This window comes from Blattabacterium punctulatus, assembly GCF_003226695.1.
Taxonomy (GTDB): domain Bacteria; phylum Bacteroidota; class Bacteroidia; order Flavobacteriales; family Blattabacteriaceae; genus Blattabacterium; species Blattabacterium punctulatus.
In genome coordinates, this window is record NZ_CP029808.1 from 346,028 (window position 1) to 461,370 (window position 115,343).

The window sequence follows — 115,343 nt, forward strand, 5'->3', positions numbered from 1 at the left end:
ATAATTTTTTTGCAATAATAGATAAGTTCACTATATATCCACCTTATTATGACCTTTTTTTCTTGAATAGGATACAAAAGGTGAACATTTGCACCTGCATCTAGTGTAAAATAGATGTTTTTTTTGCTTTGTTTTCTAAAATCCCATACTTTATGAAGTACGTGAAGTGTATTCGGTCTCAGCCATAAAAAATAGGGGTTAGAGGTCATGATCATAGCATGAAGATTTAAAGATTCATGTTCTATTAATTCTCCAAATTTGGGGAAATCTCCTATTTTTAATATAGATATCAGTTGATCCATATTTCTATTAGCGAATTTTAATCTTTCTTTAGCATAAGGATGGTGATTCATTAATTGATGTCCTTTTGAACTTAAAATTTTTTTAGGTTCTTCATCTATTACTAAAATAGTATCCCAAATTTTTGTAAAAATTGGGTGTATTTTATAGGGATAAGGGATAGAATAAAGATTATTACTCCCTTTTATTGATTTATGTTTTCCCCAAACTACAAGTCCTGGATATATTGATCTACAAGCACTTCCAGATCCTAATCTAGCTAAAAAAGAAGCTTTTTTTAAAAAAAAAGCTTCTTTTAAAGAAGAATCTAATTTTTTTTCTATTTCCATAATACATAAAGCTAAAGCACTCATAGAAGAAGCAGAAGATGCAATTCCACTACTATGAGGGAAAGTATTATCGGTTTTTATAACAAAATTAAAATATCGCAAATAAGAACAATAAAATGATATTCTATGAAAAAATTCTAAAATTTTTGGGAGAAAATTCGTTTTTTCTTTTCCAGAAAAAAAAATTTTTATAGATCTTTTTTTTTTTCTCTCTCTAAGAGAATAAATTAGTTTTGTTACCGTGTAAACCTCTTCTAAGGAATAACTAATAGAAGAATTCATCGGTATTTGAATTTGATTCTTTCGTTTTCCCCAATATTTTATTAGAGCTATATTAGAATAGCTCTTTTTGGTAACTACTCCATTTGAAACTATAGAATAGTTTTTTTTCTTATAAAAGAAACAATGACTTTTCAAAAGTTATGTAAAAAAATACGATTAAATTTATCAACCGTTATCACGTTTTTTTATATAATCTAACATTTTTTCATCATCTAATTCTCCTTCGGAACGAGCAATAACGCAACTAGCTAATCCATTACCTATAACATTTACGGTAGTACGAGCCATATCCATTAATTCATCTATTCCGATAATAGCTAATATAGGCCAATTTGGTAGACCAAAAGAAGAAACAGTAGCTAAAAGAATGACTAAAGAGGCTCTAGGGACTCCAGCTACACCTTTACTAGTTAAAATTAAAGTTAAACCTATAAATATTTGCTGACTAAAACTTAGAGGTATTCCAGAAGCTTGCGCTACAAAAACAGTAGCTAAAGATAAGTAAAGAGTGGTTCCATCTAAGTTAAAGCTATAACCTGTAGGAATCACAAAAGCAATAATTTTTCTTGGAACACCTAATTTTTCTAAATTCTCCATAAGTAGAGGTAAAGCAGATTCGGAACTTGTAGTTGCAAACGCTAATGATACAGGTTCCATTAAAGCTTTTATAAATCCTCTTAAAGGAACTTTAATCCATAAAAGAATAGGAAATAATACCATTATCAAAAATATAAATAAAGCAATATAAAGTGTCAATAATAACTGAAAAAGATTATATAATATATCCAACCCCATATGTCCTACTGTATAAGCTATAGCTGAACCTACTCCTATAGGAGCAAAATACATGATGATCTTAGTAAATTTAAACATAATCTCTGAAATACTCTCTGTAAATGATAATATAGGACTACGTTTTTTTTCATCTAAAAAAACCATAGATATTCCGAAAATGACGGAAAAAACAACAATAGGTAATACATCTCCATGATATATAGATTTAATGAAATTTTCTGGAAATACATGAATGATAGTATCTTGCCAAGTTTTACTTTCTACTTTTGGCAATTGATGCTCCATTATTCCTGAAGGCATCACAATTCCTACTCCAGCTTGAGAAATATTAATAGCAATAAGACCAATGAACAAGGCTAAAGTAGTAACTATTTCGAAATATAATAAGGATTTCCATCCCATATTCCCTAATTGTTTAATGTTAGAATGACTTGCTATACCAACTACCAAAGTGGAAAATAATATTGGAGCTATAATAGTTTTTATAAGCCTCAAAAATATTTGAGATAAAAATCTAAGTTCTATAGCAATTTTAGGATGATCTATACCGAATTCTATTCCTATGATTATGGATAATAAGATCCAAGTAGTTAGATCTTTTTTCAAAAAAGCATAAAACATGAAAATAGAGATAACGAAATATCTAAATAGGAAAAGAGGAAATTTATCTAATCCAAAAAAATTTTTTGATAAGTGAATAAACACATATGCGAAAAAACTTAAAAATGCTATTAGTAAAATTTTTTCTTTTTTTACTTTCATTCCAATACTCATTTTGTGAAATTCAACATTTATAAAAGGATAATCGTTAACAGACCCGTAGGGACTCGAACCCCAACTAACAGAACCAAAATCTGCTGTGCTACCGTTACACAACGGGTCTATAAAAAATGTAAATATATACCATTTTTTTTCAAAAACATTACAATTATGGATAAGGATATTTTTTAGATGATAGGATCGATCTACAATAAAAATTGTCCGAATAGCACCCTATATCAAATAGGAAAAAAAATTAATTAGTATATTAGAAAGGGAAAAACGATATGTTGAATAGATAAAAAATTTTTTTTTTATCATTACCAAAATTCATCAAATTATGTCTGTAAAAATACGTTTAAAAAGAATTGGAAAAAAACATAAGCCTATTTACCATATAGTTGTAGCCGATTCTCGTTCCCCACGAAATGGGAAATTTATTGAAAAAATAGGAAGTTATAATCCTAATACGAATCCACCTTCAACAGTATTAAAAATGAATAATGCAGTATCATGGTTGATAAAAGGTGCACAACCTACTGATACGGTAAGATCTATTTTTTCTAAAAATGGAGTATTATTAAAAAAACATTTATTAGAAGGAGTTAAAAGAGGAGGATTAAGTGATGAAGAAGTTCATAAAAAATTTAATTTTTGGAAAAATAAAAATTTATCATAGAGCATATAATAGTAGGAAAAGTAAACATGTATAAAATAATTATAACTCTTTAGAAGAATCTTTTATAGAAAATGGGCCTATACGTTCTCTTCTTAAAGAAAGAAGATAGGCACCACTGCTTATCTTTATTCCGAAATCTTGGGCTATAGATCGAATATAAGTTCCTTTTCCACATTCTATCAAAAATTTTATATAAGGTATTCCAATTTTTAGAATATGAAATTGATAAATTATTACTCGTCTAGGTTTCATATTTTTTATTTTTTTTCCTTTTCTAGCATATTCATAAAATCGCTTTCCTTTTATTTTTAATGCCGAAAAACAGGGTGGGTATTGATTTATTTCACCAATAAATTTTTTAGATATTTTTTGAATAAGTTCAGGAGTTATGTGGGAGGTAGAAGAAAAATTATATTCTTTGGTTTCTGAATCAAAAGATGGAGTGACACATCCCATTTTTATAATACCTGTATAAGTTTTTTTATAATTTTGAATAAAATCTACTTTTTTCGTATATTTTCCTGTAAGAATTATTAAAAGTCCTGTTGCAAGAGGATCTAGGGTTCCAGCATGTCCTATTTTTATTCTTTTAGAAAAACCAATTATTTTTTTTTTAATCCTTTTCACCACTTCAAATGAAGTCCAACCCCACGGTTTATCTATTAATAATAGCTTTCCTTTTTCAAATTCTGAACAATTTTTTATCAAAAATTTTCAATTGGTTTTATAAAATAATGTATAATAATGAATATAATTCCAAAAATAATTCTATAATATCCAAATATTTTAAAATTATTTTTTTTTAGATAGGACATAAAACATTTTATAGATAAAATTCCTGTAATAAAAGAAACTATATTTCCAACTAATAATAATTTTATATCTTCTTGTAAAAAAAAATTTTTATCTATTATTGTAAAAATAAAAAATCTACGAACATTAAATGAAAAAATGAAATCCTGGAATTGAAAATAATGATCAAATAATTTTTTACATGTAGCAATAAAAATAACAGGAAAAGATAAAAAAAAAGAAAATTCAATTGTTTTTCTTCTTTCAATATTTTGTAACATACCGGATATTATAGTAGTAGCGCTTCTAGATACTCCTGGAATAATAGAAAAACATTGTCCTAATCCAATAATAAAAGCTTTAAAATAAGTTATTCTATAGTCTTTATTTTTTAAATTTTTTTTTTCATATAAATTTTCCACTATCAAAATAATTATTCCTCCTATAAAAAGAAAAATAGCTACCATAAGTGGATTTTCTAAAAAAAAAATTTATTTTATTTTTTAATAAAAAACCAACAATTAATATGGGTAAACTAGCTATAAAAATTTTTAAATAAAAATCAAATTTTTGAAAAAAAAATTTTTTTCTATATAAAAAAAATAATGAAAAAACAGCTCCAAGTTGAACAGATATTAGAAATAATTTTGTTATTTTTTTATCTAAAATACCCATTAAGGAAGATACAAGTATCATATGTCCTGTAGAAGAAATAGGAAAAAACTCTGTAATTCCTTCAATAATTCCTAATAGGATTGATTGGATATAATTCATATCATAAATTAATTAATTTATAGATAATTAAACATCAATTTTTGCATATATCGCATTTTTTTCTATAAAATTTCTACGTGGTGGAACTTCATCACCCATAAGGATAGAGAATATTTTATCTGCTTCAAAAATATTTTCTATATTAATTTTTCGTAAGGTTCTTTTTTTTGGATTCATAGTAGTTTCCCAAAGTTGTTCAGCATTCATTTCTCCTAATCCTTTGTAACGTTGTATATTTATATTATTTTTCTTTCCTCCTAATTGATGAATAATACTTTCTCTTTCTTGATCACTCCAAGCATATTGAGAACGATTACCTTTTCGTATTAAATAAAGTGGAGGCGTAGCAATATAAATATGTCCTTTTTCTATTAATGGTTTCATATAACGAAAAAATAAGGTTAAAATTAAAGTAGAAATATGACTCCCATCTATATCCGCATCTGTCATAATAATAATTTTATTATATCTAAGTTTTTGAATATTTAAATTTTTTGTATTTTCTTCTTTATCATCAATAATAGAAACTCCTAAAGAAGTAAATATATTTATTATTTCCTCATTTTCAAATATTTTATATTCCATTGCTTTTTCTACATTTAGTATTTTTCCTCGTAAAGGTAATATAGCTTGAAATTTTCTATCTCTACCTTGTTTAGCAGTACCACCTGCAGAATCTCCTTCTACCAAATAAATTTCGCAATTTTCTGGATCATTAAATGAGCAGTCTGCCAATTTTACAGGTAAAATATTATTGTAAATTGGATTTTTTTTTTGTATCAATTCGCGCGCTTTTTTAGATGCTTGACGAGCTTTAGCCGCTAAAATTACTTTATCAATAATTTTTTTTCTATCATTAGGGTTTTCTTCTAGATAACTGTTAAATCTTTCCCCAACAAATTTCTCTACAATTCCTCCTACTTCATGATTGCTTAATTTTGTTTTAGTTTGTCCTTCAAATTTTGGGTCCATAACTCTTATAGAAAGAATAGCTGTAATTCCTTCTCGAAAATCATCTCCCGTAAATTCTATTTTATCTTTATTGGATGAAAAGATATATCCATCAGTGTATTTTTTTAACGTTCGAGTTAAGGCTCTTCGAAATCCAGTAAGATGAGTCCCTCCATCAGAAGTATGAATATTATTCACATAAGAATAAATTTCTTCTTTGAAAGAAGTATTGTATTGCATAGCTACTTCTATAATGGTATTATCTTTCTCCCCTTCGAAAAAAATAATATTTTTTGTTAAGGATTCTTTATTTTTATCTAGAATAGTAAGATATTCATTTAATCCATTTTTTGAGAAAAAGTATTCTTTTTTTTGGTTTTCTATGTTAGTTCTTTCGTCTTTTAAAAACAAATGTAGTCCTTTATTGAGAAAAGATAATTCTTGTAAACGTGTGACTAATATGTTATAATCATATGTGATAGAACTAAAAATGGAATTATCAGCAAGATAATGAATTTTAGTTCCTTTTCTATTAGTTTTTCCTAAACACTTTACATTATAAAGAGTTTTTCCTTTAAAATATTCTTGTTGGTAAATTTTTCCGTTACGATAAATTGTAACAATAAGTGTCCTAGATAAGGCATTTACACAGGATATTCCTACACCATGTAATCCTCCAGAAACTTTATAGGAATTTTTGTCAAATTTTCCACCTGCTCCAATTTTAGTCATTACCACTTCAAGAGCTGATTTTCCTTCTTTTTTATGAATTTCTATTGGAATTCCACGACCATTATCAATAACTGTAATAAATCCATTTTTATGAATTGTAACGAATATTCTATTACAAAAACCTGCTAAGGCTTCATCTACAGAATTATCTATCACTTCGTATACCAAATGATGTAATCCTCTAATACCTACGTCTCCAATATACATGGAAGGTCTCATTCTTATATGTTCAATTCCTTCTAAAGATTGTATACTATCTGCAGTATAATCTATTTTTTTACTCATAATATGAATTTTATTAGAAATTTTTTAGAAAAAATTTATAGTTTTATATTTGATTGATCTATTTGATAAAGATAGAAAAAATATAAAAAATGTTATCATGTCAAAATTGGGAAAAAAGAGACTAATAGAAAAGTAGAAAAAATTTATAGTGAAAAATCGATAAATAATCCAATAAATTATGGGTAAATTAAAAACTTTTTATTCGTATAGAAATCAAAAAAAATTGTATTTATGGTGAATTTTTTTTACTTATTATTAACAATTAGAATCTTATAAGAAAATCGAGTATAAATACTAATCAAAATAGATTTTTGGATCTATTGATGATGTCAATTTATTCTCATAAATGTATATATAGATAATTTTTATGTAATCCAAAAATTCGAAAAATAAGTAAAAATGTAATAAAAAAAATTGATTTATAAAAAATTAAAAAATTTATAGAATGTTAAAATTAGAATTTAAGAATCAATTTTTTTTTTCAGGATGGATTTTTCATAGAACCAATCTTTTATTTTTTTATGATGTCCAGATACAAGTATTTTTGGTACAGATAATCCTTTATAAAGGATTGGACGAGTGTAAAGAGGGGGAGAATTTATAGATTTTATTTGAAACGAATCTGTAATCATAGAATCTGGATTATTTAGAACTCCAGGTAACAATCTAGTTACAGCCTCTACTACTACCGCTGCTGCTAATTCTCCTCCAGATAAAACATAAGGCCCAATTGATATTTCTTTGGAAATTAAGTGATCTCTGATTCTTTGATCAATACCTTTGTAACGCCCACACAAAATAATAATATTTTTTTTACAAGAAAATTCATAAGCATATTTTTGTGAAAAAATATTTCCATCAGGAGTCATAAAAATTTTTTCATCGTAATCTCTTTCTGAAAAAAGTTTATGAAAACATCGATATACAGGTTCTATTCGAATCACCATACCAGCTCCTCCTCCATAAGGATAATCATCTACTTTTTTACGTTTTCCTAAACCATATTTTCGTAAATCATGAAGATAAATTTCTAAGATTTTTTTATTTATAGCTCTTTGAATCATAGAATTAGAAAATGGGCTTTTTAGTATTTCAGGAATTACGCTAACAATATCTATACGCATTTTTTTTTAGTAATATACATTTTGAATAAGAATATATGAATGAAAATAGTGAAAAAATTCTACCTTTGTGAATAATTTTTTATAATGAGTTATTTAGTTTCTATAGTAGGACGTCCCAATGTCGGAAAATCAACTTTATTTAACCGTATCATAGGAAAAAAAAAAGCTATAGTTCATGTTAAAAGTGGTGTTACCAGAGATAGGATCTATGGAAATTCTGAATGGAATGGGATCCATTTTTCTATAGTAGATACAGGAGGTTATAATCCTCCAAATAATAATATAGATATAATCGATACAGAAATTAGAAAACAAATTTTAATTGCTTTAAAAGAATCTGATGCAATTTTGTTTTTAGTGGATATGGAAATAGGTCTACTCGATGTAGATATCGAAATATCTAAAATACTTAGAAAATGTAAAAAATCAATATTATTAGTAGTTAATAAAGTAGATAATGGAAAAAATCTGTATCATGATACAGATTTTTTCCGTTTAGGATTCAATAACTATTATTGTATATCTGCTATAAATGGAAGTGGAACTGGGGAAATGTTGGATAGATTAATAGAAATATTGAAAGAATTAGTAGAAAAAAAAGTAGAGAAAATAGTAGGTATTCCACGGTTTTCGGTAATTGGTAGACCAAACGTAGGAAAATCTACATTAATTAACTCTTTCTTAGATAAATACCGTCATATTGTCACAAATATTTCTGGAACAACCAGAGATAGTATAGATGTTTTCTACAAAAAGTTTGGATATAAATGTATTTTATTTGATACACCTGGAGTTAGAAAAAAATCAAAAATAAGTGAAAGTATTGAATTTTATTCTACTATGAAAACGGTTAGAACGATTAAATATACAGATATTTGTTTTTTGATGGTGGATGCAGTTCGAGGATGGGAATCGCAGGATAGAAATATTTTTAGATTGATTGAAAAAAATCAAAAAGGTGTAATCATTCTTATTAACAAATGGGATTTATTACATAATAATAAAAATTGTTCTATAAAGAAAAATTTTGAAATTTTTATTAAAAAAAATATTGCTCCATTTGATAATGTACCTATCCTTTTTATATCGGCTAAAAATAAGGATGGTCTATATAATATTATACCCATAGCTTATCATATTTTTAGAAAAAGAAAAAAAAGATTAAAAACCAATTTATTAAATAGAGTTATGTTCCCAATTTTTAAAAAAAATCCTCCTCCTTCTATCAATAAAAAATTGATTACAATCAAATATTGTACTCAATTGCCTACATATACCCCCCAATTTATTTTTTTTTCTAATTATCCTCAGTATATAAAAGAATCTTACAAAAGATTTATTGAAAATAAAATTCGTTATCATTTCGATTTTATAGGAGTTCCTATACAAATTTTTTTCAGAAAAAAATAATTTTTTCATAATTCATCTATATACTTATTTATTAGTTTTTTTTATAAAAAAGTGATAACACATTTAAGAGGAAAATTTATCGAAATAAATCAATCCTATTTAATCATAGATTGTAATGGTATCGGATATTATATTCATATATCCTTGTCAACTTATTCTTCTTTTTCTACTAAAAAAGAAGGAGAGGAAATCTATATATATACTTATCTATTTATAAAGGAACATCAACATGTTTTATATGGGTTTTTTGATAGAATAGAAAGAAAAATATTTTCTAATTTGATATCTGTAAATGGAATAGGCCCCAATTCTGCTATAACATTATTATCTTCATTAACTCCATATGAAATAGAAAAATCTATCTATAATGAAGAAACAGAAGTATTCAAAAGGGTAAAGGGTATTGGTATAAAAACGGCTCATAGAATTATAATAGAACTTAAAGATAAAATAGGTATTTTTTCTAAAAAAGAAAAAAACGTTACATTATTCGATAAAAATACACCATCCATTATAAAAAAAGAAGCTTTAAGTGCTTTGATTGTATTGGGTTTTTCTACTAAAGAATCTAAAAAAGTTTTAGAGGATATTTTAGAAAACAATCCAAGATTTACTGTAGAAAATTTAATCAAAGAATCTATAAAAAAGTTGTAAGATCGTAAATAATTATTTACAATTTCTAATTGATGAAAAAAAAACAAACCCTAAAAATAATATATTTCTGTTTTTTTCGTGAAATTGATTAATTAATATTTACCTCTTTATTATGAAAATTTTTTATCCATCAATTATAGTTATTCTTTTTATATTATCTATTTTTGATCTTATTGTAGGGGTGATTAACGATTCCGTAAATTTTCTTAATTCCGCTATCGGATCTAAAGTCGCTTCTCGTAAGACGATTATGATTTTTGCTAGTTTAGGTATTCTATTGGGATCTTTTTTATCTAGTAGAATGATGGAAATAGCAAGAAAAGGAATTTTTGATCCGTCTTATTTTTATTTTTCTGATATTATTTTTATTTTTTTAGCAGTTATGATATCCGATATTATTTTATTGGATATTTTTAATACTTTAGGATTGCCCACCTCAACTACAGTATCAATGGTTTTTTGTTTATTAGGAGGAGCGTTCAGTATTTCCATGATAAAAATTGCTTCTCCATTAAGTAATGAACCATTTCATCATTTAAGTCAATACATTAAAGCGGAAAAAACATTGACAATTGGTATAGGAATTTTTTTATCTATTATCATTTCTTTTTTTTCTGGGGCCTTTATTCACTATTTTATACGGATTTTATTAAGTTTTGAATATAAAAGTAGATTAAAATATGCCGGAGTTATATGGGCCGCTATTTCATTGAGTAGTATGACCTATTTTTTGATTGTAAGAGGCCTTCACAGTAACTTTTTACAAAAAGGATACATCTATGATAATTTATCAGGATTATCTCTATTTATTCAATATTTTATAAAATGGATTCATCATAATTTTTTTTTATTTTTGATTGTATTATTTACAACTTGGATCCTTATAGCGAAGGTATTTGTTTTTTTAGGATATAATATATTAAAATTTGTCGTATTATATGGAACATTTTCTTTAGCTATGGCTTTTTCAGGAAATGATTTAGTAAATTTTATAGGAGTTCCTATAGCTAGTATACAATCTTATAACATATGGAAAGAAGCAGGCAGTCCTCCTGCAGAAGAATTTAATATGAAAAATTTATCTGGAAAGGTCCAGGTCCCGTCTTTTGTTTTGATATTTGCAGGTATAATTATGATATTAACACTTTGGGTTTCTAAAAAAACAAAAACAATTACCAAAACGGAAATTAATTTAAGTAGACAAAATGAAGGGGACGAAAAATTTTTATCCAATTCTTTTGCAAGAGTAATTGTTCGATTTTTTTTATTTTTCGGAAATAAATTTTTTAATTTATTTCCGAAACGATTTCTGGTTAAAATAGAAAAAAATTTTAAGCAAAAAATAAAAAAAGAGGAAAATATTGCTTTTGATCTAGTTAGAGCTTCAGCTAATTTAACTATATCTAGTATATTGATCTCTATAGCTACCGTTAAAAATATTCCACTATCTACTACTTTTGTCACTTTTATGGTATCTATGGGAACTTCTCTTTCAGATAGAGCGTGGAATAGAGAAAGTGCTGTATATCGAATATCAGGAGTTTTAAAAGTTATAAGGGGATGGTTTTTAACCGGTTTTATAGCCTTCACTATGTCCGGATTTATAGCCTATTTTTTGTATTTTATAAAGATATGGGCACTTATATTTTTTATTTTTTTAATGGTATTGGTTTTTTATAAAAGTTATAAAAATTATCAAAAAATACAATATCAAAAAGTGGAAGAGGAAAAAACTATATTTGGGATAATAGGATGGATAACATTAAAAAAAACTTCCGAAAGTTCAGATATTTTAGAGTCCATGCTAAAATCTATAGAACTTATTTACAAAAATAGTATAGAAGGAATTACTCAAGAAAATTTAAAACCACTTAAAGATAGTAGAAAAAATTTTTTAAAAGTAAAAGAAAATTTTAATTATATACAGAACTCTTTAATTAGAGTGATCAAAAAAACAAATAATAGTGATCCAATTTTTGGAATAATTTATATACGTATATACAATAAAATTAAAGAAATATTGGAATCCGAAGATATTATTACCAATTGCACTTTATTTCATGTAATTAATTGCCATAACCCTTTAAAATACAATCAAAAAAATAATTTGCTTACACTTGAACATTTTATAATGGAATATTTCAGTATTATAAAAAAAATAATCATGAATAGAAATTGTAAATATGTAAGCAAAAAAATAAAAATTAATATTCTAAAAAAGATTGATGAACAAATAAATCAACAGGTTAAGGGAATTATCCATAAAAAATATGGTACAAAAAATACATTATTAATGTTAGACATTCTTATACAATCAAAAAAAATTACAGAAAATATAGAAGATTTTATCCTATTATATACAAATTGTTTATCCCATTTTTCTTCAAACAGAGACTCTTCCATTTTAGTTTTAAAAAATATAAAAATTTAGAATATCATCCTCGGAGATCTGATGAATCCATTCTTAACTAAAAATTCAAATTCCTCGTTATTTATACCAATGATTCAGTAAAAAAAATCATTGTATAAATCAATAATCTAAATTTTAATAAATTAATTTTATTTTTTTCAATCTAATAGAACTATTTGATAAATCTCGTATCATTCCAAGGATAACATAGAAATATACTATTTTTTTATCAAAAAAAATGATGTAATTTCATATTTTGAGTAAATGTTTTTTCCACAAACCCGTTTTTTTTTATTGAGACTGTATCCATGATGATCATATTTTTTTTAAAGTATATTTTATGAAATTTGCAAATATAATTCTTCTAATTTTTTTAAAAAAAATAGAGGGGCTTTCCTATATATCGAAAAGATATATTGAAATTCTTTTTCAAAAGAATTTTTAAAAAAATTAGAAGGAATTAAATTTATTTTTTCATTTATTTCTTTAAATAAAAGAATACATATTGATAGATAAAAAAAATATTTTATTAATCCTAAAATACCACCTAACCATTTTTCAATAGGTTTTATCCATGTAATTATAAAAAAAAATTCTAGAATTTTTTTAATTAAAAAAGCTATTACAATTATCAAAAAAAATGAAATTATTATAGAATAACTAGTAGAAAAAGGATCTTTATTACTACTATTTACTTTTTTTGGTAATATTTCTGAAACTAAGTAAAATATATCGATCCCTTTATATATCAATATAAAAAATATCATGAATACAAATAACTGGGACAATAACCCTTTTTTATAACCATGATATCCACCATATAAAACTATAATCAGAATAATTAAATCTGTGATCATCATCATAAATATTCTTATTTTTTTCTGTAAATATTAATAATAAGCTAATAAAATAACATGAAAAAAAAATTTATACGAGAATTTCATCTGAATTGGAATAAAGTAATTTTATATATACGAAATAATTTTTACCTAAGAGGACAAATTAATACTATTGGAATTATTTATTTAATAGGAATTCAAGTTCTAGGAAAAGGTAAAAATAGATTTTTAAAAAAAGAAGATAAAATAAATATTTTGCATATTGCAATATGTAGAATTTTAGAACCTTTTGGTTATTATGTATTTATTGGTAGGGATCGAGAAGGATGGCCACATTATTTACTGAAAAAAAATTACTCCTTTTTAAAAAAGGAAGAAAAATATTTTTTAATTAAGAAAGCAATCATTCGTTATATGATTGAAGAAAATATTCTTGATGATATTTAGAAAAATCAATAATCATGTTTTATGGATAAAAAAATGGATGAAATTAAAGAAGAAATCAAAATTTTTAAAGCTAAAAAATATGAAGATTTAGAAAAATTCAGAATTAAATTTTTGGGTAAAAAAAAAGGTATTTTAACGATTTTATTTAAAGAATTAAAAACAATACCTATTTATAAAAGAAAATTATATGGTACAATCATCAATGATTTAAAAAAAAAGGTTCAAGAAAAAATTCAAATGAATCATCCCAAAAATTTCATTAGAAAGGAAAATACCTTAAATTTTGACCCTACAGTTCCAGGAAAATCTATAGATATAGGATCTATACATCCTATATCTATTATAAAGAATAGAATTATCAACATTTTTAGAAAAATAGGGTTTTCTTATGTAGAGGGACCTGAAATTGAAAATGATTGGCATAATTTTACGGCTTTAAATTTTCCTATAGATCATCCATCAAGAGATATGCAGGATACATTTTTTCTACATAGGAATCCAGATATTTTATTACGTACACATACTTCTTCTGTACAAATACGATATATGAAAAAACATTGTCCTCCTTTTCGTATTTTATCTATAGGAAAAGTATATCGAAATGAAACAATTTCTTCACGCTCCCATTTTATGTTTCACCAAGCAGAATGTTTTTCTATAGATAGAAAAGTATCTTTTTCAGATCTAAAAAAAACCATTCAATATTTAATAAAATCTCTTTTTGGAGAAGTAAAAATTCGATTCCGTCCTTCCTATTTCCCATTTACAGAACCTAGTGCTGAAGTGGATATTTATTTTAAAAATAAGAATAAGAGAGGATGGTTAGAGATCATGGGTTGTGGTATGATAGATCCCAAAGTATTAAAAAACGTAAATATTGATTCAGAAATTTATTCTGGATTTGCTTTTGGAGTCGGCATAGAAAGAATTGCTATATTGATTTATCAAATTAATGATATTCGACTTTTTTTTGATAACGATATTCGTTTTTTAAGACAATTTAAAAGTGATTTTTAAATAATTTATTTTATTATATTTTTTCTTTGTCGTACTATTTCATATAAAATGATTCCACATGCTACAGAAACATTTAAAGATGATATTCCTTTTATTAATGGTATCTTTGCCTTTTCATAGGAAAGTTCTAAATATTTACGGGAAATACCATTTTCCTCATTTCCTAGTATTAAAGCGGTAGGAAATGAGAAATCAATATCATACCAATATTTATTAGATTTTTCTGTAGCTGAAACAATTTTTAATCCAGATTCTATCAAATACTCAATAGTTTTTCCAATATTTTTTTCTTTACATATCGGAACTTTAAATAAAGCACCTGAAGAAGTTTTTATTGAATCAGATCCAATCATAGCCATATCTTTTTTAGGAATTATTATAGAATCTACACCTGCACATACCGCAGTACGAATGATAGATCCAAAATTTCTAACATCGGTAATACGATCTAAAATGAGCAAAATTGGATTTTTTCCTTTTTCATAAAAAATAGGTAGCAAATCTTCTATATGATAAGTTTTTATTGGTGAAAGAATAGCAAAAACTCCTTGATGATTTTTATTTTTCCATTGATCAAATTTTTTTTTTGAAACGGAATGAATTTGGATATTATTTTTTTTGGAAAGATTTATTAATTTTTTTTTATAAATATTAGCTCCTTGTTCCCATCCTATTTGAAAAAATAGCTTTTTAATAGTAATTTTGGATTGTATGGCTTCTATTAATGGATGTATTCCATAAATAACTTCTAATTTACTCATAATCCTTTTATTTTTTTTTATCAAAAATTTTAAAAAATGAATCTTTGATAAAAAATCGTATAAAATCTTTACAGAAAAAAAAGATAAAGAATAAAAGAAAAATATATAAAAGAGTAATAATTCCAAATCCTAAAATATAATTTCCAAAATAATAGGATAGAAAAAAAGATAAAGAAAAACTTCCTAAAAAAAGAATCATTATAAAAAATATAAGTAAACAAAAATTCAGAAAAATTTCTGTCATGATGGATACTAGAATTTTAGTTGCTTCATTTTTAAAAAAGTTCAATTTTTTATTGATCAAATTTTTGATAAATGTGAACATTAAAAAAAAGAATTATTAAGTTCCCAATTCTTCTTCTACTTTATCAATTTTATCTATTTTATTTTTTTTCCATTTTTCTTCAATGTCAGATTTAATTCTATTTACTTTTTTTCCAATGTTTTTACCTATTTTTTGTAAATTATTTCTTAATTCTTCAGTTTTTTTTTCTAGTATATTTCTCATTTTATTTTCTTTTTTTGTAGATAAAATAATTCCTATTACTAACCCTGCGATAGTTCCAAGAATCAATCCTAAAAAAAAATTTCCTCCTTTTTTCATAAAAAAACAATTTTATATTTATAGATAAATTTACAATATTTACGTACAAAATGATATTTGTTAATTTATGAAATTATTTTCTATATGTTAGATATTAAAAAAAATTTTTCTCTAAAAAATTTTAATACATTTGGAATTAATGTTTATGCACGTTATTTTGTAAATTTGAAAAGTATAGAAGATCTACAAAAAACTTTGGATAGATATCCATATATTCCAATTTTTTTTTTGGGAAATGGAAGTAATATTCTTTTTTTAAAAAATTATTATCAAGGATTAGTAATAAAAATGGGAATAAAAGGAAGGAAAATAATGGAGGAAAACAATTCTAAAGTAATTGTTAAAGCTTTTGCTGGAGAAAATTGGAATGAATTTGTAGATTGGACTATAAAAAAAGGATTTAATGGTTTAGAAAATTTATCATTTATTCCTGGTACGGTTGGTGCCGCCCCAATTCAAAATATTGGAGCGTATGGATCAGAAGTAAAGGATACTTTATTAGAAGTTCAAGTATATGATATATATAGCGGTATAATCCGAAAATTTCTCCGAGAAGAATGTAAACTAGAATATCGAAATTCTTTTTTTAAGTATCCACATGTTAGAAATAAATTTTTGGTTTTATCTGTTTCTTTTCTATTAAGGAAAAAATATAAAAAATTAAATATTTATTCCATTGAAATTAAAAAAGAATTAAAATACATGAATGTAAAAAAACCAACTCCTTACGATTTAAGAAAGGCGATCTTTAATATTAGAAATAGAAAACTTCCAAATCCCAAAAAAATTGGAAATGCTGGTAGTTTTTTTCTAAATCCTATAGTAAAAATATGGTATTTAAAAAAATTACAATATCAATATTCAACTATTATTGGATATTATTTTTCTAAAGATAAAGTAAAAATATCTGCTAGTTCCTTGATCGAAACAATAGGATGGAAAGGGAAAAAAATAGGAGATGTTGGGGTTTATGAAAAACAACCTATAGTTTTAGTCAATTATGGAAAAGCTAGTGGTATGGATATTTATTCTTTTTCAGAAAAAATAACTAAAAAAATTAAAAAAAAGTTAGGTATCGTGTTATCAAAAGAAGTAAATATTATACAGTAAAAAAATAACTAAAAAAATTTTCTAGATAAAGTTTATTAATAAAAAAAAGAATAATATTCTATCAAGAAAATCATTTTTTTTTATTTTTTATCTTATAAAAATTATATTTTATTTAAATAATAATATAGAAATTGAGAAAACAAATTAATCTATGTCAATAACTTTAGAAGAAAAATCGACAAAATATATACAAAAAAAAATCCAAGAAAAACCTGATTTTGGAATAATATTATTGGAAAATCAGTTTAATAAATTGGTAGAAAAAATAAAAAATCCTATATATATTTCTTACGAAGAAATTCCAAATTTTAATAAAAAAAAATTATATGGAAAATTTATTTTCGGAGAAATAGAAAATAAAAAAGTTATTTTTTCAATAGAACCATTTTATGAAAATGAAAAAATTCCTTTTTCTATTATAATTTTTAAAAATATTGGAGTAGATAAATTAATATTGATTAATCTTTCTGGAGGAATAAATCCCAATTATAAAATAGGAGATTTTATGCTGGTAAAAGATCATATCAATTTTTTACAAGAAAATACTAAAATAAGAAAATTTATAGAAAAAAATAATAAGTATTTTTGTATTACCGAGTTATATGATCAAAAAATGCTGGAAATGGCAGAAAATATTGCAATGAATCATAATATAATTATACAAAAAGGTATATATGTAACATTTCCATATCCAAATTATAAAACCTATGCAGAACATGCAATGTTACGATCTATGGGAGGAGATAGTATTGGAATGAATACCATTTCATATATAATAACAGCTAGATGTATGAATTTACGAGTTTTTTTTATATCCATGATAGTTGGATTATATGAAAATAAAGATACTTATTCCAATTCCATAAATCTGATGACTCCATTTTTTTACGAAACTGAAAAATCTCTACCTATTCTAATATTAATTTTTAAAGATTTTATAAAACTTTGTTCCTAGTTAATTTAAAAAATTATTATTAAGATAATTTATTTATTATATTTTTTGTAATTTTTTCAAAAATTTTTCTTATTTGATCATTTTCTAAAACTACTGGTACTCCTAAATCAGAATATTCTCTGATTTCTTGTAACATAGGAATCTCTCCCAGAAAAAATATATTCATTTTTTTTGAAAAAATTTTTACTCCATTTTTACCAAAAAAATATTGTTTTTTTTTGGTTTTATTTTCAATAAAAAAAGACATATTTTCTATTATTCCAAGTATTGGAACTTGAATAGATTTAATACGAAACATTGCTACAGATCTATGTACATCCGATAAAGAAATTTTTTGAGGTGTACTAACGATAATAATTCCTTTTAATGGGATATCTTGTAAAATTGATAAATGAATATCTCCTGTTCCTGGAGGTAAATCTACAATTAAAAAATCTAAGTCACCCCAATCTGTATCATGAATCAATTGTCTTAAAGCCTTAGTAGCCATTGGTCCCCTCCAAACAACAGCTTCTCCGGATTTTGAAAAAAAACCTAAAGATATAATTTTAACTCCATAACTAGTGATAGGATTCATTACATAAGAATTATTTTTCTTTTTTAGAATAGAAGATTGGATCTTATCTTCTTCTAGGTTAAACATTAATGGAATGGAAGGACCATAAATATCCGCATCTAATAACCCAACATGAAATCCCATTTTGACTAGAGAAACCGCTAAATTTGTTGCAATAGTAGATTTTCCCACTCCTCCTTTTCCAGAAGCTACTGCTAGTATATTTTTTATACCAGATATTTTTTTATCAGTATTTTTTAATTGAATTTCTATTTTTAAACAAATTTTTTTTGTATCTAAATTTTGATATTTTATAGATTGTAAAATATCTTTTTTTAATTTTTTTTTGATATGCATAGTCGGATTGTATAAACTTATATGTATTCTTATTTCATCTTTAAATACATCTATTTTTTTTACTATTCCAGACTCAATAATATTTTTTTTATTTTCAAGGATAAAAACATTTTCTAATGCTTTAGAAATTTTTTGTTTCATACAAAAAAAATTATAATCCATATATGGATATTTTTCACAATAGTACAAAAAAAATGGCTAGATTGAATTTTAATAATTTTTTTTAACAGAAAAAGTATGTATCTCTGTTTCTATGTTTATTTTGAATAAATTTAACCATATTCACACTAAAATTATAGTTTTTAGATGTTCACATATAAAAACTATGCTTTTAGAAAAATTTATTTTTTCTGATAAAGAAAGAAAGTTTTTTTTGTCTTTATCAGAAAAACGTAAAAAAGAATTTTTAGGAGTCCGTTATGCCCTTAGATATATAGGTATAAACATGAATCTTTTGTATAATGAAAAAAGAAAGCCTTTTCTTTTTCCTCCTAAAGGAAAGTATATTTCTTTAAGTCATTCTTTTGAACTAATTGCTATAGCAATTAGTTCCTATCCGATAGGTATAGATATAGAAAAATTACGAAAAGATCAAAAGATAATAAAAATAAAAAAAAAATTTGTTAGAAATGATGAATCAGTTTTTATTCATCCTAATTATGAAGAAGATTATCTTCATATCATATGGGGGATTAAAGAAAGTTTATATAAGTTAGAAGGAGGACAATCCTCCAATTTTTTAAATCACTATAAAGTTTCTCCTTTTTTTATAAAAAAAGATTCTTGCATATCCTGTTGGATTATAAAAAATTCCTATAGTAAAAAATTATCTGCTTTTTATAGAAAAATAGATGACCATTATCTAGTTTATATTATAGATGATAAATAAAAATATAATTTAGGATGAATGAATGGATAAATATATTTTTATCGCCTTATCATAATAAAAGTTGGGGGGATATCATTTTAGAATTAACAGCTGTAATACTTAGTATATTTAGTGTAATATTTGCACAAAAAAATAATATATGGTTATATCCAATAGGAATATTTAGTACCGTTATATACAGTTATTTAACTTTTATATGCTCTCTTTATGGAGATTTTATTCTCAATATATATTATACAGGAATGGGTTTTTATGGATGGTATGTATGGACCTACAAAAAGGATAAAAAAAAACAAAAAATACCTATAACTTATTCCAATAAAAAAGATTACTTCTATACAGCTTTATTTTTTTTATCAACTTGTATTTTCAGTATAACGGTTTATTTTTTTAATGGAAAACTTAAAAATCATTTCGATTGGATGGATGTATTGACAACTGGTATTTTTTTTTCTGGAATGTATCAAATGGCTATGAAAAAAGTAGAAAATTGGATATTTTGGCTGATTGGGAATTTAATCTCTATCCCCATTTATTTTTTTAAAGGTCTTATATTAACAGGTTTTTTATTTATTTTTCTTGCAGTACTATCTATAATAGGTTATGTTCTTTGGAATAAAAAAGCCTATTAATCAATAAATAAAAGTTTATTTTTATATTTTATTATGTTAATTTAAAAGGAATCTTTACTTAATTGATGAAAAAAATCATTGATATTATCATATTCTATTTCTACTCTTTTTTTTATATTTTTTACTCGTATTTTATTTTTTTCTATTTCATTTTTTCCTATACTAATAGTAAATGGAATATTATTATCGTTCGCATATCTAAATTGTTTATTTATTTTAACAGCATTGGGATATAATTGAGTGGATATTCCTTTTTTTCTCAAAAAATTTATCATATTATATGCATATAAAACCTCTTCATCCCCAAAATTAATAAACAATATTTTTGAAGGAGCACTAGAAATATTCTGGAATAAATTTTCTTTTATCATAGATAAATAAATTCTATCTAAACCTAAAGATACCCCTACTCCAGAAAAATTTTTCATTCCAAAAAAACTAGATAATTGATCATATCTTCCTCCTCCTCCAATAGAATTTAAATGCCTAGATTCCTTATTATACTTTGGAAATATTTCAAATATAGTTCCTGTATAATAATTCATTCCTCTAGCTAAAGAAATATTCCATTCCAATTTTGTATTTTTTAAAGAAATATTTTTTATCTTTCTAAAGATAAAGCTAAGATCTTTTATTCCTTTTTTTCCTTTTTTAGAGTTTTTTAAAGCAAAAGTTAAAGATTCTATTTTTTTGTAAAAATTTTCTTTCATATCAAAAAAATATGCGATCTTTTCAAAAGATTCGGAAGAAATACCTTTACGTAACATTTCTTTTTTTACTATATTTTTTCCCATTTTATTCCATTTATCCAAAGAAATAGTAAAATCTTTCCATAAATTATTTTTTATTCCAGAAATTTCTACTAATCCTCCTAATATATCTCTATGATTAATATGAATTATTATAGGAAAATTTAATTTAGTAAAAATTTCGTCACAAAGTTTAATAAGTTCAATTTCGGACCATAAAGATAAGGATTCGATTCCTATCAAATCGGCATCACATTGGTAAAACTCTCTAAATCTTCCTTTTTGTGGTTTATCTGCACGCCATACAGGTTGTATTTGATATCTTTTAAAAGGAAAAAAAATTTCATTTCTATGCATCACTACATAACGTACAAAAGGTACCGTTAAATCATACCTAAGTGCTTTATTAGATATATATTCGGTCAATAATTTTTTAATAATATCAACTTTAGTTTCTTTATTTTTAATCAAAAAATCTGAAATTCCTTTTTTTAAAAAATTTCCTGAATGAAGTAATCTAAACATAAGGGTATCTCCTTCTTGCCCATATTTTCCAATAAGAGTAGAAATATTTTCAAAAGAAGGAGTTTCTATAGGATAGTACCCAAAAAGTTCAAATTTATTTCGAATAATTTGAATTAAATAGTTTCTTCTATTCATCTCTATGGATGAAAAATCTCTTGTGCCTTTTGGAATACTAGGATTTTCCATTAAAAAAAAAGATATATATAATAGTTCATCTAAAAATTTTTTATCTATTCATGTTTATTATTTTCTTTTTTTATTAGAATTTTATTAGTAAATTTCATTTTATTATTTTTTAATATTTTATTTTTTTCTTCGTAGGAAATAGGAATATTAAAATTATCTTCTAGCATATATCTTTTATATTTTTTTTCTACCAAAGAACTGGAAGGATGATTAATCAGATTTTTTTTTTGATTTAAACTGAAGGAAAATTTACCCTTATTATAATTTATCGATGAATCCCTTTTATTATAAATGTCTTTTTTTGAAGAAATCGATTCTATTCGTTGAGAATTATAATAAGAAGGAATTTCTTCTATTTTTGTTAATCTTTGTTTGTAAGGTTCTTCTAACCTATGAAATATTTTTTTTTCTTCGTGATTAATAACCCTTTGTACTTCCGTTGGAAAACCAGTAGCTACTATAGTAACTGAAATACTTTCTTCCAAATTTTCGTCTTCTCCGATTCCCATAATAATATTAGCATTATTTCCGGCTTCTGCCTGTATATAATCACTAATGATTCCAATTTCATCTATAGTAATTTCAATTTTTCCTGAAACAATAAGCAAAAGAACATTTTTTGCTCCAGTTATCTTATTATCATTTAATAATGGAGAATCTAATGCTTGTACAACGGCTTCTTTTGCTCTATTTTCACCAACAGAAATAGATGATCCCATAACTGCCGTACCACTTTCTTTAAGTACCGTTCTAGTATCTCTTAAATCTATGTTTTGTTTATAATGGTGAGTTATTACTTCGGCTATTCCTTTAGCTGCAGTAGTAAGAACTTCATCTGCTTTTGAAAATCCTGCTTTAAATCCAAGATTTCCATATAATTCTCTCAATTTATCGTTATTAATAACAATTAGAGAATCAACATTTTTTCTTAATGTTTCTATTCCTTTTTGAGCTTGTTGTAATCTCATTTTTCCTTCAAAATGAAATGGAATTGTTACAATACCTACAGTAAGGATTCCTTTTTCTTTAGAAATACCGGCAATAATTGGAGCTGCACCAGTTCCAGTCCCTCCTCCCATTCCTGCTGTAATAAAAGTCATTTTTGTATTAGAATCTAAAATACTTTTGATTTCTTCTAGACTTTCTAAGGCCGCTTTTTCTCCTACTTCTGGATCAGCACCAGCTCCTAATCCTTCTGTAATAGAAGCCCCTAATTGAATTTTTAAGGGAACTGGATTATTATTTAACGCTTGTGCATCCGTATTACACGCTATAAAATCTACACCAGTAATACCTTGTTCAAACATATAACTTAAAGCATTACTTCCCCCTCCTCCTACCCCAATAACTTTAATAGAAGCTGAACGATTTTTAGAAAATCCAAATGGGACGTTTTCTTTTTTTTGTATAAAATTTTCTTTTTTCATTATTTATTCTGTATCATTCAGTATTTGACGGAATTTATCAGCCCAAATTTCAAGAAAAGATTTAGATTTTTTCTTATTTTTTTTATCCTTTGGGTCCTTATTATTATTGAATCTACGGTTTTTATCATATAATTTTGAAGAAAAAAATTCTGAAGTTTCATCATAATATCTAGACTCCATTTCTGTGCAAATATATTTTTTTTTATCTTCAATTCCCTTTATCACTAAACCTATCGATGTAGCATATTCTGGATCACTTATCATTCCATTTTCTCCCCCTGAAATATGTTCATTAGAATAACCGATACGTACATCCATTCCAGTAATATATTCTGTTAAGGGTCTAATATGTTTTAGTTGAGATCCTCCACCTGTCATCACTATTCCAGCAATAAGTCTTTTTTTCTGCTCTTCATTTCCATAATTTTTTATTTCTATATTAACTTGTTCTAAAATTTCACAAACTCTTGTATGAATAATTTGAGAAAGAAGTTTTAATGTAATTTCCTTAGGATCACGACCTCTTAATCCAGGAATACAAACAATTTCGGTTTCTTTATTTTCTCCAGGCCATGCGGATCCAAATTTTATTTTTAATAATTCTGCTTGTCGTTCAATAATTAAACAATCTGTTTTAATATTTTCAGTAATTACATTTCCTCCAAAAGGAATGACTGCAGTATGACGAATAATATTATCTTTAAATATTGCAATATCCGTAGTGCCTCCTCCTATATCCACTAATGCTACCCCAGCTTCTCTTTCTTCTATATTTAAAACAGCTTCTGCAGAAGCTAATGGCTCTAAAGTCATACCAGATAAATTTAATCCTGCAGCTTTTACACATCTTCCAATATTTCTAATTGAAGAAATTTGTCCTACTACTACATGAAAATTAGCCTCTAAACGACTTCCATACATTCCAATAGGTTCTCCGATTTCTGATTGACTATCGACTTTATATTCTTGTGGAAGAACATGAATTATTTCTTCTCCTGGAAGCATAACTAGTTTATGGACTTGGTTAATTAATTTTTGTATATCTTTTTGATTGATAACATTTTCAAAATCTAATCTTGTAATATAATCATTATGTTGTAAACTTCTGATATGCTGTCCTGCAATACCAACAATAACTTCTTTTATTTTTAATCCAGAACTATGTTCTGCTTCATTTACAGCTTCACGAATAGCTTCAATTGTCTGAGTAATATTATTAACAACACCTCTATGTACTCCTGTACTTTTAGATCTACCTATGCCTAAAATCTCAATTTTATTATATTCATTTATCCTTCCTACCATAGCTACAATCTTTGTGGTTCCCACATCAAGACCTATAGCTATATCTTGATATTCCATAGACTTATCTTTTTTTTGCTACTACTTGGTCCTTATATTGTAAATCAATGCTTTTATATTGATTAATATCTATTTTATTTAAGTACTGCTTGTAAAAAGCTTTTAATTTATTCAATTTACTTTTAAAATCCTTTAAATTTCCTAATATAATATGATGATTACCTATTTTTGGAATTAAAATAAATAAGTTAGAAACAGTTTTTTTTATACTAATAATTTGATTTTTCAATAATTCATCAGAATTTATGGTTTTTACTAAATCCGATAAGTATTTTTTTTCTTCCTTAGAAAAGGATCCTTTTGCTAAAATAACTTTTGAAGAATAAAAAGAAGAAAGTCCTAAATTTTCCAATTCTTTAGTAAGATAATATTCTTTATTCCCATTTTTTATTCTTAAAATGGGTTCTTTTTGCAAAATTTTAATATTTAGGGTACCATCAGTACTAAGAAATACTTCAGATTTTTTTATAAAAGGGTAATTATTTAATTTTTGTTCCATTTTTAATATACATAATTGACCAATTTTTTTTTCAATTTTTTCTGTTGTAGAGAATAAAAAATTTTTAATAATTTTTTCATTCACAAAATGATTTTTGGATAATGGATCCATGATAATATTTATTTTTTCTAAATTTCTATTTTTATGTACTTTTTGAGAAAAGTAAAAAAAAAATGTCATAAAAATCATATATAAAAACAATAAAGTAGGAATAAAATTTTTTTGATGTTTTCTCATTTATTATTAATTTATCTATCCATATTTTTTATACAACCATTTTTTGATTGGAAAAATCAAGGTATCTATATTACCAGCACCTATTGTAAGTAGAACATCAAATTTTTTTTTCCCAATTTTTTCTAAAACTCTAGATAGGCTAGTAACTTCTTTATTTTTAGAGTTCATTTTTATTTTTTCTAATAAACTATTAGAACTAATACCATCAATGGGGAATTCTCTTGCTGGATAAATATCCAACAAAATTAAAAAGTCAAGTTTTTCTAAACTTTTGGCAAAATTTTTTTCAAAAAATTTAGTTCTACTAAATAAATGGGGTTGAAAAATTCCTAATATTTTTTTACGAGGAAAACACTTTCTTATAGTACTAATCAATGCATTAATTTCTGTAGGATGATGTGCATAATCATCTATATATATTTTTTTTCTAGATTGATAATGTATGGAATATCTTCTTTTAATTCCTTTGAATAAAAATAAGGATTTTCTAATATTTTCACTATCTATTTTCAAATAATCAGATATAGCTAATGCAGCAGTTACATTTTTTAAATTATGTAATCCTGGAATAGGTAATAAAAGGGATTTCCATGTTTCTTTTGGAGTATGAAAATCAAAATACCATTTATCCCCTTGAATAGAAATACAATTTGAATAATAATTTCCTATTTTCCCTACAGAATAATATATAGCGTTTTTATTAGAATACGGAAAATATTCTTCTTTACAAAGAAATAGTTTTTTATATGGATTTTTTAATTTATTGGAAAATTTTATATATGCCTTTATCAAGGATTCTTTTTTAGGATAAGTATCTATATGATCTTGATCTAAAGAAGTAATACATGCAATATTAGGAGATAAATATAAAAAAGAGTGATCAAATTCGTCCGCTTCTACCAAGAAAATATCCGTTCCATTTAAAATAAGATTAGATTGATAATTTTCAGAAATTCCTCCTAAAAAAGCCGTAATTTTTTTACCTGAATTATATAAAATATGTCCTAGTAAAGCACTAGTAGTAGTTTTTCCATGTGTTCCTCCTATAGCTATGCAAATTTTATTTTCTGTAATTAAAGCTAATACTTGAGAACGTTTTTTGATATTTTTTCCGTATTTTTTTATAAAAATCCATTGTTTATGAGTAGATGGGATGGCCGGAGTATATACAATTAGACATCTTTGAGAATGAATCCATTCAGGTACCATTTCTATATTATCCTGATAATTGATCAATATCCCTTCTTTTTCTAATTTTTTGGTTAAAAAGGTCTTATATCTATCATAACCATAAACTTTTTTACCCATATAATGAAAATATCTTGCTAAGGAACTCATTCCTATTCCACCAATTCCTAAAAAATAAAAAGCATCAATTTGATTTATATTCATAAATTTATCCTAAAAGGATATGTAAAATTTCGTTAACAATATCGTTTGTTGCTTGAGGTTTTCCTAATTGTAAAATATTTTTCATCATTTTTTTTTTTTTATCAGAATCGTTAAGTATTTGTATTGTTGAATCCACTAATTTTTGTTCTATTTCTTCATTTTTAATTATTATAGCCGCCTCTTTTTCCTCCAATATTTTAGCATTTTTATTTTGATGATCATCTGAAGACCATGGAAAAGGAATTAATATATAAGGTTTTCCTATTAAACATATTTCTGATATAGTTAAAGCTCCAGCTCTAGATACAATAATATCTGCTGCTGCATAACATATCGGAAGATTTTCAATAAACTCCATTACAATAAAATTTTTATGATTAAAAAGAGGATTATTTTTTTTTATTCTATGAATATTAGATTTTCCAACTTGCCAAATAAGTTGTATATTAAATTGGATCAGTTTTTTTAATCCATTCATCCAAGCATTGTTGATACTATTGGACCCTTGACTTCCTCCCATAGATAGAATAATAGGTCGATTTTTTTTTAATCCTAAATAATGACAAGCTTTGTTTCTACTAGGAAATTTTTTCAATATTTCAGATCGTACTGGATTTCCAGTAATTATAGTTTTTTCCTTAGGAAAATATTTTCTTGATTCTTCAAAAGCAATACAGACTTTTTGAGCATAACGAGAAAATATTCTATTGGTAAATCCAGGAAATGAATTCTGTTCTTGAATAACAATGGGAATTTTCTTTTTTTTTGCAGCATATAAAGTTGGAAAACTAACGTAACCACCGGTTCCAATAACTATATTTGGAGAAAATTTTTTTAAAATTTTATTTGCTAAAAAGTAACTATACACTAATTCTATTGATTGAATAAAAAATCCTGATATAGAAAAAAATTTATCTTTACCACCTGAAATACAAATACCTTCAATTTGATATCCAAATTTAGGTATTTCTTGCATTTCCATGTTATTCTTAGATCCAATAAATAAAATATTAACTTCTGGAATCTGTTTTTTAAGCTCATCTGCTATAGCTATTCCTGGATAAATATGTCCACCTGTTCCTCCACTTCCAATAATTATTCTAGGTGGAAAAGTATTTTTCATTATGATTTTTTTTCCTTTTTTCTATGTTCTTATAATAAGAATCATCATATATGATTCTACTTACACTCAATATTATACCAAAACTAAAAAAGGTTATCCACATCGAAGTACCTCCAGCACTAATCAGTGGTAAAGTTTGTCCTGTAACAGGGAATAAACCTACAGATATCCCCATATTAATGAGTGATTGATTTATAATAGGGAACCCAACCGAAATAACCAATAAAGTACAAAAATAATTTTGTACTTTCGTAGCAATAACCATAATTCTAAGCAAAATAAGAATATAAATAAACAGAAGAATAATTCCTCCAAAAGATCCATATTCTTCTATAATAATAGCATAAATAAAATCTGAAGAAGATTGCGGAAGAAAAGCCTTTAAAACACTTTTTCCCGGGCCACGACCAAATTTATTTCCTAAAATAATGGCAATTTTAGATTGTTTTATTTGATAATTTTCTTCAGATTCATTATTAAGAAAATTTTCTATACGATTTTTCCATGTATAAACTCTATTTATAGGTTTTTTTTCCCCCCATTTTATTACAGAATAAATATAGATTCCTGCTGATATTATTCCCATAAATAAAATCCCTATAATTCCTGTAAAAGGATATCCTCCTATAAAAAGAATAATCAAAACTGAAATAAAAACAATTACAGCAGTAGAACCATTAGCAGGAAATATCAACCCAAGAATAAAAAAAATAGGAAAAATTAAGGAAAAAAAGGAATTAATAAAATGAATTTTTTCTTTATTTTTTATTGCTAAATATCTAGCACAGTAAATAAAAATAACTAATCCAGCAATATTGGAAGTTTGAAAAGATATATTAATAATGGGGATATTCAACCAACGAGATGCATTTACCCCATCTAATTCTTTCCCTTGATTAATTGTAAAAATAAGTAAAATTAAAATTATAGGAATTGTAAGTATAGAAAAACGATAAAAATATTTATAGTTTATAAATTGAGTAAAAAAAAGAATCCCAAACCCCACTAACAAAAAAATGGTATGTCTTAATAAATAACGGAATACGGTATTCTCCCCTCCATATGTAGTAACCAAATTCGTGCTTGCTGAGTATACTGGTAAAAAGGAAAATATAGCTAATAAGGTAATAAATGCCCATAAATATCTATCTCCTTTTATATATCTATTAAAAAAAATATCTATTTTTTTCATAGAAAATTTTTTTTACTTCTTGTTTAAATTTATGACCTCTTTCCTTATAATCTTTAAAAATATCCAAACTAGAACATGCAGGAGATAATAATATATTATCTCCATGAATCGATAACATGTAAGCTATTCGAACCGCATTTTTAAGGCATTCCGTTATTATAATAATATCAATAACATCTTGAAAAAAATTTATAAATTTTTTATTTTTTTTTCCTAAAAAAATTATAGCTTTTACTTTTTTTTTAACCAATGGTAATAATTCACTATAATCATTTCCTTTATCTTTTCCTCCTGCAATCCATATTGTAGGAGAATTCATACTTTTTAATGCATAAAAAACGGCATTTACATTAGTAGCTTTAGAATCATTAATAAATTGTACTCCATTAATATTTAATACTTTTTCCATCCTATGTTCTATAGGAGAAAAGTCCAATAAAGAATGGATAATAGATTTTTTTTTAACATTCAATATTTTGGAAATAAGAACTGATGCTAATATATTATATAAATTATGATCGCCCTTTAAAGATATTTTTTCTATATTTAAAAGACATATTTCTTTTTTATTTTCTTTTTTACGAAAAAAAATATTATTCCATTTTATATAAGCACCTACCTGCAACTCTTCTTTTATAGAAAAAGGGATACAATGAGATAAAATTTTATATTTTTTTAATTCCTTTTTTAGAATAGGGTCATCATAATTATAAATAAAAATATCTTCCTTATTTTGATTAGTAACAATTCTAAATTTAGAAGATATATATCCTTGAAAATTATTATATATATTCAAATGATCCCTTGTTATATTTAATAATACTGCAATATTTGAACGAAAATTTAAACAATCATCCAGTTGAAAACTACTCACTTCTAATACATAAAACTCTTTTTTTTTTAGTACTTCTCGGGAAAAACTACGTCCAATATTTCCTGCAATTCCTACATGAAATCCATCATTTTTAAGAATTTGATACACAATAGAACTTGTTGTAGTTTTTCCATTACTTCCTGTAATACTAATAATATAAGAAGAATTAAGATAACTTTTTCCAAATTCTAACTCGGAAATAATGGGAATTCCTAAAAAATTAATTTTTTTTATCAAAATATTTTCTCTAGAAATACCCGGACTTTTGATCACTTTGATAGCTTTAAGAATCATATTTTCTGTATGTCCTTTTTCTTCAAAAGGAATTTGATTTTCTACTAAAATTTTTTTGTATTTATTTAGAATAATTCCAGAATCAGATAAAAATATTTTTAAACCATTTTTTTTAGCTAATAAAGCAGCCCCTACTCCACTCTCTCCTCCTCCCAATACAACAATGAATTTTTTTTTCATTGTATTATTTTTTTTTATGTGATTAATAAAATAACTACCACCATAGAAAGCATCATTTGTATGATTAAAAAACGATAGACTATTTTACTTTCATGATAACCTAGTTTTTGAAAATGATGATGTAAAGGAGCCATCAGAAAAATTCTTTTTCCTATTCCATATTTTATTTTATACAATTTAAAATACAACACTTGTATTATTACAGAAAAATTTTCAATAAAAAAAATTCCACATAAAATAGGAAGTATTAATTCTTTTCTAATTAGTATAGATATTGCTGCAATGACACCTCCTATAGTTAAACTTCCACTATCTCCCATAAAAATTTGTGCTGGATAGGCATTATACCAAAGAAATCCAATTAAAGATCCTAAAAAAGAAAATGAGAATATGGTGATTTCTCCTATATTAGGGATATACAAAAAATGAAAAAAATAGGAGTAAATTTTACTACTGGAAATTAAAGAAAATAAGGATAATGTTGCAAATATAATCGAAGATACCCCAGCAGTTAATCCATCAATTCCATCGGTAATATTGGCCCCATTAGATATAAATGTAATAATTATAATAACTATAGGTACGAAAATAATCCATGTATATTTTTTCCATTTTTTTTTAAAAATATCGGCGTAGTCAAATTCATTTATATGGGAAAAAATAGGAATATTTGTCTTAAAATTATGTTTTTCAGATACTAATAAAGATAGATATTGTTTAGAACAATAATCTATTTTTTGATGAAAGGTAGTGATCTTTTTATTATTAAAAGACATAAAAACTCCGATAAAAATACCTAGGATTATTTGACCTAATATTTTTCCCATAAAACTAAGTCCATTTTTATGATATTTTATTTTTATATAATCATCTATAAATCCAAGAACTCCCATCCATAATGTAGTAATTATCAAAATTAGGATATATAAATTATTTAATTTTGAAAAAACTATGGTAGGAATTAATGCAGAAATTATAATAATTAATCCTCCCATTGTAGGAGTACCTTCTTTTTCTTTTTGTTCCTTTAGACCAAGATTTCGTACTCGTTCTCCTATATATTTTTTTTTTTTATTCCATAAAATAATTTTTTTATTGGTAAAAAAGGATATACAAATAGATAAAATAAATGCTATTACAGATCTATAAAAAACAGAATTTATGATGATAGAATTCGAAATTAAATACTTAAAAATAGGAAAAATGATCATACATATCAATCCTTATCTATTATAATTTTTTAATAACGTTTTAGCAATTTTCATATCGTTAAAAGGGTAACGTATTCCTTTAATTTCTTGATAATTTTCGTGTCCTTTTCCTGCTAGAACAATAATATCTTTCTTTTTTGCTAATTGAATAGCTTTTTTAATAGCTTCTTTTCGATTAACAATTGTCAAAATATCCTTTTTTTTTAAATATGATCTAAACTTTTTCATATCAATTAATATTTTTTGGGGATCTTCTTCCCTAGGATTATCTGATGTAAAAATTGATCTATCACATAAATCATAAACAATTTTTCCCATTAATGAACGTTTTTTTTTATCTCTATTTCCTCCACAACCTATTACGCAAATTAACTGTTCCTCTTTTTTTTTTATTTTTTTAATGGTATTTAAAACCGTTTTTAATCCATTTGGATTATGAGCGTAATCAACAATTATACGAATTCCAGAATAGGATATAAATTGTTCAAAACGACCTTTTATAGGTTTTATAGTCTTTATTTTTTTTAATATTTCATATTTTTTTTCCCCCAATAATATTATAGCTGTAGCGTAACTCGCCAATAGATTGTAAATATTAAATTTTCCAATTAAACTGATAAAAAACTTATTTTTATCCATTATTAATTCATTACCATTGATGTTTTCTTTTAAAATTTTAATTTTAAAATCTGCTTTTTTTTTTACTCCGTAAAAATATATTTTAGCCAAAACATTTTTTATTATTTTATGTGAATTTTTGTCATCAACATTAATTAATGCAAAAGTATTTTTATGTAAAAAATTTTCAAAAAAAAATCTTTTAGTTGATAGATAATTATCAAAAGATTTATGGTAATCTAAATGATCATGTGTGATATTAGTAAATATTCCTCCTGTAAATAACAATCCTTTAATTCTTTTTTGATGAATTCCATGTGAACTTACTTCCATAAATGCATATTTACATCCTTTTTGGATCGATATATTTAAATATTTATTTATTTCAATAATATTTGGAGTTGTATGTAAAGTAGTAATTTTTTTCGACATAATTTTAATACCCATAGTAGAAATAAGTATATTTTTTTCTCCCATTTTATCAAATAAACAGTGAAGTATTGTAGCCACGGATGTTTTTCCATTTGTTCCCGTAATGCCTACTAATTTTATTTTTTGGGTAGGATTATCATAAAAATTAGAAGAAATAGTTCCTAAAGCTTCTATTGAATCTTTTACGAGTACATAAGTTATATATTTCTGTATGAAAGAAGGTTTTTTTTCACAAACTATGATATTTGCTCCATTTTGGATAGCCTCTATAATAAACAAATGACCATCTGTATTTATTCCTTGATTAGCTACAAAAATTATATTTTTTTTTACCATTTTAGAATGTATTGAAATACCTTCTATCCATTTTTTAGAATCTCCTATTATTTTTAATATATTCACTTTTATTAGAATATCCATTAGTAGTTTTTTCATTCTTCTAATTTCAGAAAAATAACTTTATTTTTTTTCAATTTATTTCCTGGTTTTATCGACTGAAAACAAACTTTTCCTATCCCTTTATATTGTATTTTTATCCCTCTATTTTCTAATAGGGGGATAATTTCTTTTCCAGGAAAAGAAATTATATTAGGCATAATACCTTGATCAAAATAATGGATTAACGAAGAATTTTTTGATTCTTTAATTTTTTTTAGAAAATTAATATCTACTTTATTATTTTTGTTAAGATACTTTTTTCCAATTTTGGGATAAATTGATCTAGCTATTTTATCAAATACTGGAACGGCTACTTCTATTCCGTAATATCCTTTTTCTGGTTTTGAAATAACTACAATACAAGAATATTTGGGATTTTTTGCAGGAAAATATCCTACAAAAGAACTATTGTAAGACAAAGGTTTACCTTTTATCCAATAATCTAATTGGGTTGTACCAGTTTTTCCTGCATAAGGATATTCTGGATGATAATATTTTTTAGCTGTTCCATTTTTGACAACTCCTTCTAGCATATTTTGAATTTTTTTTATAGATTTTTTTGATGCGATAGAAGGATTCATTATAATAGGTATTGGATATTTTTTAATACTTTTTCCATAAAATTTAATATCTCTAATAAAAATAGGTTTTATCATGATTCCTTTATTAGCAATAGAATTATAAAAAGTTAGAATTTGTAAAGGAGTTAGTTTCAAATTATATCCGAAAGTCATCCATGGTAATGTAATACTACTCCAATTATATCCACCCGGTTTTGGAATAAAAGGGGGACTTTCACCTGGAATCTCTATTCCTATTTTTTTATCTAATTTCCATTTTCTAAAATGTTCTATGAATTGTTTCGGATTTTTTTTGTAATTTTTATAAATAATTTTTGCTATTCCTACATTTGAAGAATGTTCCAAAATTTGTTTTAGATTCATTTTTCTATATCCACTGTAATGACTATCTCGTATTTTTTTTCCTCTTAATTTCATAATACCATCTTTAGTATTCACAATCATGTCCGTTTCTATTTTTTTATCTTCTAAAGCTGCTAGAATTGCCATAGTCTTGAAAGTAGATCCAGGTTCACTACATTCCCATACAGAAAAATTTCTTAAATCTTCATAAATATTTTTTTTTGTTTTTTCTAAATTAATCATAGCACTAATTTCACCACTTTTTACCTTCATAAGGATAACACATCCATGATCCGCATGAGAAATGGTAAGTTCATGAAGTAAAGCATTATAAGCAATATCTTGTAAAGATATATCTATAGTAGAATAGACGTCTTTTCCATCTTCTGGATCAATTTCATTCCCTGAATTTAAGGGTTTCCATATATTAGAACTAATCCTCTGTTCTAATCGTACTCCATTTTTTCCTTTAAGATACTTACTAAAAGCTCCTTCTAGACCAACTTTTCCCCTATGATCATCGTATCCTAAAGTTCTTTTTCCTATACTTTCTAATGTATGGACTCTGAAATTTTTTTTTTCTACAATAAAACCTCCTCGTATTTGTCCTTTGTTAAAAATTGGAAAATTTCGTAATTTTTTGAAGAGTGGATAATCTAAATTTTTTACTAATAAAAAATATCTATTTCCCTTTTTTTTTTCGTATTGAAATTTTTTATAAAAAAAATTGCTTGGTTTTTTAAATAAAAATTCTAAAGAATTACACAAAAAGAAAATATTTTCTTTAAATAATTTTTCTGATATTGATCTAAAATCAATATGAATATCATATTTTATGATAGACATTGCTAAAATACTGCTATCTGATGCATAAATATTACCCCTTTTTGCCTTAATTAAATTAGTTCTAATTGTTTTTTCTATAAAAGACTTTTTATATTTATCTGAACAATTCTGAATGTAGAATAAATTAAAAATAATCAGGGAGGCAATAAAAAAAAATAAAAAACCAATGAAGTAGGATTTATACAATAAAATATACCTTTTTCGTTTCATCATTTTCTTTTTGGATCCATCTCTTTTTTATCTACTAAAATTAATTCGTATGGTGGTTCCTCTAAATATTTTAAACCATTAATATTTACCAGTTTATTTAAAACGGAAGATAGTTTCATTTTCAAAAATTTACTATGAATATCTGCATACTCAGATTGAAGTTCTTTTATTTCTTCACTGATATTCGTAATTTTTCTAATTTTACGATCCATCATATGAGAACTAGTAATGCTTATTAAAGATAAAATAGTAATAAAAACAATAAAATTCCAACTACGATATGCATCTTTCTTCACTAAAAATTTTCCTTTCAGTATATCTTTGAAATTAGTCTTCATTAATTATTATTGATTTATAGTTTTTCCGCAATTCTTAACCTAGCACTTCTAGATCTTGGATTATCCATAATTTCTTGAAGACTAGGTTTAATGACTTTTTTATGAATCATTTTAAATGGAATTATATCGATTTGACTACTATTTTTGGGTTTAAAAAATCCTGTTTTAAAAAAATATTTTGTAATTCTATCTTCTATTGAATGATAAGAAATCACGGAAATTCTACCTCCTGGTAGGATAACTTCCGAAGATTCTCGTAAAAAATTTTTTAAAATATTTATTTCATTATTAACTTCTATTCGTATAGACTGAAAAAGTCTAGAAAAAAATTTTTTTCTTTTATTAAAAGAAGATTTTTTAAGAAAAAAAATATTTTTTAAATCCAAGGTAGTTATAATAGGTTTTTTTAAACGTCTTTCTAATATTTTTTCAGTAATTTTTACTGCATTTTTGAAATCTCCATATTTGTAAAATATATGAAATAATTCATTTTTTGAATATTTATTGATCACATGTAAAGCAGAATAAGAATCTATATTCTGATTCATTCTCATATCTAAAGGACAGTTTAATTGATGAGAAAATCCTCTTATAGGATTATCCATTTGAAAAGAAGATATCCCTAAATCAGCTAATAATCCTGATACTTTTTCAATATGAAGTTTTTTCAATACATTTTTTATATGTATAAAATTTTTTTGGAATAAATGAAAACGTTTATCCTTGATGAAGTTATTTTTTATAGATTCTTCATCTTGATCCAAAGCAATTAAAATAGCTTTTCGATCTAATTTTTTTAAAATTTCATAAGAATGTCCTCCTCCACCAAATGTAACATCTATATAAATTCCATTTTTATCTGTAATCAAATTATCTATACTTTCTTTGAGTAGAACTGGTTTATGGTAATAATAATGTTGAAATTTCATTTTTTACTCTTTGAATAGAATATTATTTTCTATTGAAAACGAAATTATGCTTTATCCTCATATTTTTAACATATAATTCGGTAAAATTTTTATTAAAAATTTAATTTAATAAATATTATAAAAATATCCTCTATAATAGATAAAAAAAATCATGGAAAAATAGAAACTTCTATTTTTATTCTTATTCTAGTAAATTTAAAATAAAATGTTAAATCTATTCCAAACCATGAACTATATGATGTTGGATATAAGATTTTTTATAAAAAAAAATCTATGCTTAGAAAAATAATGTAGATTGTCAAATTTATTTTATCAAAAAATTTAATAAAATTATCAAATATAGTATAATATTTAAATATTTTATTTTTTATTATAGGTTGGTATCTATGATTATAGATGTGTATTAATGAATGGATCCTTATATATAACCTTTATTTATTGTTATTTTAATTTAATAAAAAAAACTAAAAATAATCTTCTTAAAAACCCCTTTTTTTTATTGAAAATAATCTATAATTTATTCATGAAAAGAACATTCATAAAATGAAAAAAATAGATCGTTATATTATTTATAATGTTCTTATTACTTATATATTTATTACTTTTTTTTTACAGATACTATCTATAGTTATAGATATTTCTCAACGTATGCATAGGTTGGAAAACAATCAAGGATCAATCAAACAGGCTTTAATTCATTATTACCCATTTTGGTCTATATGGTTAGCTAATACTTTTTCCCCTATTTCCGTTTTTTTATCTATTATTTTTTTTACCTCTAGATTAACTAAAAATTCAGAAATAACCGCTATTCTAAGTAGTGGAATTAGTTTCAAAAGAATTACTATTCCTTATTTAATTTCAGCATTTTTAATCGGAGGATTTTCTTTAATCATGAATTATTCTTTTTTACCCATGGCTAATAAAATAAAAAATAAATTTCATTATCAATATTTATTGAGTTTAAGCCAAAAAAGTAAATACGAAAATAGTAAAGCAATAAGTGCTCAAATTTCCAATAATGAATATCTATTCATTAGAAATTTTTCAAAAAAAAAAAATATAGGACATGGATTTGCATATCAAAAACTTAATGGAAATAAATTAGTATATATTTTAAAAGCTAAAAATATTTTTTGGTCTAAAAAATATCGTATATATATTCTACATGATTATATAGAAACTTATATAAAAAAAAATAAAGATATATTATTCAAAGGATTTTATATAAAAAAAAAATTTTCTATGACCCCGGAAGAACTTTTACCGGAAGAGTATATAGCAGAAACTATGACCATTTTAGAACTTAAAAAATTTATTAATATAGAAAAAAAAAAAAGAAGCCATAACATAAATAGGTATTTGAATGAGTATTATCAAAGAACAAGTTTACCTTTTTCTACTTTTATATTTACTATTTTAGGATTATCGATATCATCAAAAATGAAAAAAGGAGGAATAGGAGTAAATCTCATTATTGGATTAATATTAGCCTTTTTTTATATTTTTTTTATAGAAATATCAAAAGTGTACTCTACAAAAGAGTATTTTCCTTCTTATTTATCTGTTTGGCTTCCAAATATAATTATGGGAGTAATCACATTATTCATTTATTGGAATAGAAATAAAAATTAATTCATTTCAAATCCTGCGATATATACTTGACCATTTTGTTTAATAGATTTTATAGTTACATCTCCTTTGTATCTTTTTAAGATACGATCTACATCATTAGGTTTTCTTATTTTTTCTCCATTAATAGATAAAATAATATCTCCTTCTTCTAGACCTATAGAACTTAAACGACCTGTTCTGATTTCTGTAATTCTAATACCATAATTAATTCCAAAATCTTTTTTGTAATCTTTTCCAAGAATTTCAAAAGTAGCACCTAGTAATTCCGATGGTGTTATTTCTTCTCTTTTTCTAATTTTTGTTCTCCCTTGTGAATCTTTTAAAGTAACGTTAAAAGTTTTTATTTCTCTGTTACGTACAATATTAACTTTTACCTTATCTCCTGGATGTTTTGTTCCAACTATAAAAGATAAATCTGCTACATTTTGAATCGGTTTTCCGTCTATATTTTTGATAATATCTCCTTTTTTAAGACCTGCTTCATAGGCACCACTTTTGTCAAATACTTCTCCAATTAAAAATCCTTGTTGTGGTTTTATATTTTGATGTGTTTCATTATTATAAGATTTTAAATATTCTGCCTTAGAAAGATCCATTCCTCTAACTCCTAAATATGCACGTTGTACAGTTCCGTATTTCTTGATATCCTGTATTACTTTTCCAACTAAATTTGAAGGTGCGGAAAAACTATATCCTATATAATTTCCTGAATTAGAAGAAATTGCCGTATTAATTCCAATTAGTTCCCCATTTGTATTTACTAATGCTCCTCCACTATTACCAGGATTCACAGCTGCATCTGTTTGAAAAAAAGATTCTATAGCTGTTTGAGTTTCTCCTCTTAATATTCCTAAATTTCTATTTTTAGCACTTATGATACCTGCAGTAACAGTAGAATTCAAATCAAAAGGATTTCCTATTGCTAAAACCCATTCTCCTACTTGGACTTTATTAGAATCCGAAAAATAAATAAAAGGTAAATTTTTTTCATTAATTTTTAATAAAGCTATATCCGTACTTGTATCTGTACCAATCAATTTTGCTCTATAAGTTCTTTGATCACTAAGAATAATTTCTATCTTATCTGCATCTTTTATGACATGATTATTTGTAACAATATATCCATCAGGAGATATTATGACTCCAGATCCATGAAGTCCAGGTATATCATTTCTTTGAGGTATTTTTCCTCTTCCTCCAAAATCATCAGGAAATCCAAAGAAAAAGTCAAATGGATCAAAATTCAATCGATTACTATATTTTTTAGAATAATTTTTTACATTTACTACCGAATGTATTGTTTTTTCTACTACTCTTGTAAAATCAGGTAATCCAGAAGAACTAATTAATGAAGATGAGTTTGAGGGGGTTGTTTTTTCCAACGAAGATCCATATGGAAATAATTGGGGATCTTCTTTATTATATTTTTTGTATACTGCAATAGTCATTACTGAGCTCATGATACTACTAATCACAATATAAACAACTATTTTTTTCATTTTTATTTCTTATTATTAAGATAATTATCCTGATTACACAAATATATAAATTATGATACTTATAAAGTAAACTTTATTCAAAAAATAATATTAACTTTTTATTAATATTTATTCATGAAATTAAATTTTTTTAAATACCAAGGAACGGGAAATGATTTCATTATACTAGATATTAGAAAAAAAAAAATTCCGGTATATATCCCTGATTTGTTTACAAAATTATGTAATAGAAATTTTGGAATTGGAGCTGATGGAATTATTTTAATTAAAAATGATTCTCAAAGCAATTTCTATATGAAATATTATAATTCTGATGGAAAAGAAAGTACAATGTGTGGTAATGGAGGACGTTGTGCAATTTCATTTTCAAAAAAATTAGGAATAAAAAAAAATAAAATATATTTTAGAGCTATAGATGGAATTCATTATGGTATAATAAAGGATAAAAATTTGATATGCATAAATCTCATGGACATAGAAATAAATATGATCAAAATTTATCCAAAATATATTATTTTAAATACTGGGTCTCCACATTATGTTCTTTTTGTAGAAAATATTCAAAAAATAGATGTTAATAAAGAAGGTAGAAAAATTAGATTTCAAAAATCTTATGAAGAAAATGGTGTCAATGTTAACTTTGTGGAAGTTATTGGAAATAATATGATAAAAGTACGTACTTACGAAAGAGGAGTGGAAAAAGAAACTTTATCCTGTGGTACAGGAGTTACAGCTTCTGCTATTGCAGCTTATGAAAAAGGAGTTTTTGCATATTATTATAATAATGTTTATGGAAAGGTATTAGCCTATACTTTAGGAGGAAAATTATGGATTTCATTTAAAAAAATACATGATAAATATAAAGAAATAAATTTAACAGGATCGGTAAAATTTATTTTTGAAGGGTATATTAATATTTAATGATAAAAAATTATGGATAATAAAAACCGTTATTCAATAAGTGATCAATCTATAAGATTTCTTAATAAATATTTAAATAGTTTTTCCCCAACTGGATACGAAAGTGAAGGTCAAAAAATATGGAAAGATTATATTAGTTCTTATGTAGATAAAATAGTAACTGATTTGTATGGAACCGTAGTAGGAGTTATTAATCCGAATAATTCTCCTTATAAATTAATAATTGAAGCTCATGCAGATGAAATATCTTGGTATGTAAATTATATTACAGAAGATGGATTAATATATGTTTCCAGAAATGGAGGATCGGATCATCAAATAGCTCCATCAAAAAAAGTAGTTATACATACAAAAAAAGGATTAGTAAATGGAGTATTTGGTTGGCCAGCTATCCATACAAGAAAATCTTTAGAAGAAAAAAAACCTAATTTAGATAATATTTTCATAGATATTGGGGCTTTTGATAAAAAAGAAGTAGAAAAAATGGGCGTTCATGTAGGATGTTTTATCACTTATCCTGATGAATTTTTTATTATGAATCATAATTATTTTGTTTGTAGGTCTTTGGATAATAAAATAGGAGGATTTATCATTGCAGAAGTAGCAAAAATGATAATAGAACATGGAATTGATTTACAATTTGGATTATATGTGGTGAATTCTGTTCAAGAAGAAGTAGGATTGAGAGGAGCTAAAATGATTTCTCATGCAATAAAACCTCATATAGCTATTGTTACTGATGTAACACATCATACTTCTACCCCTATGATTGATAAAAAAATACAGGGGGATATTAAATGTGGTTTAGGACCTGTGATCGGATATGCTCCTTCAATACATAAAAAAATTAGAGAATTTATTATTGATACGTCTAAAAATCAAAAAATTTTGTTTCAACGTTTAGTTTCATCTAGATATACGGGGACCGATACGGATGCTTTTGCTTATTATAATAAGGGTATTCTCTCTTCTTTAATTTCCATACCTCTTAAATATATGCATACTACAGTAGAAATGGTCCATAAAAAAGATGTAGAAAAAACAATACAGTTAATTTTTGAAACCTTAAAAGGAATTAACTATTCCAAAGAAAAATTTTTCATTGATTGAATCGAAAATGAATAATATCTCCATCTTTAATAAGATAATTTTTTCCTACTAAAAATGTTTTTCCTGCTTTTTTCGCTTGTTCTTTAGAACCATATTTGATAAAATCTTTGTAATGAATAATTTCTGCACAAATGAATCCTTTTTTTAAATCTGTATGTATAACCGAAGAAGCTTGGTAAGCTGTATAATGATTTGGAATTGACCAAGCACGTATTTCTTCTTTTCCTATTGTAAAAAAACTTTGTAAGTTTAATAACTTATATGATTCCTTAATAATCTTATCAATTCCCGAAATGTAATTTTTTTTCTGATCATATGATTTTTTTTTCAACGATAAAACGACTAAAGTTGATTTTTCCTTTTTTACCATTTCTTTTATCTTTTTTAGATTAAGATCATTTTTATCATCTATATTACATACATAAAGGACGGGTTTAATAGTTAGTAACTGTAAATCCTCTATGTATTTTTTTTCATTATTTTTAAATGGAAATATTCTAATATTTTTTCCTTCTTTTAGAAAAGAAAAAACTTTTTGTAGTAGTATAGTACTTATAGATTTTTTATTTTTAAAAGTTTTTTCTAGTCTTTTTTCTATCGTTTCTAGATCTTTAAACTGTAATTCTATATCAATAATTTCTTTATCCCTAATTGGGTTTATTTCCCCTTCTACATGAAGTACTCTAATATCGTTGAAACAACGAATCATATGAATTATTACATTTGTTTCACGAATATGAGATAGAAATTTATTCCCTAATCCTTCTCCTTTATGTGAACCTTTAATTAATCCAGCAATATCTACTATTTTTATTTTTGATGGAACTATTTTATTGGGATTAATTAAGGTTTTTAATTCATATAATCTTTTATCTGGAATTTTTGTTATTCCATAATTTGGTTCTATGGTACAAAAAGGAAAATTTTTTGATAAAGCTTTAGAATTAGAAATAAGATTAAATAATGTTGATTTTCCTATATTTGGTAACCCAATAATTCCACATTTCATTGATGATTAAAATATTTTATTTATACTGATAAATTTAACTAACTAAATAGCCATTTTTTAACTACGTAAACCAAAAAAAAACTTTAACTAAAAATAGTTTTCTGTGAAATTTACAATTTATTGTAAATAAAAAAGAAGTATTTTATCGTATTTCTATATTATGAAAAATAAAAAAAAAGAAATGCCGTTTTGGGAACATATTGAAGATTTAAGAAAACATATGATTCATAGTTTATGTGCAATTATAATTTCAACTATTATTTTGATGAATAATAAATATGTTATATTTGATTATATTCTTTTTGGTCCCGCAAAAACAAGTTTTATTACTTACCGAATATTTTCTAAATTAGAATTTTTTTTTTTTGGGGATAGATCATAATCCTATTTTTTTTTTTACAAAAAATTTGGAAATACAAAATAGACAAATATTTGGCCAATTTAATATGTATATATGGACTTGTTTTCTCGGTGGATTTATTTTATCTTTTCCTTATATATTTTATGAATTTTGGCAATTTATAAAACCTGCTCTTACTGATGAAGAAAGAAAATATTCTCGGGGAATCATTATAACAGTTACATTTCTATTTATATTTGGAATTCTTTTTGGATATTTTGTATTATGTCCATTTTTAATTCATTTTGGTTATACTTTTAGGATTAGTTCTATTCCCAAAAATATATTTGATTTATCGGATTATATATCTTTGATGATGCATTCTATGCTTTCTATGGGTATAACTTTTTTATTCCCAATTTTTATCTATTTTCTTACTAAAATTGAATTAATAACTTATACATTTTTGAAAAAATATAGAAAACATGCTTTTTTGATGATCTTAATTATTGCTTCTGCAATTACTCCTGGAGATATTTTAAGTACGATAATCGTTTTAATTCCTCTATTAATTCTTTATCAATTAAGTCTCTATATTTCTTTTTCTTTTTCTAAAAATAAATAAAAAACCCCTTAAAAAATTAAGAGGTTTTTTATGATTATTTTTTAATTGTTATTTCAACATATCTTCCTTTATTTTTCTTTTTTTCATATTTTATGAATCCTCTAACTTCCATTCTATAAGGATCTACACCTTTGGAAACCAAAGCTTCAAATACAGAATTTGCTCTTTTTAAGGATAATATTTTATTATAAGAAGATTTTCCATAAGAATCTGTATATCCATTTATATAAAATTTAGAATTAGGAAGTTTTTTTATCATAATTTCAGAAATTTTATTAATAATTTCTAATGAATTAGAGGATAATTTATATTTTCCAAGATTAAATAAAATAGGTTTGAAAATTATTTTATTTGGACATCCTTTATTTTCTTTTATTCCATATTTATTGGGACAAATATCTTCAATATCTGGAATATTATCAGAATCTGTATCTGGACATCCTTTAAATTTTTTTAATCCAAATTGATCAGGACATAAATCTTCTTTATCTAAAATACCATCGTGATCTAAATCCTCTTTTTCGCAACAAATTTTATTTTCATATTCCGAATTTTCTATAATATTTTTATCCTCTTTTTTTTCTATTATAGAAGGTAAATAAGAATCTTCTTTATTGATTTCTATTATTTTTTTTTGTTTATTATTATCATAATCATCAGAATCATTTTCATGTTCTCCTCCGAAACGGAATACAAATCCTAGGGAATGTTTACAAAAATTTAAATAATCTCTTGAATGATTTGCAAATACATGATTATAGGTACTTTGAATATTAATTCCAAAATTAGAGACAATCCAAAAATTGATACCTAATCCTCCATCTAATAGAAAAAAATTTTTCTTATTCAATTTATAAGTTTTGGATCCTGAAAGTCTTAATATTCTATTTTGATAATTAAATTGATGATAACCACCTCCTAATCTAAAATAAGGATCAAACCAATATTTAGGTAAAAAATAGAAATTAATTCCAGGACCAAATTTTAAGAAAAATCCATCTATGATTCTCCATCTATTATTGTCAACCATTCCTAATGCCCCCTCTAAATATACCCCCAGATTATTATTGATATGATGTACCAATTCTACATTAGAAAAAATAGGATTGATGCTATTATTTTTTTTGTGTAAAAAAAATTTAATAGGATAACTCCTTGGATAATAGTTAATATCATTTGCTCCTATTCGAATAGACCATTTTTTCTGAGAATATTGAGAGAATACAGATGAAAGTAAAACAAAAAAAGTAATAATAAAAAAATTTAATTTTTTTTTCATAGAACTATAATTTCTTTGAATTTGAACCTTAAACAAATATAAATATATGATTTTAAAAATTATCTTTTAAATGATTCTTTTATTTCACGAATCAAATCTCTATTTTTGATAGATTTACGTTTATCATATATTTTTTTACCCTTAGCTAAAAAAATTTGAATTTTCACATATCCTTTTTCACTAAAAAATAATTTATTAGGAATAATAGTTAATCCAGGTACTTTTAACTTTTTTTCTATTTTTATTAGTTCTTTTTTAGTTAATAATAATTTTCTTTCTCTTCTACTTGAATGATTCCAAGTAGTTCCAAATTTATATTCAGAAATATACATGTTAATAGAATATAATTCTCCATTTTTTATCTGACAAAAACTTTCCGTAATATTAGCTTTATTTTGTCTTATAGATTTAACTTCAGTACCAAATAATTGAATACCAGCTGTATATTCTTCTATAAAATTATATTGAAATCTTGCTTTTCTGTTTAGAATACTCATAATTAATTGTTATTTTTGTGAAAAAATAAAATTCTATAAATTTTTTTAAAATTATGAATGTAAATGTACGTATACGTTATTTAAAAAATTTATGTACTCAAGTTAGAAGAGATATATTACGTATGGTAAATAACGCAAATTCTGGCCATCCTGGTGGGTCCTTAGGATGTACTGAATTTTTTGTTGCTTTATATCAAGAAATAATGCATTATGACCCCAAAAAATTTTCTATGGAGGGAAAAAAAGAAGACCATTTTTTTTTATCAAATGGACATATATCTCCAGTTTATTATAGTGTATTAGCTCGTTCTGGTTTTTTTTCTATAAAAGAATTATCTTCTTTTAGAAAATTAAACTCTCGTTTACAAGGACATCCTTCCGTACATGGGAATCTTCCAGGAATACGAATTTCTTCAGGATCCTTGGGACAAGGTATGTCGGTATCAATTGGTGCAGCTATATCTAAAAAACTTAGTAAAGATAATAATAGTCTTATTTATAGTTTACATGGAGATGGAGAATTAAATGAAGGACAGATATGGGAATCTGTTTTATATGCAGGATCTAAAGGGATAGATAATTATATAGCTACTGTAGATTACAATAGACAACAAATAGATGGAAATACCGATGAAGTTCTTCCTCTTGGAAATCTGAAAAAAAAATTTGAATCTTTTGATTGGAAAGTTTTAGAAGAATTAAAAGGAAATAATATTCAAAAGGTTATTAATATTTTAAAAACAGCAAAAAATAAAACTGGAAAAGGTAGGCCTGTCATAATTATTCTATATACCGAAATGGGATACGGTGTAGATTTTATGGTAGGAAATAATGTATGGCATGGAAAATCTCCTAACGAAGAGGAATTAAAAAAAGCACTATTACAACTTCCTGAAACTTTAGGGGATTTTCCAAAAATATAAAAAAATTATGATAAAAATATATGAAAATAAAGGATTCAAAGAAACCAGAGAAGGATTTGGAAAGGCTTTGACTTTATTAGGTCGAAAAAATAATAAAGTAGTTGCATTATGTGCAGATCTTACCAGTTCTTTATTTATGAATCGTTTTTCTAAAGAATTTCCTGAACGATTTTTTCAAATTGGAATTGCAGAGGCTAATATGATTGGAATAGCTGCGGGCCTAAGTATTGGAAAATATATTCCTTTTGCTGGAACATTTGCAAATTTTGCAACATCTCGTGTATATGATCAGATCCGTCAATCCATTGCTTATTCTTATAAAAATGTGAAAATATGTGCTTCTCATTCCGGATTAACACTTGGTGAAGATGGTGCCACTCATCAAAGTTTAGAAGATATTGGAATGATGAAAATGCTTCCTGGAATGACAGTAATTAATACTTGCGATTATAACCAAACTTATGCAGCAACTTTATCTATAGCCAACTATGTAGGTCCAGTATACTTCCGATTTGGAAGGCCTGCTGTAGCTAATTTTACAGATAAAAATCAAATATTTGAAATTGGAAAAGCCCTTCTTCTAACCGAAGGTAAAGATATTACTATTGTAAGTACTGGTCATTTAGTATGGGAATCTTTAGAAGCATCTAGAATATTATACGAAAAAGAGGGAATAACTTGTGAAGTTATTAATGTTCATACAATAAAACCATTAGATGAAAAACTAATTTTAAATTCCATTGATAAAACAAAATGTATTGTAACAGCAGAAGAACATAATTATTTTGGGGGATTAGGAGAGAGTATAGCTAGAGTAATTACTACTAAAAGACTTTCCATCCCTCAAAGTTTAGTTGCTGTTAATGATACTTTTGGTGAAAGTGGTAAACCAATGGAGTTATTAAAAAAATATAAAATTGATCGTGATTCTATTATCAATCATGTCAAAATTTTACTAGAAAAAAAAAAGAATCAATAAAAAAAATTTGGAAATTAAAAATATACAAAAACTAGTTCATAATTGGATTATAAATTATGGAATACGTTATTTTAATATATTAACTAATACCATTCTTTTATCTGAAGAAGTAGGTGAAGTTTCTAGAATTATTGCTAGAAATTATGGAGAACAATCCTTTAAAAAAGATTGTAAAGGAAAAGAAGATCTTGGAGAAGAATTATCCGATGTTTTGTTTATATTAATTTGTTTAGCTAATCAAACTGGAATTGATTTGGAAGAATCTTTTCATAAAAAATTAAAAAAAAAAAAAATAAGAGATGGTGAAAGACATCATAAAAATGAAAAATTAAAATAAAAAATATGCCTTCTTATATCAAAATTAATAAAAAGAGGAAAAGCTTATACGGTTCTATATCTATAACGGGATCTAAAAGTATATCTAACCGTCTTTTAATTTTAAAAGCTATTTACAAAGATGATATTTATATTGAAAATATTTCTAACTGTGAGGATACAAAAGTTTTAGAAAAAAGTTTATATAGTACTTCTAACATATTAAACATTCATCATGCAGGAACTGCTATGCGTTTCTTAACTTCCTATTTATCTATACAAGAAGGAAAAGAATTCATATTAACAGGTTCCAATAGAATGAAAGAAAGACCTATATCTATTCTTGTAGATGCTTTAAAAAAATTAGGATCGGAAATTATTTATTTAGAAAAAATTGGATACCCACCAATAAAAATTATTGGTAAGAAAATTATAGGAGGAAAAATAGATATCAATGCTAAAATTAGTAGCCAGTATATTAGTTCTTTAATGTTAATAGCTAGCAAATTTAAAATTGGATTAAAAATATATTTAAAAGAAGATATTACATCAATTCCATATATAAAAATGACTTTTGATTTATTAACTAGAGCAGGAATAAAAATATCATGGAAAGAAAAAATAATTCATATTTATCCAGGAAAAAAAACAGGTAAAAAATATTTTTCTATAGAATCCGATTGGAGTTCAGCTTCTTATTATTATTCAATGTCTAGTATTGTAAAAACGAGTAATCTAACTTTAAGTTACTATCAAAATAAAAGTTTACAAGGAGATAGAGAAATTACTTCCATCTATGAAAAATATTTTGGAATATCTACCATTTTTGAAAAAAATAAAATAATATTAAATAAAAAATTAAATTTTACTCTACCTAGATTCATTAATTTAGATTTAAATAAAACTCCAGATCTTGCACAAACTATTGTTGTAACTTGTTCTTTTCTTGGTATTAAGTGTTATTTAAAAGGGTTAGAAACTTTAAAAATTAAAGAAACAGATCGTTTGAAAGCTTTAAAAAATGAATTATTAAAATTGGGTGTAATAATAAAAATTACAAGTTCTTGTTTAGAAATAATAGATTTTTTTCCAAAAAAAATGGATTCTTCTATAAGAATAAAAACTTATCAAGATCACAGAATGGCTATGGCTTTTTCTTCATTTGGATTATTTTATTCTTTGCAAATAGAGGAACCAAAAGTTGTAGAGAAATCATATCCAAATTTTTGGATGGACTTACAATATTTAGGTTTTTCAATTAATTATTATGAAGAATAAAGAATTCTCCTTGCTGTAATAAATTTATTTTTCCAATATTTTTGATACAATCTAGAAATCAGTACCCCTGACGTAGATGCGTGAATAAAAAATATATTATTATGATTTACATGGATCACCATTCCTACATGATTAATTTTTTTTCTAGATTTTCCTGTAGCAAAAAATAATAAATCTCCTTTTTCTATATATTTTTGAGTAACTAAAAATCCTTTTTTAGCTTGATTAGAAGATCTACGTGGTAATGAAATTTGATAAGATGAAAAAATATTTTTTATGAAAGCTGAACAATCTATTCCCTCTTTAGTATTTCCACCATATCTATATGGAGTAGATCTATAATTTTTAGCTTCTTCAATAAGAAAATCCATTTTCTTTTTTAAAAAAAATTTATTTTTAATAATTTGAAAATAGTTTTTTTTATTATAATATAAATTCTCTTTCTTTTTTCTGAAAAAAATTTTTTCAGACTTTTTTTTATATACCATATCTCCATATAATAACGGAATAGAAAAAAAATGAGAATAGAATACAAAAAATAAAAGAATTTTAGAATTTATAATAGGAATAATTTTTATTTTTTTTCCATTATTCAAAAGAAATTCCAATAAATTATAATATAATTAGAGACTCAAATGTAAGTAAAATACTTGTATTAAATTTAAAAAAAATTAAATTTGTATTCTGGCCCATTCGTCTATTGGTTAGGACGTCAGGTTTTCATCCTGGAAAGAGGGGTTCGATTCCCCTATGGGCTATCAAAATACTAGATCATTCTTATGGCAAATCACTCATCGGCATTAAAGAGAATTAGACAAAATAATACTAGACGTTTGCGTAATAAATATGTATTTAAAAGTACAAGAACTACTATTAAAAAATTAATAAAAGGACAAAAAAAAAAGGAAGAGTATTCTAAAGTTTTTTCTATGATAGATAAATTATCTAAAAAAAATATCATACATATGAATAAAGCAGCAAGATTAAAAAATAAATTAAGAAAAAAGTTATTAATCAATAATTTATCCTAAAAAAATCATAAATAATGATGGTAATTTATTTTTATAGGTTTATATAATTATTATTTTTTTTAATATAATTTTTTCTTCAAAATCAATAAAATGAGAATTAGTCCCTATTCTCCGATAGGAATATTTGATTCTGGGATCGGAGGAATTCTTATAGCTAAAGAAATTAAAACCTATATGCCTAATGAATGTATTATTTATTTTGGAGATACTAAAAATATGCCTTATGGAAATAAGTCTAAAGAATTTATTATAAATAATTCTATAAAAATTGTTTCTTTCCTTTATAAAAAAAAATGTAAAGCCATAGTAATAGCTTGTAATTCTATAACTTCTAATGCTTTATATTTTATTAAAAAAAATTTTTATAAAAAAATATTAATATTTAATGTTATAGATCCCATAGTAAAAAATAAAATATTTCTTTCTTCTAAAAAAATAGGAATAATGGGCACTCCTGCTACCATAAATTCCAATTTTTATCATAAAAAAATTAAAAAATGTTTTCCTCATTTAGATATTACTCAAATATCTACACCTTTATTAGCTACAATAATTGAAAATGGATTGGAAAAAATAAAGATTAATTCTATCATAAAATATTATTTGAATCATATAAAATCAATAGATACGCTATTATTAGCTTGTACTCATTATTTATTTTTGAAAAAAAAAATAGATAATTTTTATCATGGTAAAGTTCGTTTAATAGATATACAAAAAATTGTAGTTCAGGAAATACAAAAAAAATTATTTGAAAATAATTTATTATGCATTTATCCAAAAAAACGGAATAATACAATTTTTTATACATCTAGTTCGATTTCTCCATTTTTTAAAGAACAAGTTCGAATTCATTTTGGAGAAAAAATCTTATTTAAAAAACATATTCTTAATTTTTTCTAAATTGTGCATCTATTACGCATAAAGTTGCAAGATTGACAATTTCTTCTATACTTGATTGCATTTGCATGATATGTGCTGGTTTACGCATTCCTAATATTAAAGGTCCTATAATTGGTATATTTCCTAATCCTCTAATAAACTTATAAGTCATATTTCCGGATTCAAGATTTGGAAATATAAAAATATTTGCTTTTTTTTTCATAAGTTTAGAAAAAGGAAATTTACTAGCTAATAAAAATTCATTTAATGCAAAATCAGGTTGTAATTCACCATCTACTATTAAATCAGGATATTTTTTATGTAAAAATGCTACTGCTTGAGATACTTTAGAAGAAATTTTTGAATTTGATGAAAAATTTTGAAAGGATAACATTGCTATATGAGGTTCAATATCAAAAGCTTTAACTACATAAGATGCCATAAGAGCAATTCTTGATAATTCTTCACTAGTTGGATTTGGAATTACGGAAGTATCTGCTAAAAATAAAGGACCACGTTTAGTTAACAAAATCATCATTCCTGCTATTTTATGAATAGAATCTGATCTTCCGATAACCTCTAATAAAGTTCGTAAACTTAATGAAAAATTCATAGAATACCCTGTAATAATTGCATCTGCTTCTCCTTGGTCTACCATCATTGCTCCAAAATGATCATTTGTTCGCATTCGTATTTTTGCTTCGTATAAAGTTAATCCTTTTCTATTCCTTTTTTTCCAAAGTATTTGAGCATAATGTTCTACTTTTTTGATATTATCTTCTTTTTCAGGATCTATAATTTGTAATTTTACATTCAAATTATTTGTATCTATTAAACTTTTTATACGATTTTCATTTCCTAAAACAATGGGAATAGAAACAATTCCATCTTCATTAAGAATTTGAACAGATTTAAGTATTTCATATTCTTCTCCATTACAAAAAATAACTTTTTTAGGATTTGTACGTGCTCTATTTTTAATCATTCTGAGAATTTTATTTTCATATCCCATTCTATCTAGCAGTTTTTCTTGATATTTTTTCCAATCTAAAATAGGATTTTTCGCTACTCCAGAATCCATTGCAGCTTTAGCTACTGCAGGTGCTACACGAGTAATTAACCGATTATCAAAAGGTTTTGGAATAATGTATTCTTTTCCAAAAGAAATATTTTTTTTATTATAAACAATATTAATTTGTTCTGGAACAGATTCTTTAGCTAAATCTGCAATAGCATGAACAGCCGCTAATTTCATTTCATCATTGATAATACTTGCATGAACATCTAATGCCCCTCTAAAAATATAAGGGAATCCTAATACATTATTTACCTGATTAGGATAATCACTTCTACCTGTAGCTATAATAACATCTGGTCTAACTTTTATGGCTAAGTTATAATCAATTTCAGGATCTGGATTTGCCATAGCAAATACAATTGGATCCTTTGCCATATTTTTTAACATATTTGGAGTCAATATTCCACCTATGGATAAACCTATAAAAACATCCGAATCTTTAATAGCTTCTTCTAAATTTTTAATAAAGGAAGTATTTACTGCGAATTCTTTTTTTTCTTTATTTAAATCTTTTCGTGAAATATGTAATAATCCTTTACTATCAAACATAAGGATATTTTTAGATTTTACCCCAAGATGTTTATAAATTCTTGCACAAGAAATAGCCGCAGCTCCTGCTCCATTAATTACCATTTTTATATTATGTATTTTTTTTTCAACATAAGTGATAGAATTAAGTAAAGCTGCTCCTGAAATAATAGCCGTTCCATGTTGATCATCATGCATTACTGGTATATTTAATTCAGATTTAAGTCTTCGTTCTATTTCAAATGCTTCTGGGGCTTTTATATCTTCTAAATTTATTCCTCCAAAAGTTGGAGAAATAGCTTTTACAATCTTTATAAATTTTTCTGGATCAGATTCATCAATTTCAATATCAAATACATCAATACCAGAAAATATTTTAAATAAAATTGCTTTTCCTTCCATTACAGGTTTAGAAGCCAATGCACCAATATTTCCAAGACCTAAAACAGAAGTTCCATTAGTAATAACAGCTACTAGATTCCCTTTAGATGTATATTTATATACTTTTTTAGAAAAACGTGCTATTTCTTTACAAGGCTCTGCTACTCCTGGAGAGTATGCTAGAGATAAATATTTTTGACTATTATATTTTTTTGTTGGAGAGATTTGTATCTTTCCAGAAGGAAATTTACTATGATAATTTAAAGATTCTTCACGAAGATTATTTATGTCTTTTCTCATTATACTAAATATTGATATGGTTTTGAAAACAGATAAAAAAAATAAATTTTACAAAAAAATATTAGGATAACCAAAATAAATTTTTCTCAAAAAAATATTTTTTTTTATCAGATTTCCATCTAATTATAAGTTTATAACATCCTTTTTTCAAATTTTTTTTAGGAATAAATAATATTTTACTTGAAGATCTAAAAATTTTAAAAGACCGAGTCACATCTAAATATTTAGATGAAAATCTTAATAAAGTAAAAAAACCATGAATATTATCTAAAACTTCTGGAAAAATAATTCTAATTCCAGAAGATAAAATGAATATTTTAATTTTATTAGGAAGTTTTAATACATTTTTTTTCTCATTTATAATTTCTTGATATTTTAGTTCTTCTTCATAATACCTATCGGATACAAGTTGACTACCTACATGAGGAAAGAAAAACGCAATATAAATGATAAAAATGATAAAAAAGGAAAAAGCTAATATAATACTTGTTTCCCAACTAAATTTTATTCTCATAATTAATGTATATGTGTACTAAAAAAATAAAAATTGAATCAATTAAATTTTATTCCAATCCATATTTTTTTTCCCTTGAGGGGCTTTGTGTTTTATAGGTTTTTTTGATAGTTTATTTATAAAATAAACATAACTAGATATTTTATGAATATCATTTCCTTTAATTTCCCCTGATTGACCAAAAGCACGCATAGTAGGATTATTTTTACTTCCATACCAAATAATGGAAAATATATTCTTAAATAAATCTTTTTCTATTATATTTATCCAATAATCATCTGTTAAATTAGGACCTATATTTCCACTACCATCATATTGATGACAAGTAGAACAATTTTCTTCAAAAAGAGCTTTTCCACTATCAATCAATTTTGGATTAAAAAAAGCATTTTCTATAGTTATTTGTGGCGTTGTTTTCTCAAAAATATCTATTTCTCTTAATTGATTTTTATAAGCTATTTCATACTCTTTATAAGGATTAGAAAAATCCATGAATAAATAAGAAAAAAAATAAATTGCTGAAAAAAGAATTGTAGTATAAAAAAGATGAACCCACCACATTGGTAATCTATTATCTAATTCTATAATTCCATCAAATCCATGATCTATTTTTTTTACCCCTTGATTCATTTTTTTGGAATTATTAAATAAAAATTTATAGAGTCTATAAAAATAATTACCTTCATCTTCTTCAAAAATTTTCCGTCTTTCTTCTTCTGTAAGAAATTTTAATTTTCTTCGATAGATTAAATTATTAATAGTATCTAAAATAAACAACAATATTGTTATAATAATAAAAAAAAATATAGTTATTGGATCAACTATATACGAACGATGATCTATTCCTAAAAAAATATAGAGAATGAATATTATAACGGATAAAAAAAAAGGAATAATAATAAAAGAAGGAATTTTTGATCTCATAAATATTTTTATTTTTTTCCTTCTAAAGGAATTATACTTACCTCTTTATAATATTTTTCAGATTTTATAAAAACTAAAAATAAAATGAATAAAAAAGCGATAAAAAATAAAATTAACATAATAGATTGAAATATTCCTATATATTTTTCTGTTATAAAATTTTGTTTCAAAAAATTTATCATCAATTTTTTTTTTATTAAGATTTAATATCCGTACCTAAACGTTGTAAATAAGAAATTAGAGCTATTATTTCTCTTTTTTCCAAAGGAATAAATTTTTCTTTTTCTATTTTTCTCTGTTTATCTATTTCTTTTTTTAAACTTGGATATTCCTGATAAATATCAGATACAATTTTACTTGCTTGAGTATCCATATCCTTATATATATATTGAATATATTCCAAAGTATATGGGACCCCTAATTTTACCATAGCTTTTATTTTTTTTTCTGTATTAGATCTATCCAATTCATTATAAATTAGCCAAGGATATCTTGGCATAATGGATTTAGGAGAGGTTGAACGAGGATTATGCATATGGTTGAAATGCCATGAACTAGGATTTTTACCACCTTCTCTAGCTAAATCAGGACCTGTTCTTTTAGATCCCCAAAGAAATGGATGGTCATATATAAATTCTCCTGCTTTAGAATATTCTCCATAACGGACTACTTCATCTCGAAAAGGACGAACTTGGGCACTATGACAGGAATTACATCCTTCTCGGACAAATAAATCTCTACCTTCTAATTCAAGTGCCTTATAAGGTTTTACATTATCAATAGTGGGAATATTCGATTTTATCACTAAAGTAGGAATTATTTCTATCAACCCTCCAATAGCTACAGCAATAAAAGAAAGAATAGCAAATTGTATAGGTTTTTGTTCTAACCAATTATGAAATTTTTCCTTTTTTTCTATTTTATTTTCATGCAATGGAATTACTTTAAATTCTTCATTATTAATAAAATATCCTTTTTGTATGGTTTTAAAAATATTATATATCATTACAATAAAACCTAAAAAATAAATGATTCCACCAATAAATCTTATTTTATAAAAAGGAATAATAGATAAAACTGTATCCAAAAAATTTTTGTATACTAGAGTCCCATCAGGATTAAATTTTTTCCACATTTCAGATTGTAATAAAGATCCGAAATAAAGTGGAAAAATATAAAATATTATCCCAAATATTCCAAACCAAAAGTGAATATTTGCTAATAATGTAGAATATAATTTAGTATTCCATAATTTTTTGGTTAACCAATAGATGATTCCAAAAGCCATAAATCCATTCCAACCTAAAGTTCCTAAGTGAACATGAGCAATTACCCAATCTGTAAAATGAGCAATTGAATTTAATTTTTTAGTAGCTAACATAGGTCCTTCAAAAGTTGCCATTCCATAACAAACAATTCCTACTGAAAAAAATTTTAAAATAGGATCCTTTTTTACTTTATTCCAATCTCCTCTTAAGGTCAATAATCCATTTAACATACCACCCCAAGAAGGAGCAATTAGCATAATTGAAAAAATAGTACCTAAAATTTGAGCCCAATTAGGAAGAGATGTATACATAAGATGATGTGGTCCCGCCCATATATATATAAATATTAAAGACCAAAAATGAATAATGGAAAGTTTATAAGAAAAAATGGGTTGATTAGATGCTTTTGGAACAAAATAATACATTAATCCAAGTATAGGCGTAGTTAAAATAAATGCTACAGCATTATGTCCATACCACCATTGCATTAAAGCATCTTGAACTCCAGCATATATAGAATAACTTTTAAAAGTAAAAAGATCAATAGGTAATTCAAGATTATTAAAGATGTGTAACATAGCTACGGCTACCCATGTTCCTAAAAAAAACCAAATACTGACATATAAATGTTTAATTTTTCTTTTTAAAATGCTTCCTATCATATTAATTCCATAAATCATCCAAATAAAAAAAATTCCTATATCTATAGGCCATTCATGTTCCGCATATTCCTTACTAGTATTTATTCCTAACAAAAAAGTAATCCAAGTAGAAATAATAAAAATTTGCCATCCCCAAAAGTGAATCCAACTAAGATAATCACTAAATATTCTAGTTTTTAATAATCGTTGTAAAGAATAGTAAGATCCTGTAAAAATAATATTTCCAACAAAAGCAAATACTACTGTACTAGTATGTAACATTCTCCAACGACCAAATCCAAATATTCCTTGAGAATTTTTCAGTTTACTTCCTAATAGAAAATCAGGCAATTCAGGATAAAATAATAAGAGAGAAATAACTAATCCAGCAAAAAATCCAATAATTGCCCAAAATATTGTAGCATATAGAAAAGCTTTTACAATACGATTATTGTAGTAATATGTTTCTATTTTCATAATAATATAGAATTATTATTTTTTTTTATGATTATCTATTAAAATTCTAATTTTATGAGATTCATAATTATCAAATTGACCATAATAAAGACTAATTAAAAAAATTATAAGAAAAATTGCTCCTAAAGAAATACTAGATAATATCATTATAATTAATACATCCATAAAAAAAATAATTTTTTATTTATCTAAGATAAAAATCTTCGTGAAACTATCCAAGTAGATAATAGAGAAAAAACAATTACGGATAAAGAACTTAAAGGCATTAAAATTGCTGCAATAAAAGGGGTTAAAAAACCGGTTATAGCAAATATAATTCCTATACAATTGTAAAATACACTAATCATAAAATTTACAATAATCAATTTGATTGATATTCTGGATATTTTTAGAAATAAAAAAATTTTACTCAAATAATTAGATTGAATAAAAGCATCACAATTAGGAAAGAAACTACTTGGATTTTCTGATATTGAAACGCCGACTTCACTTTGATTTAATGCAGAAGAATCATTAATACCATCTCCAATCATCATTACTTTTTCTCCATTTTTTTGTATTTTTTTTACATAATCTAGTTTGTTTTCTGGATTTTGATTAAAAATAATTTTACTAGATTTTGGTAAAATCGATTCTAAATATTTTTTTTCTAATTTATTATTATCACCAGAAAGAATAATGATTTTATATTTTTTTTTTAGATTTTGGAATATTTGTTCTATTCCTTTTCTATAATAATTTCTAAATAAAAAATAACCTATGAATTTTTTATTTATAGAAATAGCAACTGAAGTTCCTTGATGATTATTTATTGTAATTCCTATATATTTGGAAGATCCAATTTTAACTGGAACTTTATTTATAATTCCTTCTATACCATAACCTATTATTTCTCTAAAATTTTTTATAGGATAAAATTTATTGATAGATAATTCTGAAAAAATCTTTTTACTTAATGGATGAATTGAATTTCTTAATAAAGAGGAAATCATTTTTTTTTCTTTACATTTAAGATATGGACCAATAAAAGAAATTTTTTCTTTATTTTGATCTGTAATAGTTCCTGTTTTATCAAAAATTAAAGTACTTATATTAGAAATTCGTTCCATAGTTGAAATATCTTTTACATAAAATCCTTTTTTAGAAAATATTCGTATAAAATTTCCAAGTATAAATGGAGTTGAAAGAACTACAGCACAAGGACAAGTAATAATTAATACGGAAAAAACAGTTTGAAAAATTTTTGATACATTAATAAAATACCAATATATTCCAGTTATTATAGAAATGATTAAAACAATAGGAGTAAAATATTTACTAAATTGATTAGTTATTGAATTTAAATGAAAATTTTTTTTATTTTTACGAAATTTTTTATTATTCCATAATAAACTTAAATAGCTTTGATCTACATCTTTGATTACTTTTAAATAGATAGCTTCCCCCTTTTGTTTAGATCCAGCATAAATTCGTTCTCCTATTTTTTTTTTTCTTAAATAAGATTCTCCTGTAAGAAAACTATTATCTAATAATGCAGATCCTTTTATTAATATAGAATCTACAGGAATAATTTCTTCATTTCTAATTATAATATGATCTCCTTTTTTTAAGGAAAAAAGTAAAATATTTTCTTCTTTATTATTTTTTTTAATTTTTGATATTGAAATAGGATAAAAGGATTTATAACTTTTTTCAAAAGAAAATATTTTATTATGAGTATGAATTTGGAATATTTTACTAATAAGTAAAAAAAAGGAAAATCCAGATAAACTATCAAAATATCCAGATCCTAAATCAAAAAATACTTCATAACAACTCCATGAAAAAAGAACTAATATTCCAATAGAAATAGGAATATCCATATTAATAATATGTTTTTTAAATCCTAAAATAGCATATTTTATATGATCTGTGAAAGAAAATAATACAATAGGTAACGAAAGAATTAACATTAAATAACGAAAAAAATTACGATTTTCTAAATACCATATATCTTCATGAGATCCTACATATTCTGGAATAGCTAAAAGCATAATGTTCCCAAAACAAAAAAAAGAAATAGCTAATTTTCCTATTAATTTTCTATCAAATATTTTTTTTTTATTTTTTTTTTCTAAAAATTCAAAATTAATAGAAGGTTTATAGCCTGTTTTTTCAAGAATAATTGCTAAATAGCTTAATTTTAATCCCGAATGATTGAATATTATTCTAATTATTTTACTTGGAAAATCAACAGTAGATTCAATTATATTTTTATGAATATTAGATAAATTTTCCAAAATCATGATACATGAACTGCAATGAATAGATGGAATAAAAAAACGAACGGAAGTGATATTTTTATCTTTAAAATCAATTATTTTTTCGGCAATTTTTTCATCATCAAGAAATTTAAAATTTTCATTTTGTTTCATTTTTATAGACTATTATCTTTTTGTAATTTTAGAATTTTACTTTTTTATTTTTCTCCTATATATTTTTTATATTCTTTAAATGACATCAGGATATCATATTCTTTTTTATTCAATATTTTAATTTTAAGTATCCAACCCTCATTATAAGAATCTTTATTTAAATATTCTGGATTAGATAGTAAAATTTTATTGAATTCTAGTATTTTTCCTGAAACTGGCATAAATAAATCGGAAACAGTTTTAACGGCTTCTATTGTTCCAAAGATATTTCCTTCTTTGATTTTTGTTCCTATAATAGTTTCCTCTATATCTAAATAAACAATATCTCCTAACTCCTTTTGAGCAAAATGAGTAATTCCTACTGCATATATATTTTCATTATTATTATCATTATTAAAACCATATAATCCTATCCATTCATGATTTTTGCTATATTTTAAATTATTGAAGTTCATATTAAATATTAAATATTTTTTTTAAAAAAATTACAAATTTTAAAAATAAAAATTAATTAATCGAATTAAGTGAAAAGGTTCCATAATATTCCTACTTGAAAAAAGGAATCTTTATTTTTATGATTAAAAATATTTTTTTTATTATGATAAAATCCTATATTTTGTATACTACTATAAAAAATAGTTCTAAATATTTTAAAATTTAAAAAATAATCTATAAAAGGTACCCCTCCAATTTTTGTAGGAAAACATTCATTTTCTAAATAAAAAGAAAATAAATCAAAGGGATATGAAAAATATTGATGAAAATATTTATTAAAATAATTAATAGAAAATCCAGTTTGCACTAATAACGCTTTATTAAAAAAACTATCTTCGTAAGATATTGTATTTTTTGAAAGAAAATTTGGAATGGAAAAATTTAATTGATCAGATTTTTGATTTTGGAATAAAACCAGATTATTAATATGAAATTTCCATATATCATGAATTATTTTAATTTTTAAATTCCAGGTACGTATATATTTCCAATATAATAGATTTGGATTATTATTTTGATTAAGACGGTTAATATCATATATATTAAAAAAAATGTTCAACTTTTTTTTTGAAAAAAGAGAAAAATTAATTGATTTTATATATAATATTTCATTATTGTATTGTTGATTATTATAACAATTTCCATTTTTTTGAAACATATAAAAATTGATAAAATCAGAAGAAATATTATTATTGATATTAAATTTGATTAAAAACTGAAATTTTGACCATAAATTGGTATCCAATTGAGTAGATATTTGTAAATAATTTTTAGATATCAACCATTTCGCATAGGAATTAATTTTAAATATATTATTAATGAAATAATTAATTTTTGTTTCTAAATATATTTTATTAAAATTTAAATTTTTCTTTTCATTTTCATAAACTGGATCAAATAAATAATTTGAAAATAATTGATAATGTATTTGATCATGAATAGCACCTATTTCTATATTTAATTTTTTTTTAATTTCAAAAATTAAAGAAGATTCATTTTTTAAATATGATAAATTGATCCTATTATTTTGAAATTTTTCTTTAGAATCAAAAAAATATTTTAAATATTTGGAATATTCCATTTTTTCTATTAAAAAAATTGATCTTTCTCTATGGGTAGATTTAATCCATGAAGGGGAAATATTTTGAAAAAAACTTATGTATAATCTTTTATGAAAAAGATTTTTTTTATCAAAAAAAAAATTTGAATTATCCGTTTTTTTCCAAAAAGGAATTTTACTTTTTTTTTTTATATAAAAATTTTGATATAAAAAATGTCCCCATATTAATTTATCATGAGAAGAATCAGAATATTTATAATTAAATGTACTTAAGAATAAATTATGATATTTTTTTAAATTTATATTTGATTCTTCTTCAGAAAAAATATTTTTATATTCTATAGAATAATTCATTTTTTGATTAGGACTTTGACTAAATAAACCACTTAGTATTTTTTCTTGAAAAGAATTTTTTATATAAAAAATTTCTGATATTGGAGTTTTTACGTCAAAGTATCTAATCTTTTCACGAGAGAAAAAAATATCATTTAAAAAATACATTTTAGGAAGATAATTTTTATTAAAAAAAATTGTATTACAATACGATAAAAAATTTTTTTCTGTATCAGAATTAGGAATAATTAAATCTTTTTCTTTAAGTTTAAAAAAACCAAAATTATCCTTTCGAAAAAAATTATGAGAAAATTCTTTTTCTATAGAAAAAGAATTTGTATCTAAATTTCTTTTTTTTTTATTATCTTCTGTCCAATATTTATAATCTTTAGAAATAGGATTATAAATACCCCAAATTTTTTTTTGCATTATATTTTCTTTTTCCATAGATTTTACAGAAAAAGAAATATAAAATAATATAAAAAATAAAAAATAAAAGATAAATATTTTCATAATAATAAAATTTATATAGTTACTAATTTTATTAATTTTAGTTAGTGTATAAGATTCTTAAAATTATTTTATTCCAATTATTATACTATATATTATAAAATATTTCTTAAGAAAAATTTATTTATTATTATGTAGTAAATATCATATAGTAAAAATATTATAAATTATATTCAAATTTATTTTTATAACTATTCATAAAAAATTTTAGATGATAGGACTACTCCAATAGAATTGTATTTTATATCTTAATTTTTTTTTATGTTATGAAAAAAATTATTCTAAATGATAGATGAAATATTTCAGTTTTAATAATAAATTTTTTTTCAAAACTTTAAAAAAGTTAAAATTACTCTATTTTTTTTAATAATATGAAAATGGATGAATAATTAAAATTACCTTTATTGAATCATTTAATAAAAAATAAAGATTGAAAAAAAAATATCAAATATATTCTATTGATTATTGGACATTTTTTTTCCCAAAAAAAAATGTTCCTAATCGAATAAGTGTACTACCACATTCTATAGCTATAGGATAATCTCTACTCATTCCCATGGAAAGTACAGAATATTTATATTTATTTTTACATTCATTATATATTTTATTTAAATAATCAAATTCATGATGGATTTTTTGAATAGATCCATGAAAAGTAGCCATTCCCATTAGTCCAATAATTTTTACATTTTTCATATTTTTATAATGATCATTTTCCAAAATTTCATGAACTTCTTTAGGAGTAATTCCGGATTTATTTTTTTCATTACAAATTTTTATTTGCAATAAACAGTTTATAATCCGATTATATTTTAGTGCTTCTTTATTTATTATTTTAAGATGTTCAATTTTTTGAACACTATGAATTAAATTAATAAAAGGAATTATATATTTTAATTTATTACTTTGAATTCTACCAATCATATGCCAACGAATATCCTTTGGTAATTTTTTATATTTTAGGATCATTTCTTGAATATAATTTTCTCCAAAATCTCTATGTCCTGTTTGATAAACTTTTTTTATAGAAAAAATATCTTGATTTTTAGATACTGCTAAAATTTTTATATTTTTTGGTATTGATTTTTTTATGGAAAAAATACGATATTCGATTGTTTTCATTTTTATGAAAATATTCTGTCAAATTCTTTCATTAAATCAATTAAAACCTGTACACTTTCTAATGGCATCGCATTATATATACTAGCACGATATCCACCTAAAACTCTATGACCTTCTAATCCAATAATATTTTCTTTTTTCCACATATCATCAAATTTTTTTTTTAGATTTTTTTTTTTTAAAAAAAAGGTAATATTCATATTAGAACGATCTTCCTTATAAATTTTATTTTCAAATAGATTATTTCTATCTATTTCATCATATAATAATTTAGATTTTTCTTTATTTTCTTTTTCTAAAATAGAAATTCCTCCTTTATTTTTTATCCATTCTAAAGTTAACATAGAAGTATAAATAGAAAATACATTTGGTGTATTGAAAATACTTTTATTTTTAATATGAATTTTATAGTCTAGATAAGAAGGTATATTTCTTTGAGTTTTTATTAAAATATCTTTTTTTATTATAACAATAGTCATTCCTGCCGAACTTACATTTTTTTGTGCAGAAGCATAGATTAATCCAAATTTACAAAAATTCAATTTTCTACTAAAAATATCAGAAGACATATCACAAATTATTGGTACAGAAGTATTAGGAAATATTTTCATTTGTGTTCCAACAATAGTATTATTTGAAGTACAATGAAAATAATCTACTTTATCTGGAATTTTATAATTTTTAGATATATGGACATATTTTTTTTTTTTTCCAGAAAAAAGTATTCTTACTTTTCCTATTTTTTTCGCTTCTTCAATAGCATTATTAGCCCATATTCCTGTATCTAAATAAGCTGCTTCTTTTTGCATTAAATTATATGGTACCATGGTAAATTGTAATGTAGCACCTCCTTGAAGAAATAAAACTGCATAATCTTCATTTAAATTCATCAATTTTTTTACCAAATTAGTAGTTTTTTCCAATATTTCTTCAAAATCTTTACTCCTATGAGATATTTCAAGCAAAGATAATCCATATTGATTATAATTAATTACAGCTTTAACTGATTTTTTAATAACTTGTTTTGGTAAAATAGAAGGACCAGCATTAAAATTATGTATTTTCATATCATGAATAAAATAACTAATTCTTTTCCAAAATTAAAAAAAATACTAATATAATAACCAAATTATATCTTTATTCCTAATATTTTTTTTGTTGTTTTTGTTACTTTGAATCTATCATCTAATCGATTTCCTATAACCAAAATAATATCTCCATTTCCATTAATCAATAACCATATTTGTTTCTTTTCCAAAAGAGAAAATTTTTTTTCTTTATAATATTTACTTAATTTTTTTTTACCTTTCATGTTTAAAGGAAAAAAGTAATCTCCTTTTTTCCATGTTCTTAATTCTAAAGGAAATTCAATTTTATCAAAATCTATGAATGACATATTTTTCGTATTTTTTTCTTTTGGTGAAGGGTTTATAATAAATTGTATATCAATAGGTAAATATTTTAAATTTTCAAATTTTATATCCTGTATAACGTATCCCTTATCTTTTTTATCAAAAAAATGATTTTCTATTAAAATCCAATAATTCCTATTTTTAATAATACGATATCTTTTTGAAATTAATTGTTTTCCAGATTGTGCATGAATAAGATGTTTTAAATTTTCTATATTAGAAAATCCATATGGAAAAAATAACTTAAATAAATAAAATGATAATGGTTGTAAATTTTTTATTTTTTCGCATTCTATCTTCCATAAAAATGGATTACTTTTTTTTTCTACTGTAATCTCTTTATTGATTTTTTTTATCTCTATCTCTATAAAAAAATTTTCCTTATAAAGATATTCCATACTTTTTTTTACACCCTTATAAAAAGAATTAGAAAAAGTAGATGTTATTAAGCGAATTTTATTTCTTAAATATTTATACTCTTTATTACTGCTATCTAATCTCCATTGGATATTTTTTATTTTAGCATAATGTAAAATTTCTTTTTTAGTAAAACCAGAAAGAGGACGAATAAATTTTTTGTTTTTTATAGGTATTCCTAACAATCCTTTAATTCCTGTTCCTCTCATCATATTAATAAAAAAGGTTTCAATAGAATCGTTAAAATGATGCCCTAAAGCTATATATTCATATGAATTTATTTCTAATAATTCTTCAAACCAATCATATCTAAGTTTTCTAGCAGCCATTTGTATAGATATTTTTTTTTTTTTAGAAAAATCAAAAGTATTAAATCGTTTAATATGATATGAAATATTTTTTTTTACACAAAAATTTCTGACAAAATATTCATCTTCATTAGATTCTTTATTCCTTAAGGAAAAATTACAATGAGCTACACTTAATGTTATTTTAAGATTAAAAGAAATATGAAGTAATAAATTGATAAGTACCATACTATCTAATCCTCCGCTTACAGCAACACAAATATTTTTATTTTCAATTGAAAAATCTTTTATTAATTTTTCTAAAAATAAAGGATCATATAATTTATATTCCATAAATAACTATTCAATATGATTTATAATTTCCTTAATTATTTTTTTTTTGGATTTTCCAGTAATGTCAATTATTTTAGAAGATTTTTCATAAAAAAAAATTCTATTTGAAAAATGCTTCATAATAAATATAAATAATTCATTTTTAGATAAATGAGATATAATCGGTCGATTTTTTTTCTCTATATATAGCCTTTTATATAATGTATAAATATTGGTTTTTAGATAAAATGTTTTCGAATATTTATTTAATAAATAAATATTGTTATAATAACAAGGTGTCCCTCCACCAACAGATAAAATATATTGTTTATGTTTTTTTAAAAATTTTTTTAGCATTAAATGTTCTATTTTTCTAAAAAAAGTTTCTCCATTTTTTTTAAAAATATTATAAATAGAATTCTTTTTTTTTTGAACTATCATAGAATCTAAATCATAAAAAAAAAATTTCAATTTTTCGGATAAAATTTTTCCTATAGAAGTTTTCCCACAACCCATATATCCAATCAAAGTTACTTTCATGAAAATATAAAATTTATAATAGTATATTTGTTTATAATAATAAAAAAAAATACATAGATAGAATACAAATATATAGAATTCAGACCTGATAGCTCAGCTGGCAGAGCATTACACTTTTAATGTAAGGGTCCTGGGTTCGAATCCCAGTCAGGTCATTATTTCATTCATTACATCATTTATTTATTTCTATTTCTAATACAGTTGGACAATGATCCGAATATTTTATTTCAGGTAATAAATATGCATTAATCATTTTTTTGTTTAAAGAACTGCTAACCATTATATAATCAATTCTCCAACCTTTATTATTTTTTTTTGAATTATAACGATAACTCCACCAACTATAATTTTTAGATTCTTTAACATAGTTTCTAAAACTATCTATAAACCCTAAATTTAAAAAATCACTCATCCATTTTCTTTCTTTTGGCAAAAAACCTGAATTTTTATGATTTTTTATAGGATCATGAATATCTATTTTTTTATGACAAATATTATAATCTCCACAAATAATAAGATTTTTTAATTTTTTTTTCATTTTTTCTATATAAAAAATGAAATTATCCATAAAATAAAATTTAAAATTTAATCTATTTGCCATATCTATTCCTGAGGGAATATAAATATTTATCACGGATATTTTTTTAAAATCTATTCGTAATATTCTTCCTTCTTGATCGATAGAATCAATTCCTATTCCATATTCTATATATTTGGGTTCTTTTTTACATAAAATACCTACTCCACTATATCCTTTTCTTTTTGTTGAAGGATACCAATAATGGTAATAACCCAAATTATCAAATATACTGGTATCTATTTGTTCCGGAAAAGCTTTTATTTCTTGAAAACATAAAATATCGGGTTGATTTATTTCAATCCAATTGGATAAACCTTTATTTATTCCAGATCTAATTCCATTAATATTATAACTAATAATTTTCATATTCCATAAAAAAAAATTTACTAAAAATAATCATTCAATTTCTAATAATTATTAAATAATGAATAAAAAAAAATAGTGTTCGAAAAGGTTAAAGAATATTCAAAATAGTTTTTTATATTTGCTCATCAAATCTATAGATAAAAATAAAAATTACTGTAAAAGCTTACTATTTTGTAAGCTTTTACTATTATTATAATATATTATTCCTTCCTATTATATAAAATGGATAAACTTAAAATAGCTATTCAAAAATCAGGTCGTCTTTATGACGACTCCATCAAATTACTTAAAGATTGTAGTATAGAGGTTAATATTGGAATAGATAAATTAAAAACAACAGCTCTTAATTTTCCACTAGAAATACTTTTTTTACGTGATGATGATATTCCTCAATATTTAGAAGATGGAGTAGCCGATATAGGAATTGTTGGAAAAAATGTTCTTTTGGAAAAAAGAAAAAAAATAAAAATCAAAGAAACTTTAGGATTTGGGAAATGTCGTCTTTCGATTGCAATTCCTAAATCTTTGGTTTATAAAGAAATAAATGATTTAAATGGAAAAAGAATCGCTACAAGTTATCCATTTTTGGTTAGAGAATTTTTCGAAAAAAAATATATAAAAGCAGAAATTCACGAAATTTCTGGAGCTGTAGAAATTGCTCCTGGAATAGGATTAGCCGATTGTATTTGTGATTTGGTAAGTAGTGGATCTACACTTTTTATGAATGGATTAAAAGAAGTAGAAACAATTCTTCAATCTGAAGCTGTTTTAGCATCTAATCTTCATTTAGGAAAACCACAAAATATCATAATGAAAAAATTATTATTTCGGATTCGATCTGTAAAAAAAGCTAAAAATCATAAATATATTCTTTTAAACGTCTCTAATGAACACTTAGAAAAAATAATATCTCATCTTCCAGGAATTAAAAGTCCAGTTATTCTTCCATTAGCAAATTCAAAATGCAGTTCTGTACATTCTGTAGTAAATGAAAATGATTTTTGGGGGATTATAGAAAATTTAAAAGCACTTGGAGCACAAGATATATTAGTACTTCCAATAGAAAAAATTATACTTTAATATAATATGAATATTCAAATTTATATGCATCCTTCATTCAATACGTGGAAATATATTATAAAAAGACCTATAAAAGATATTTCTATATTAACTGATTCAGTTACACCTATTATAAATAATGTAAAAAAATATGGAGATTTAGCCTTAAAAACCTATACAAAAAAATATGATAATTTTAATCTTAAATATATTCAAGTCACGGAAGAAGATATTAATAAAGCAAATATAAAAATTTCAAATTGTTTAAAAAAATCTATTGAAATAGCATATAAAAATATCAAATTTTTTCATCAAAAACAAATACATGAAGAATCTAAAATTGAGGTACTACCAGGAATTATTTGTTGGAGAAAATCAGTTCCTATAGAAAAAGTAGGTTTTTATATACCTGGAGGATCCGCACCTTTATTATCTACTGTATTAATGTTAGGAATTCCAGGTAAGTTAGCAGGATGTAAAAATATCATTTTATGTTCACCTCCAAATAAAAATGGAGAAATACATCCATCTATTTTATACACAGCTAAATATCTAGGTATTACACAAATATATAAAATAGGAGGAGCTCAAGCAATAGCTGCCATGGCATATGGAACAGAAAGTATTCCATCAGTTTATAAAATATTTGGACCAGGTAATTCTTATGTAACAATAGCTAAAAAAATTGTATCTCAAAACGGAATTGTGGCTATTGATATACCTGCAGGTCCTTCAGAAATTGTTATATTAGCCGATAATACAGCTAATCCAGAATATGTAGCTTCCGATTTACTTTCTCAATCAGAACATGATATGGAAAGTTATATTCTTTTAGTTACTATAAATGAATCTTGGTGGATAGAAAAAGTAAAATGTGAATTAAAAAAACAATTAATTAATCTATCCTATAGAAAAAATATTATGAAAACGGCTTTTGAAAAAAGCAAAATTATTGTTTTTGATTCTTTGGAAAAAGGGATCAAATTGATTAATGAAATTGCTCCAGAACATCTTATTATTAATTGTAATAATGCTATTTATTGGAGTAATAAAATAAAAAATGCTGGTTCAATATTCTTAGGAAATTATTCTCCAATTAGTATTGGGGATTATGCTTCTGGTCCTAATCATGTACTTCCTACATATGGTTATGCTAAATCTTATAGTGGAGTATCTGTAGATAGTTTTATTAAAAAAATAACTTTTCAAAAAATTTCCAAGAAAGGATTACGAAATTTATCAAAATGTGTTGATGTATTGTCTTCTGAAGAAGGATTAATAGCACATAAAAAATCCATTAATATTAGATTAAAAAAATGAATATTGAATGTGAATGCATGAATAGAGATGATTTTTCAAATTTTAATTTGAATTCTTTAATCAGAGATAATATTTTAAAAATAGATCCTTATTTATCTGCTAGAGAAGAATATTCTTATCAAGAAAAAAATTCTATATTTCTAGATGCTAATGAAAATTCTTTCGGGTCTCCTTTATCATTTTCTAATTCCTACAATAGATACCCGGATCCATTGCAAAAAGAATTAAAAAGAAAAATATCAGAAATAAAAAAAATTTCTTCATCCAAAATTTTTTTAGGAAATGGAAGTGATGAAATTATTGATTTAATTTATCGTATTTTTTCTCGTCCAAATACAGATAATGTAATTATTTTTCCTCCTACATATGGAATGTATGAAGTTATTGGAAAAATTCATGGAGTAGATATTGTAAAAGTTTTTCTAACGGAAGAAGAATATCAATTAAATTTGAAAAAAATAAAAAAGGCCGTTAATCCATACAGTCGGATCATTTTTATTTGTTCTCCAAATAATCCTACTGGAAATGATATAAAAAAAGAAGATATTGAAAATATCATAAAAAAATTTTCCGGTATTGTTGTTTTAGATGAAGCTTATATTGATTTTTCAGAAAAAAAATCTTTTTCTTTAGAAATAGAAAAATATCCCAATTTAATTATTTTACAAACACTTTCTAAATCTTGGGGTTTAGCCGGATTAAGAATAGGAATTGCTATTTCTTCTGAAGAAATTATTCAATGGATGAATAAAGTGAAATTTCCCTATAACGTAAGTCAAATATCTCAAAAAATAGCTATTCAAGCTCTTAATAATAAGGATTTATTTTTTTATCATTTAAAAAATATACTTTCAGAAAGAAAATATATGGAAGACTCTTTAACAGAAATTCCTATTATAGATAAAGTATATCCTAGTTCTTCAAACTTTATACTAGTTAAAATTTCCTTTTCATCAAAAAATCTTTATCAATATTTAGTTGATAAAAACATTATTGTTAGAGATCAGTCTAAAATCATTTTGTGTAATGAATGTTTAAGAATAACAGTAGGTACTCATGAAGAAAATGAGTATTTGATAGATCAAATAAAAAAATATTCCGAAAAATGTTCCTAAGTATATAAGGAATAACATAAAAAAAAATACCATGAAAAAAATATTGTTTATTGATAGAGATGGAACAATAATACAAGAAACTCCTCCTAATTATCAAATTGATACTATCGAAAAGGTTAATTTTTTTCCAAAAGTTATATTTTTTTTAACTAAAATAGTTAATGAATTGGATTATGATTTAGTTATGGTAACTAACCAAGATGGATTAGGTACTGAAAAATTTCCTGAAAAAAATTTTTGGCCTATACATAATCATATATTAAAGATATTAAAAACAGAAGGAATTAATTTTTCTTCTATTCATATAGATAGAACTATTCCAGAAGAATATTCTTCTACTAGAAAACCAGGAATAGGAATGCTCACTTCTTATTTTCATTCGGATTATGATCTTTCCAATTCTTTTGTTATTGGAGATAGAATAACGGATGTTTTATTAGCAAACAATTTAGGATGTAAGTCCATATGGATCAATGAAAATAATCATTATGTATCCAAAAAAGAATTTTCCATAGAAAGAAAAAATTTCAAAAAAAAAATAGTTTTGAAAACTGATAATTGGAAAAATATTTACGAATATTTAAAATATGTATCTAATAAAAAATTGATTAAACATAGAAGAACAACATTAGAAACAGATGTCAAAATCACTATTCAACTTTATGGAGAAGGAAAATCAGATATAAAAACAGGATTAGGTTTTTTTGATCATCTTTTAGAACAAATTTCTTTTCATAGTATGATAGATATGAATATTCACACAAACGGAGACTTAAATATAGATGAACATCACACTATAGAAGATACTGCAATTGCTTTAGGAGAAGTTTTTAATCAATCTATTATAAATAAAAGTGGAATAGAACGTTATGGTTTTTTTTCTATTCCTATGGATGATTCTTTAGCTACAGTAATATTGGATCTTGGAGGGAGAAGTGAATTATCTTGGAAAACCAATTTTTTTAGTGAAAAGATTGGTCAAGTTCCTACAGAAATGTTTATCCATTTTTTTAAATCTTTTTCTTCTTCTGCAAAATGTAATATTCATATTTATGCTACAGGAAAAAATGATCATCATAAGATAGAATCTATTTTTAAAGCTTTCGCTAGAGCTATTAAAATGGCTATACAAAAAAACAATATTAAAAAATTGCCTAGTTCTAAAGGCCTATTATAAAAATTTTTCAATCCAAAAATTATGAAAACAATTATTATAAAATATCCTGCTGGAAATGTACAATCTGTACTTTTTTCTTTAGAAAGAATAGGAATAGATGCTATCGTAACGGACTCTATAGAGTCTATTAAAAATGCAGAAAAAGTAATTTTACCTGGTGTAGGAGAAGCTAATTTTGCTATGAAATATTTAAAAGAAAAAAAATTGGATATTCTTTTATCTAAGTTAGAACAACCAGTATTAGGAATATGTTTAGGAATGCAATTATTATGTAAATATTCTGAAGAAAGTAGTACTAATTGTATAGGAATTTTTGATTTATTAGTAAAAAAATTTCAATCAAAAAATAAAAATCATAAAATTCCTCAAATTGGTTGGAATACTATTGATACACTAAAAGGACCATTATTTGAAAATATTCCAGATGGAAGTTATCAATATTTTGTACATAGTTATTATGCTCCTTTAGGAAAATATACTATAGCTAAAACCGACCATATAGTTTCTTATAGTTCAGCACTACAAAAAAAAAATTTTTATGCTGTACAATTTCATCCAGAAAAATCTTCTTATGTAGGACATAAAATATTAGAAAACTTTATGAGATTATAAAAGAAATAAATTTTTATAATGAATATTATTGTAGCTATAGATCTTATTGATGGAAAATGTGTTCGTTTAACACAAGGAGACTATAAAAGAAAAAAAATTTATAATAAAGATCCATTAGATATGGCCTTTTTATTAGAAGATCATGGAATATCTAGATTACACTTAGTAGATTTAGATGGAGCAAAAAAAGGGAAAGTCATTCATTGGAATATTTTGGAAAAAATTGCAAAATATACACATCTAATCATTGATTTTGGAGGTGGAATTCATACCGAAGAAGATGTACGTATTGTATTTGAAAATGGAGGGGATATGGTAACTATTGGAAGTATAGCTGTAAAAAATCCATTTCTTCTAAAGAAATGGATTCAAATTTATGGAAAAGATAAAATACTTCTTGGAGTAGATGTTAAGGATTATAAAATTGCTACTAATGGATGGACAAAATTTCATAAAATTCCTTTTTGGGATTTTTTAGAAGAAAAAAATTTTCATGGAATAAAAAAATTTTTTTGTACGGATATATCTAAAGATGGAGATCTTTCTGGTCCATCTTTATCCTTATATAAGAATATCATTCATAGGTTCCCAAATATTGAACTTATTGCAAGTGGAGGAATAAGAAATATATCCGATATCAAAATATTGGATGATTTAGGTTGTCATGGAGTAATTATTGGAAAAGCTATATATGAAAATAAAATATCGTTATCAGAACTTAGAAATTGGGAAGATGGTGAGAAAAAATTAAAATAAATTATGTTAGTTAAACGTATTATCCCTTGTTTAGATATTAAAAACGGAAGGATTGTCAAAGGAATTAATTTTAAGAATTTAAAAGATGCTGGAGATCCAATAATAATGAGTCATTGGTATACAAAACAAGGTGCAGATGAATTAATATTTTTAGATATCACAGCTACAAATGAAAAAAGAAAAACATTATTTTCTTTAGTGAAAAAAATTTCTCGTTATATTAATATTCCTTTTACTGTTGGAGGAGGTATTATGGAAGAAAACGACGTAGAATTATTATTAAATGCAGGAGCAGATAAAATATCTATTAATACAGCTGCTTTTAAAAGTCCCAAAATTTTAGAAGTTCTTTCTAGAAGATTTGGTAGTCAATCTATTGTTTTAGCTATTGATACAAAATACGAAAAAAATGAATGGTGGGTATATTTAAATGGAGGAAGAATTTCAACCAGAAAAAAAACTTTAGATTGGGCTAAGGAAGGAGTAAATCGAGGGGCAGGAGAAATATTATTAACTTCAATGAATCATGATGGGATGAAAAATGGATTTGCTTTAGATATAACTAAAAAAATTTCGGATTTACTTTCTACACCTATTATTGCTTCAGGTGGAGCTGGTAAATTAGAAGATTTTTATCAAGTTTTTAAAAATGGTAATGCAGATGCAGCATTAGCTGCTAGTATTTTTCATTATAGAGAAATAGAAATTCCTAATTTAAAATATTATTTAAATTATCATAATATACCTGTGAGAACTAATAAATAAATTTAAAAAAAAATGAAGTGCATTCAAAAAAAAAAAATAAATTTTCAAAAAGGATTAATTCCCGTTATTGTTCAAGATTCAAAAACTAGTAAAGTTTTAATGCTTGGTTATATGAATCAGGAATCCTATAAAAAAAGTATTGAAGAAAAAAAAGTTATTTTTTATAGTAGATCTAAAAAAAGATTGTGGAAAAAAGGAGAAATTAGTCATAATTATCTTTTAATTAAAGATATATTAATTGATTGTGATCAAGATACTTTATTGATTAAAGCAAATCCTACAGGGCCGATTTGCCATAATGGATCGGATACTTGTTGGAAAGAAATAAATAAAATGAATTTTTTATTTCATTTAGAAAATATAATCTCTAATAGAATAAATAAAAAATATAAAAATTCTTATATTTTTCAATTATTTCAAAAAGGAATTAATAAAATATCTCAAAAATTAGGAGAAGAAGCCGTAGAAATGATCATTGAATCTAAAGATAATGATAAACATTTTTTTTTAAATGAATCTGCAGATTTGTTATTTCATTATCTTATTCTTTTACATAAAAAAGGAATTTCCATACAAGAAATTATAAATATTTTAGAAGAAAGACATTTAAAAAATGAAAAAAAAGAATTAATAGATATTTAAAATTTTTTTTTACTTAAAATTTGTTAAAAAGTAGATAAATGTAACCTAACATCAGAGATAATCCTCCTGGACTGTGTAATAATGATCATTTTTCATTGTGATTCTATTGATGATTTGATGAAATATTCAAAATAATTCTTTTTTTTTATTTTCCAAATATTTTTATAATAATATAATACCCATTATATTTTTTATATTTCTTCTTTAAAAACAAATAAAATATATTTATATATATATACCATAATAAAATTATACCATTTATATTTTTAATATAATAATATTTTTTATTCTATTTCAAATGAGTAATTATAGTAGGATAGAAGATATTATTTTTTTTTATTATTTAATGCGGAAGCTATTAAAATATTTTTTATAAGCATAATCCGGGTCATAGGACCAACTCCACCTGGAACAGGTGTAAGATAAGAAGCTTTTCCATAAACGCTATTAAAATCAACATCTCCTTTTAAAATAAATTTTTTTTTATTTTTTACTTTATTAATGCCAACATCTATAATGATAGCTCCTTTTTTAATCATTTTTCCTGTTAAAAAACCGGGGATTCCAACAGAAATTATAATTATATCTGCATTTTTCGTATAGTTTTCTATATTTTTAGTATAACTATGTGTCAATGTTACAGTGCTATTTCCAAGATAATTTTTTCTGCTCATCAAGATACTAATAGGTCGTCCTACAATACGACTTCTTCCAATTACTACAGTATTTTTACCCGAAATTTTTATTTTATATCTTTCTAAAAGAACTAATATTCCTAATGCAGTAGCAGGAAAAAAAGTCTTCATATTCAAAGACATTTTTCCAAAATTTTCGGGATGAAATCCATCTACATCTTTTTTTGGGTTAATCGCTAAAATGATATTATCCGTATTGATATGTTTTGGAATAGGTAATTGGATAATAAAACCATCTATTAAAGAATTTTCATTCATTTTTTGAATTTCTTTTAATAATTCCAATTCGGAAATTTCTACAGTTAGATGGACTAAAGTTGATTGTATTCCAATATTTTTGCATTCTTTTATTTTACTATTGACATATGTTATACTGGAACTATTATTTCCTAATAAAATAATTCCAAGATGAGGAATTCGTTTTTTTTGATTTCGGATATTTTTATCTATTTCCTTAGAAATTTCTTTTCTTATTTCAATTGCTAATCGATTTCCATTTAATAATTGGGTCATTTTCGAATTTCTATTTCTTTTGTTAATTGAAGGAATTCTTTTATAGATAATTGTTCAGCTCTTTTATTCAAAAATGGAATATCATAAAAATTGGGAATTTTTTTAAAATATTGGAGTGCATTTTTCAATATTTTTCTTCTTTGATTAAAAGCCATTTTTACGCATAAAAATAAAATATCCTTATTAAAAAGGATTTTTAATTTTTTTCTTTTTAAAGATATTACGGCCGATTTTACATTTGGAATAGGATAAAATACATGTTTTTTTACTGAAAAAAGATATTCTACATCATAGAATGATTGTACTAAAACAGATAAAATTCCATATTTAACCATTCCTTTATGAGAAAGGATACGTTCTACAAATTCTTGTTGAAACATTCCAATACATTCTGGTATATATTGATTATATTTTAATATATGAAATAATATTTTAGAAGAAATTCCATAAGGGAAATTTCCAATTAATGCAAAATTATTAAGGTTTATTTCTTCTGGATTCCATTTTAAAAAATCTTGATGTATAATTTGATTTTTAGAAATAGAAAAATTTTTTTTTAAAAAAAAGATGAGATTTTCATCAATTTCTATTAAAAATACTTTTTTACATAAAAATAATAAATAACGAGTTAATATTCCTAACCCGGGCCCTATTTCTACTACTGTATTATAATCTTGAAAAGATAGATTTTTTACAATTTTCTTAGCTATATTTTTATCTTTTAAAAAATATTGATCGAATTTTTTTTCAAAAAAAGATTCTTTCATTATGCAAATATAAAAAAGAAATATATTAATATTATTTTTGTATATTTAAAATATATCTTGATTTTAATTAAGATTGTAAATACAATTTTAATTTTTCTATGCTTCAACCCTCTTTTATACGTAATAATAGGAAAAAAGTTTTATTAGGATTAAAAAAAAGAAACTTTCAAAAAGTTTATTTGATAGATGAAATATTGACTTTAGATAAAAAAAAGAAGGAATTAAAAACTATTCTGAATAAAATTTCAGAAGAAGAAAATAAAATATCCAAAAATATAAGTCATCTTATTATGAAGATTGATAAAAATATAAAAATCAATTCTTTAAAAGAAAAATCCCTTTTTTTAAAAAAAAAAAAAAAAGATTTTAATATTCAATTAAAAAATATTAATCAATGTTTAGAAAAAAAACTAAATAAAATACCTAATATACCCAATGAAAAAGTAAAAAAAAATTCCGATAAAAATGATATTATTTTTCAAGAAGGTCCTATTTATTCAACAATAATAGAAGGAGCACTTACTCATTGGGAATTAGCTAAAAAATTTCATTTATTCGACTTATTGTTAGGTACGAAAATATGTGGATCTGGTTTTTCAGTTTATATCGGAAAAGGGGCTAAATTACAAAGAAGTTTGATTCAATATTTTTTAGATCAGAATATACGTGCTACATATACAGAATACAGTTTTCCTTATCTTATAAATGAAAAGTCAGGATATTCAACAGGACAAATTCCGGATAAAGAAGGTCAAATGTATTTAATAGAAAAAGATAATTTTTATCTTATTCCAACTGGAGAAATTCCTCTTATGAATTGTTATAGAGATAATATACTTACATATAAAGACTTACCTATCAAAGCGACCACTTATACTTCTTGCTTTAGAAGAGAAGCTGGATCTTATGGTTCTAAAGTTAGAGGGTTAAATAGATTACATCAATTTGAAAAAGTAGAAATTATTCAAATTACTTCTCATGAAACTTCCTATTATTATTTAGAGGAAATGATTTTACATGTTAGAAATATTCTAAAATCTTTAGAATTACCGTTTCGAATACTTCGTTTAATTGGTAAAGATCTCGGTTTTTCATCTTCTATAACTTATGATTTTGAAGTGTATTCTATGGTACAAAAAAAATGGTTAGAAGTAAGTTCTATTTCAAATTGCACTAATTTTCAATCTAATAGATTAAATCTTCGATATAAAACTATTACAGGAAAAATGGAGTTTTGTCATACACTTAATGGAAGCTCTTTAGCTTTACCACGAATTATTGCCGCTTTATTAGAAAATAATCAAACTGTCAATCAAATTAATATTCCTAAAGTTTTAATTCCTTATACAGGATTTGATAATATTAAATAAAAAATATTTTTTCTACTTTAGATCCATTAATGGAATTTAATCCTATTTTTATTGATGTTACATATCATCGGGAAGAATTTTTTTATGTAGAAAAAGAAAATGATCTTTTACAAAGAAAAGCTGTATCCATGCATTTGTCCTGGTATTATAAGTATTTGTGAAAAAATTATGAATAAATATGGAATAGATGCCATCCTACATCTTAATTTTTGGTGGTTTTAATAAACAAAGGACTGAAAATGCTTTAATAGATATAAATTTTTTAGGAATAGATAATGTTTTAGTACTTAGAGGGGATCCTATTTATTAAATTAGAAAATAGTTTTTTTTCTAAAAAAGATGGACCTAACAGTAGAATTAGTAAAGAAAGTTCAAAACTTGAACAAAGGAAAGTATCTTAATAAAACTTTTTTTTAAAAAAAAAATTCTACATTATTTGATTTTTGTATTGATATAGCTGGATATCCATAAAAAACATTGAGAAGATCCCCATATGGAAAGTGATTTATTTTTCTTAAAAAAAAACTTGAATATGGAATTAATTATATTGTTACTCAAATGTTTTTTGATAATAAAAAATACTTTTTTTTTGTAAAAAAATGTAGATCAAAAGGGATAATTATCCCTATAATACCTTAAATTAAACCTATTTATTCTAAAATTCAATTAAAAAGATAAAAAATTAATTTTTAATATTGGAATTGAATGGGCAATACAACAATCTAAGGAGTTAAAAAATTCTGGAGTAAAAGTCATTCATTATTACACTATGGATAAACCAGATAATATTTATAAGATAGTTCAAGCTATTTATTAAAAAAATTAAACAAGATAAAGAGTCTCTTTTATGGAGTTAATTACTTTTTCTTCATTTGGAAACCAATTCTTTATCAAATGGGAAGAATAAGGTGCTGGTGTATCTATTAAAGTGATTCTATTAATAGGAGCATCAAGGTAATCAAATCCATATTTTTGTATAATATATGAAACTTCAGAAGCTATTGAAGCAAAAGGCCATGATTCCTCTAAAATAACTAAACGATTGGTTTTTTTTACAGAAAAAAGTATAGATTCATAATCTAATGGACGAATACTTCGAATATCTATTACTTCTACACTAATATTTTCTTTTTCTAATTTTTCTGCTATATTTAAAGCCATTTTCATAATTTTTCCAAAAGAAACTAAACTTATATCAGTTCCTACTTTTTTTATATCTGCCTTTCCAATAGGTAGTAGGTATTCTTCTTCTGGAATCATCATGGTATCACCATACATTTGTTCAGATTCCATAAAAATAACGGGGTTATTATCTCTAATAGAAGATTTTAAAAGTCCCTTAGCATCATATGGATTACATGGAATTACTACTTTTAAACCCGGACAACTTGCGTACCAACTTTCAAAAGATTGAGAATGGGTAGCTCCTAATTGCCCAGAAGATCCAGTAGGTCCCCTAAAAACAATAGGAATATTCCATTGTCCACCACTCATATAACGTATTTTTGCAGCATTATTAATAATTTGATCCATTGCTACCAAAGAAAAATTAAATGTCATAAATTCAATAATTGGCCGACAACCATTCATTGCAGATCCAACTCCTATACCAGAAAATCCTAATTCTGATATTGGAGTGTCAATGACTCGTTTTGGGCCAAATTCTTCTAACATACCTTTAGAAGCTTTGTAAGCGCCATTATATTTAGCAACTTCTTCACCCATTAGATATACGGAATTATCTCTTCTCATTTCTTCACTCATAGCTTCCGCTATGACTTCACGAAAAGTAATTTTTTTCATAATATTTTTTTTTAATGGATCCAAAGTTTAGTAAAAAGTAAAAATTCCATATAAAAAATAATAACGGAAAAGGGATAAAATTTATTCCTTTTCCGTTTTGAATCATTAATTAATGATTATCTGGTTGATTTTTTTTTTGTAAATTTTCCTGCATTTTATGAAGAGCGATTTGTTCATTTTTAGAATCTGTTATAGATTGATTTATTTTATTCAAAAAATAACTTTTATCTTTAAGAATTTTTAATTTTTCTTTTTCATATTTTTTATATTCTTCAAAATCTTTTTTAGCTTGTAATTGCTCTTTTGAACCGTAAGGTTTAGATCTCATTACCGATTTTCTTCTCTTTGTTTCATTTAAAATTTTTTTCTGAATACTTATCATATCATAATATTGATTTTGATGAAAATTACTTTCTTTTTCTAATTCTTTTATTTTTACTTCTATATCTTTTATTCTTTTAGATAATTCTTCAGGTTTTATATCATCAGGTATTTGAAAATTAAGGGGTTCCTCCCTCGAAAAAGTATAATTCGGGGGGATAATATTTTCTTGGGGAATAGAATTTACAAAAGTTGGATTTTGTGGTGGAATATTATGGGATTCTGGAGGATTTGTATTATTTACAGGATCATTAGAATAAGTGATTTCATCATCATTACAGGATACAATAAAAACTCCTAACGATAAAAAAATTGTTGGAATTAAAAATTTCATAGAAGTATTCATAATAAAAATTTTTAGTTTATAGTTTTTAAATATATAAAAAAAATTATTACAGATAAATACTATTCTTTATTTTTTAAAAATTCTATTATATTTTATCCTTATATAAGACATAAAATTTAGTATATTTGATGAGAATAGAAAGATTTATTTATATATTTTTTCCTATGGAACAACTAATCAGATTAGCTATACGTGGAATATCCTTAAGTCAAATACAATCTGGGATATATGTTTTATTACTGGAAGAAGAATCTGGAAAAATAAAACTTCCTATTGTTATAGAAAGTTTACAAGCTCAATCTATCGCTTCTGCTATAGGTAAAAGAGATATATCTAAATCATTTACACATGATTTATTTTTAACTTTTGCAAAAATATTTCATATTAGATTAAAATCAATTGTGATATATAAATTAGTCAATGGAATATTTTTTTCTTATATTCTATTTGAAAGAGAAAATAAAGAATATAAAATAGATTCAAAAACATCGGATGCAGTTGCTATAGCAGTAAGATTTCAATCTCCTATTTATACTACAAAAGAAATTTTTGATAAAGCTGGAATTTATTTTGAAAATGGATTTCCTGAAAATGATAATTTTGAAGGTGAATTAGAAAATAAAACCACTTCCTCTTTTTCTTTTGATAAAGAAAATAAAAGTAAAAAAGAATTAGAAAAAATGACTGAAAGAGATCTTAATGCTTTATTGAATCATGCAGTAGTAAATGAATGTTATGAACTTGCAGCAAAAATCAAGAAAGAATTAGATAATAGAAGAGAATAATCCATTACCCTTTTTTTTCGTATCGAACAAAACTATAATCGTATAAATGATTTTGATCTTTTTCATAAAAAAATTCATATTTTTTTTCCCATTTTTTAAAATTTATTTTTGGAAATTTTGCATCACCGTAAAATTTTTGATGAATGATGGTTAATTCTAGAATTTTTGCTTTATTTATAGTAGAAGTATATATTTTTTCTCCTCCTATAACAAATATTTTTTTATAATTTAAATCATATACTTCTTTTAAAGAAGAAAAAATTTTAAAAATTCCGTTATAAGAATATGATAATTTTATTTTATTTTTTTTTGTTAATATGATATTTTTTCTACCTGGAAGTGGTTTACCAATTGATTCAAAAGTTTTTCTACCCATAAGAACAATTTCTCCAATAGTCATATTTTTAAATCGTTTTAAATCATTAGGAAGATGCCACATTAATTTATTATTTTTTCCTATAAATCCATTTTTAGAAATCGCAGAGATCAGTACAATTTTCATTAAAAATTAATTTTTTTTATATTTTATGGATATTCCAATTAAATATGATCCAAAATCTGTAGAAGAAAAAATATATCATCATTGGATAAATAATGATTACTTTTTTTCCTATCCAGATAATAGAAAATCTTATACTATTATAATGCCTCCTCCAAATATTACTGGAATTCTTCACATAGGGCACATTTTGAATAATACTATACAAGATATATTAATTAGATATGCTAGAATGAAAGGGTATAATCCATGTTGGATTCCAGGTACCGATCATGCTTCTATTGCTACAGAAGCAAAGATCGTTTATCAATTAAAAAAAAAAGGGTTATCCAAATTTATTATAGGAAGAGATAAATTTTTATCCTATGTTGTAGAATGGTCTGAAAAACATAGGAATATTATTTTTAATCAATTAAAAAAATTGGGATGTTCTTGTGATTGGAACCGGGTTCAATTTACAATGAGTAAAAAATTATCTGAATCTATCACAAAAATTTTTATAGATTTATATGAAAAAGGATATATATACAGAGGGTATCATGTAGTTAATTGGGATCCAAAAGCTAGAACTACTATTTCTGACGAAGAAGTTGTATATAAAGAAAGGATAGGAACTCTTTATTATATAAAATACCAAATCAAAGGAGAAGAAGATTTTATTACTATTGCAACGAGTCGCCCGGAAACTATATTTGGAGATACAGCGGTTTGTTTTCATCCAGATGATGAACGTTATTATCATTTAAAGGGAAAATATGTAATTATACCCATAATAAATAGAGTGATTCCCATTATTCAAGATTCATACGTAGATCCAAATTTTGGTACAGGATTTTTAAAAATAACTCCAGCTCATGATATTAATGATAAAAATATTGCGGATAAATACCATTTAGATATAATTAATATTTTTAATGAGGATGCAACTCTAAATGAAAATGGACTTCACTATCAAGGAATGGATCGTTTTGAAGTAAAAAAAAAGATAATTAAAGAGTTAGATAAATTAGGAGTTATAGTAAATATAGAAAAATTTAATCAAAAAATAGGAATTTCAGAAAGAACTAAATCTGTAGTAGAACAAAAATTATCTCTTCAATGGTTTTTAAAAATGAAAAAAATATCGACCCCTGCTATAGAAGCAGTTAAAAATGGAGAAATTAAATTTTATCCAAATAGATTTAAAAAAATTTATTTTCAATGGATGTATAAAATTCATGATTGGAATATATCGAGACAATTATGGTGGGGACACCGTATTCCTGTTTATTATTATGGTCCATCTCCAAATGATTTTGTTGTTGCAGAAAATTTGGAATCAGCTTTAAAAAAAGCAAAAATTAAGAGTCATAATTACGATTTAAACTATGATAATCTTTGGCAAGATTCAGATGTTTTAGACACTTGGTTTTCTTCTTGGATATTACCTATATCTGTATTTGATGGAATTTTTAATCCTAATAATCATGAAATATCTTATTATTATCCTACTGAAAATTTGATAACAGGTTCGGATATATTATTTTTTTGGGTTGCTCGTATGATTATAGCAGGATTTTTTTTTAAAAAAAAAAAACCATTCAAAAATGTTTATTTTACTGGAATTTTGAGAGATTCACAAAATAATAAAATATCTAAATCATTAAATAATTCTCCCAATCCTATAGATTTAATTGAAAAATATGGGGCAGATGCTGTTCGTATGGGGATTATGCTTAGAGCTAGTGCAGGAAAAGACTTTCATTTTGAGGAAAATTTTTGTTTACAAGGAAGAAATTTTTCTAATAAAATATGGAATGCTTTTCGTTTGATACAAAGTTGGAAAATAAAAGAAAATCATCATATAGTAGATGATGATATTCCTAATATATCTAATATGGCACTCATATGGTTTGAAAATCGTTTTTATTATGTATTAGAAATTTTTGAGATTTATTTCCATAAATATAAATTTGATGAATCGTTAATGATTTTATATAAATTATTTTTGAATGATTTTTGTTCATTATTTCTTGAAATTATTAAACCGATTTCTGGAAATTTTATATCAAAAACTGTGTATTTGAATACTGTTAAATGGTTTGAAAATATTTTAAAATTGTTACATCCATATATGCCTTTTATTTCAGAAAAAATTTGGAGTCTTCTTAAAAGTAGAACGAAAAAAGAAGCTTTAATTATTTCTTCTTGGCCTAAAAAAAAATCATATAATTGGAATTTATTAGTTTCTTTTGAAAGAGCTATTCAAATTGTATCTAAAATACGTAATATAAGAAATAAGATACATATTCCTCATAAAACAAGTTTAGTTTTATTTTCTGTAAAAAATAAAGAAGAATATCATCCAGTTATATTAAAATTAGCAAATTTATCTCAAATTATTGCAATCTTAAAAAAACCTAAACAAGGACAATTTGTTTCTTTTTTTATTGGAACGGATAGATACTTCTTATTTTTAGATAAAAAGTATCATTTAGATAAAAATGATTCATTTAATATTGAAAAAAAAATTCAGTATTTTAAGAATTTTTTATCTATAATTCGTAAAAATTTATCAAATGATAAATATGTAAAATCGGTTCCACAATACCTACTATTAAAGGAAAAAAAAAAAGAAAGTGATACTTTGAAAAAAATAGTTTATCTCAAAGAGATTTTAAAAAAAATGAATAATTAAATTACCAGTTTCCACTAGATCCTCCACCGCCAAAGGTTCCTCCTTCTCCAAATCCGTCAAAATTATCTTCATGGTTATGATCGTGTGGATAATTTATAGATCTATTTTTGAATAGAATATTGGTTAAAAATAATGTATTTAATAATGAAGGTTCGATCCTTTTTTTTTGAAATAAAAAAAATATAATAAAAAAAATACTAATAGGAATAAAAAATTTCCATAAATAATTTTTATTATATTTTTTTTTATATTCATATTTATTTTTTAAAATTTTCAATATTTCTTTAATACCGATATCTATAGCCTTATAATAAAGATGATTTTTTAAAAAAGGTTTTATTTTTTTTATTATATTTTGAGTGGAAAAATCTGTAAGATATGGCTCAATTCCGTATCCATTTTGTATGGATATTTTTTTATCGTTTATAGATAATAAAATAATAATTCCATTATTTTTATCTTTTTTTCCGATATTCCATTTTTCGCCCCATTTGGAAGCTAAAAAATTAGAATCTTCCCCATGGATATCTTTAACAATAGGAATTAAAATTTCTGTTGAGGTAATTTTTGAATATTGAATAAGTTTTTTATTTAATTTTTCTATTTGAATATGAGATAGTACTCCTGCATAATCATTAACAGGATATATTTTTTTTGGAGGGTCAGGTATATTGAATTGTCCTTGTACGATATTTGTTAAAAATAGTAAAATAGATAATGAGTTAAAAACTTTTTTTATGAAATTTTTCATTCCTAATTTTTTAAATTTAACCCTATCATGAATTATCAAAATCTACAATAGGTGCTTTTTCCGATCCTATTTTAGATTTAAAATATCCTTTTTCTCTAAATTGAGAAAAAAAATTTGAGATTATAATTTTTGGAAATTTGTTTCTATAAGTATTAAAATTATTTACTTTATCATTAAATTTATTTCTTTCCACATTAATACGATTTTCTGTTCCTTCCAATTGATTTTGTAATTCAGAAAAATTTTGTATTGATTTTAAATTAGGATAATTTTCTACAATTAATAGTAATCTATTGATAGAGTTATTTAAACCTTCTTGTGATTTTTGAAATCTACTTACTTGATTTTGATTTAAATTATCTGGATTTATATTTATGGAAGTTGCTTTTGCTCTTGATTCTATTACTTGATTTAAGGTATTTTTTTCAAAATTAGAAGACCCTTTAACTATATTTACTAAATTTGGTATTAAATCGGATCTTCGTTGATAAGCATTTTCTACTTGACTCCATTGTGTTTTTATATTTTCGTTTAGTTGAACTAATTGATTATATGTTCCAGTAATCCAAAAAATGATTAAAAATATCACTATAAAAATAGTAGAAATAGAAATTAAAAAATCTTTTTTCATTTTTAATATAAGTATTTTATTACAAAATACAAATTTTTTGTAATGTTTAATTCTTAGATTTTTTTTAAAATTAAGTATTTTAAAAATATTCTTTTAAGAATATTTCGATATCAGAAAAATAAAATCGACATTCTCTAAAAGCATTCTTATCGCTATCGGATCCATGAATAGCATTTTTTTCTAAAGAACTTGCATATAATTTCCGTATAGTTCCTACTTTGGCTTTTATTGGATTTTTATTTCCTATTAAATTTCTAAAATCTTTTACTGCATTTTCCTTTTCTAGGATAATCAATACTATTGGTCCAGAAGACATGAATTTCACTAACGATTCGAAAAATAAATTTTTTTTATGTTCATAATAAAATTTTTTAGCTAATTTTTGGGAAATTTCCGTCATTTTAATTGCTCTTATAAAAAATCCAGCATTAATAATATGAAATAATATAGGTCCTATATATCCGTTTTTAACAGCATCAGGTTTTATAATAGCTAATGTAATTTTTCCTATTATCATATTTTTATATATGAAAAATCATCATAATTTGTATTTTTTTTAATTTAAATAATTCTAAAATTAGAAATAAATAAAGTGAAAATTACTGTATTTAAAAAAAAAATTAGTATTCATGATCATGAATAAAAAAAAAAAGAACAATAAATTTAACTTTAAAAGTTTTGGAGTTTCCTCTTTTTATTTGTTTAAAAAAATGATTTTAAATGATTATAAATTAGCAAAAATAAGTCGTGAAATAAGCATTTTAGGACGTAAAGAAGTTTTAAATGGTAGAGCTAAATTTGGAATATTTGGAGATGGAAAAGAAATTCCTCAAATAGCTATGGCTAAAATTTTTAAAAATGGAGATTTTAGATCTGGATATTATAGAGATCAAACTTTTATGATTGCCATTGGAGTTTTAAATGTAAAAAGTTTTTTTTCTCAGTTATATGCACATTCTGATTTAGAGGAAGAACCGGTTTCTTCTGGTAGAATGATGACATCTCATTTTGGTACACGTCTACTCAATTATGATGGAAATTGGAAAAATTTAATGAACCAAAAAAATTCTAGTGCAGATATTTCTTCTACTGCTTCTCAAATGCCAAGATTATTAGGGTTAGCTCAAGCTTCCAAAATTTATAAAAATTTAAAAAATTTAAAAAAAACACATAAAATATTTTCTCATAATGGAAATGAAGTAGCTTTTGGAACTATTGGAAACGCAAGTATTTCTGAAGGATTATTTTGGGAAACCGTGAATGCATCTTCAGTATTACAAATACCAATCATTATTTCTATTTGGGATGATGAATATGGAATATCTGTTACTAATAGGTATCAATTCTCAAAAAAAAATATTAGTGATATTTTATATGGATTTCAAAGAAATAAAAAAGAAAATGGAATAGAAATTATTCGTGTAAATGGATCCAATTACATAGATCTTACAAAGACTTATATAAAAGCAGATAAAATAGCACGTTATGAACATGTTCCTGTAATAATACATGTTACTGATTTAACTCAGCCACAAGGCCATTCTACTTCTTCATCACATGAGAGATATAAATCCAAAACACGTTTAGAATGGGAAAAAAAAAATGATGGAATAAAAAAATTTAGAGATTGGATTTTGAATTTTAAGATTGAAAATGAACCAGGAGTATTTCAGAATATTGCAGATATTCATTCTTTAGATAAAATAGATATAGAAGCAAAAAAATATGTTCATTCTGAACAAAAAAAGGCTTGGGAATCTTTTCAAAAACCTATTGAAAAAATAAAAAATGAAGCTATAACTATTTTAGAAAAGTTGCAAAATACATTTCCTTGTAAAAAATGGATAAAAAATCAGATCAAAAAATTACATATAAATCAATATTTATATACTAAAAAATTCATATTTTGTATTGTTCGAAAATCTTTATATTTACTTTCTGAAGAAAAATTTTATAAAAAAAATTTCCTGATAAAATGGTTAAAAGAAAAATTCAATAAAGAAAAAGAAAATTATTCTTCAAATTTATATAGCATTTCTGAAAAATCATCAATAAAAATAACCGAAATTAAACCAATTTATTCTGATTATGAAGTAGATGGTAGAATAATTTTAAGAGATAATTTTGATAAATTATTAGAACTATATCCTGATCTTTTAATTTTTGGAGAAGATGTTGGTAAAATTGGAGATGTCAATCAAGGATTAGAAGGACTTCAAAATAAATACGGGGAAATACGTATTTTTGATACTGGAATACGAGAATCTACAATTCTAGGACAAGGTATCGGTCTTGCAATGCGAGGACTTCGTCCCATAGTTGAAATTCAATATATAGATTATATTCTTTATGCTTTGCAAATCATGAGTGATGATTTAGCAACTTTGCAATATAGAACAAAAGGAGGACAAAAAGCACCAGTGATTATTAGAACTAGGGGCCATCGTTTAGAAGGGATCTGGCATTCTGGATCTCCTATGGGAGGAATTATTAATTATTTAAGAGGTATTTTGATACTTGTTCCAAGAAATATGGTAAAAGCAGCTGGTTTTTATAATACTTTGTTATATGGGGACGATCCAGCTTTAGTAATTGAGTGTCTAAATGGTTATAGAATAAAGGAAAAATTACCAAAAAATTTAGGTTATTTTAGAATTCCAATTGGAATAGTAGAAGTTACTAGGATAGGAAAAGATATCACTATAGTTACTTATGGTTCTACATGGAGAATTGTTAATGAAGCATCAAATGAATTATCTAAAATTAATATAGAAACTGAAGTAATTGATATTCAATCTTTATTACCTTTTGATCTTCGAAAAGATATTGAAAAAAGTTTAAAAAAAACAAATCGATTATTAATTATTGACGAGGATGTTCCAGGAGGGGCCTCGGCTTATATTTTACAAAAAATATTAGAAGAACAAAATGGGTACTATTATTTGGATTGTCCACCTATTACAATTACGGCTAAAGAACATCGGCCACCTTATGGATCAGATGGAGATTATTTTTCCAAACCATCTATTGATGATATTGTAGAAAAAGTATTGCAAATCATGCATAATAATTAGTTAATAGATAATAAGTAGTAGTAATAAAATTATTATCTTTGAATTATCAAAAAGATTCTAGTGTTATTTTTATCATTAATATATGAAAATAAAAATAGAAAGAAGTTTTTATTCAAGAATTAAAAAAATGGATTTCGAAAATATTTCTTTTGGAAATCACTATTCGGATCATATGTATTATTCAGAATTTCGAAATGGAAAGTGGATAAATTCTATTATTAAACCATTTGGAAATATTATGTTTTCTCCTGGATCTCTTGTTTTTCATTACGGTCAATCTGTTTTCGAGGGTATGAAAGCTTATAAAGATAAACATGAAGAAGTATTTTTATTCCGTCCAAAAGAAAATTTTAAAAGAATGAATCGATCTGCTATACGTTTGGAAATGACGACTATTCCAGAATATATTTTTATGAATGGATTAAAAAATTTAATAGATATAGATAGAGATTGGGTTCCAAAAAAGTATGGACAATCTTTATATATTCGTCCTATTTTAATTGCAATAGATAAATGTTTGTCTGCAAAGCCCTCTAATGATTATCTATTTATGATTATATCTACACCGGCAGATTATTATTATAAAAAACCTTTAAAAATAAAAATAGAAGAAAAATATAGTCGTTCTGCATCTGGTGGTGTTGGTTTTACTAAAGCTTCTGGTAATTATGCATCTTCATTTTATCCTACTAGATTAGCTAAAGAAGAGGGATTTGATCAGATATTATGGACAGATGCTTCTACTCATACACTGATTGAAGAATCTGGAACTATGAATGTATTTTTTTGGTTAAAAAATAAACTTATTACTCCATTATCTAATGAGAATATATTAAGTGGAATAACCTGTAAAAGTCTTCTTTCTTTAGCTAAAGAAGAGGGATTAGAGATAGAAGAACGAAAATTAAGGGTTTCAGAAATTATAGATGGATTGAAAAATAAAATCTTAAAAGAAGCTTTTGGTTGTGGTACAGCCGTAGTTGTCACTTATTTTGAAATAATTAGTTATAAAGGTAAAAAATTTTTTTTACCGGATCTTTTAGATAAAGAAAGGATATCAATTCGATTAAGAAAAAGACTATTAGATATACAACATAATTTATCGGTAGATCCTTTTGGATGGAGATTAAAATTAAAAAGAATTTTGTAAGATCTATGAATGAAGAATTTCAATCCATAGAACATATAACAAAAAAATCTTTATCTATTTTATATAGATTAGAACCTTGTCCAAGTTTGAATTTTCAATATACTAAGAAAGAATATCCAGGAGATATTACTTTGATTTTATTTCCTTTATCTGAAAAATTAAAAAAACCTGTAGAAAAAATTGGTAAGGATATTGGAAATTATGTCAAGAGTCAATTAGGAGATAGGATTACTTTTTCTATTATAGGTGGTTTTTTAAATTTTATTTTTAAGGATAGTTATTATCTTCATATTCTTAAAAGAATGTTGAATAAAAATTTTTATAATTTAAAATTACCATCTGAAAATATAATAGTGGAATACTCTTCTCCTAACGCAAATAAACCTCTTCATTTAGGTCATATTAGAAATTGCCTTATTGGACATTCTATATCCGAAATTCTGAAAATTGTGGGACATAAAATAACTAAAATTCAAATGATTAATGATAGAGGAATACATATATGTAAATCTATGATTGCTTGGAAAAAATTAGGTAAAGGAGAAACCCCTAATAGTTCAAAAATGAAAGGAGATCACTTTGTCGGTAAATATTATAGTCTATTCGATAAAATTTATCATAAGGAAATTCACGATTATTCCAAAAAAAATAAAGATTACAATGATAAAAATATTCCTATTCTAAAACAGGCAAGAATTTTATTAAAAAAATGGGAATCTGGACATCCTGAAACTATAAGTATTTGGAAAAAAATGAATAAATGGGTTTATGAAGGATTTAAAGAAACTTATAAAAATTTGGGAATCAATTTTGATAAAATAGAATATGAAAGTCATGTTTATCAATTTGGAAAAAATATTGTAAAAAATGGTCTAAAAAAAGGTCTATTTTTTAAAAAAAAAGATGGATCTATTTGGGTTAATTTGGAAAAAGAAGGATTTGATCAAAAACTTTTATTACGATCAGATGAAACTTCTGTTTATATCACCCAAGATATAGGAACTGCTGTAGAACGTTTTAAAAAATATTGTATAGATAGGTTAATTTATATTGTAGGAAAAGAACAAGATTATCATTTTCAAGTACTTTTTAGTATATTAAACCGTTTAGGATATATATGGGTAAAAAAATTATCTCATCTTTCTTATGGAATGGTAGATTTATCAAGTGGTAAAATGAAATCTAGAATGGGGAATATTATAGATGCTGATAGTTTTACATTAGAAATGTGTTCCATTGTAAAAAAAAAATTTTTAAAAAATTTTTCCAAGATAGAAAAAGAAAAATATTCTGAAGTAATAGGATTAGGAGCTATAAAATATTACTTTCTTCAAGTAGATCCTAGAAAAAGGATTCTTTTTCATCCCTTAAAATCTATAGATTTTAAGGGTAAAACAGGAACATATATTCAATACGCTTATTCTAGAATTCGTTCATTAGAACGAAATTTTTTAAATTTATGTTCATTAACTAATGAGGATTGGTCCAATATCAAATTGGATCTTTATGAAAAAAAAATGATTAAAATTCTTCAAAAATATCCATTAATATTAAAAAAATCAGCAATGTATTTGAATCCTTCTTTAGTAGCAAATTATGTTTATGAAGTTTCTAAAACTTTTAACCATCTCTATCAAAATAAAAGATTAATAGATCCTTTAAGTATTATTCATAGTAATATTAGAATGAATATTATTCATGTTACAGGAAATATTTTAAAATCAGGAATGAGTTTATTAGGAATTAAAATGCTTGATCGTATGTAATAAATAAACACACTTATGTTTGAATATTTACAAAAAAAATTAGATAAAGCTCTTCATATTTTCAAAGGAAATAGTAGAATAAACGAAATCAATATAGCTGAAACACTAAAAGATATTCGTAAAGCTCTTATTGATGCAGATGTTAATTATAAAATAGCTAAAATATTTGTTCAAAAGGTTAAAGAAAAATCTATTGGTAAAAAAGTACTCTCTTCTTTAAATCCAAAACAATTAATTATAAAAATAATATATGATGAATTAGTTTCCTTAATGGGTAAAAAAAACATAGAAATCAATATTTCTAATAATCCTACTATTATATTAATTTGTGGATTACAAGGTAGTGGAAAAACTTCTTTTTCTTCTAAACTTTCTTTTTTTTTGAAAAAAAAAAAGAAAGAACCTTTATTAGTAGCAGCAGATATTCATCGTCCTGCAGCTATAGATCAATTAAAAATTATAGCAGAAAAAGATAATCTTCCCGTTTTTTTCTTAAAAAAAAGTAAAAATATAATAGAAATTTTTGACAAATCTCTTATTTATGCTTCTGAAAAAAAATGCAATGTCATTATTATTGATACTGCAGGGAGATTAGCAATTGATAAAATTATGATGGATGAAATTCAAAAAATTTATCAATATTCTAAACCAGATGAAACTTTATTCGTTGTAGATTCAATGACGGGACAAGATGCTATAAATACTGTTCAAAGTTTTTCCAAATTTTTGAATATTGATGGAATAGTCATGACTAAATTAGACGGGGATAGTAGAGGTGGAGCCGCTATTACTATGTCTAGCATCATTGGAAAACCTATTAAATTTATTAGTAATGGAGAAAAGATAGAAAATCTAGAAATTTTTTATCCAGAAAGAATAGCTAATAGAATTTTAGGAATGGGAGATATAGTTTCTTTAGTAGAAAAAGTTCAGGAACAATTTGATGAGGAAAAGACTAAAAAAATTTATAAAAAAATATCAAAAAATCGTTTTGATTTTGAAGACTTATTAGAGCATATTCAACAAGTAAAAAAAATAGGAAGTATTAAAAATATTGTTTCCATGATTCCTGGTATGGAAAAAATTATTGATAATAAAAATAAAAAAAAATATTCTTTCAAAGAAATAGAATCTATTATTTTATCCATGACTCCTTATGAAAGAAATCATCCAAAAATACTTACTGATATAAAAAGAAAAAAAAGAATATCAAATGGATCTGGTGTTTCCTTAAAAGAGATAGATCTTTTATTAAAACAATTTTCTAACATAAGTAAAATAATGAAAACTATTAAGGAAAATTCAGGAAAAGATATTATAAAAAATTTTTTATCAAAAATTATTAATAAAGAAAATATAATGTAAAAAGTTATTGGATAAACTTTAATAAAAGTTTTCTTTTATTGAAAATATTTTTAATTTTGTTCGTTATATGTTTCAATATCCCAATAAATAGATAGAGGGGTATTTTATTTCGAATAATATGAATGAGTAAATCATGATGAAAGGTTTTTTAAATAGAGATAGATTTTTAAGAATTTTAGAAAATATAAATATTTGGGATATTGTTATTGTTGGAGGAGGAGCAACAGGATTAGGAATAGCATTAGATTCAGCTTCTAGAGGATTCAAAACTTTACTTTTAGAACAAAATGATTTTTCTAAAGGAACTTCTAGTCGTAGTACGAAATTGATTCACGGAGGAATAAGATATTTAGCTCAAGGAAATATAAAATTAGTTTATGAAGCTTTGCAAGAAAGGGGGTATTTGTTAAAAAATGCTCCTCATTTAGTGAAAAAAAAACGATTTATTATTCCTATTTTTAATTGGAAAATGGGTATTTTGTATTGGACTGGTTTAAAAATTTATGAATGGTTATCTGGATCCTTGAGTTTTGGAAACTCTCAATTTTTATCTAAAAATGAAATACTAAAAATGTTTCCTGAAATTAGATCAAATAATTTAAAAGGAGGTATTTTATATTATGATGGACAATTTGATGATTCTCGTTTAGCTATTGATTTAGCACAAACTTGTGTTCAACAAGGAGGAGTATTATTAAATTATTTTAAAGTGAAAAATCTTATTAAAAAAATAGAAAATAAAATAAATGGAGTAATAGCTTATGATCTTGAAACTAAAAAAAAATATTCTATTTATTCAAAAATAGTGATTAATGCAACTGGAGTTTTTTCCGATACTATTTTAAAAATGGATAATCCCGCATCTACTATTTTTATAAAACCTAGTCAAGGAACGCATATTGTATTAAAAAAATCTTTTTTTAGTAGTTCAAATGCTATAGTAATTCCAAAAACTTCGGATGGAAGAATTCTATTTAGTATACCATGGTATGATCATGTTTTAGTAGGAACTACAGATACATTTTTAGAAAAAAGTGTTCTTGAACCCAAACCTTTAGAAAAAGAAATAGATTTTATTTTACAAACTTTTAACCAATATTTTTTATATAATCCGAATAAAAAAGACATTTTAAGTGCTTTTTCTGGGTTACGTCCTCTTTTCGTACCTCCTAATTTATCTTATTATCCTACTAAAGATATTTCTAGATCTCATAAATTGATAATTAGTCCTTCTGGTCTAATAACTATTATAGGGGGAAAATGGACTACATATAGAAAAATGGCAGAAGAAACTGTAAATAAAGCTATTGAAATAGGAAAATTAAAGAAAGTTTCTTCTATAACTAAAAATCTTAAGATTTTTGGTTATAGAATTGATTTTTATTCATGTAAAAATTATAATAATTGGGGGGATAAATATGGAGATGAAGAAATTCATATTCAAAAATTAATTGAGGAAAATCCTTTATGGGGCAGTCCATTAATTTATCAATATCCTTATCATTGTACAAAAGCAGAAGTTATATGGATGGTACGTTATGAAATGGCTAGAACAATTGAAGATGTTTTAGCAAGAAGATTTCGTTTATTATTTTTAAATGCTAAAATAGCAATAGATATAGCACCAATAATAGCATCATTAATGGCAAAAGAACTTTCTCGAGATAAAAAATGGGAAGTATCCCAGATAGCTTCTTTTAAAGAATTAGCCATGCAATATTATTATCCATTTTGATTTTTTAAGGAGAAAATTTTTTGTAATTATTTATATGTTTATGAAAAAATATGTGCTATCGTTAGATCAAGGAACTACGAGTTCTAGAGCTATTATTTTTGATCAAATTGGAAATATTATTTCCGTAGCTCAAAGAGAGTTTACACAAATTTATCCTTATCCTGGATGGGTAGAACATAATGCAGAAGAAATATGGTCTACACAAGCTTCAGTTGCTTTAGAAGCTATTTTAAAAGCAAATTTAGAAGGAGAAAATATTATTTCGATAGGAATCACTAATCAAAGAGAAACTACTGTAGTATGGGATAAAAAAACGGGAGAACCAATTTTTAATGCTATTGTTTGGCAAGATAGACGAACATCTAATTATTGTGATAAAATCAAGTGTGATGGACTAACTGAAATGATTAGAAAAAAAACTGGTCTTATTATAGATCCCTATTTTTCTGCTACTAAAATAAAATGGATATTAGAAAATATTCCAGGAGCTAAAAAAAAAGCTCATTCTGGATATTTAGCTTTTGGTACTATAGATTCATGGTTAATATGGAATTTAACTGGAAAAAAAATTCACGTAACGGATGTGACTAATGCATCTCGTACTATGCTTTTTAACATTCATACTCTTAGTTGGGATCAAGATTTAATAAATTTATTTGATATTCCAAAAACAATGCTTCCAGAAGTCAAATCATCTAGTGAAATTTTTGGTTACACAACTGGAAATATACTTTCTCATAAGATTCCTATATCTGGAATTGCTGGAGATCAACAGTCAGCTCTTTTTGGTCAAATGTGTACAAAAATTGGAATGGTAAAAAATACTTATGGGACTGGTTGTTTTATGTTAATGAATGTAGGAGAAAATCCTGTTTTTTCTCAAAATAATTTAATAACTACTATTGCTTGGAAAATTAAAGATAAAGTTCAATATGCTTTAGAAGGTAGTGTTTTTATTGCAGGAGCCGTTGTACAATGGCTTAGGGATGGATTAGGATTACTTTTATCTTCAAGTGAAGCAGAAATACTTGCATCTTCAGTAGAAGATACAGAAGGAATGTATATGGTTCCAGCTTTTTCTGGATTAGGGGCACCTTATTGGGATCAAAGAGCAAGAGGGACCATTGTTGGAATTACTAGGGGGACTTCTTCTGCACATTTTGTTCGTGCTGCTTTGGAAAGTATTGCTTTTCAAAATATGGATGTACTAAAAGCAATGGAAGCAGATTCCGGGATTTCTATTAAAGAAATTCGTGTAGATGGAGGTGCTACAGTAAATAAATTATTAATGCAATTTCAATCTGATATTTTAAATGTAAAAGTTGTTAAATCTAAAATTTCGGAACTTACAGCAGCAGGAGCAGCTTATTTAGCTGGATTAGCTGTAAATTATTGGAACAGTCTTGAAGAGATTCAAGATAATTGGAAAATGGAACAGATTTTTGAACCGAAAGGGATGTCAAGTCGTTTGGAAAGAATTCAAGGTTGGAAAAAAGCGATACAAACAACCCGTACTTGGTCTAGTAAGTAAATTTTTTTTTATAAAAATGAAAATAAAATGACAAAAATATATGCCGAGATTATAGGAACTATGATTTTAGTATTTTTAGGAAATGGAGTAGTAGCTAACGTACTTTTGTCAAAAACAAAAGGGAATGGTGGAGGATGGTTAACTATTACTGTAGGATGGGCTTTAGCAGTTTTTATAGGTATTTTAGTATCTTATCCTTATAGTGGAGGGCATTTAAATCCGTCTGTAACAATAGGGTTTGCCATAACTGGGAAGTTAAATTGGAATCTTGTCCCTTTTTATATTTTTGCTCAATTTATTGGAGCAATGTTAGGTGCTTTATTAGTATGGATTTTCTATAAAGATCATTTTTTAGAAACTAAGAAAGAACAAGATAAATTATCTGTTTTCAGTACAGGACCTACTATAAAAAATTTTTTTTCTAACTTTTTAAGCGAAGTATTGGCTACATTTATTTTTATGTTGGTTAATTGTTACCTTACAAAAAAATATCCTATTGTAGGATTAGGGATTTTAGGGGCTTTTTTATCTTCTTTAGTTGTGTTGGGAATTGGATTATCTTTAGGTGGAACTACGGGTTGTGCAATTAATCCAGCTCGTGATTTAGGTCCAAGGATTATATATTCTATAATTCCAATTCCGGGAAAAGGGAAAAGTAACTGGGATTACGCTTTTATTCCTGTTTTAGGCCCTATTGTAGGTAGTTCAGGAGCTGCTGCATTATATTTATTGTTATTCTCATAATAATAAAAAAATTTGTAACTTTTTTTTTATTAATTAAGTGTATAATATATATAAATGGATAATAAATATTTGATCCCATTTTTTTAATAAGATTCCAATATGGATCACATAAAAATAGGAAAAAAATTGAAATTTTTTATTTTTTCTGATAGAGTTGGATCAGGATTACCATTATGGTTGCCTAGAGGAACAATTTTAAGAAAAAATTTAGAAAATTTTTTAACCGATATTCAAAAAAAATCCGGATATGAGATGATTATTACTCCACATATTGGACATAAAAAATTATATGTTATAAGTGGACATTGGAATAAATATGGAAAAGATAGTTTTAAACCTATTCAAACTCCTCATTCAGAAGAAGAATTTATTTTAAAACCGATGAATTGTCCTCATCATTGTGAAATTTATCGTTCCCAGGAATGGTCCTATCGCGATCTTCCTAAACGTTTTGCAGAATTTGGTACCGTATATCGTTATGAGCAAAGTGGTGAACTGCAAGGTCTTACAAGGGCAAGAGGATTTACCCAAGATGATGCACATATTTTTTGTACTTATGATCAGTTATTGGAAGAATTGAAAAAAGTAATAAATTTATTTTTTCATGTATTTCGTCGTTTAGGTTTTTTAGAATATACAGTTAGAGTATCACTTAGAGATCCAAAAAAAATAAATAATTATATTGGATCTGAAAAAAATTGGAAAAAAGCTGAGAAAGCTATACTTTTAGCGGTAAAAGAAGAAAAAATAGAATCTACGATTCATTATGGAGAAGCTGCTTTTTATGGTCCTAAACTGGATTTTCTTATTAAAGATTCTTTGGGAAGAAATTGGCAATTAGGAACTATTCAAGTAGATTATAATTTACCTGAAAGGTTTGATTTATATTATAGAGGTAAAAATAATGAAAAACACCGTCCAGTAATGATACACAGAGCTCCATTTGGTTCTTTAGAACGTATTATAGCTATTTTGATAGAACATACAAAGGGGAACCTTCCTTTATGGATGGTTCCTAATCAAGTGGTAATACTTCCTATAAGTGATAAATATATAGTTTATGCAAAAAAAATTTTAAATTTGATGTTAAATTATAATATTCGTGTTTTTATTGATAAAAGAAACGAGAAAATTGATAAAAAAATCAGAGATTCGGAAGAAAATAAAATTCCTTATATGATTATTTTGGGGGAAAAAGAAGTAATTACTCAAACTATTTCATTACGAAAACATGGTTTAGGTCATATAGGAATATTATCTATTTCCAACGGAATAAACACTATTTTTAAAGAAATTAATTAAATTTATAAAACTATTATCATAAAAAAAAAATTTTCAAGGGGAAATAAAAAAAAGAGAATATATCGTTCATTTATAAAAAAAAAGGAGGAACATCGTATTAATGCTCATATAGATTCTAATAAAGTTCGTTTAGTTGGTGATTCTATCAAAAATGGAATTTTCTCCATTCAAGATGCCATTCAATTATCTATAGATAAAGGATTAGATTTAGTGGAGATAAATCCAAAAGTTGATCCTCCAATATGTAAAATATTGGATTATAAGAAATTTTTATATGAACAAAAGAAAAAAAAGAAGCAATTTAAAGCAAAACAAATTAAGGTAAATACTAAAGAAATCCGATTTGGACCACAAATCGGAGATCATGATGGAAAAGTTAAAATAAAAAGTGCTGAAAAATTTTTAATGAGGGGGGATAAAGTAAAAGTTTTTGTTTTTTTCAAAGGTCGTTCTATAGTATATAAAGACCAAGGAAAAATTAAATTATTAAAATTTGCAGAAGAAATTGAAGAATATGGAAAAGTGGAACAAATGCCAGTTATGGAAGGAAAAAGAATGTACATGATATTAGCCCCAAAAAAAATTTAGTATGCCAAAATTAAAAACAAAATCAGGAACTAAAAAAAGATTTAAAAAAACCGCTAATGGATATATAAAAAAAAAACATGCATTTAAAAATCATCTTTTAACGAAAAAATCAAAAAAAAGAAAACGGAAACTTTCTACATTTTCTCTATTGAAGAAGTCTGATCAAAAGAATATAAAAAAACAATTCTAAATTATAGAAAATAATGCCAAGATCTACAAATTCTGTTTACTCAAGACGAAAAAGAAAAAAAATACTTAAATTTGCGAAAGGATTTTATGGAGCTAGAAGTAAGGTTTATACAATTGCTAAGAATGCGGTAGAAAAATCTTTTAGTTATGCTTTTTTAGGAAGAAAAAAAAAGAAAAAATATTTTAGATCTCTTTGGATTCAACGTATTAATGCTGGATCACGTAAATATGGAATTTCTTACTCCAAGTTTATGAAAAAATTATCTGATAAAAGTATTAAAATTAATAGAAAATTTCTTTCAGATTTTTCTATGAACCATCCAGATATTTTCAAAAAAATCGTGGATGATATTACCTTATAATAGAGAGTTTTTCCTTCTCAAAAAAATTATCAATTTTTTTTTTATTAATTTTTTTTTCATAGAAGAAAAATAATCTATAAAAAGTTTACCTTCAATATGATCATATTCATGTTGGATCACTCTTGCACAAATTCCTTTTAAAGTTTTTTTTTTTTTATTCCAGTTATTATCGTAATATTCTATTAATATATGAGATTTTCTTTTTACATATTCCATGATTCCAGGAAAGCTTAGACATCCTTCATTGAATTCACATTCTTCTCCATATATTTTCAATATTCTAGCGTTAATAAAAACTTCTTTATAATTATATTTTCCCTTTTTTGATAGGTAAGGCGTTTTTACTATAAATAATCGAATATTTTTACCAATTTGAGGTGCTGCTAATCCTATTCCTTTTACTTTATGTAAAGTTTCAAACATATTTTTGATCAATTGATTAATTCGACTATCTTGGGAATAGATATTTATATCTATATCGATACATTTTTTTCTCAAAATAGGATTTCCATAAAGTATTATAGGTAATATCATAGATTAATTTTTTTTATTTTTTTTTGCAAGATAAGATTGTAAAATGAGGGTAGAACTAATTTGATTTAAAATATTTTTTTTTCTTCTTTTTTTTTTTTTTATCCCTAATTCGATCATAGTGTAAAAAGCAATTTTAGATGTAAAACGTTCATCTAATCTATCTATTAATATTTTAGGATATTTTCTATGAAATTTAAAAATAAATTTTTGAATATATTTTTCTATTAAAAAATTTTTATTTTTTAATGTTTTAGGTAACCCTATAACAATTTTTTCTATCTGTTCGGTAACTATAAAAATATCCAAAAAATCCATTAATTTCTTAGTTGGAATGGATTTTAATCCAAAGGAAAATACTTGTGAAGTATCTGATATAGACAAACCAGTTATTATTTTTCCGTAATCTATCCCCAAAATTTTTTTCATTATTGTAACAAATATATTTATATTATATATATTTTTGTCTTTGTTTGTATCAATTTTTATGAAAGTAAATCAACTAAAATTAGAAATAGAAAATTACTGGGATAAAAAAAAAGAAATCTGGTCTACAAATGATAGTATAAGAAAAATAGTGATTCATGTTATTGATTATGTCGAACAAGGATCAATAAGAGTTTCGGAGTTTATAAATGGAAAATGGAGAGTCAATGAATGGATAAAAAAAGCTATAATCATGTATTTTTCTATAAAAAAAATGAAGACTATAGAATTAGGGCCATTCGAATTTTATGATAAAATACCGATAAAAAATAAATTTAAAGAGAAAGGAATTCGCGTAGTTCCTCATGCTGTAGTACGTTATGGTTCTTATATTTCTCCTGGAGTTATCCTGATGCCTTCTTATGTAAATATAGGATCTTATATAGGAAAAGAAACAATGATAGATACATGGGCAACTATAGGAAGCTGTGCTCAAATTGGAAAAAGAGTCCATATAAGTGGAGGAGTTGGAATAGGAGGGGTTTTAGAACCAATCCAAGATAATCCTGTAATTATTGAAGATGATGTTTTTATTGGATCTAGGTGTATTTTAGTAGAAGGAGTACTTATAGAAAAAGAATCCGTATTAGGAGCAAATGTTGTTATAACTTCCTCTACTAAAATTTTTGATGTAACAAATCAAAAACCTATAGAAATAAAAGGTATAATTCCAAAATATTCTGTAGTAATCCCTGGATCCTATCCTAAAAAATTTCCTTCAGGAATATATCATATTCCATGTGCAATGATTATAGGAAAAAGAAAAGAAAGTACTAATAAAAAAACATCTTTAAATGAAGCGTTGAGAACGCATCATCTTGTTTTGTAATTTTTTTTACTTATCATGTATTTTTATAAAGAAATAGAAAAAAGTGTAAAAATATTGAAAAGAGGAAAATGTTTACTATACCCTACAGATACTGTATGGGGATTGGGATGTGATGCTTTTAATTTAAATTCTATAGAAAAAATATATAAAATAAAAAATAGAAATATTTCTAAATCTATGATTATTTTAATAGAAAATATAGATCGTTTATACGAATTAATAGAGGATATTCCTAATTTAGTTAAGAAAATTATTCAGGATAATTCTATAAAAAAAGAGAAACCTATTACTATAGTATATAAAAAACCTCGTAAAATAGTTTCTAATTTATTGATCAATAGTAAAGATAATACTTTAGCTATCAGATTAACTAACGATCCATTTTGTTCTCATTTAATTAAAACATTAGATAGACCTATTATATCTACTTCTGCAAATTTATCAGGATTTCCAACTCCTAAATCCTTTTCTGAAATTAGTTATTCTATCTTAAATAAAATAGATTATTCGGTTAATTTTCGTAGAAAAGAAAAAGCACGCTATAATAGTTCTTCTATACTAAAAATTATTTCAAATAAAATTAAAATATTACGTATGTAATTTACATGAATTTAGTTTCTGCTATTCATAGGGATATATTTCGTATTATTAGTAATTCTGCTAAAAAAATACGACAAGATTGTTATGTAGTTGGAGGTTATGTTAGGGATTTTTTACTTAGTAAAAAGCTTTCTAAAGATTTAGATATTTTAACAATAGGAGAAGGAATTAAATTAGCTAAAGAAGTTTCTAAACATATAAAACCAACTCCTAGAATAAATATATTTAAACGTTTTGGAACTGCTATGTTAGAATTTGATAATCAAAAAATAGAATTTGTTAGTTCTAGAAAAGAATCGTATCATCTCTACAGTAGAAATCCAATTATTGATTTTGGAACATTGCAAGATGATCAAAATAGAAGAGATTTTACAATTAATGCTTTAGCGATTAGTTTAAATAAAAATAATTATGGAAAATTATTTGATCCATTTGGAGGAATATTAGATTTGAGAAAAAAAATTTTAAGGAATCCATTAAATTCAGATATTACTTATTCTGATGATCCATTACGAATGATGAGAGCTATACGATTTGCAACTCAACTTCAATTTATAATAGATAAATCTTCATTTAAATCGATTCAGAGAAATAAAAATAGAATCAGTATTGTTTCTATAGAAAGAATTACAGAAGAATTTAATAAGATACTTTTATCTAAAAGGCCTTCTATAGGATTATTTTTATTATCTAAATCTGGATTATTATCAATAATATTACCGGAATTAGTTTTATTACAAGGAATAGAAGAAAAAAATGGATATAAACACAAAGATAATTTTTATCATACTTTACAAGTAGTGGATAATATTAGTAAAGAAGAAAATAATTCTATCTGGTTAAGATGGGTAGCTTTGCTTCACGACATAGGAAAACCTTATACGAAAAAATTTTTTCCAAAAATTGGTTGGTCTTTTCATGCACATGAGTTGGTAGGATCTAAAATGAGTTCAAATATATTTAAACGTTTCAAGCTCCCAAAAGGAAAATATATAAAATACGTAAAAAAAATAATCCAGAATAGCTATAGACCTGTTTCTTTAATAGAACATAATTCTAGTGATTCAGCTATACGTAGATTATTATTTGATATGGGAGAATATATGGAAGATTTAATAAAACTATGTATAGCGGATATTACTACAAAAAATCTAGAAAAAAGAAATAAATATAAAAAAAATTTTTTTCTTTTAATGGAAAGAATGAAAAAATTGGAAGAGAAAGATCGTATCCAAAAATGGGAACCTCCTATATCCGGAAACGATATTATGAATGCTTTTCATATTAATCCATGTAAAGAAATAGGAATAATAAAAAATTTTATTAAGGAGTCTATTTTAGATGGAAAAATATCTAATGAATTTTATCCAGCCTATTTACTTATGTTAAAAAAAGGGAAAGAATTAGGATTGAAAAAAATAATTAAAAATTAATATATGTTTTTTTATAACATTAATGGAAAAGAAAAAAAAAAAATTGTATTATTACCACATAATAATCCCGATGGAGATGCTTTAGGTTCTTCTTTAGCTCTATTATTTTATTTAAGAAAACTTAAACATGATGTAGATTTAATATCTCCTACAGAATATTCCGAATCTTTTAGATGGCTTCCTGGAAGTAAGGATATTATTATTTTTTCTGAAAAAAATCAATCTTTGATAAAAAAAAAAATTATAGATTCCGATTATATTTTTTTTATAGATTTCAATAATTTATCAAGAATAGAATTTTTAAAAAAATTACTTTCATTTTCTAAAGCAAAAAAAATATTAATCGATCATCATCCTGATCCTTTTTATTTTGATTTTATGTTTTCAGATACAACGGTAGCAGCTACTAGTATTTTAGTATTTAGATTTATATCTAAAATGAATAATTTAGATAAAATAGATAAAAAAATAGCTACCTGTTTATACGTAGGGTTAATGACAGATACTGGAAATTTTCGTTTTCCTTCCGTAACATCGGAAACCCATTTTATTGCTGGAAAATTGATAGAAAATGGAATAAATGTAGAAAATATATATAATCATTTACACGAAAAATATAACGAAAATAGATTAAAAATTTTGTCTAAAGCTTTGGAAAAATTGAAAGTAATAGAAAAATATCGTACAGTTTATACTAGTATTAATTCTTATGATCTAGATTTATATCCTTATAAAAAAGGGGATACCGAAGGTATTATTTCCTATGGATTAGGAATAAAAAATATTGTGTTTTCAGTATTTTTTTTTGAAGAAAAAGAACAATCTCCAATTAGAATTTCTTTTCGTTCAAGAGGAAATTTTGATGTCAATCTGTTTTCTAGAAAACATTTTGGAGGAGGGGGACATAAAAATGCAGCTGGGGGAGTATTAGAAAAAAGTTTATCCGAAACGATTGAATACTTTTTAAAAATTATTCCTAATTATCATAAACATCTTATTTTTTCCATTTAATATTACATCCGTAACTTGGTTTTTTTATGGGATATATTTTTTTTACACCATCATACTCTAAAAGAGAATTTAATATTTTTCTAACATCATATCCTGTAACTGGAATTCCATTGTTTGGTCTAGAATCATCTAATTGTCCATGATAATATAAATCTCCTATCCCATTAAATATAAAAAATTCAGGAGTACATTGAGCGTCATAATATTTAGCTACTTCTTGTTTTTCATCAAAAAAATAAGGAAATATATAACCTAATTTATGAGATATTTTTTTCATATTTTCAGGAGAATCTTCTGGATATTTTTCGATATCATTGGAATTTATAGCTAAAAAAGAAATTCCTTTAGGAATATAATCATTAGTTAAACGTACTAATTCTGGATTAATATGTTTAACATACGGACAGTGATTGCAAATAAACATAATCACAGTTGCTCTATCAGAAAAAAAATCTTGAATAGATTTTTTTTTTCCTGATAAAGATTCTAATAATTTAAAATTTTTTATTTTTATTTTTTTAATTTCATTGGAAGAATAGGTAATTACCATAATTATTTTTTTTACCAATTTTATAAAATTAGTTTATTTTTTCTGTTTTTTTGAAAAAAAAATAAAATATTTTTTTTTTTCTTCTTCAGCTAATTCCTCGTCTATTAATATTCTTCCACTATTTTCATCTATTAAAAGTTTATTACGTTGTATTAGTTCGGAGTATTTTTGTGGAGTAATAGCAAGATAAGATCCTAACGGTGCTCCTCTTTGTACAGGAGCAACGGCTACTCCATTTTTAACTCTATTTCTTATTTTTTTATAAATTTTTAATAAATTATTATCGATTTTTTTAGAAAAATCTATAGATTTTTCTAGTAATAATTTTTTTTCTTTTTTATTTTCTGAAAAAATTTGATTTAATTCTTTTTTTTTATGAAAAATATGTTCTTTTTTATTTAAAAAAAGATCTTCTTTTTTTTTAAAAATTTCTTCATTTTTATGAATGTTTAAATTCATTTGTTGAATTCTTTTTTTAGATAATTTAATTTCTAGTTTTTGATAATCAATTTCTTTTTCTAGAAAATATAATTCTTTATTATTTCTTATATTTTCTTTCTGTTTTTCATATTTTTTTATCAAATTTTCTGAATATTTAATTTCTTTGTTTTTTTGATTGATATCCTCTTTTATAGAAATAATTTCCTCATGAATATTTTTCAATTTTTTTTTCATTTTTTCAAGTTCTTCTTCCAAAGAATTGATTTCTATAGGAATATTTTTACGAAAATTTTCTATTTCATCTATACGAGAATCTATCAGTTGAAGATGATATAAAACTCTTAATTTATCTACTATTTTAATAGATACTTTTATTTTATTATTTTCCATAATATTTTTTAATAAAAATATTTAACTGGATTAGTATGAATTTCTGATTCATAAACAGGTATATGAGTAAATTTTTTATCTAAAAAAGATTTAAGAAGATTTTTATTAAATTTTTCAGATTCATAATGTCCTATATCTACAATCAATATTTTTTTTTCAGATTTGAAAAAATCATGATATTTAAAATCAGAAGATATAAAAACATGGGCTTTTTCTTTTATAGCTTTTTCAATACCAAAACTTCCAGAACCTGCAATCATAGCTATTTTTTTAATTTTTTTTCCTATAAATATAGAATGTCTAATACACAATAAATTCATTCTATTCCTTAAATAAAGAAGAAAATCATATTCATTCATTTCTTCTATTAGAAATCCTATTATTCCTATTCCAATATAGGGATTAATATTTTCAATATTATAAATTTCATATGGAACTTCTTCATAAGGATGACTTTTAAAAAGTGCTTCTTTAATTAAATTCAATTTATGGGATGAAAAAACTACATTAATACAAGTTTCTTTTTCCATATGAAAATGTCCTTTTTTTCCAAAAAAAGGTTTTGATTTTTCGTTTCCCATAAAGCTTCCAAAACCATCAAAATTATAACTACAACGACTGTAATTAGATATTTTTCCAGCTCCTGCATTAAATAAAGAATTTCTAACTTTATCAGAATAAGAAATTGGAACATAAGTTGTTAATTTTTTTATAGCCCCCTTTTTAGGAAATAAAGATTTTTCTCTGTTTAACTGTAAAAGTTTGGATATGTAAGAATGAGTTCCTTTCCAGCTGGAATCCAGGTTAGTATGAATTACATAAATAGATATATCATTTTTTAAGGCAGAAATTACGACTCTTTCTGAAAAAGTATTTCCAGTTAAACTTTTTATTGATTTAAAAATAACAGGATGAAATGATATAATAAGATTACAATTTTTATGTATAGACTCTGAAAAAACTTCCTCAGTAAGATCTAAAGTTATCAATATTTTTTTTACTTTTTGAAAATAAGACCCCACTATAAGTCCTATATTATCATAGGATTCTGCATATTCCCTAGGAGCTAAATTTTCTAACTCTTCAGCGATATCTCTTACTAAGACTTTCATTAAAAAAAATATAAAAGAAAAAGTATGACAAATTTATAAAAAAAATTGATTTTATTATATTTAGTAGATAGATAAAATAGAATATGGATCAAATTCTATTATATTAATTTTAGTTTAAAATAAAAAATATAATTTTTATTCCTAAAAAATAAAAAAAAATAATCATGAATTTAATTCAAAAGAAACCTAATTGGATAAAAGTGAAATTTCCGATTGGAAAAAATTATAAAAATTTACAAAAATTAGTTTCTTTCCACAAACTGAATACAATTTGTCAGAGTGGTAGTTGTCCTAATATAGGAGAATGTTGGGAACAAGGAGTTGCCACTTTTATGATATTAGGTAACGTTTGTACAAGATCTTGTAGATTTTGTGGAGTCAAAACAGGACGTCCTGAAAATATAGATTGGAAAGAACCAGAAAAAGTGGCTAAATCAATTAAAATATTGAAAATTAAACATGCTGTGATCACTTCTGTGAATAGAGATGATTTAAAAGATATGGGGGCTTCTATATGGATAGAAACCATAAAACTTACTAGAAAGCTCAATCCAGGTATAACAATCGAAACATTGATTCCGGATTTTAAAGGGGAACAAAAAATTATAGATCAAATAATAGATCTTAATCCAGAAGTTATTTCTCATAATGTAGAGACTATTTCTAGGTTAACAAAAAAAATACGTATTCAAGCAAAATACGATCGTAGTCTAAAAGTTCTACAATATATTAAGGAAAAAAATAAAAATATTCGTACAAAAACGGGAATTATGTTAGGATTAGGAGAAAAAAAAGAAGAAATATTAGAAACGATGAAAGATATAAAAAACTCTCAAGTAGATATTTTAACCATCGGACAATATTTACAACCTTCTTTAAAACACTTTTCCGTACGTTTTTTTGTTTTACCGGAAGAATTTAAAGAATTGAAAAAAATTGGATTAAAAATAGGATTTAAATATGTAGAAAGTGGACCTTTGGTTCGGTCTTCATATCATGCAGAAAAACATGTAAAATAAAAAAAATAAAATATTTTTTAATAATTTTTTTTCTCTATTCCAAAAGAATATTGAAATATTTTATCATTCCATAATTTTTTTTCATAGAGAAAATTTTTAAGATAAAAAGATACAGATTGATCCTTTCCATATCTAGAAAAAATAATAAGTTGTTCCATAGGACGAGTAGTAGCTACATATAATAAATTTAGATTATCAATCCTTATTTTAGATAGATATTCTTCATAAATATTTATGAAAAAAGGGTCATTTATATATTTAAAATAAGGTTCTATTTCTATATAGATAGAATCCAAACCATGATATAAATCAGGACATACATCTATCCATATTCCTTCCTTTTTTTTTTTTGAAAAAGCATTCCAATCTGTAAAAGGTATAATTACTACAGGAAATTGCAATCCCTTAGATTTGTGAATAGTCATAATACGAATAGCATCTGTATTATCAGAAATAATGATACTTTCTTTTTCTTTTTTGGATTCCCAATATTCTAAAAAATCTACAATAGAATTTCCTACAATTTTTATAGAACGATGAACAAAGTCTAAAAAAGAATAGATAGATTCCGTATTATATTTATTTAATAATCCAAATCCATCAATGACCTGTTCTACTATATTGTAAATAGATTTATTATATAGATTTTTTAAATCTAATGTTTTATTTGTAATAAAAATTTTTTTTAAAAAAAGATCGAATGGTAAAAAAATAGATTCTACAAGAAAGTCATGATCTCTTTGTTTGGTATGAATTAACTTATTTTTCAATAATAATAAAATTAAAGTAGCTCTTTTTTGATAACAATGTGGTTTTAAAAGTATATAAAAAAAATGTATAATGATTTCTATTTCCAAATGATTCTTTACAAGAAGAGATACGGAAGTATTGACAATAAATCCATCTTCTAAAAGTTTTTCAGATAAAAAATTTCCATCTTCGTTATTTCTAACTAATATAGCTATATCCGATAATTTATATTTCTGTTTTAACAATTTCTTTATTTTTTTTTGTATTTTACAGTAAAGTTCATTTCTGTAACTTTTTTGTTCTATAACAAAATTTAATTCTACATATCCTCCAGGTTTTTTAAATTCTTTTTGTTTGGATTCCTTATATATTTTTTTGTAAAGAGTAGAATTAAAAATTTTAGATACCGATTGATAAAGTGAATTATTAAATTTTACAATTTCTTCATAACTACGAAAATTAGTACCTATAGTGATTATTTTTTTGTGATAAGATTTAGATGAAGAAGAAATTAAATGAAGAAAAAGATTATAATCTACACCTCTCCAACGATATATAGATTGTTTAGGATCTCCTACAATCATAGCTGATCCATTTTCTGATAAAGCATTTTCAATTAAAATTCGAATATTATACCATTGTAAAAATGAAGTATCCTGAAATTCATCTATAAAATAATGTTTATATTGTACCCCCATTTTTTCATAAATTAGGGGGATGGGATCTTGAATAATTCTTTCATGAAGTATTTTATTTAATTCTGCGTTTAAAAAAATTTTTTTTTCTTTTTTTAAAAATAAAAATTCTTTTTCAATTTCTTGTATTATAGATAAATAATGAAAATTTTTTAAAAAAAGTTTATCTAAAATATAGGAGGATATATATTTTTTATATATAAATTTTGTTTCTTGATACAAAGAAAGTATTTTTTTTTTGTTCCTTTCTATCAATATTTTTTGATCCATATTTATGGTAGAATTTTTACTACTATACAATACTTCTTTTTGAATAGATTTTTCTATACGTTGATGAAAAGGATTTAATATTATGTTTTTTACACGGAATTTTTGAAAAAATTTTGGAAAATCTGAATAATAGAATGAATGTTTTTGAATAGATGTTTTTTTTAAAAATTCAAAAAATTTTTCTCCTTGTTTTTTACATTTTTTTTCAAATTTTTTCGTTCTTTTTAACAATTTTTTTTTTAGTATTATCCAATCATCAAAAGATTGAAATCTAATTTTTTTCATAGAAAAAAAACTATTTTCCTCTACTATAAGACTAGCTATTTTAAATAGTTCTTTTCTGATATCCCAATTTTTTCCTTTTTTTAATCTTTCCAAAGAAAATTGGATCAAAATATGAGACCATTTTTCTGAACTTTTTAATCTATTATATAAATTATTTATAACTTCCCATAAAAATTTATGGGTATCCATTTCTATATATATATTTTTATTAGAAAAAAAAGATCGAATGATACGATAAGTAAATTTATCGATAGTACTTATAGATAAAGAAGAAAAATCGGATAAAATTTCAGATAATATTTTTTTAGCGCGTTCAGATAGTTGCCTTTTTGTTAATTTTAAATCTTTTTTAATAGAATTGTACAAAGAATGATATTCCTTACTAATTTTTTGATTAGAAAATTCTTTTATACATTGTAATATCCTTTTTTTAATTTCTTCAGTAGCTTTATTGGTAAAAGTTAAAGCTAAAATACGTTTAAATTCGTCACAATGAGGACTTTTAAAAAGAATAACAAGATAATTTTTTACCAAAAAAAAAAGTTTTTCCAGAGCCTGCTGAAGCGTTGTATATTTTTAATGTAGCTGGAATAAACATAATAAATTTTATCAATAATTCTTTTAAATATAAAACGAAATAAGAAAAAAATTAAAATGATAAAAAAAATTTGGGAAAAAAAAAATTTAATTAATATATTATTTATCGTTTATTTTTTTGGATTTTTTTTTGTATCGTGTAATATTATAAAAAAAATCCCGAAAGAAACATATTTACTGAAAAAAAATAAACAAAATCTAAATTTTTTATTTTTAAAAAAAATAATTCCAAAAAATAAATATATAAAAAGTATTTATTGTCATTTTTTTCATTTTAAAAACGTAGAAAAAACTATAAGAATAGAATCCCATTATTTAAAAAAAAATTCTGTAAAAAATGTTAATTCAAAAGGATTTTTTGAGGATAATATAAATTTTTATATTTTTAGAAAAAAGAAAAAAAAAGGAAAAATAACTTATAATATTCATACTAGTGGAAGACCTTATTTTATCAACGAAATTATTTACAATTTTCAAGAAAAAGAGTTAAAGGATATTTATATAAATAATATTAATTCTAGTTTAATTAAAAAAAGAGAACAATACAGTGAAAAAAATATAATATTTGAAATAGAAAGGATGAAAAAAATGTATGAAAATTATGGTTATTATAATTTTAATGTATCCGATATTAAGTTTCATGTAAATTTTATAGAAAATCAAAAAATAAATTTATATATGGAAGTAAAAAATTTCCATAATCATAAAAAATATTTATTCAATAAAATTGTGATAAGAATCAATAATGAAAATAAAAATTTCTTCATTTACAATGGATATAAATTTTTTGTTCCTACCGATAAAAAATTGAATCCAAAAATTATCACGGATGTTTTCACTATTTTTCCTGGATCTTTGTATAATAAAAATGAGGTTTTAAAGACTCAAAAAAATATTTATTCTTTGCATAATTTTTATATTAATCAATTTAAAGTAGAAGAAGAAAAAAAAAACAATTTAAATTCAAAAATAGCCTTTTTAAATGCTGAAATTTTTTTGAAAACTATAAAAAGTAATGAATTTAAATTTTATTTAGTAAATTCTATATCCAAAAAAATGGATATAAAAATCAATCCAAAAATCACTTTACTAAGTAGAAATATACTACAACAAAATGGTGAAAATTTTATGTTTTCTATAAAAGGAAGTTTAAATTTTTCTCCAAAAGAAATTTTTAACCTATCTAAAATTTCCTTTCAAGGAAATTTTATCTATCCAGGATTTTTATCCACTTTTATATCATCTATGATTCCTAAATATTACTTATATAGGACTCATACTTCTATTTTTTTTCAAAAAAAAAATAAAAAAAATATAGATATAAAAAAATACATATTTTCCAATTTTATTAATTATGAATGGAAGGTAACTCCTTATAGAAAACATAAAATAAAAATGATCACTTTAAAAGTAATCAAAAAAATGATTAATTTTAAAAATGTAAAAAAAACAAATAATAATCATTTTGATTCAAAAAATACTATACAAAAGAAAAAAATTAATAAGATAAAGGATAATTTTATCCATTCTATTATTTATAATTATGAGATGAATCAATTTTTGGATCATAGTACAAAAAATCCTATTGCATTACGTGGAAATATAGATATTTCTGTAAATATTTTATATTATTTATTTCAAAAATTTTTTTTTCCTTATAAAAATAAGTTATTGAATAATATTTTTTTGGTTAAATACAATTTAGATTTCAAAAAATATTTTTTTTTATCTAAAAATTATTTCTTAATATCAAGGTTTTTTCTTGAAAAAAATTTTAATTATGAAAAAATTCCAAAAAATTCTTTTTCAGGAATATCTAAATTTTGTAAAAAAGGTCGAGAATCAAATAGTATTCATCTAAATATAGATAAAAATTCATCATTTAATAAAATTTTATTAGTAAATGAATATAGAAATAAAATACTTTCTAATTTTTTTTCAGTTATTTTTTTTTACTTAGAAAATAGAGAACTGTTAAACAAAGAAAATAATAATTCAAAAAAAATAGAAAAGTTGATATGGAACCCTTTTTATAAAGAATTTTTATTAGAAGGAGGAATAGGAGTTCGATATGATCTTAAATTTTTTGTTTTTTTTGTAGATCTTGTATATAAATTTTATGATTCATCTCAACAAAAGGAATGGATCATAAATTATATAAAATTAAAAAAACCATGGATCAATTTTGGAATTAACCCCCAATTTTAGAAAAAAATTCTTTTTTTTACATTTTTTAATCCTTAATTAAATAAAAAAAAACACATGTCTAAAAAATTTCCTTCTGGGGTTATTACCGGGAGTCTTATCCAAGAAATATTTGAATATGCTAGGGAAAAAGTATTTTCCATACCTGCTGTAAATGTTATTGGATCTAATACTATGAATGCTGCAATGGAAACTGCAGCAGAGGTTAATTCCCCTATAATTATTCAAATATCTAATGGTGGAGCTATTTTCAACGCAGGAAAAGGATTAAGTAATCACGAACAAAAAGCAGCTATCCAAGGTTCTATAGCTTGTGCAAAACATATCCATGAACTAGCTAAATTTTATAAATCTACTGTAATTCTTCATACAGATCATTGTTCTAAACAATCTCTATCATGGATAGATGGATTGATGATTGCTAATGAAAAACATTATAAACGTTTTGGTAAAACGTTATTTAGTTCTCACATGTTAGATCTTTCTCAAGAATCTTTAGAAGAAAATATTAGTACTTGTGAAAGATACTTTGAAAGAATGAATAAAATTCAAATGACCATTGAAATAGAACTTGGAGTTACGGGAGGTGAAGAAGATGGTGTAGATAATTCTAATATAGAAAACAATAAACTTTATACTCAACCAAAAGAAGTATCGTATGCTTATGAAAGATTAATCAAAATAAGCAAAGAATTTATTATAGCGGCTTCATTTGGAAATGTACACGGAGTATATAAATCTGGTAATATTATTCTACGTCCGGTAATTTTGAAAGAATCTCAAAAGTACATACAAAAAAAATTTAATACAAAAAAAAAACCAGTTTTTTTTGTTTTCCATGGAGGATCTGGTTCTTCCATAAAAGAAATTCAAGAATCTATTAATTATGGAGTTGTTAAAATGAATGTAGATACAGATTTGCAATATGCTTTTACCTGTGGAATAAGAGATTATATGAATAAAAATAAGGAATATCTGAATAAACAAATCGGAAATCCAGAAGGTAAATATCTTCCAAATAAAAACTATTATGATCCTAGAATATGGCTTAGAAAAGGAGAAAAATCATTCAAAGATTTATTAAAAAAATATTTTGAATTAATGAATAATATTAACACTTTATAAAACTATGGCATGGTTTTTAAGAAAAAAAAAGAATATTATTACCCCTATAGAAGATAGAAAAAATTTACCTAAAGGGCTTTGGTACAGAACTCCAAATGGAAAAATTATAGATACGGATGAACTAAAAAAAAATATATATGTGAGTCCGGAAGATGGATATCATGTAAGAATTCATAGCAAGGAATATTTTGATATTCTTTTTGATAATGGAAAATTTTCAGAAAAAAATGTTAAAATGATTAGTAAAGATCCTATAAAATGGATAGATAGAAAAAAATATACAGATCGAATTGAGGAAGCAAGAAAAAAAACAAATTTATATGATGCTATTAGAACAGGAGTTGGAAAAATAAATGGGATGGATATAGTTATTTCTTGTATGGATTTTTCTTTTATAGGAGGATCTATGGGATCTGTAGTAGGAGAAAAAATATCTAGAGCTATAAAACATTGTATTGAAAAAAGATTTCCATATGTATTGATATCTAAATCTGGAGGGGCAAGAATCATGGAATCTTCTTTTTCTTTAATGCAAATGGCTAAAACAATAGCTAGATTAACTCAATTACGTGATTCAAGAATTCCTTATCTATCCATTCTTACAGATCCAACTACAGGAGGCGTTACAGCATCTTATGCCTTACTTGGAGATATAAATATAGCCGAACCAGGTGCTTTAATTGGATTCGCTGGACCTAGAGTAATTAGAGAAACTATTGGAAAAAATCTTCCAGATGGATTTCAAACTTCAGAATTTCTTCTAGAACATGGATTTATAGATTTAATTTCTTCTAGAATTGATTTAAAAAAAAATATATCCAATCTTGTTTCTATGATGATGTAAAAAAAAATTATTCCCATTCTATAGTTGCTGGAGGTTTGGAAGTAATATCGTATACTAAACGATTAATTCCATTAACTTCATTAATTATTCTACTCGAAACTTTTTCTAAAAAATTATAAGGTAAATGTGAAAAAGTAGCAGTCATAAAATCTTCCGTATTTGTAACACGTAATACAGCGACATATTCATAGGTTCGTTTATCTCCCATTACTCCTACGGATTTTATAGGCAATAATATTATAAAAGCTTGACTTACAAATTTATATAAATTATAATTTTTTAATTCTTGCAAAAGAATAATTTCCGCTTCTTTAAGAATATAAATTTTTTTCTTATTGACTTCTCCAATAATCCGAATGCTTAATCCAGGACCTGGAAATGGATGTTGGTATAAAATTTCTTTTGGAATTCCTAAATATTTTCCTATTTTTCGTACTTCATCTTTAAATAATTCTTTTAATGGTTCCAAAAGTTTCAATTTCATTAAATTAGGTAATCCTCCTACATTATGATGAGATTTAATAAAAACAGTATTTTTTAATAATTTGGATGAAGAATATGTAGAAGATTCAATTACATCTGAATATATAGTTCCCTGCGCTAAAAATTCTACATTTTTAATTTTTTCTGATTCTTCTTGAAAAATAGAAACAAATTCTTTCCCTATAATTTTTCTTTTCATTTCAGGATCAATAATTCCAATTAAACTAGATAAAAATCGTTTTTTAGCATCTATGATTTTAATAAATAAATTCATTTTTTTACCAAAAAAAGATATTTTTTCTTTTTCTTCTTTTAGAAGAAAACCAGTATCAACGAAAATGCAATGTAAGGATGAACCAATCGCTTTCTGAATGATATAAGCTGATACAAAAGAATCTAAACCTCCTGAAAATCCTAATATTACTTTTTTAGTATCTACAAGTTTTCTTATTTTTTCTACATTCTCTTGTACAAAATGGTTTAGTT

108 protein-coding genes, 3 tRNA genes and 2 pseudogenes (2 of these 113 running past the window's edge) are annotated in these 115,343 nt (G+C 24.2%); 55 read left to right on the forward strand and 58 right to left on the reverse strand.

Features of this window, described 5'->3' with window-relative positions; translation table 11 throughout:
• The 3 genes from DM780_RS01715 to DM780_RS01725 all read right to left on the reverse strand — a co-directional run.
• Positions 1-1,046 carry the 5' portion of a diphosphomevalonate/mevalonate 3,5-bisphosphate decarboxylase family protein gene (locus DM780_RS01715; RefSeq protein ID WP_110548735.1) on the reverse strand. Its footprint begins 19 nt before the window's first position, so only the first 1,046 of its 1,065 coding nucleotides appear in the window; it begins with the start codon at positions 1,044-1,046; the stop codon falls past the left edge of the window.
• Between the two features lie 30 nt (positions 1,047-1,076).
• Positions 1,077-2,480, reverse strand: a complete 1,404-nt coding sequence (locus tag DM780_RS01720) for a dicarboxylate/amino acid:cation symporter (RefSeq protein WP_110548736.1) — start codon at positions 2,478-2,480, stop codon at positions 1,077-1,079.
• Positions 2,481-2,518: 38 nt separating this feature from the next.
• Positions 2,519-2,589: transfer RNA gene (locus DM780_RS01725), tRNA-Gln, on the reverse strand.
• Between the two features lie 216 nt (positions 2,590-2,805).
• Between DM780_RS01725 and rpsP the strand changes: the two genes are divergently transcribed.
• Positions 2,806-3,144 (forward strand): 30S ribosomal protein S16, encoded by a 339-nt coding sequence (rpsP, locus tag DM780_RS01730; protein WP_110548737.1) that lies wholly within the window; start codon positions 2,806-2,808, stop codon positions 3,142-3,144.
• A gap of 39 nt (positions 3,145-3,183) precedes the next feature.
• On the opposite strand, the gene truB is transcribed toward rpsP, so the two are convergent.
• The 4 genes and pseudogenes from truB to trmD all read right to left on the reverse strand — a co-directional run bounded on the left by truB (position 3,184) and on the right by trmD (position 7,802).
• A complete protein-coding gene (gene truB, locus DM780_RS01735) occupies positions 3,184-3,852 on the reverse strand; it encodes a tRNA pseudouridine(55) synthase TruB (protein WP_110548738.1) in 669 nt (222 codons plus the stop codon).
• Positions 3,849-4,710 (reverse strand): annotated as a pseudogene (locus DM780_RS01740) (undecaprenyl-diphosphate phosphatase). The gene truB and the pseudogene DM780_RS01740 overlap by 4 nt, the downstream one beginning before the upstream one ends.
• Positions 4,711-4,737: 27 nt before the next feature.
• Positions 4,738-6,678: a DNA topoisomerase (ATP-hydrolyzing) subunit B gene (gene gyrB / locus DM780_RS01745; protein ID WP_110548739.1), complete on the reverse strand. Its 1,941-nt coding sequence runs from the start codon at positions 6,676-6,678 to the stop codon at positions 4,738-4,740.
• Positions 6,679-7,139: 461 nt separating this feature from the next.
• Positions 7,140-7,802: a tRNA (guanosine(37)-N1)-methyltransferase TrmD gene (trmD, locus tag DM780_RS01750; RefSeq protein ID WP_110548740.1), complete on the reverse strand. Its 663-nt coding sequence runs from the start codon at positions 7,800-7,802 to the stop codon at positions 7,140-7,142.
• An 84-nt stretch (positions 7,803-7,886) separates the two neighbouring features.
• On the opposite strand from trmD, the gene der reads away from it, so the two are divergent.
• The 3 genes from der to DM780_RS01765 all read left to right on the forward strand — a co-directional run bounded on the left by der (position 7,887) and on the right by DM780_RS01765 (position 12,297).
• On the forward strand, positions 7,887-9,212 hold the full coding sequence (gene der, locus DM780_RS01755) for a ribosome biogenesis GTPase Der (protein ID WP_110548741.1): 1,326 nt from the start codon (positions 7,887-7,889) through the stop codon (positions 9,210-9,212).
• Between the two features lie 51 nt (positions 9,213-9,263).
• On the forward strand, positions 9,264-9,866 hold the full coding sequence (gene ruvA, locus DM780_RS01760) for a Holliday junction branch migration protein RuvA (RefSeq protein ID WP_110548742.1): 603 nt from the start codon (positions 9,264-9,266) through the stop codon (positions 9,864-9,866).
• Positions 9,867-9,978: 112 nt separating this feature from the next.
• On the forward strand, positions 9,979-12,297 hold the full coding sequence (locus DM780_RS01765; protein ID WP_110548743.1) for an inorganic phosphate transporter: 2,319 nt from the start codon (positions 9,979-9,981) through the stop codon (positions 12,295-12,297).
• 317 nt (positions 12,298-12,614) lie between these two features.
• Here the strand turns inward: DM780_RS01765 and DM780_RS01770 are convergent, their stop codons facing one another.
• Positions 12,615-13,139, reverse strand: coding sequence for a CvpA family protein (locus tag DM780_RS01770; RefSeq protein WP_110548744.1), 525 nt, complete (start codon positions 13,137-13,139; stop codon positions 12,615-12,617).
• A gap of 51 nt (positions 13,140-13,190) precedes the next feature.
• Here DM780_RS01770 and DM780_RS01775 point away from each other — a divergent pair, with 51 nt between their 5' ends.
• The gene (locus DM780_RS01775; RefSeq protein WP_110548745.1) at positions 13,191-13,562 is read left to right on the forward strand and encodes a hypothetical protein; all 372 of its coding nucleotides are present in this window, start codon (positions 13,191-13,193) and stop codon (positions 13,560-13,562) included.
• 21 nt (positions 13,563-13,583) lie between these two features.
• Positions 13,584-14,579 carry a phenylalanine--tRNA ligase subunit alpha gene (gene pheS, locus DM780_RS01780; protein ID WP_110548746.1) on the forward strand — a complete coding sequence of 332 codons (996 nt, stop codon included), beginning with the start codon at positions 13,584-13,586 and terminating at the stop codon, positions 14,577-14,579.
• A 5-nt stretch (positions 14,580-14,584) separates the two neighbouring features.
• On the opposite strand, the gene rlmB is transcribed toward pheS, so the two are convergent.
• The gene (gene rlmB, locus DM780_RS01785; RefSeq protein ID WP_110548963.1) at positions 14,585-15,340 is read right to left on the reverse strand and encodes a 23S rRNA (guanosine(2251)-2'-O)-methyltransferase RlmB; all 756 of its coding nucleotides are present in this window, start codon (positions 15,338-15,340) and stop codon (positions 14,585-14,587) included.
• A 340-nt stretch (positions 15,341-15,680) separates the two neighbouring features.
• Positions 15,681-15,944 (reverse strand): YtxH domain-containing protein, encoded by a 264-nt coding sequence (locus DM780_RS01795; protein ID WP_110548748.1) that lies wholly within the window; start codon positions 15,942-15,944, stop codon positions 15,681-15,683.
• 84 nt (positions 15,945-16,028) lie between these two features.
• On the opposite strand from DM780_RS01795, the gene murB reads away from it, so the two are divergent.
• Both murB and DM780_RS01805 read left to right on the forward strand, forming a co-directional pair.
• Positions 16,029-17,054: a UDP-N-acetylmuramate dehydrogenase gene (gene murB, locus DM780_RS01800; RefSeq protein ID WP_110548964.1), complete on the forward strand. Its 1,026-nt coding sequence runs from the start codon at positions 16,029-16,031 to the stop codon at positions 17,052-17,054.
• Between the two features lie 151 nt (positions 17,055-17,205).
• Entirely contained in the window at positions 17,206-18,009 is an 804-nt protein-coding gene (locus tag DM780_RS01805) for a purine-nucleoside phosphorylase (protein WP_110548749.1), read from the forward strand.
• Between the two features lie 19 nt (positions 18,010-18,028).
• Here DM780_RS01805 and DM780_RS01810 read toward each other — a convergent pair whose 3' ends face one another.
• Positions 18,029-19,063 (reverse strand): Mrp/NBP35 family ATP-binding protein, encoded by a 1,035-nt coding sequence (locus DM780_RS01810; protein ID WP_110548965.1) that lies wholly within the window; start codon positions 19,061-19,063, stop codon positions 18,029-18,031.
• Positions 19,064-19,175: 112 nt separating this feature from the next.
• Here DM780_RS01810 and DM780_RS01815 point away from each other — a divergent pair, with 112 nt between their 5' ends.
• Entirely contained in the window at positions 19,176-19,811 is a 636-nt protein-coding gene (locus DM780_RS01815) for a 4'-phosphopantetheinyl transferase family protein (protein ID WP_110548750.1), read from the forward strand.
• 14 nt (positions 19,812-19,825) lie between these two features.
• Entirely contained in the window at positions 19,826-20,443 is a 618-nt protein-coding gene (pnuC, locus tag DM780_RS01820) for a nicotinamide riboside transporter PnuC (protein WP_110548751.1), read from the forward strand.
• A 41-nt stretch (positions 20,444-20,484) separates the two neighbouring features.
• Here pnuC and hisS read toward each other — a convergent pair whose 3' ends face one another.
• From hisS to rsmH, 13 genes are read right to left on the reverse strand one after another with little or no spacing between them, the layout of a single operon-like run.
• A complete protein-coding gene (gene hisS / locus DM780_RS01825; RefSeq protein ID WP_110548752.1) occupies positions 20,485-21,903 on the reverse strand; it encodes a histidine--tRNA ligase in 1,419 nt (472 codons plus the stop codon).
• A 44-nt stretch (positions 21,904-21,947) separates the two neighbouring features.
• Positions 21,948-23,330: a cell division protein FtsZ gene (gene ftsZ, locus DM780_RS01830; RefSeq protein ID WP_110548753.1), complete on the reverse strand. Its 1,383-nt coding sequence runs from the start codon at positions 23,328-23,330 to the stop codon at positions 21,948-21,950.
• Between the two features lie 3 nt (positions 23,331-23,333).
• A complete protein-coding gene (gene ftsA / locus DM780_RS01835) occupies positions 23,334-24,692 on the reverse strand; it encodes a cell division protein FtsA (protein WP_110548754.1) in 1,359 nt (452 codons plus the stop codon).
• 4 nt (positions 24,693-24,696) lie between these two features.
• A complete protein-coding gene (locus tag DM780_RS01840) occupies positions 24,697-25,428 on the reverse strand; it encodes a cell division protein FtsQ/DivIB (protein ID WP_110548755.1) in 732 nt (243 codons plus the stop codon).
• A gap of 15 nt (positions 25,429-25,443) precedes the next feature.
• Complete coding sequence (gene murC, locus DM780_RS01845; RefSeq protein ID WP_110548756.1) at positions 25,444-26,820, reverse strand: UDP-N-acetylmuramate--L-alanine ligase; 1,377 nt, start codon at positions 26,818-26,820, stop codon at positions 25,444-25,446.
• Between the two features lie 4 nt (positions 26,821-26,824).
• The gene (gene murG / locus DM780_RS01850) at positions 26,825-27,943 is read right to left on the reverse strand and encodes an undecaprenyldiphospho-muramoylpentapeptide beta-N-acetylglucosaminyltransferase (protein ID WP_110548757.1); all 1,119 of its coding nucleotides are present in this window, start codon (positions 27,941-27,943) and stop codon (positions 26,825-26,827) included.
• Positions 27,921-29,135: an FtsW/RodA/SpoVE family cell cycle protein gene (locus tag DM780_RS01855; protein WP_110548758.1), complete on the reverse strand. Its 1,215-nt coding sequence runs from the start codon at positions 29,133-29,135 to the stop codon at positions 27,921-27,923. Before DM780_RS01855 ends, murG begins: the two co-directional genes overlap by 23 nt.
• Positions 29,110-30,483 carry a UDP-N-acetylmuramoyl-L-alanine--D-glutamate ligase gene (murD, locus tag DM780_RS01860; protein WP_110548759.1) on the reverse strand — a complete coding sequence of 458 codons (1,374 nt, stop codon included), beginning with the start codon at positions 30,481-30,483 and terminating at the stop codon, positions 29,110-29,112. The genes DM780_RS01855 and murD overlap by 26 nt, the downstream gene beginning before the upstream one ends.
• A 14-nt stretch (positions 30,484-30,497) precedes the next feature.
• Positions 30,498-31,694 carry a phospho-N-acetylmuramoyl-pentapeptide-transferase gene (gene mraY / locus DM780_RS01865; protein WP_110548760.1) on the reverse strand — a complete coding sequence of 399 codons (1,197 nt, stop codon included), beginning with the start codon at positions 31,692-31,694 and terminating at the stop codon, positions 30,498-30,500.
• A 12-nt stretch (positions 31,695-31,706) separates the two neighbouring features.
• Positions 31,707-33,179 (reverse strand): UDP-N-acetylmuramoyl-L-alanyl-D-glutamate--2,6-diaminopimelate ligase, encoded by a 1,473-nt coding sequence (locus DM780_RS01870; protein WP_110548761.1) that lies wholly within the window; start codon positions 33,177-33,179, stop codon positions 31,707-31,709.
• Positions 33,176-35,164: a penicillin-binding protein gene (locus DM780_RS01875; protein WP_110548762.1), complete on the reverse strand. Its 1,989-nt coding sequence runs from the start codon at positions 35,162-35,164 to the stop codon at positions 33,176-33,178. Before DM780_RS01875 ends, DM780_RS01870 begins: the two co-directional genes overlap by 4 nt.
• The gene (locus DM780_RS01880; RefSeq protein WP_110548763.1) at positions 35,161-35,499 is read right to left on the reverse strand and encodes an FtsL-like putative cell division protein; all 339 of its coding nucleotides are present in this window, start codon (positions 35,497-35,499) and stop codon (positions 35,161-35,163) included. The genes DM780_RS01875 and DM780_RS01880 overlap by 4 nt, the downstream gene beginning before the upstream one ends.
• 14 nt (positions 35,500-35,513) lie before the next feature.
• The gene (gene rsmH, locus DM780_RS01885) at positions 35,514-36,428 is read right to left on the reverse strand and encodes a 16S rRNA (cytosine(1402)-N(4))-methyltransferase RsmH (protein ID WP_110548764.1); all 915 of its coding nucleotides are present in this window, start codon (positions 36,426-36,428) and stop codon (positions 35,514-35,516) included.
• Positions 36,429-36,971: 543 nt separating this feature from the next.
• Between rsmH and DM780_RS01890 the strand changes: the two genes are divergently transcribed.
• Complete coding sequence (locus tag DM780_RS01890; protein ID WP_110548765.1) at positions 36,972-38,063, forward strand: LptF/LptG family permease; 1,092 nt, start codon at positions 36,972-36,974, stop codon at positions 38,061-38,063.
• Here the strand turns inward: DM780_RS01890 and DM780_RS01895 are convergent.
• On the reverse strand, positions 38,060-39,562 hold the full coding sequence (locus DM780_RS01895; RefSeq protein ID WP_110548766.1) for a Do family serine endopeptidase: 1,503 nt from the start codon (positions 39,560-39,562) through the stop codon (positions 38,060-38,062). The two genes, DM780_RS01890 and DM780_RS01895, sit on opposite strands and share 4 nt — an antisense overlap.
• 114 nt (positions 39,563-39,676) lie before the next feature.
• Here DM780_RS01895 and dapF point away from each other — a divergent pair, with 114 nt between their 5' ends.
• Together dapF and DM780_RS01905 are read left to right on the forward strand one after the other, a co-directional pair.
• Positions 39,677-40,483 (forward strand): diaminopimelate epimerase, encoded by an 807-nt coding sequence (gene dapF / locus DM780_RS01900; RefSeq protein ID WP_110548767.1) that lies wholly within the window; start codon positions 39,677-39,679, stop codon positions 40,481-40,483.
• A 12-nt stretch (positions 40,484-40,495) separates the two neighbouring features.
• The gene (locus DM780_RS01905; RefSeq protein ID WP_110548768.1) at positions 40,496-41,593 is read left to right on the forward strand and encodes a M42 family metallopeptidase; all 1,098 of its coding nucleotides are present in this window, start codon (positions 40,496-40,498) and stop codon (positions 41,591-41,593) included.
• Here DM780_RS01905 and ychF read toward each other — a convergent pair.
• Complete coding sequence (gene ychF, locus DM780_RS01910; protein ID WP_110548769.1) at positions 41,583-42,602, reverse strand: redox-regulated ATPase YchF; 1,020 nt, start codon at positions 42,600-42,602, stop codon at positions 41,583-41,585. The genes DM780_RS01905 and ychF overlap by 11 nt on opposite strands.
• 160 nt (positions 42,603-42,762) lie before the next feature.
• On the opposite strand from ychF, the pseudogene tatC reads away from it, so the two are divergent.
• A pseudogene (gene tatC, locus DM780_RS01915) lies at positions 42,763-43,567 on the forward strand (twin-arginine translocase subunit TatC).
• Positions 43,568-43,601: 34 nt separating this feature from the next.
• On the opposite strand, the gene DM780_RS01920 reads toward tatC, so the two are convergent.
• Positions 43,602-44,846, reverse strand: coding sequence for an OmpA family protein (locus tag DM780_RS01920; protein ID WP_110548770.1), 1,245 nt, complete (start codon positions 44,844-44,846; stop codon positions 43,602-43,604).
• 59 nt (positions 44,847-44,905) lie between these two features.
• Positions 44,906-45,343: an SsrA-binding protein SmpB gene (gene smpB / locus DM780_RS01925; protein WP_110548771.1), complete on the reverse strand. Its 438-nt coding sequence runs from the start codon at positions 45,341-45,343 to the stop codon at positions 44,906-44,908.
• A 53-nt stretch (positions 45,344-45,396) separates the two neighbouring features.
• Here smpB and DM780_RS01930 point away from each other — a divergent pair, with 53 nt between their 5' ends.
• Genes DM780_RS01930 through DM780_RS01945 form a run of 4 tightly spaced genes read left to right on the forward strand, consistent with a single transcriptional unit; the run spans position 45,397 to position 48,838 of the window.
• Positions 45,397-46,266, forward strand: a complete 870-nt coding sequence (locus tag DM780_RS01930) for a transketolase (RefSeq protein WP_110548772.1) — start codon at positions 45,397-45,399, stop codon at positions 46,264-46,266.
• A 7-nt stretch (positions 46,267-46,273) separates the two neighbouring features.
• A complete protein-coding gene (locus tag DM780_RS01935) occupies positions 46,274-47,245 on the forward strand; it encodes a transketolase family protein (protein ID WP_110548773.1) in 972 nt (323 codons plus the stop codon).
• A gap of 7 nt (positions 47,246-47,252) precedes the next feature.
• Positions 47,253-47,582 carry a nucleotide pyrophosphohydrolase gene (locus tag DM780_RS01940; protein WP_110548774.1) on the forward strand — a complete coding sequence of 110 codons (330 nt, stop codon included), beginning with the start codon at positions 47,253-47,255 and terminating at the stop codon, positions 47,580-47,582.
• A 5-nt stretch (positions 47,583-47,587) separates the two neighbouring features.
• Positions 47,588-48,838 (forward strand): 3-phosphoshikimate 1-carboxyvinyltransferase, encoded by a 1,251-nt coding sequence (locus DM780_RS01945; protein ID WP_110548775.1) that lies wholly within the window; start codon positions 47,588-47,590, stop codon positions 48,836-48,838.
• Here the strand turns inward: DM780_RS01945 and DM780_RS01950 are convergent.
• On the reverse strand, positions 48,826-49,434 hold the full coding sequence (locus DM780_RS01950) for a C40 family peptidase (protein WP_235611969.1): 609 nt from the start codon (positions 49,432-49,434) through the stop codon (positions 48,826-48,828). The genes DM780_RS01945 and DM780_RS01950 overlap by 13 nt on opposite strands.
• A 90-nt stretch (positions 49,435-49,524) precedes the next feature.
• On the opposite strand from DM780_RS01950, the gene DM780_RS01955 reads away from it, so the two are divergent.
• The 3 genes from DM780_RS01955 to murI all read left to right on the forward strand — a co-directional run bounded on the left by DM780_RS01955 (position 49,525) and on the right by murI (position 50,772).
• Positions 49,525-49,596: transfer RNA gene (locus DM780_RS01955), tRNA-Glu, on the forward strand.
• 21 nt (positions 49,597-49,617) lie between these two features.
• Positions 49,618-49,869 (forward strand): 30S ribosomal protein S20, encoded by a 252-nt coding sequence (rpsT, locus tag DM780_RS01960; RefSeq protein ID WP_110548776.1) that lies wholly within the window; start codon positions 49,618-49,620, stop codon positions 49,867-49,869.
• A gap of 90 nt (positions 49,870-49,959) precedes the next feature.
• Positions 49,960-50,772, forward strand: coding sequence for a glutamate racemase (gene murI / locus DM780_RS01965; protein ID WP_110548777.1), 813 nt, complete (start codon positions 49,960-49,962; stop codon positions 50,770-50,772).
• On the opposite strand, the gene DM780_RS01970 is transcribed toward murI, so the two are convergent.
• The 13 genes from DM780_RS01970 to DM780_RS02030 all read right to left on the reverse strand — a co-directional run bounded on the left by DM780_RS01970 (position 50,759) and on the right by DM780_RS02030 (position 65,785).
• Positions 50,759-53,038: an NADP-dependent malic enzyme gene (locus DM780_RS01970; RefSeq protein WP_110548778.1), complete on the reverse strand. Its 2,280-nt coding sequence runs from the start codon at positions 53,036-53,038 to the stop codon at positions 50,759-50,761. The two genes, murI and DM780_RS01970, sit on opposite strands and share 14 nt — an antisense overlap.
• Before the next feature lie 61 nt (positions 53,039-53,099).
• Positions 53,100-53,552, reverse strand: a complete 453-nt coding sequence (locus DM780_RS01975; protein ID WP_110548779.1) for a FixH family protein — start codon at positions 53,550-53,552, stop codon at positions 53,100-53,102.
• A 42-nt stretch (positions 53,553-53,594) separates the two neighbouring features.
• On the reverse strand, positions 53,595-54,476 hold the full coding sequence (locus DM780_RS01980; protein ID WP_110548780.1) for a cbb3-type cytochrome c oxidase N-terminal domain-containing protein: 882 nt from the start codon (positions 54,474-54,476) through the stop codon (positions 53,595-53,597).
• An 8-nt stretch (positions 54,477-54,484) separates the two neighbouring features.
• The gene (locus tag DM780_RS01985; protein WP_235611971.1) at positions 54,485-54,646 is read right to left on the reverse strand and encodes a cytochrome oxidase; all 162 of its coding nucleotides are present in this window, start codon (positions 54,644-54,646) and stop codon (positions 54,485-54,487) included.
• Positions 54,647-54,672: 26 nt separating this feature from the next.
• A complete protein-coding gene (ccoN, locus tag DM780_RS01990) occupies positions 54,673-56,862 on the reverse strand; it encodes a cytochrome-c oxidase, cbb3-type subunit I (protein WP_110548781.1) in 2,190 nt (729 codons plus the stop codon).
• A gap of 15 nt (positions 56,863-56,877) precedes the next feature.
• Entirely contained in the window at positions 56,878-57,027 is a 150-nt protein-coding gene (gene ccoS, locus DM780_RS01995; protein ID WP_110548782.1) for a cbb3-type cytochrome oxidase assembly protein CcoS, read from the reverse strand.
• A gap of 23 nt (positions 57,028-57,050) precedes the next feature.
• Positions 57,051-59,276, reverse strand: a complete 2,226-nt coding sequence (locus tag DM780_RS02000; RefSeq protein ID WP_110548783.1) for a heavy metal translocating P-type ATPase — start codon at positions 59,274-59,276, stop codon at positions 57,051-57,053.
• 44 nt (positions 59,277-59,320) lie between these two features.
• On the reverse strand, positions 59,321-59,731 hold the full coding sequence (gene gcvH / locus DM780_RS02005; RefSeq protein WP_110548784.1) for a glycine cleavage system protein GcvH: 411 nt from the start codon (positions 59,729-59,731) through the stop codon (positions 59,321-59,323).
• Between the two features lie 65 nt (positions 59,732-59,796).
• Positions 59,797-61,593: a putative porin gene (locus DM780_RS02010; protein WP_161520720.1), complete on the reverse strand. Its 1,797-nt coding sequence runs from the start codon at positions 61,591-61,593 to the stop codon at positions 59,797-59,799.
• 543 nt (positions 61,594-62,136) lie between these two features.
• Complete coding sequence (locus DM780_RS02015) at positions 62,137-62,796, reverse strand: YggS family pyridoxal phosphate-dependent enzyme (RefSeq protein ID WP_110548786.1); 660 nt, start codon at positions 62,794-62,796, stop codon at positions 62,137-62,139.
• A 2-nt stretch (positions 62,797-62,798) separates the two neighbouring features.
• Positions 62,799-63,863: a 3-phosphoserine/phosphohydroxythreonine transaminase gene (gene serC, locus DM780_RS02020; protein WP_110548787.1), complete on the reverse strand. Its 1,065-nt coding sequence runs from the start codon at positions 63,861-63,863 to the stop codon at positions 62,799-62,801.
• A gap of 62 nt (positions 63,864-63,925) precedes the next feature.
• On the reverse strand, positions 63,926-65,266 hold the full coding sequence (tilS, locus tag DM780_RS02025; RefSeq protein ID WP_110548788.1) for a tRNA lysidine(34) synthetase TilS: 1,341 nt from the start codon (positions 65,264-65,266) through the stop codon (positions 63,926-63,928).
• Positions 65,267-65,272: 6 nt separating this feature from the next.
• Complete coding sequence (locus tag DM780_RS02030; protein ID WP_110548789.1) at positions 65,273-65,785, reverse strand: shikimate kinase; 513 nt, start codon at positions 65,783-65,785, stop codon at positions 65,273-65,275.
• 82 nt (positions 65,786-65,867) lie between these two features.
• Here DM780_RS02030 and DM780_RS02035 point away from each other — a divergent pair.
• A tRNA-Lys gene (locus DM780_RS02035) sits at positions 65,868-65,940 on the forward strand.
• A gap of 17 nt (positions 65,941-65,957) precedes the next feature.
• On the opposite strand, the gene DM780_RS02040 is transcribed toward DM780_RS02035, so the two are convergent.
• Positions 65,958-66,731, reverse strand: coding sequence for an exodeoxyribonuclease III (locus tag DM780_RS02040; protein ID WP_110548790.1), 774 nt, complete (start codon positions 66,729-66,731; stop codon positions 65,958-65,960).
• 222 nt (positions 66,732-66,953) lie between these two features.
• Between DM780_RS02040 and hisG the strand changes: the two genes are divergently transcribed.
• The 8 genes from hisG to hisIE are packed head-to-tail and all read left to right on the forward strand — an operon-like array spanning position 66,954 to position 74,177.
• The gene (hisG, locus tag DM780_RS02045) at positions 66,954-67,811 is read left to right on the forward strand and encodes an ATP phosphoribosyltransferase (RefSeq protein WP_110548791.1); all 858 of its coding nucleotides are present in this window, start codon (positions 66,954-66,956) and stop codon (positions 67,809-67,811) included.
• Positions 67,812-67,817: 6 nt separating this feature from the next.
• A complete protein-coding gene (hisD, locus tag DM780_RS02050; protein WP_110548792.1) occupies positions 67,818-69,110 on the forward strand; it encodes a histidinol dehydrogenase in 1,293 nt (430 codons plus the stop codon).
• Positions 69,107-70,225 carry a histidinol-phosphate transaminase gene (hisC, locus tag DM780_RS02055; protein ID WP_235611973.1) on the forward strand — a complete coding sequence of 373 codons (1,119 nt, stop codon included), beginning with the start codon at positions 69,107-69,109 and terminating at the stop codon, positions 70,223-70,225. The genes hisD and hisC overlap by 4 nt, the downstream gene beginning before the upstream one ends.
• Positions 70,226-70,256: 31 nt before the next feature.
• The gene (gene hisB, locus DM780_RS02060; protein ID WP_110548793.1) at positions 70,257-71,402 is read left to right on the forward strand and encodes a bifunctional histidinol-phosphatase/imidazoleglycerol-phosphate dehydratase HisB; all 1,146 of its coding nucleotides are present in this window, start codon (positions 70,257-70,259) and stop codon (positions 71,400-71,402) included.
• A gap of 21 nt (positions 71,403-71,423) precedes the next feature.
• Positions 71,424-72,014 carry an imidazole glycerol phosphate synthase subunit HisH gene (gene hisH, locus DM780_RS02065; RefSeq protein WP_110548794.1) on the forward strand — a complete coding sequence of 197 codons (591 nt, stop codon included), beginning with the start codon at positions 71,424-71,426 and terminating at the stop codon, positions 72,012-72,014.
• A gap of 18 nt (positions 72,015-72,032) precedes the next feature.
• On the forward strand, positions 72,033-72,770 hold the full coding sequence (gene hisA, locus DM780_RS02070; protein ID WP_110548795.1) for a 1-(5-phosphoribosyl)-5-[(5-phosphoribosylamino)methylideneamino]imidazole-4-carboxamide isomerase: 738 nt from the start codon (positions 72,033-72,035) through the stop codon (positions 72,768-72,770).
• Between the two features lie 3 nt (positions 72,771-72,773).
• Complete coding sequence (gene hisF, locus DM780_RS02075) at positions 72,774-73,535, forward strand: imidazole glycerol phosphate synthase subunit HisF (RefSeq protein ID WP_110548796.1); 762 nt, start codon at positions 72,774-72,776, stop codon at positions 73,533-73,535.
• A 12-nt stretch (positions 73,536-73,547) separates the two neighbouring features.
• Entirely contained in the window at positions 73,548-74,177 is a 630-nt protein-coding gene (hisIE, locus tag DM780_RS02080) for a bifunctional phosphoribosyl-AMP cyclohydrolase/phosphoribosyl-ATP diphosphatase HisIE (protein ID WP_110548797.1), read from the forward strand.
• Positions 74,178-74,503: 326 nt separating this feature from the next.
• Here the strand turns inward: hisIE and DM780_RS02085 are convergent, their stop codons facing one another.
• Complete coding sequence (locus DM780_RS02085; protein WP_110548798.1) at positions 74,504-75,385, reverse strand: bifunctional 5,10-methylenetetrahydrofolate dehydrogenase/5,10-methenyltetrahydrofolate cyclohydrolase; 882 nt, start codon at positions 75,383-75,385, stop codon at positions 74,504-74,506.
• Entirely contained in the window at positions 75,382-76,152 is a 771-nt protein-coding gene (gene rsmA / locus DM780_RS02090) for a 16S rRNA (adenine(1518)-N(6)/adenine(1519)-N(6))-dimethyltransferase RsmA (protein ID WP_110548799.1), read from the reverse strand. The genes DM780_RS02085 and rsmA overlap by 4 nt, the downstream gene beginning before the upstream one ends.
• 98 nt (positions 76,153-76,250) lie before the next feature.
• On the opposite strand from rsmA, the gene serS reads away from it, so the two are divergent.
• The 4 genes from serS (at position 76,251) to DM780_RS03060 (ending at position 78,339) form a co-directional block, all read left to right on the forward strand.
• Complete coding sequence (gene serS / locus DM780_RS02095; RefSeq protein ID WP_110548800.1) at positions 76,251-77,522, forward strand: serine--tRNA ligase; 1,272 nt, start codon at positions 76,251-76,253, stop codon at positions 77,520-77,522.
• Positions 77,523-77,709: 187 nt separating this feature from the next.
• Positions 77,710-77,832, forward strand: a complete 123-nt coding sequence (locus tag DM780_RS03050) for a hypothetical protein (RefSeq protein ID WP_262494720.1) — start codon at positions 77,710-77,712, stop codon at positions 77,830-77,832.
• 248 nt (positions 77,833-78,080) lie between these two features.
• Complete coding sequence (locus DM780_RS03055) at positions 78,081-78,161, forward strand: hypothetical protein (protein WP_262494728.1); 81 nt, start codon at positions 78,081-78,083, stop codon at positions 78,159-78,161.
• A 73-nt stretch (positions 78,162-78,234) separates the two neighbouring features.
• Positions 78,235-78,339, forward strand: coding sequence for a hypothetical protein (locus tag DM780_RS03060; RefSeq protein ID WP_262494729.1), 105 nt, complete (start codon positions 78,235-78,237; stop codon positions 78,337-78,339).
• A 5-nt stretch (positions 78,340-78,344) separates the two neighbouring features.
• On the opposite strand, the gene DM780_RS02105 is transcribed toward DM780_RS03060, so the two are convergent.
• A complete protein-coding gene (locus DM780_RS02105; protein ID WP_110548801.1) occupies positions 78,345-79,325 on the reverse strand; it encodes a pyruvate dehydrogenase complex E1 component subunit beta in 981 nt (326 codons plus the stop codon).
• Between the two features lie 109 nt (positions 79,326-79,434).
• On the reverse strand, positions 79,435-80,052 hold the full coding sequence (locus DM780_RS02110; protein ID WP_110548802.1) for a hypothetical protein: 618 nt from the start codon (positions 80,050-80,052) through the stop codon (positions 79,435-79,437).
• A 164-nt stretch (positions 80,053-80,216) separates the two neighbouring features.
• Here DM780_RS02110 and DM780_RS02115 point away from each other — a divergent pair, with 164 nt between their 5' ends.
• Positions 80,217-80,837, forward strand: coding sequence for a bifunctional nuclease family protein (locus tag DM780_RS02115; protein WP_110548968.1), 621 nt, complete (start codon positions 80,217-80,219; stop codon positions 80,835-80,837).
• A 4-nt stretch (positions 80,838-80,841) separates the two neighbouring features.
• Here the strand turns inward: DM780_RS02115 and DM780_RS02120 are convergent, their stop codons facing one another.
• The gene (locus DM780_RS02120) at positions 80,842-81,339 is read right to left on the reverse strand and encodes a dihydrofolate reductase (protein ID WP_110477646.1); all 498 of its coding nucleotides are present in this window, start codon (positions 81,337-81,339) and stop codon (positions 80,842-80,844) included.
• A gap of 25 nt (positions 81,340-81,364) precedes the next feature.
• Here DM780_RS02120 and DM780_RS02125 point away from each other — a divergent pair, with 25 nt between their 5' ends.
• Complete coding sequence (locus DM780_RS02125; protein WP_110548803.1) at positions 81,365-84,013, forward strand: valine--tRNA ligase; 2,649 nt, start codon at positions 81,365-81,367, stop codon at positions 84,011-84,013.
• A gap of 1 nt (position 84,014) precedes the next feature.
• Here DM780_RS02125 and DM780_RS02130 read toward each other — a convergent pair whose 3' ends face one another.
• From DM780_RS02130 to ndk, 3 genes are all read right to left on the reverse strand, one after another.
• On the reverse strand, positions 84,015-84,764 hold the full coding sequence (locus tag DM780_RS02130) for a TPM domain-containing protein (protein WP_110548969.1): 750 nt from the start codon (positions 84,762-84,764) through the stop codon (positions 84,015-84,017).
• 25 nt (positions 84,765-84,789) lie between these two features.
• Complete coding sequence (locus DM780_RS02135; protein ID WP_110548804.1) at positions 84,790-85,395, reverse strand: LemA family protein; 606 nt, start codon at positions 85,393-85,395, stop codon at positions 84,790-84,792.
• A gap of 79 nt (positions 85,396-85,474) precedes the next feature.
• The gene (gene ndk, locus DM780_RS02140) at positions 85,475-85,912 is read right to left on the reverse strand and encodes a nucleoside-diphosphate kinase (RefSeq protein ID WP_172540209.1); all 438 of its coding nucleotides are present in this window, start codon (positions 85,910-85,912) and stop codon (positions 85,475-85,477) included.
• A gap of 118 nt (positions 85,913-86,030) precedes the next feature.
• Between ndk and DM780_RS02145 the strand changes: the two genes are divergently transcribed.
• The 11 genes from DM780_RS02145 (at position 86,031) to rplT (ending at position 99,201) form a co-directional block, all read left to right on the forward strand.
• Positions 86,031-88,469, forward strand: a complete 2,439-nt coding sequence (locus DM780_RS02145; protein ID WP_110548805.1) for an alpha-ketoacid dehydrogenase subunit alpha/beta — start codon at positions 86,031-86,033, stop codon at positions 88,467-88,469.
• A gap of 88 nt (positions 88,470-88,557) precedes the next feature.
• Complete coding sequence (locus tag DM780_RS02150) at positions 88,558-89,619, forward strand: branched-chain amino acid aminotransferase (RefSeq protein WP_110548971.1); 1,062 nt, start codon at positions 88,558-88,560, stop codon at positions 89,617-89,619.
• Positions 89,620-89,624: 5 nt separating this feature from the next.
• Positions 89,625-91,385: an arginine--tRNA ligase gene (gene argS, locus DM780_RS02155; RefSeq protein WP_110548972.1), complete on the forward strand. Its 1,761-nt coding sequence runs from the start codon at positions 89,625-89,627 to the stop codon at positions 91,383-91,385.
• A 15-nt stretch (positions 91,386-91,400) separates the two neighbouring features.
• The gene (ffh, locus tag DM780_RS02160; RefSeq protein WP_110548806.1) at positions 91,401-92,750 is read left to right on the forward strand and encodes a signal recognition particle protein; all 1,350 of its coding nucleotides are present in this window, start codon (positions 91,401-91,403) and stop codon (positions 92,748-92,750) included.
• A gap of 133 nt (positions 92,751-92,883) precedes the next feature.
• The gene (locus DM780_RS02165) at positions 92,884-94,485 is read left to right on the forward strand and encodes a glycerol-3-phosphate dehydrogenase/oxidase (RefSeq protein ID WP_394336186.1); all 1,602 of its coding nucleotides are present in this window, start codon (positions 92,884-92,886) and stop codon (positions 94,483-94,485) included.
• Positions 94,486-94,519: 34 nt separating this feature from the next.
• Positions 94,520-96,016, forward strand: a complete 1,497-nt coding sequence (gene glpK, locus DM780_RS02170; protein WP_110548807.1) for a glycerol kinase GlpK — start codon at positions 94,520-94,522, stop codon at positions 96,014-96,016.
• Positions 96,017-96,043: 27 nt separating this feature from the next.
• Positions 96,044-96,760 carry an MIP/aquaporin family protein gene (locus DM780_RS02175; protein WP_110495342.1) on the forward strand — a complete coding sequence of 239 codons (717 nt, stop codon included), beginning with the start codon at positions 96,044-96,046 and terminating at the stop codon, positions 96,758-96,760.
• Between the two features lie 99 nt (positions 96,761-96,859).
• Positions 96,860-98,062, forward strand: coding sequence for a threonine--tRNA ligase (gene thrS, locus DM780_RS02180; protein ID WP_110548808.1), 1,203 nt, complete (start codon positions 96,860-96,862; stop codon positions 98,060-98,062).
• 72 nt (positions 98,063-98,134) lie between these two features.
• Positions 98,135-98,650: a translation initiation factor IF-3 gene (gene infC, locus DM780_RS02185; RefSeq protein ID WP_110548809.1), complete on the forward strand. Its 516-nt coding sequence runs from the start codon at positions 98,135-98,137 to the stop codon at positions 98,648-98,650.
• A 1-nt stretch (position 98,651) separates the two neighbouring features.
• Positions 98,652-98,840: a 50S ribosomal protein L35 gene (rpmI, locus tag DM780_RS02190; protein WP_014246360.1), complete on the forward strand. Its 189-nt coding sequence runs from the start codon at positions 98,652-98,654 to the stop codon at positions 98,838-98,840.
• 13 nt (positions 98,841-98,853) lie between these two features.
• Positions 98,854-99,201: a 50S ribosomal protein L20 gene (rplT, locus tag DM780_RS02195; RefSeq protein ID WP_110548810.1), complete on the forward strand. Its 348-nt coding sequence runs from the start codon at positions 98,854-98,856 to the stop codon at positions 99,199-99,201.
• Here the strand turns inward: rplT and def are convergent.
• Both def and DM780_RS02205 read right to left on the reverse strand, forming a co-directional pair.
• Positions 99,196-99,735, reverse strand: coding sequence for a peptide deformylase (gene def, locus DM780_RS02200; protein WP_110548811.1), 540 nt, complete (start codon positions 99,733-99,735; stop codon positions 99,196-99,198). The genes rplT and def overlap by 6 nt on opposite strands.
• A gap of 3 nt (positions 99,736-99,738) precedes the next feature.
• The gene (locus tag DM780_RS02205; RefSeq protein WP_110548812.1) at positions 99,739-100,161 is read right to left on the reverse strand and encodes a RuvX/YqgF family protein; all 423 of its coding nucleotides are present in this window, start codon (positions 100,159-100,161) and stop codon (positions 99,739-99,741) included.
• Positions 100,162-100,219: 58 nt separating this feature from the next.
• On the opposite strand from DM780_RS02205, the gene DM780_RS02210 reads away from it, so the two are divergent.
• From DM780_RS02210 to DM780_RS02225, 4 genes are read left to right on the forward strand one after another with little or no spacing between them, the layout of a single operon-like run.
• Positions 100,220-101,047 carry a 2,3,4,5-tetrahydropyridine-2,6-dicarboxylate N-succinyltransferase gene (locus DM780_RS02210; RefSeq protein ID WP_110548813.1) on the forward strand — a complete coding sequence of 276 codons (828 nt, stop codon included), beginning with the start codon at positions 100,220-100,222 and terminating at the stop codon, positions 101,045-101,047.
• Between the two features lie 15 nt (positions 101,048-101,062).
• Entirely contained in the window at positions 101,063-101,647 is a 585-nt protein-coding gene (locus DM780_RS02215; protein ID WP_110548814.1) for an L-threonylcarbamoyladenylate synthase, read from the forward strand.
• 5 nt (positions 101,648-101,652) lie between these two features.
• Positions 101,653-103,080 carry a CCA tRNA nucleotidyltransferase gene (locus tag DM780_RS02220; protein WP_110548815.1) on the forward strand — a complete coding sequence of 476 codons (1,428 nt, stop codon included), beginning with the start codon at positions 101,653-101,655 and terminating at the stop codon, positions 103,078-103,080.
• Positions 103,081-103,083: 3 nt separating this feature from the next.
• Positions 103,084-104,091, forward strand: coding sequence for a DHH family phosphoesterase (locus tag DM780_RS02225; RefSeq protein ID WP_110548816.1), 1,008 nt, complete (start codon positions 103,084-103,086; stop codon positions 104,089-104,091).
• Here DM780_RS02225 and DM780_RS02230 read toward each other — a convergent pair.
• From DM780_RS02230 to DM780_RS02240, 3 genes are read right to left on the reverse strand one after another with little or no spacing between them, the layout of a single operon-like run.
• Positions 104,075-104,641: a thioredoxin family protein gene (locus tag DM780_RS02230; RefSeq protein WP_110548974.1), complete on the reverse strand. Its 567-nt coding sequence runs from the start codon at positions 104,639-104,641 to the stop codon at positions 104,075-104,077. The two genes, DM780_RS02225 and DM780_RS02230, sit on opposite strands and share 17 nt — an antisense overlap.
• Before the next feature lie 33 nt (positions 104,642-104,674).
• Positions 104,675-105,472 (reverse strand): zinc ribbon domain-containing protein, encoded by a 798-nt coding sequence (locus DM780_RS02235; RefSeq protein WP_110548817.1) that lies wholly within the window; start codon positions 105,470-105,472, stop codon positions 104,675-104,677.
• A gap of 8 nt (positions 105,473-105,480) precedes the next feature.
• Complete coding sequence (locus DM780_RS02240; protein ID WP_110548818.1) at positions 105,481-106,584, reverse strand: Nif3-like dinuclear metal center hexameric protein; 1,104 nt, start codon at positions 106,582-106,584, stop codon at positions 105,481-105,483.
• A gap of 164 nt (positions 106,585-106,748) precedes the next feature.
• Between DM780_RS02240 and lipA the strand changes: the two genes are divergently transcribed.
• On the forward strand, positions 106,749-107,603 hold the full coding sequence (gene lipA, locus DM780_RS02245) for a lipoyl synthase (protein ID WP_110548819.1): 855 nt from the start codon (positions 106,749-106,751) through the stop codon (positions 107,601-107,603).
• A gap of 17 nt (positions 107,604-107,620) precedes the next feature.
• Here lipA and DM780_RS02250 read toward each other — a convergent pair whose 3' ends face one another.
• Positions 107,621-110,137, reverse strand: a complete 2,517-nt coding sequence (locus DM780_RS02250) for a UvrD-helicase domain-containing protein (RefSeq protein ID WP_235611975.1) — start codon at positions 110,135-110,137, stop codon at positions 107,621-107,623.
• Between the two features lie 120 nt (positions 110,138-110,257).
• Between DM780_RS02250 and DM780_RS02255 the strand changes: the two genes are divergently transcribed.
• The 3 genes from DM780_RS02255 to accD are packed head-to-tail and all read left to right on the forward strand — an operon-like array spanning position 110,258 to position 114,374.
• Positions 110,258-112,408 carry a hypothetical protein gene (locus DM780_RS02255; RefSeq protein ID WP_235611977.1) on the forward strand — a complete coding sequence of 717 codons (2,151 nt, stop codon included), beginning with the start codon at positions 110,258-110,260 and terminating at the stop codon, positions 112,406-112,408.
• A gap of 54 nt (positions 112,409-112,462) precedes the next feature.
• Positions 112,463-113,530 (forward strand): class II fructose-bisphosphate aldolase, encoded by a 1,068-nt coding sequence (gene fbaA / locus DM780_RS02260; RefSeq protein WP_110548820.1) that lies wholly within the window; start codon positions 112,463-112,465, stop codon positions 113,528-113,530.
• A 4-nt stretch (positions 113,531-113,534) separates the two neighbouring features.
• A complete protein-coding gene (gene accD, locus DM780_RS02265; RefSeq protein ID WP_110548821.1) occupies positions 113,535-114,374 on the forward strand; it encodes an acetyl-CoA carboxylase, carboxyltransferase subunit beta in 840 nt (279 codons plus the stop codon).
• Between the two features lie 7 nt (positions 114,375-114,381).
• Here accD and guaA read toward each other — a convergent pair whose 3' ends face one another.
• On the reverse strand, positions 114,382-115,343 hold the 3' portion of the coding sequence (gene guaA, locus DM780_RS02270) for a glutamine-hydrolyzing GMP synthase (RefSeq protein ID WP_110548976.1). It continues 592 nt past the right edge of the window; the window shows 962 of its 1,554 coding nt (coding positions 593-1,554); the start codon falls outside the window, past its right edge; it ends in the stop codon at positions 114,382-114,384.

Excerpts from the sequence above, each read along its gene's own strand:
- accD (WP_110548821.1), top strand. The coding sequence starts at position 113,535 with ATGGCATGGTTTTTAAGAAAAAAAAAGAATATTATTACCCCTATAGAA.
- DM780_RS02125 (WP_110548803.1), top strand. The coding sequence starts at position 81,365 with ATGGATATTCCAATTAAATATGATCCAAAATCTGTAGAAGAAAAAATA.
- pnuC (WP_110548751.1), top strand. The coding sequence starts at position 19,826 with ATGAATGAATGGATAAATATATTTTTATCGCCTTATCATAATAAAAGT.
- DM780_RS02030 (WP_110548789.1), bottom strand. The coding sequence starts at position 65,785 with ATGAAAGTAACTTTGATTGGATATATGGGTTGTGGGAAAACTTCTATA.
- DM780_RS01795 (WP_110548748.1), bottom strand. The coding sequence starts at position 15,944 with ATGAAAAAAGGAGGAAATTTTTTTTTAGGATTGATTCTTGGAACTATC.
- DM780_RS02000 (WP_110548783.1), bottom strand. The coding sequence starts at position 59,276 with ATGAAACAAAATGAAAATTTTAAATTTCTTGATGATGAAAAAATTGCC.
- ndk (WP_172540209.1), bottom strand. The coding sequence starts at position 85,912 with ATGATAATAGGAAAAATTACATTAGCTATTATAAAACCTGATGCTGTT.
- DM780_RS03050 (WP_262494720.1), top strand. The coding sequence starts at position 77,710 with ATGCCATCCTACATCTTAATTTTTGGTGGTTTTAATAAACAAAGGACT.
- murD (WP_110548759.1), bottom strand. The coding sequence starts at position 30,483 with ATGAAAAAAAAATTCATTGTTGTATTGGGAGGAGGAGAGAGTGGAGTA.
- DM780_RS02135 (WP_110548804.1), bottom strand. The coding sequence starts at position 85,395 with ATGAAAAAAGATTTTTTAATTTCTATTTCTACTATTTTTATAGTGATA.
- ftsA (WP_110548754.1), bottom strand. The coding sequence starts at position 24,692 with ATGGAATATCAAGATATAGCTATAGGTCTTGATGTGGGAACCACAAAG.
- ychF (WP_110548769.1), bottom strand. The coding sequence starts at position 42,602 with ATGAAATGTGGAATTATTGGGTTACCAAATATAGGAAAATCAACATTA.
- DM780_RS01765 (WP_110548743.1), top strand. The coding sequence starts at position 9,979 with ATGAAAATTTTTTATCCATCAATTATAGTTATTCTTTTTATATTATCT.
- DM780_RS02105 (WP_110548801.1), bottom strand. The coding sequence starts at position 79,325 with ATGAAAAAAATTACTTTTCGTGAAGTCATAGCGGAAGCTATGAGTGAA.
- DM780_RS01920 (WP_110548770.1), bottom strand. The coding sequence starts at position 44,846 with ATGAAAAAAAAATTAAATTTTTTTATTATTACTTTTTTTGTTTTACTT.
- trmD (WP_110548740.1), bottom strand. The coding sequence starts at position 7,802 with ATGCGTATAGATATTGTTAGCGTAATTCCTGAAATACTAAAAAGCCCA.
- hisD (WP_110548792.1), top strand. The coding sequence starts at position 67,818 with ATGAATATTCAAATTTATATGCATCCTTCATTCAATACGTGGAAATAT.
- DM780_RS02115 (WP_110548968.1), top strand. The coding sequence starts at position 80,217 with ATGGAACAACTAATCAGATTAGCTATACGTGGAATATCCTTAAGTCAA.
- DM780_RS01890 (WP_110548765.1), top strand. The coding sequence starts at position 36,972 with ATGAAAAAAATAGATCGTTATATTATTTATAATGTTCTTATTACTTAT.
- DM780_RS01855 (WP_110548758.1), bottom strand. The coding sequence starts at position 29,135 with ATGAAAAAAATAGATATTTTTTTTAATAGATATATAAAAGGAGATAGA.
- DM780_RS01775 (WP_110548745.1), top strand. The coding sequence starts at position 13,191 with ATGAAAAAAAAATTTATACGAGAATTTCATCTGAATTGGAATAAAGTA.
- hisIE (WP_110548797.1), top strand. The coding sequence starts at position 73,548 with ATGAAGTGCATTCAAAAAAAAAAAATAAATTTTCAAAAAGGATTAATT.
- DM780_RS01810 (WP_110548965.1), bottom strand. The coding sequence starts at position 19,063 with ATGAAACAAAAAATTTCTAAAGCATTAGAAAATGTTTTTATCCTTGAA.
- DM780_RS02120 (WP_110477646.1), bottom strand. The coding sequence starts at position 81,339 with ATGAAAATTGTACTGATCTCTGCGATTTCTAAAAATGGATTTATAGGA.
- DM780_RS01905 (WP_110548768.1), top strand. The coding sequence starts at position 40,496 with ATGGATAATAAAAACCGTTATTCAATAAGTGATCAATCTATAAGATTT.
- thrS (WP_110548808.1), top strand. The coding sequence starts at position 96,860 with ATGGATCACATAAAAATAGGAAAAAAATTGAAATTTTTTATTTTTTCT.
- hisC (WP_235611973.1), top strand. The coding sequence starts at position 69,107 with ATGAATATTGAATGTGAATGCATGAATAGAGATGATTTTTCAAATTTT.
- DM780_RS02165 (WP_394336186.1), top strand. The coding sequence starts at position 92,884 with ATGATGAAAGGTTTTTTAAATAGAGATAGATTTTTAAGAATTTTAGAA.
- DM780_RS02240 (WP_110548818.1), bottom strand. The coding sequence starts at position 106,584 with ATGAAAGTCTTAGTAAGAGATATCGCTGAAGAGTTAGAAAATTTAGCT.
- DM780_RS02210 (WP_110548813.1), top strand. The coding sequence starts at position 100,220 with ATGAAAGTAAATCAACTAAAATTAGAAATAGAAAATTACTGGGATAAA.
- gcvH (WP_110548784.1), bottom strand. The coding sequence starts at position 59,731 with ATGAACTTCAATAATTTAAAATATAGCAAAAATCATGAATGGATAGGA.
- DM780_RS02130 (WP_110548969.1), bottom strand. The coding sequence starts at position 84,764 with ATGAAAAATTTCATAAAAAAAGTTTTTAACTCATTATCTATTTTACTA.
- DM780_RS03055 (WP_262494728.1), top strand. The coding sequence starts at position 78,081 with ATGTTTTTTGATAATAAAAAATACTTTTTTTTTGTAAAAAAATGTAGA.
- DM780_RS02110 (WP_110548802.1), bottom strand. The coding sequence starts at position 80,052 with ATGAATACTTCTATGAAATTTTTAATTCCAACAATTTTTTTATCGTTA.
- lipA (WP_110548819.1), top strand. The coding sequence starts at position 106,749 with ATGAATTTAATTCAAAAGAAACCTAATTGGATAAAAGTGAAATTTCCG.
- hisS (WP_110548752.1), bottom strand. The coding sequence starts at position 21,903 with ATGGAAAATCCTAGTATTCCAAAAGGCACAAGAGATTTTTCATCCATA.
- argS (WP_110548972.1), top strand. The coding sequence starts at position 89,625 with ATGAATGAAGAATTTCAATCCATAGAACATATAACAAAAAAATCTTTA.
- DM780_RS01840 (WP_110548755.1), bottom strand. The coding sequence starts at position 25,428 with ATGAGAAAACATCAAAAAAATTTTATTCCTACTTTATTGTTTTTATAT.
- serC (WP_110548787.1), bottom strand. The coding sequence starts at position 63,863 with ATGAAAATACATAATTTTAATGCTGGTCCTTCTATTTTACCAAAACAA.
- murB (WP_110548964.1), top strand. The coding sequence starts at position 16,029 with ATGTTAGATATTAAAAAAAATTTTTCTCTAAAAAATTTTAATACATTT.
- murI (WP_110548777.1), top strand. The coding sequence starts at position 49,960 with ATGAGAATTAGTCCCTATTCTCCGATAGGAATATTTGATTCTGGGATC.
- DM780_RS02230 (WP_110548974.1), bottom strand. The coding sequence starts at position 104,641 with ATGGTAATTACCTATTCTTCCAATGAAATTAAAAAAATAAAAATAAAA.
- hisG (WP_110548791.1), top strand. The coding sequence starts at position 66,954 with ATGGATAAACTTAAAATAGCTATTCAAAAATCAGGTCGTCTTTATGAC.
- rpmI (WP_014246360.1), top strand. The coding sequence starts at position 98,652 with ATGCCAAAATTAAAAACAAAATCAGGAACTAAAAAAAGATTTAAAAAA.
- DM780_RS01875 (WP_110548762.1), bottom strand. The coding sequence starts at position 35,164 with ATGATGAAACGAAAAAGGTATATTTTATTGTATAAATCCTACTTCATT.
- DM780_RS02085 (WP_110548798.1), bottom strand. The coding sequence starts at position 75,385 with ATGACCCAATTATTAAATGGAAATCGATTAGCAATTGAAATAAGAAAA.
- mraY (WP_110548760.1), bottom strand. The coding sequence starts at position 31,694 with ATGATCATTTTTCCTATTTTTAAGTATTTAATTTCGAATTCTATCATC.
- DM780_RS01980 (WP_110548780.1), bottom strand. The coding sequence starts at position 54,476 with ATGAGATCAAAAATTCCTTCTTTTATTATTATTCCTTTTTTTTTATCC.
- rpsT (WP_110548776.1), top strand. The coding sequence starts at position 49,618 with ATGGCAAATCACTCATCGGCATTAAAGAGAATTAGACAAAATAATACT.
- DM780_RS02010 (WP_161520720.1), bottom strand. The coding sequence starts at position 61,593 with ATGCAAAAAAAAATTTGGGGTATTTATAATCCTATTTCTAAAGATTAT.
- DM780_RS01970 (WP_110548778.1), bottom strand. The coding sequence starts at position 53,038 with ATGAGAAAAGACATAAATAATCTTCGTGAAGAATCTTTAAATTATCAT.
- DM780_RS02015 (WP_110548786.1), bottom strand. The coding sequence starts at position 62,796 with ATGAAAACAATCGAATATCGTATTTTTTCCATAAAAAAATCAATACCA.
- DM780_RS01770 (WP_110548744.1), bottom strand. The coding sequence starts at position 13,139 with ATGATGATGATCACAGATTTAATTATTCTGATTATAGTTTTATATGGT.
- DM780_RS01945 (WP_110548775.1), top strand. The coding sequence starts at position 47,588 with ATGCCTTCTTATATCAAAATTAATAAAAAGAGGAAAAGCTTATACGGT.
- pheS (WP_110548746.1), top strand. The coding sequence starts at position 13,584 with ATGGATAAAAAAATGGATGAAATTAAAGAAGAAATCAAAATTTTTAAA.
- rpsP (WP_110548737.1), top strand. The coding sequence starts at position 2,806 with ATGTCTGTAAAAATACGTTTAAAAAGAATTGGAAAAAAACATAAGCCT.
- DM780_RS01935 (WP_110548773.1), top strand. The coding sequence starts at position 46,274 with ATGATAAAAATATATGAAAATAAAGGATTCAAAGAAACCAGAGAAGGA.
- DM780_RS02225 (WP_110548816.1), top strand. The coding sequence starts at position 103,084 with ATGTTTTTTTATAACATTAATGGAAAAGAAAAAAAAAAAATTGTATTA.
- hisA (WP_110548795.1), top strand. The coding sequence starts at position 72,033 with ATGAATATTATTGTAGCTATAGATCTTATTGATGGAAAATGTGTTCGT.
- DM780_RS02220 (WP_110548815.1), top strand. The coding sequence starts at position 101,653 with ATGAATTTAGTTTCTGCTATTCATAGGGATATATTTCGTATTATTAGT.
- DM780_RS01815 (WP_110548750.1), top strand. The coding sequence starts at position 19,176 with ATGTTTATTTTGAATAAATTTAACCATATTCACACTAAAATTATAGTT.
- gyrB (WP_110548739.1), bottom strand. The coding sequence starts at position 6,678 with ATGAGTAAAAAAATAGATTATACTGCAGATAGTATACAATCTTTAGAA.
- DM780_RS02215 (WP_110548814.1), top strand. The coding sequence starts at position 101,063 with ATGTATTTTTATAAAGAAATAGAAAAAAGTGTAAAAATATTGAAAAGA.
- ccoS (WP_110548782.1), bottom strand. The coding sequence starts at position 57,027 with ATGGATGTATTAATTATAATGATATTATCTAGTATTTCTTTAGGAGCA.
- glpK (WP_110548807.1), top strand. The coding sequence starts at position 94,520 with ATGTTTATGAAAAAATATGTGCTATCGTTAGATCAAGGAACTACGAGT.
- ccoN (WP_110548781.1), bottom strand. The coding sequence starts at position 56,862 with ATGAAAATAGAAACATATTACTACAATAATCGTATTGTAAAAGCTTTT.
- DM780_RS02040 (WP_110548790.1), bottom strand. The coding sequence starts at position 66,731 with ATGAAAATTATTAGTTATAATATTAATGGAATTAGATCTGGAATAAAT.
- DM780_RS01930 (WP_110548772.1), top strand. The coding sequence starts at position 45,397 with ATGAATGTAAATGTACGTATACGTTATTTAAAAAATTTATGTACTCAA.
- rsmA (WP_110548799.1), bottom strand. The coding sequence starts at position 76,152 with ATGAAAGAATCTTTTTTTGAAAAAAAATTCGATCAATATTTTTTAAAA.
- rplT (WP_110548810.1), top strand. The coding sequence starts at position 98,854 with ATGCCAAGATCTACAAATTCTGTTTACTCAAGACGAAAAAGAAAAAAA.
- dapF (WP_110548767.1), top strand. The coding sequence starts at position 39,677 with ATGAAATTAAATTTTTTTAAATACCAAGGAACGGGAAATGATTTCATT.
- hisB (WP_110548793.1), top strand. The coding sequence starts at position 70,257 with ATGAAAAAAATATTGTTTATTGATAGAGATGGAACAATAATACAAGAA.
- DM780_RS01870 (WP_110548761.1), bottom strand. The coding sequence starts at position 33,179 with ATGAAAAAACTACTAATGGATATTCTAATAAAAGTGAATATATTAAAA.
- DM780_RS02235 (WP_110548817.1), bottom strand. The coding sequence starts at position 105,472 with ATGGAAAATAATAAAATAAAAGTATCTATTAAAATAGTAGATAAATTA.
- murC (WP_110548756.1), bottom strand. The coding sequence starts at position 26,820 with ATGAATATAAATCAAATTGATGCTTTTTATTTTTTAGGAATTGGTGGA.
- hisF (WP_110548796.1), top strand. The coding sequence starts at position 72,774 with ATGTTAGTTAAACGTATTATCCCTTGTTTAGATATTAAAAACGGAAGG.
- DM780_RS01880 (WP_110548763.1), bottom strand. The coding sequence starts at position 35,499 with ATGAAGACTAATTTCAAAGATATACTGAAAGGAAAATTTTTAGTGAAG.
- DM780_RS02145 (WP_110548805.1), top strand. The coding sequence starts at position 86,031 with ATGAATAAAAAAAAAAAGAACAATAAATTTAACTTTAAAAGTTTTGGA.
- DM780_RS01895 (WP_110548766.1), bottom strand. The coding sequence starts at position 39,562 with ATGAAAAAAATAGTTGTTTATATTGTGATTAGTAGTATCATGAGCTCA.
- ftsZ (WP_110548753.1), bottom strand. The coding sequence starts at position 23,330 with ATGAAAAAAGAAAATTTTATACAAAAAAAAGAAAACGTCCCATTTGGA.
- rsmH (WP_110548764.1), bottom strand. The coding sequence starts at position 36,428 with ATGAAATTTCAACATTATTATTACCATAAACCAGTTCTACTCAAAGAA.
- DM780_RS02255 (WP_235611977.1), top strand. The coding sequence starts at position 110,258 with ATGATAAAAAAAATTTGGGAAAAAAAAAATTTAATTAATATATTATTT.
- ffh (WP_110548806.1), top strand. The coding sequence starts at position 91,401 with ATGTTTGAATATTTACAAAAAAAATTAGATAAAGCTCTTCATATTTTC.
- serS (WP_110548800.1), top strand. The coding sequence starts at position 76,251 with ATGCTTCAACCCTCTTTTATACGTAATAATAGGAAAAAAGTTTTATTA.
- smpB (WP_110548771.1), bottom strand. The coding sequence starts at position 45,343 with ATGAGTATTCTAAACAGAAAAGCAAGATTTCAATATAATTTTATAGAA.
- DM780_RS02205 (WP_110548812.1), bottom strand. The coding sequence starts at position 100,161 with ATGAAAAAAATTTTGGGGATAGATTACGGAAAAATAATAACTGGTTTG.
- DM780_RS02175 (WP_110495342.1), top strand. The coding sequence starts at position 96,044 with ATGACAAAAATATATGCCGAGATTATAGGAACTATGATTTTAGTATTT.
- fbaA (WP_110548820.1), top strand. The coding sequence starts at position 112,463 with ATGTCTAAAAAATTTCCTTCTGGGGTTATTACCGGGAGTCTTATCCAA.
- DM780_RS01805 (WP_110548749.1), top strand. The coding sequence starts at position 17,206 with ATGTCAATAACTTTAGAAGAAAAATCGACAAAATATATACAAAAAAAA.
- hisH (WP_110548794.1), top strand. The coding sequence starts at position 71,424 with ATGAAAACAATTATTATAAAATATCCTGCTGGAAATGTACAATCTGTA.
- DM780_RS01975 (WP_110548779.1), bottom strand. The coding sequence starts at position 53,552 with ATGAGAATAAAATTTAGTTGGGAAACAAGTATTATATTAGCTTTTTCC.
- tilS (WP_110548788.1), bottom strand. The coding sequence starts at position 65,266 with ATGGAATATAAATTATATGATCCTTTATTTTTAGAAAAATTAATAAAA.
- def (WP_110548811.1), bottom strand. The coding sequence starts at position 99,735 with ATGATATTACCTATAATACTTTATGGAAATCCTATTTTGAGAAAAAAA.
- der (WP_110548741.1), top strand. The coding sequence starts at position 7,887 with ATGAGTTATTTAGTTTCTATAGTAGGACGTCCCAATGTCGGAAAATCA.
- rlmB (WP_110548963.1), bottom strand. The coding sequence starts at position 15,340 with ATGAGTAAATTAGAAGTTATTTATGGAATACATCCATTAATAGAAGCC.
- DM780_RS01720 (WP_110548736.1), bottom strand. The coding sequence starts at position 2,480 with ATGAGTATTGGAATGAAAGTAAAAAAAGAAAAAATTTTACTAATAGCA.
- murG (WP_110548757.1), bottom strand. The coding sequence starts at position 27,943 with ATGAAAAATACTTTTCCACCTAGAATAATTATTGGAAGTGGAGGAACA.